109 protein-coding genes, 4 tRNA genes and 2 pseudogenes (2 of these 115 only partly in view) are annotated in these 115,343 nt (G+C 39.8%); 69 read left to right on the plus strand and 46 right to left on the minus strand.

Translation table 11 applies throughout. The features are described from left to right. On the plus strand, window positions 1-2,724 hold the 3' portion of the coding sequence (locus LEP1GSC202_RS01310; protein WP_039927820.1) for a PAS domain S-box protein. 729 nt of this gene lie to the left of the window's left edge; the window shows 2,724 of its 3,453 coding nt (coding positions 730-3,453); the start codon falls outside the window, past its left edge; the stop codon is at window positions 2,722-2,724. Next, the gene (locus LEP1GSC202_RS01315; RefSeq protein ID WP_015675729.1) at window positions 2,721-3,722 is read left to right on the plus strand and encodes a response regulator; all 1,002 of its coding nucleotides are present in this window, start codon (window positions 2,721-2,723) and stop codon (window positions 3,720-3,722) included. The genes LEP1GSC202_RS01310 and LEP1GSC202_RS01315 overlap by 4 nt, the downstream gene beginning before the upstream one ends. A gap of 80 nt (window positions 3,723-3,802) precedes the next feature. Here the strand turns inward: LEP1GSC202_RS01315 and LEP1GSC202_RS01320 are convergent, their stop codons facing one another. Further along, complete coding sequence (locus LEP1GSC202_RS01320) at window positions 3,803-4,540, minus strand: class II aldolase/adducin family protein (RefSeq protein ID WP_015676008.1); 738 nt, start codon at window positions 4,538-4,540, stop codon at window positions 3,803-3,805. Window positions 4,541-4,568: 28 nt separating this feature from the next. Beyond that, window positions 4,569-5,225, minus strand: coding sequence for a class II aldolase/adducin family protein (locus LEP1GSC202_RS01325; protein WP_015675914.1), 657 nt, complete (start codon window positions 5,223-5,225; stop codon window positions 4,569-4,571). Window positions 5,226-5,349: 124 nt separating this feature from the next. On the opposite strand from LEP1GSC202_RS01325, the gene LEP1GSC202_RS01330 reads away from it, so the two are divergent. The 3 genes from LEP1GSC202_RS01330 (at window position 5,350) to LEP1GSC202_RS01340 (ending at window position 7,026) form a co-directional block, all read left to right on the plus strand. Further along, window positions 5,350-5,637, plus strand: a complete 288-nt coding sequence (locus LEP1GSC202_RS01330) for a hypothetical protein (RefSeq protein WP_039927823.1) — start codon at window positions 5,350-5,352, stop codon at window positions 5,635-5,637. A 247-nt stretch (window positions 5,638-5,884) separates the two neighbouring features. Further along, window positions 5,885-6,190: a hypothetical protein gene (locus LEP1GSC202_RS01335; protein ID WP_015675760.1), complete on the plus strand. Its 306-nt coding sequence runs from the start codon at window positions 5,885-5,887 to the stop codon at window positions 6,188-6,190. Window positions 6,191-6,471: 281 nt separating this feature from the next. Beyond that, a complete protein-coding gene (locus LEP1GSC202_RS01340; protein ID WP_015675782.1) occupies window positions 6,472-7,026 on the plus strand; it encodes an ankyrin repeat domain-containing protein in 555 nt (184 codons plus the stop codon). Between the two features lie 73 nt (window positions 7,027-7,099). Here the strand turns inward: LEP1GSC202_RS01340 and LEP1GSC202_RS01345 are convergent, their stop codons facing one another. Further along, on the minus strand, window positions 7,100-7,774 hold the full coding sequence (locus LEP1GSC202_RS01345) for a CDP-alcohol phosphatidyltransferase family protein (protein ID WP_039927877.1): 675 nt from the start codon (window positions 7,772-7,774) through the stop codon (window positions 7,100-7,102). Between the two features lie 103 nt (window positions 7,775-7,877). Here LEP1GSC202_RS01345 and LEP1GSC202_RS01350 point away from each other — a divergent pair. Further along, window positions 7,878-7,954: transfer RNA gene (locus tag LEP1GSC202_RS01350), tRNA-Asp, on the plus strand. A 32-nt stretch (window positions 7,955-7,986) separates the two neighbouring features. Here LEP1GSC202_RS01350 and fliG read toward each other — a convergent pair. Then, a complete protein-coding gene (fliG, locus tag LEP1GSC202_RS01355) occupies window positions 7,987-9,006 on the minus strand; it encodes a flagellar motor switch protein FliG (protein ID WP_015675978.1) in 1,020 nt (339 codons plus the stop codon). Window positions 9,007-9,137: 131 nt separating this feature from the next. Between fliG and LEP1GSC202_RS01360 the strand changes: the two genes are divergently transcribed. Then, window positions 9,138-9,347: a hypothetical protein gene (locus LEP1GSC202_RS01360; RefSeq protein ID WP_015675889.1), complete on the plus strand. Its 210-nt coding sequence runs from the start codon at window positions 9,138-9,140 to the stop codon at window positions 9,345-9,347. 12 nt (window positions 9,348-9,359) lie between these two features. Here the strand turns inward: LEP1GSC202_RS01360 and LEP1GSC202_RS01365 are convergent, their stop codons facing one another. The 3 genes from LEP1GSC202_RS01365 to pdhA are packed head-to-tail and all read right to left on the minus strand — an operon-like array spanning window position 9,360 to window position 12,738. After that, on the minus strand, window positions 9,360-10,766 hold the full coding sequence (locus LEP1GSC202_RS01365; RefSeq protein ID WP_015676021.1) for a pyruvate dehydrogenase complex dihydrolipoamide acetyltransferase: 1,407 nt from the start codon (window positions 10,764-10,766) through the stop codon (window positions 9,360-9,362). A gap of 10 nt (window positions 10,767-10,776) precedes the next feature. Next, a complete protein-coding gene (locus LEP1GSC202_RS01370; protein ID WP_015675953.1) occupies window positions 10,777-11,751 on the minus strand; it encodes a pyruvate dehydrogenase complex E1 component subunit beta in 975 nt (324 codons plus the stop codon). Then, window positions 11,752-12,738 (minus strand): pyruvate dehydrogenase (acetyl-transferring) E1 component subunit alpha, encoded by a 987-nt coding sequence (gene pdhA, locus LEP1GSC202_RS01375; protein WP_015675706.1) that lies wholly within the window; start codon window positions 12,736-12,738, stop codon window positions 11,752-11,754. 104 nt (window positions 12,739-12,842) lie between these two features. On the opposite strand from pdhA, the gene LEP1GSC202_RS01380 reads away from it, so the two are divergent. Next, window positions 12,843-14,126, plus strand: a complete 1,284-nt coding sequence (locus tag LEP1GSC202_RS01380) for a hypothetical protein (RefSeq protein WP_015675938.1) — start codon at window positions 12,843-12,845, stop codon at window positions 14,124-14,126. Window positions 14,127-14,186: 60 nt separating this feature from the next. Here LEP1GSC202_RS01380 and LEP1GSC202_RS01385 read toward each other — a convergent pair whose 3' ends face one another. Then, the gene (locus LEP1GSC202_RS01385) at window positions 14,187-14,435 is read right to left on the minus strand and encodes a hypothetical protein (protein ID WP_012388547.1); all 249 of its coding nucleotides are present in this window, start codon (window positions 14,433-14,435) and stop codon (window positions 14,187-14,189) included. 102 nt (window positions 14,436-14,537) lie between these two features. Beyond that, on the minus strand, window positions 14,538-15,569 hold the full coding sequence (fbp, locus tag LEP1GSC202_RS01390; protein WP_039927879.1) for a class 1 fructose-bisphosphatase: 1,032 nt from the start codon (window positions 15,567-15,569) through the stop codon (window positions 14,538-14,540). A 109-nt stretch (window positions 15,570-15,678) separates the two neighbouring features. Between fbp and LEP1GSC202_RS01395 the strand changes: the two genes are divergently transcribed. From LEP1GSC202_RS01395 to LEP1GSC202_RS01420, 6 genes are all read left to right on the plus strand, one after another. Next, window positions 15,679-16,503: a hypothetical protein gene (locus LEP1GSC202_RS01395; RefSeq protein WP_015675777.1), complete on the plus strand. Its 825-nt coding sequence runs from the start codon at window positions 15,679-15,681 to the stop codon at window positions 16,501-16,503. A gap of 88 nt (window positions 16,504-16,591) precedes the next feature. Further along, window positions 16,592-16,810, plus strand: coding sequence for a 30S ribosomal protein S21 (gene rpsU / locus LEP1GSC202_RS01400; RefSeq protein WP_012388550.1), 219 nt, complete (start codon window positions 16,592-16,594; stop codon window positions 16,808-16,810). 19 nt (window positions 16,811-16,829) lie between these two features. Next, window positions 16,830-17,285: a GatB/YqeY domain-containing protein gene (locus LEP1GSC202_RS01405; protein WP_015676023.1), complete on the plus strand. Its 456-nt coding sequence runs from the start codon at window positions 16,830-16,832 to the stop codon at window positions 17,283-17,285. A 12-nt stretch (window positions 17,286-17,297) separates the two neighbouring features. Next, window positions 17,298-19,109 (plus strand): DNA primase, encoded by a 1,812-nt coding sequence (dnaG, locus tag LEP1GSC202_RS01410; protein WP_015676014.1) that lies wholly within the window; start codon window positions 17,298-17,300, stop codon window positions 19,107-19,109. Between the two features lie 16 nt (window positions 19,110-19,125). Continuing rightward, on the plus strand, window positions 19,126-20,898 hold the full coding sequence (gene rpoD, locus LEP1GSC202_RS01415; protein WP_012388553.1) for an RNA polymerase sigma factor RpoD: 1,773 nt from the start codon (window positions 19,126-19,128) through the stop codon (window positions 20,896-20,898). A gap of 57 nt (window positions 20,899-20,955) precedes the next feature. Next, a complete protein-coding gene (locus tag LEP1GSC202_RS01420; RefSeq protein ID WP_015675937.1) occupies window positions 20,956-22,104 on the plus strand; it encodes an NADase-type glycan-binding domain-containing protein in 1,149 nt (382 codons plus the stop codon). A 70-nt stretch (window positions 22,105-22,174) separates the two neighbouring features. Here LEP1GSC202_RS01420 and LEP1GSC202_RS01425 read toward each other — a convergent pair whose 3' ends face one another. Beyond that, on the minus strand, window positions 22,175-22,669 hold the full coding sequence (locus LEP1GSC202_RS01425; protein WP_156825324.1) for a hypothetical protein: 495 nt from the start codon (window positions 22,667-22,669) through the stop codon (window positions 22,175-22,177). Between the two features lie 127 nt (window positions 22,670-22,796). Beyond that, window positions 22,797-24,404, minus strand: coding sequence for a glycerol-3-phosphate dehydrogenase/oxidase (locus tag LEP1GSC202_RS01430; protein ID WP_015675758.1), 1,608 nt, complete (start codon window positions 24,402-24,404; stop codon window positions 22,797-22,799). 97 nt (window positions 24,405-24,501) lie between these two features. Between LEP1GSC202_RS01430 and tyrS the strand changes: the two genes are divergently transcribed. Both tyrS and LEP1GSC202_RS01440 read left to right on the plus strand, forming a co-directional pair. Continuing rightward, window positions 24,502-25,728, plus strand: coding sequence for a tyrosine--tRNA ligase (tyrS, locus tag LEP1GSC202_RS01435; RefSeq protein WP_015675828.1), 1,227 nt, complete (start codon window positions 24,502-24,504; stop codon window positions 25,726-25,728). Between the two features lie 72 nt (window positions 25,729-25,800). Beyond that, window positions 25,801-26,991 (plus strand): polysaccharide deacetylase family protein, encoded by a 1,191-nt coding sequence (locus tag LEP1GSC202_RS01440; protein WP_015675922.1) that lies wholly within the window; start codon window positions 25,801-25,803, stop codon window positions 26,989-26,991. A 62-nt stretch (window positions 26,992-27,053) separates the two neighbouring features. On the opposite strand, the gene LEP1GSC202_RS01445 is transcribed toward LEP1GSC202_RS01440, so the two are convergent. The 3 genes from LEP1GSC202_RS01445 to LEP1GSC202_RS01455 form a co-directional block, all read right to left on the minus strand. Continuing rightward, entirely contained in the window at window positions 27,054-30,308 is a 3,255-nt protein-coding gene (locus LEP1GSC202_RS01445) for an efflux RND transporter permease subunit (protein WP_015675746.1), read from the minus strand. A gap of 47 nt (window positions 30,309-30,355) precedes the next feature. Beyond that, window positions 30,356-30,895 carry a peptide deformylase gene (def, locus tag LEP1GSC202_RS01450; protein ID WP_015675817.1) on the minus strand — a complete coding sequence of 180 codons (540 nt, stop codon included), beginning with the start codon at window positions 30,893-30,895 and terminating at the stop codon, window positions 30,356-30,358. A 114-nt stretch (window positions 30,896-31,009) separates the two neighbouring features. Further along, window positions 31,010-31,082 (minus strand) — tRNA-Ala (locus tag LEP1GSC202_RS01455). Window positions 31,083-31,157: 75 nt separating this feature from the next. On the opposite strand from LEP1GSC202_RS01455, the gene LEP1GSC202_RS01460 reads away from it, so the two are divergent. Genes LEP1GSC202_RS01460 through LEP1GSC202_RS01480 form a run of 5 tightly spaced genes read left to right on the plus strand, consistent with a single transcriptional unit; the run spans window position 31,158 to window position 39,012 of the window. Continuing rightward, window positions 31,158-31,469 (plus strand): hypothetical protein, encoded by a 312-nt coding sequence (locus LEP1GSC202_RS01460; RefSeq protein ID WP_015675835.1) that lies wholly within the window; start codon window positions 31,158-31,160, stop codon window positions 31,467-31,469. Window positions 31,470-31,473: 4 nt separating this feature from the next. Then, window positions 31,474-34,221: a SpoIIE family protein phosphatase gene (locus tag LEP1GSC202_RS01465; RefSeq protein WP_015675843.1), complete on the plus strand. Its 2,748-nt coding sequence runs from the start codon at window positions 31,474-31,476 to the stop codon at window positions 34,219-34,221. After that, window positions 34,218-34,559: an STAS domain-containing protein gene (locus LEP1GSC202_RS01470; protein WP_015675860.1), complete on the plus strand. Its 342-nt coding sequence runs from the start codon at window positions 34,218-34,220 to the stop codon at window positions 34,557-34,559. Before LEP1GSC202_RS01465 ends, LEP1GSC202_RS01470 begins: the two co-directional genes overlap by 4 nt. Window positions 34,560-34,606: 47 nt before the next feature. Continuing rightward, on the plus strand, window positions 34,607-36,253 hold the full coding sequence (locus LEP1GSC202_RS01475; protein WP_015675912.1) for an acyl-CoA carboxylase subunit beta: 1,647 nt from the start codon (window positions 34,607-34,609) through the stop codon (window positions 36,251-36,253). A gap of 5 nt (window positions 36,254-36,258) precedes the next feature. Next, window positions 36,259-39,012 (plus strand): ATP-binding protein, encoded by a 2,754-nt coding sequence (locus LEP1GSC202_RS01480; protein ID WP_015675870.1) that lies wholly within the window; start codon window positions 36,259-36,261, stop codon window positions 39,010-39,012. Here LEP1GSC202_RS01480 and LEP1GSC202_RS01485 read toward each other — a convergent pair whose 3' ends face one another. The 13 genes and pseudogenes from LEP1GSC202_RS01485 to ispH all read right to left on the minus strand — a co-directional run bounded on the left by LEP1GSC202_RS01485 (window position 39,013) and on the right by ispH (window position 51,822). Then, window positions 39,013-40,065, minus strand: coding sequence for a protein-glutamate methylesterase/protein-glutamine glutaminase (locus LEP1GSC202_RS01485; protein ID WP_015675819.1), 1,053 nt, complete (start codon window positions 40,063-40,065; stop codon window positions 39,013-39,015). It lies immediately after the preceding gene. Window positions 40,066-40,068: 3 nt separating this feature from the next. Beyond that, entirely contained in the window at window positions 40,069-40,557 is a 489-nt protein-coding gene (locus LEP1GSC202_RS01490) for a chemotaxis protein CheD (protein ID WP_015675853.1), read from the minus strand. A gap of 1 nt (window position 40,558) precedes the next feature. Next, the gene (locus LEP1GSC202_RS01495) at window positions 40,559-41,038 is read right to left on the minus strand and encodes a chemotaxis protein CheW (RefSeq protein ID WP_015675925.1); all 480 of its coding nucleotides are present in this window, start codon (window positions 41,036-41,038) and stop codon (window positions 40,559-40,561) included. Between the two features lie 11 nt (window positions 41,039-41,049). Beyond that, window positions 41,050-41,924 (minus strand): annotated as a pseudogene (locus LEP1GSC202_RS01500) (methyl-accepting chemotaxis protein); the annotation flags it as partial. A gap of 67 nt (window positions 41,925-41,991) precedes the next feature. Further along, window positions 41,992-42,795: an IS3 family transposase gene (locus LEP1GSC202_RS01505; protein ID WP_015675630.1), complete on the minus strand. Its 804-nt coding sequence runs from the start codon at window positions 42,793-42,795 to the stop codon at window positions 41,992-41,994. Then, window positions 42,792-43,058: a transposase gene (locus tag LEP1GSC202_RS01510; RefSeq protein WP_015675631.1), complete on the minus strand. Its 267-nt coding sequence runs from the start codon at window positions 43,056-43,058 to the stop codon at window positions 42,792-42,794. Before LEP1GSC202_RS01510 ends, LEP1GSC202_RS01505 begins: the two co-directional genes overlap by 4 nt. Before the next feature lie 66 nt (window positions 43,059-43,124). Then, a pseudogene (locus LEP1GSC202_RS01515) lies at window positions 43,125-44,966 on the minus strand (PAS domain-containing protein); the annotation flags it as partial. A 1-nt stretch (window position 44,967) separates the two neighbouring features. Continuing rightward, window positions 44,968-47,169, minus strand: a complete 2,202-nt coding sequence (locus LEP1GSC202_RS01520) for a chemotaxis protein CheA (protein WP_015676027.1) — start codon at window positions 47,167-47,169, stop codon at window positions 44,968-44,970. After that, window positions 47,169-47,540, minus strand: a complete 372-nt coding sequence (locus LEP1GSC202_RS01525; protein ID WP_015675943.1) for an STAS domain-containing protein — start codon at window positions 47,538-47,540, stop codon at window positions 47,169-47,171. The genes LEP1GSC202_RS01520 and LEP1GSC202_RS01525 overlap by 1 nt, the downstream gene beginning before the upstream one ends. Window positions 47,541-47,543: 3 nt before the next feature. Continuing rightward, complete coding sequence (locus tag LEP1GSC202_RS01530; protein WP_015675861.1) at window positions 47,544-47,909, minus strand: response regulator; 366 nt, start codon at window positions 47,907-47,909, stop codon at window positions 47,544-47,546. A gap of 12 nt (window positions 47,910-47,921) precedes the next feature. Then, a complete protein-coding gene (locus tag LEP1GSC202_RS01535; RefSeq protein WP_015675778.1) occupies window positions 47,922-49,202 on the minus strand; it encodes a response regulator in 1,281 nt (426 codons plus the stop codon). A 48-nt stretch (window positions 49,203-49,250) separates the two neighbouring features. Next, window positions 49,251-50,873 (minus strand): sensor histidine kinase, encoded by a 1,623-nt coding sequence (locus LEP1GSC202_RS01540; RefSeq protein WP_015675855.1) that lies wholly within the window; start codon window positions 50,871-50,873, stop codon window positions 49,251-49,253. 1 nt (window position 50,874) lies between these two features. After that, window positions 50,875-51,822: a 4-hydroxy-3-methylbut-2-enyl diphosphate reductase gene (ispH, locus tag LEP1GSC202_RS01545; RefSeq protein WP_015675967.1), complete on the minus strand. Its 948-nt coding sequence runs from the start codon at window positions 51,820-51,822 to the stop codon at window positions 50,875-50,877. Between the two features lie 240 nt (window positions 51,823-52,062). Between ispH and LEP1GSC202_RS01550 the strand changes: the two genes are divergently transcribed. The 4 genes from LEP1GSC202_RS01550 to LEP1GSC202_RS20145 all read left to right on the plus strand — a co-directional run bounded on the left by LEP1GSC202_RS01550 (window position 52,063) and on the right by LEP1GSC202_RS20145 (window position 55,798). Further along, window positions 52,063-52,911 (plus strand): flagellin N-terminal helical domain-containing protein, encoded by an 849-nt coding sequence (locus LEP1GSC202_RS01550; protein ID WP_002974229.1) that lies wholly within the window; start codon window positions 52,063-52,065, stop codon window positions 52,909-52,911. 249 nt (window positions 52,912-53,160) lie between these two features. After that, the gene (gene ilvA, locus LEP1GSC202_RS01555) at window positions 53,161-54,393 is read left to right on the plus strand and encodes a threonine ammonia-lyase IlvA (protein ID WP_015675904.1); all 1,233 of its coding nucleotides are present in this window, start codon (window positions 53,161-53,163) and stop codon (window positions 54,391-54,393) included. Between the two features lie 430 nt (window positions 54,394-54,823). Then, window positions 54,824-55,120 carry a hypothetical protein gene (locus LEP1GSC202_RS20140; protein WP_244147606.1) on the plus strand — a complete coding sequence of 99 codons (297 nt, stop codon included), beginning with the start codon at window positions 54,824-54,826 and terminating at the stop codon, window positions 55,118-55,120. A 45-nt stretch (window positions 55,121-55,165) separates the two neighbouring features. After that, window positions 55,166-55,798 (plus strand): Lcl domain-containing protein, encoded by a 633-nt coding sequence (locus LEP1GSC202_RS20145; protein ID WP_015675755.1) that lies wholly within the window; start codon window positions 55,166-55,168, stop codon window positions 55,796-55,798. Between the two features lie 78 nt (window positions 55,799-55,876). Here LEP1GSC202_RS20145 and metW read toward each other — a convergent pair whose 3' ends face one another. Genes metW through LEP1GSC202_RS01575 form a run of 3 tightly spaced genes read right to left on the minus strand, consistent with a single transcriptional unit; the run spans window position 55,877 to window position 58,940 of the window. Further along, complete coding sequence (gene metW / locus LEP1GSC202_RS01565) at window positions 55,877-56,494, minus strand: methionine biosynthesis protein MetW (RefSeq protein ID WP_015675880.1); 618 nt, start codon at window positions 56,492-56,494, stop codon at window positions 55,877-55,879. After that, window positions 56,491-57,627, minus strand: coding sequence for a homoserine O-acetyltransferase MetX (gene metX, locus LEP1GSC202_RS01570; RefSeq protein ID WP_015675973.1), 1,137 nt, complete (start codon window positions 57,625-57,627; stop codon window positions 56,491-56,493). The genes metW and metX overlap by 4 nt, the downstream gene beginning before the upstream one ends. Window positions 57,628-57,635: 8 nt before the next feature. Further along, entirely contained in the window at window positions 57,636-58,940 is a 1,305-nt protein-coding gene (locus tag LEP1GSC202_RS01575) for an O-acetylhomoserine aminocarboxypropyltransferase/cysteine synthase family protein (protein WP_039927827.1), read from the minus strand. Between the two features lie 232 nt (window positions 58,941-59,172). Here LEP1GSC202_RS01575 and LEP1GSC202_RS01580 point away from each other — a divergent pair, with 232 nt between their 5' ends. Beyond that, the gene (locus tag LEP1GSC202_RS01580) at window positions 59,173-60,693 is read left to right on the plus strand and encodes a hypothetical protein (protein WP_015675831.1); all 1,521 of its coding nucleotides are present in this window, start codon (window positions 59,173-59,175) and stop codon (window positions 60,691-60,693) included. Here LEP1GSC202_RS01580 and LEP1GSC202_RS01585 read toward each other — a convergent pair. The 4 genes from LEP1GSC202_RS01585 to LEP1GSC202_RS01600 form a co-directional block, all read right to left on the minus strand. Continuing rightward, window positions 60,683-61,399 carry an RsmE family RNA methyltransferase gene (locus LEP1GSC202_RS01585; RefSeq protein ID WP_015675974.1) on the minus strand — a complete coding sequence of 239 codons (717 nt, stop codon included), beginning with the start codon at window positions 61,397-61,399 and terminating at the stop codon, window positions 60,683-60,685. The genes LEP1GSC202_RS01580 and LEP1GSC202_RS01585 overlap by 11 nt on opposite strands. A 3-nt stretch (window positions 61,400-61,402) precedes the next feature. Beyond that, window positions 61,403-61,873: a hypothetical protein gene (locus LEP1GSC202_RS01590; RefSeq protein WP_015675822.1), complete on the minus strand. Its 471-nt coding sequence runs from the start codon at window positions 61,871-61,873 to the stop codon at window positions 61,403-61,405. Between the two features lie 58 nt (window positions 61,874-61,931). Continuing rightward, window positions 61,932-62,765 carry a flagellar-coiling protein FcpB gene (gene fcpB, locus LEP1GSC202_RS01595; RefSeq protein ID WP_015676000.1) on the minus strand — a complete coding sequence of 278 codons (834 nt, stop codon included), beginning with the start codon at window positions 62,763-62,765 and terminating at the stop codon, window positions 61,932-61,934. A gap of 122 nt (window positions 62,766-62,887) precedes the next feature. After that, complete coding sequence (locus LEP1GSC202_RS01600) at window positions 62,888-64,174, minus strand: AAA family ATPase (RefSeq protein ID WP_015675992.1); 1,287 nt, start codon at window positions 64,172-64,174, stop codon at window positions 62,888-62,890. Window positions 64,175-64,224: 50 nt separating this feature from the next. On the opposite strand from LEP1GSC202_RS01600, the gene fliN reads away from it, so the two are divergent. The 3 genes from fliN (at window position 64,225) to LEP1GSC202_RS01615 (ending at window position 65,893) form a co-directional block, all read left to right on the plus strand. After that, window positions 64,225-64,743 carry a flagellar motor switch protein FliN gene (gene fliN, locus LEP1GSC202_RS01605; protein WP_015675803.1) on the plus strand — a complete coding sequence of 173 codons (519 nt, stop codon included), beginning with the start codon at window positions 64,225-64,227 and terminating at the stop codon, window positions 64,741-64,743. 63 nt (window positions 64,744-64,806) lie between these two features. Next, window positions 64,807-65,235: a GNAT family N-acetyltransferase gene (locus LEP1GSC202_RS01610; RefSeq protein WP_244147607.1), complete on the plus strand. Its 429-nt coding sequence runs from the start codon at window positions 64,807-64,809 to the stop codon at window positions 65,233-65,235. Between the two features lie 190 nt (window positions 65,236-65,425). Continuing rightward, entirely contained in the window at window positions 65,426-65,893 is a 468-nt protein-coding gene (locus LEP1GSC202_RS01615; protein WP_208597375.1) for an RNHCP domain-containing protein, read from the plus strand. A 17-nt stretch (window positions 65,894-65,910) separates the two neighbouring features. Here the strand turns inward: LEP1GSC202_RS01615 and LEP1GSC202_RS01620 are convergent, their stop codons facing one another. The 3 genes from LEP1GSC202_RS01620 to LEP1GSC202_RS01630 form a co-directional block, all read right to left on the minus strand. Further along, the gene (locus LEP1GSC202_RS01620; RefSeq protein WP_015675774.1) at window positions 65,911-66,831 is read right to left on the minus strand and encodes an SPFH domain-containing protein; all 921 of its coding nucleotides are present in this window, start codon (window positions 66,829-66,831) and stop codon (window positions 65,911-65,913) included. 1 nt (window position 66,832) lies between these two features. Further along, window positions 66,833-67,753 (minus strand): SPFH domain-containing protein, encoded by a 921-nt coding sequence (locus tag LEP1GSC202_RS01625; protein ID WP_039927886.1) that lies wholly within the window; start codon window positions 67,751-67,753, stop codon window positions 66,833-66,835. A 92-nt stretch (window positions 67,754-67,845) separates the two neighbouring features. Further along, window positions 67,846-68,301, minus strand: a complete 456-nt coding sequence (locus tag LEP1GSC202_RS01630; protein WP_015675810.1) for an NfeD family protein — start codon at window positions 68,299-68,301, stop codon at window positions 67,846-67,848. 93 nt (window positions 68,302-68,394) lie between these two features. On the opposite strand from LEP1GSC202_RS01630, the gene LEP1GSC202_RS01635 reads away from it, so the two are divergent. The 7 genes from LEP1GSC202_RS01635 to LEP1GSC202_RS01665 all read left to right on the plus strand — a co-directional run bounded on the left by LEP1GSC202_RS01635 (window position 68,395) and on the right by LEP1GSC202_RS01665 (window position 75,194). Beyond that, window positions 68,395-68,823, plus strand: coding sequence for a heme-binding domain-containing protein (locus tag LEP1GSC202_RS01635; protein WP_015675837.1), 429 nt, complete (start codon window positions 68,395-68,397; stop codon window positions 68,821-68,823). Next, window positions 68,820-70,250, plus strand: a complete 1,431-nt coding sequence (gene argH / locus LEP1GSC202_RS01640; RefSeq protein WP_015675975.1) for an argininosuccinate lyase — start codon at window positions 68,820-68,822, stop codon at window positions 70,248-70,250. Before LEP1GSC202_RS01635 ends, argH begins: the two co-directional genes overlap by 4 nt. 2 nt (window positions 70,251-70,252) lie before the next feature. Continuing rightward, the gene (locus tag LEP1GSC202_RS01645) at window positions 70,253-71,131 is read left to right on the plus strand and encodes a peptidylprolyl isomerase (protein WP_015675753.1); all 879 of its coding nucleotides are present in this window, start codon (window positions 70,253-70,255) and stop codon (window positions 71,129-71,131) included. After that, window positions 71,131-71,730: a hypothetical protein gene (locus tag LEP1GSC202_RS01650; RefSeq protein WP_015675905.1), complete on the plus strand. Its 600-nt coding sequence runs from the start codon at window positions 71,131-71,133 to the stop codon at window positions 71,728-71,730. The genes LEP1GSC202_RS01645 and LEP1GSC202_RS01650 overlap by 1 nt, the downstream gene beginning before the upstream one ends. A 77-nt stretch (window positions 71,731-71,807) precedes the next feature. Continuing rightward, entirely contained in the window at window positions 71,808-72,794 is a 987-nt protein-coding gene (locus LEP1GSC202_RS01655; RefSeq protein ID WP_015675947.1) for a hypothetical protein, read from the plus strand. After that, window positions 72,791-73,816: a flagellar motor switch protein FliM gene (gene fliM, locus LEP1GSC202_RS01660; RefSeq protein ID WP_015675864.1), complete on the plus strand. Its 1,026-nt coding sequence runs from the start codon at window positions 72,791-72,793 to the stop codon at window positions 73,814-73,816. The genes LEP1GSC202_RS01655 and fliM overlap by 4 nt, the downstream gene beginning before the upstream one ends. A gap of 109 nt (window positions 73,817-73,925) precedes the next feature. After that, on the plus strand, window positions 73,926-75,194 hold the full coding sequence (locus tag LEP1GSC202_RS01665; protein ID WP_244147608.1) for an alkaline phosphatase family protein: 1,269 nt from the start codon (window positions 73,926-73,928) through the stop codon (window positions 75,192-75,194). A gap of 37 nt (window positions 75,195-75,231) precedes the next feature. Here the strand turns inward: LEP1GSC202_RS01665 and LEP1GSC202_RS01670 are convergent, their stop codons facing one another. Then, window positions 75,232-75,900: a type 1 glutamine amidotransferase domain-containing protein gene (locus LEP1GSC202_RS01670; RefSeq protein ID WP_015676011.1), complete on the minus strand. Its 669-nt coding sequence runs from the start codon at window positions 75,898-75,900 to the stop codon at window positions 75,232-75,234. Between the two features lie 136 nt (window positions 75,901-76,036). Between LEP1GSC202_RS01670 and LEP1GSC202_RS01675 the strand changes: the two genes are divergently transcribed. Continuing rightward, the gene (locus tag LEP1GSC202_RS01675) at window positions 76,037-76,921 is read left to right on the plus strand and encodes a LysR family transcriptional regulator (protein ID WP_015675988.1); all 885 of its coding nucleotides are present in this window, start codon (window positions 76,037-76,039) and stop codon (window positions 76,919-76,921) included. Between the two features lie 8 nt (window positions 76,922-76,929). Here LEP1GSC202_RS01675 and LEP1GSC202_RS01680 read toward each other — a convergent pair whose 3' ends face one another. The 3 genes from LEP1GSC202_RS01680 to queF are packed head-to-tail and all read right to left on the minus strand — an operon-like array spanning window position 76,930 to window position 77,804. After that, complete coding sequence (locus tag LEP1GSC202_RS01680) at window positions 76,930-77,148, minus strand: ferredoxin (protein ID WP_015675838.1); 219 nt, start codon at window positions 77,146-77,148, stop codon at window positions 76,930-76,932. After that, a complete protein-coding gene (locus LEP1GSC202_RS01685) occupies window positions 77,145-77,402 on the minus strand; it encodes a SemiSWEET transporter (protein ID WP_015675924.1) in 258 nt (85 codons plus the stop codon). Before LEP1GSC202_RS01685 ends, LEP1GSC202_RS01680 begins: the two co-directional genes overlap by 4 nt. After that, complete coding sequence (gene queF, locus LEP1GSC202_RS01690) at window positions 77,403-77,804, minus strand: preQ(1) synthase (protein ID WP_015676005.1); 402 nt, start codon at window positions 77,802-77,804, stop codon at window positions 77,403-77,405. Window positions 77,805-77,846: 42 nt separating this feature from the next. Between queF and guaA the strand changes: the two genes are divergently transcribed. Beyond that, entirely contained in the window at window positions 77,847-79,646 is a 1,800-nt protein-coding gene (gene guaA, locus LEP1GSC202_RS01695) for a glutamine-hydrolyzing GMP synthase (protein ID WP_015675799.1), read from the plus strand. A 52-nt stretch (window positions 79,647-79,698) separates the two neighbouring features. On the opposite strand, the gene LEP1GSC202_RS01700 is transcribed toward guaA, so the two are convergent. Next, entirely contained in the window at window positions 79,699-80,124 is a 426-nt protein-coding gene (locus LEP1GSC202_RS01700) for an LIMLP_04285 family protein (protein ID WP_039927829.1), read from the minus strand. Between the two features lie 133 nt (window positions 80,125-80,257). Here LEP1GSC202_RS01700 and LEP1GSC202_RS01705 point away from each other — a divergent pair. Together LEP1GSC202_RS01705 and LEP1GSC202_RS01710 are read left to right on the plus strand one after the other, a co-directional pair. Further along, window positions 80,258-80,328, plus strand: a tRNA-Cys gene (locus tag LEP1GSC202_RS01705). Between the two features lie 15 nt (window positions 80,329-80,343). After that, a tRNA-Leu gene (locus LEP1GSC202_RS01710) sits at window positions 80,344-80,427 on the plus strand. Between the two features lie 274 nt (window positions 80,428-80,701). On the opposite strand, the gene LEP1GSC202_RS01715 is transcribed toward LEP1GSC202_RS01710, so the two are convergent. Beyond that, a complete protein-coding gene (locus tag LEP1GSC202_RS01715; RefSeq protein ID WP_015675999.1) occupies window positions 80,702-82,618 on the minus strand; it encodes an O-antigen ligase family protein in 1,917 nt (638 codons plus the stop codon). Window positions 82,619-82,648: 30 nt separating this feature from the next. On the opposite strand from LEP1GSC202_RS01715, the gene LEP1GSC202_RS01720 reads away from it, so the two are divergent. The 10 genes from LEP1GSC202_RS01720 (at window position 82,649) to LEP1GSC202_RS01765 (ending at window position 91,308) form a co-directional block, all read left to right on the plus strand. Further along, a complete protein-coding gene (locus LEP1GSC202_RS01720) occupies window positions 82,649-83,470 on the plus strand; it encodes a glycosyltransferase family 2 protein (RefSeq protein ID WP_039927830.1) in 822 nt (273 codons plus the stop codon). Continuing rightward, on the plus strand, window positions 83,457-84,230 hold the full coding sequence (locus LEP1GSC202_RS01725) for an LBBP_01157 family protein (protein ID WP_015675841.1): 774 nt from the start codon (window positions 83,457-83,459) through the stop codon (window positions 84,228-84,230). Before LEP1GSC202_RS01720 ends, LEP1GSC202_RS01725 begins: the two co-directional genes overlap by 14 nt. Beyond that, window positions 84,220-84,807 (plus strand): D-sedoheptulose 7-phosphate isomerase, encoded by a 588-nt coding sequence (locus LEP1GSC202_RS01730; RefSeq protein WP_015675815.1) that lies wholly within the window; start codon window positions 84,220-84,222, stop codon window positions 84,805-84,807. Before LEP1GSC202_RS01725 ends, LEP1GSC202_RS01730 begins: the two co-directional genes overlap by 11 nt. Window position 84,808: 1 nt before the next feature. Then, window positions 84,809-85,555 (plus strand): ATP-binding cassette domain-containing protein, encoded by a 747-nt coding sequence (locus LEP1GSC202_RS01735; RefSeq protein WP_244147614.1) that lies wholly within the window; start codon window positions 84,809-84,811, stop codon window positions 85,553-85,555. Continuing rightward, window positions 85,515-86,990 (plus strand): FHA domain-containing protein, encoded by a 1,476-nt coding sequence (locus tag LEP1GSC202_RS01740; protein ID WP_015676018.1) that lies wholly within the window; start codon window positions 85,515-85,517, stop codon window positions 86,988-86,990. The genes LEP1GSC202_RS01735 and LEP1GSC202_RS01740 overlap by 41 nt, the downstream gene beginning before the upstream one ends. Before the next feature lies 1 nt (window position 86,991). Beyond that, on the plus strand, window positions 86,992-87,819 hold the full coding sequence (locus LEP1GSC202_RS01745; protein WP_015675871.1) for a hypothetical protein: 828 nt from the start codon (window positions 86,992-86,994) through the stop codon (window positions 87,817-87,819). A 78-nt stretch (window positions 87,820-87,897) separates the two neighbouring features. Next, on the plus strand, window positions 87,898-89,292 hold the full coding sequence (gene leuC / locus LEP1GSC202_RS01750; protein WP_015675844.1) for a 3-isopropylmalate dehydratase large subunit: 1,395 nt from the start codon (window positions 87,898-87,900) through the stop codon (window positions 89,290-89,292). A 1-nt stretch (window position 89,293) separates the two neighbouring features. Continuing rightward, on the plus strand, window positions 89,294-89,920 hold the full coding sequence (gene leuD, locus LEP1GSC202_RS01755; RefSeq protein ID WP_015675827.1) for a 3-isopropylmalate dehydratase small subunit: 627 nt from the start codon (window positions 89,294-89,296) through the stop codon (window positions 89,918-89,920). Between the two features lie 8 nt (window positions 89,921-89,928). Further along, window positions 89,929-90,306 (plus strand): FKBP-type peptidyl-prolyl cis-trans isomerase, encoded by a 378-nt coding sequence (locus LEP1GSC202_RS01760; RefSeq protein WP_039927832.1) that lies wholly within the window; start codon window positions 89,929-89,931, stop codon window positions 90,304-90,306. Then, complete coding sequence (locus LEP1GSC202_RS01765) at window positions 90,307-91,308, plus strand: PLP-dependent cysteine synthase family protein (RefSeq protein WP_015675832.1); 1,002 nt, start codon at window positions 90,307-90,309, stop codon at window positions 91,306-91,308. It abuts the gene before it with no gap. Here the strand turns inward: LEP1GSC202_RS01765 and LEP1GSC202_RS01770 are convergent. Further along, window positions 91,305-93,011, minus strand: coding sequence for a patatin-like phospholipase family protein (locus tag LEP1GSC202_RS01770; RefSeq protein ID WP_015675942.1), 1,707 nt, complete (start codon window positions 93,009-93,011; stop codon window positions 91,305-91,307). The genes LEP1GSC202_RS01765 and LEP1GSC202_RS01770 overlap by 4 nt on opposite strands. Before the next feature lie 131 nt (window positions 93,012-93,142). On the opposite strand from LEP1GSC202_RS01770, the gene recN reads away from it, so the two are divergent. From recN to LEP1GSC202_RS01810, 8 genes are all read left to right on the plus strand, one after another. Continuing rightward, on the plus strand, window positions 93,143-94,852 hold the full coding sequence (gene recN / locus LEP1GSC202_RS01775; protein ID WP_015675754.1) for a DNA repair protein RecN: 1,710 nt from the start codon (window positions 93,143-93,145) through the stop codon (window positions 94,850-94,852). 75 nt (window positions 94,853-94,927) lie between these two features. Next, on the plus strand, window positions 94,928-95,545 hold the full coding sequence (locus LEP1GSC202_RS01780) for a MotA/TolQ/ExbB proton channel family protein (RefSeq protein ID WP_039927833.1): 618 nt from the start codon (window positions 94,928-94,930) through the stop codon (window positions 95,543-95,545). Window positions 95,546-95,552: 7 nt separating this feature from the next. Next, complete coding sequence (locus tag LEP1GSC202_RS01785; protein ID WP_015675770.1) at window positions 95,553-95,984, plus strand: ExbD/TolR family protein; 432 nt, start codon at window positions 95,553-95,555, stop codon at window positions 95,982-95,984. Between the two features lie 3 nt (window positions 95,985-95,987). After that, entirely contained in the window at window positions 95,988-98,864 is a 2,877-nt protein-coding gene (locus tag LEP1GSC202_RS01790) for a BamA/OMP85 family outer membrane protein (RefSeq protein WP_015675857.1), read from the plus strand. Further along, complete coding sequence (locus LEP1GSC202_RS01795) at window positions 98,865-101,048, plus strand: ATP-dependent helicase (protein ID WP_015675918.1); 2,184 nt, start codon at window positions 98,865-98,867, stop codon at window positions 101,046-101,048. A gap of 19 nt (window positions 101,049-101,067) precedes the next feature. After that, entirely contained in the window at window positions 101,068-101,496 is a 429-nt protein-coding gene (locus tag LEP1GSC202_RS01800; protein WP_039927834.1) for an LIC11625 family surface-exposed protein, read from the plus strand. A gap of 27 nt (window positions 101,497-101,523) precedes the next feature. Further along, window positions 101,524-102,393, plus strand: coding sequence for a 3'(2'),5'-bisphosphate nucleotidase CysQ (locus LEP1GSC202_RS01805; protein WP_015675996.1), 870 nt, complete (start codon window positions 101,524-101,526; stop codon window positions 102,391-102,393). After that, entirely contained in the window at window positions 102,387-103,526 is a 1,140-nt protein-coding gene (locus LEP1GSC202_RS01810; protein ID WP_015675833.1) for a glycosyltransferase family 4 protein, read from the plus strand. The genes LEP1GSC202_RS01805 and LEP1GSC202_RS01810 overlap by 7 nt, the downstream gene beginning before the upstream one ends. On the opposite strand, the gene LEP1GSC202_RS01815 is transcribed toward LEP1GSC202_RS01810, so the two are convergent. After that, on the minus strand, window positions 103,509-103,817 hold the full coding sequence (locus tag LEP1GSC202_RS01815; RefSeq protein ID WP_015675907.1) for a hypothetical protein: 309 nt from the start codon (window positions 103,815-103,817) through the stop codon (window positions 103,509-103,511). The two genes, LEP1GSC202_RS01810 and LEP1GSC202_RS01815, sit on opposite strands and share 18 nt — an antisense overlap. Before the next feature lie 89 nt (window positions 103,818-103,906). On the opposite strand from LEP1GSC202_RS01815, the gene LEP1GSC202_RS01820 reads away from it, so the two are divergent. The 3 genes from LEP1GSC202_RS01820 to LEP1GSC202_RS01830 all read left to right on the plus strand — a co-directional run bounded on the left by LEP1GSC202_RS01820 (window position 103,907) and on the right by LEP1GSC202_RS01830 (window position 107,258). Continuing rightward, window positions 103,907-104,428, plus strand: coding sequence for a TlpA family protein disulfide reductase (locus tag LEP1GSC202_RS01820; protein ID WP_039927890.1), 522 nt, complete (start codon window positions 103,907-103,909; stop codon window positions 104,426-104,428). Window positions 104,429-104,563: 135 nt separating this feature from the next. Continuing rightward, the gene (locus LEP1GSC202_RS01825; protein WP_015675759.1) at window positions 104,564-106,498 is read left to right on the plus strand and encodes an AMP-dependent synthetase/ligase; all 1,935 of its coding nucleotides are present in this window, start codon (window positions 104,564-104,566) and stop codon (window positions 106,496-106,498) included. A gap of 88 nt (window positions 106,499-106,586) precedes the next feature. Next, complete coding sequence (locus tag LEP1GSC202_RS01830) at window positions 106,587-107,258, plus strand: LIC11631 family protein (protein ID WP_015675972.1); 672 nt, start codon at window positions 106,587-106,589, stop codon at window positions 107,256-107,258. On the opposite strand, the gene LEP1GSC202_RS01835 is transcribed toward LEP1GSC202_RS01830, so the two are convergent. Next, a complete protein-coding gene (locus LEP1GSC202_RS01835; protein WP_341830634.1) occupies window positions 107,242-107,793 on the minus strand; it encodes an LON peptidase substrate-binding domain-containing protein in 552 nt (183 codons plus the stop codon). The genes LEP1GSC202_RS01830 and LEP1GSC202_RS01835 overlap by 17 nt on opposite strands. Window positions 107,794-107,904: 111 nt before the next feature. Between LEP1GSC202_RS01835 and rfaE1 the strand changes: the two genes are divergently transcribed. The 8 genes from rfaE1 to rpoN form a co-directional block, all read left to right on the plus strand. Further along, window positions 107,905-108,924, plus strand: a complete 1,020-nt coding sequence (gene rfaE1, locus LEP1GSC202_RS01840; RefSeq protein WP_425256004.1) for a D-glycero-beta-D-manno-heptose-7-phosphate kinase — start codon at window positions 107,905-107,907, stop codon at window positions 108,922-108,924. Next, window positions 108,921-109,409 (plus strand): D-glycero-beta-D-manno-heptose 1-phosphate adenylyltransferase, encoded by a 489-nt coding sequence (rfaE2, locus tag LEP1GSC202_RS01845; RefSeq protein ID WP_015675751.1) that lies wholly within the window; start codon window positions 108,921-108,923, stop codon window positions 109,407-109,409. The genes rfaE1 and rfaE2 overlap by 4 nt, the downstream gene beginning before the upstream one ends. A 63-nt stretch (window positions 109,410-109,472) precedes the next feature. Then, the gene (locus LEP1GSC202_RS01850) at window positions 109,473-111,095 is read left to right on the plus strand and encodes a CTP synthase (protein ID WP_039927839.1); all 1,623 of its coding nucleotides are present in this window, start codon (window positions 109,473-109,475) and stop codon (window positions 111,093-111,095) included. A 1-nt stretch (window position 111,096) separates the two neighbouring features. Then, complete coding sequence (gene kdsA, locus LEP1GSC202_RS01855; protein WP_015676009.1) at window positions 111,097-111,942, plus strand: 3-deoxy-8-phosphooctulonate synthase; 846 nt, start codon at window positions 111,097-111,099, stop codon at window positions 111,940-111,942. A 9-nt stretch (window positions 111,943-111,951) separates the two neighbouring features. Beyond that, window positions 111,952-112,497: an LPS export ABC transporter periplasmic protein LptC gene (lptC, locus tag LEP1GSC202_RS01860; RefSeq protein WP_015675825.1), complete on the plus strand. Its 546-nt coding sequence runs from the start codon at window positions 111,952-111,954 to the stop codon at window positions 112,495-112,497. Further along, window positions 112,494-113,831, plus strand: a complete 1,338-nt coding sequence (locus tag LEP1GSC202_RS01865; RefSeq protein WP_015675737.1) for an LptA/OstA family protein — start codon at window positions 112,494-112,496, stop codon at window positions 113,829-113,831. The genes lptC and LEP1GSC202_RS01865 overlap by 4 nt, the downstream gene beginning before the upstream one ends. A 52-nt stretch (window positions 113,832-113,883) precedes the next feature. Then, window positions 113,884-114,591, plus strand: a complete 708-nt coding sequence (gene lptB / locus LEP1GSC202_RS01870; protein ID WP_039927891.1) for an LPS export ABC transporter ATP-binding protein — start codon at window positions 113,884-113,886, stop codon at window positions 114,589-114,591. Continuing rightward, window positions 114,592-115,343 carry the 5' portion of an RNA polymerase factor sigma-54 gene (rpoN, locus tag LEP1GSC202_RS01875; protein ID WP_015675875.1) on the plus strand. The gene runs 670 nt beyond the window's last position, so 752 of the gene's 1,422 nt are visible here — the first part of the coding sequence; the start codon lies at window positions 114,592-114,594; its stop codon lies beyond the right edge, outside the window.

Genomic DNA, 115,343 nt, shown 5'->3' on the forward strand with positions numbered 1-115,343 from the left:
AGTTTGTTTGTGATTGGGTCTGCCGTAGTTACAATCGCCTTCATTAGTTATAAAGATTTATTCCAGAATTTATTAAAAAGTGAATCTAGATTAAGAGCCATCATTGAAACAGCTGCAGATGCGATTGTGATGATTGATACGAAAGGGATCATCCAGGAATTTAACGTAACAGCTGAAAAAATGTTTGGATGGAGTGCCAAAGAAATCATTGGCCAAAACGTAAAGATACTGATGCCAAGTCCTTTCCAAGAAGAACACGATGGTTATTTATCGAATTATTTAAATACTGGAGAGGCAAAAATCATTGGTATCGGAAGGGAAACGATCGCAAAAAGAAAAGATGGATCTACCTTTCCCATTCGACTTGCTATCGGCCATACCAAACTACCACAAGATGATATCTTTGTTGGACTTATCAGTGATATTTCAGAAAGAATTTTGATTGAACATGCACTAAAGGATAATGAAGAACAACTTAGATCTTTTATCCAAAACATTCCAGGTGTAGTTTACCGTTGTTTGCTTGATGAATATTGGTCTTCCATCTTTTTAAGTGATGCGATAGAACTATTGTCTGGATACCCTGCCAAAGATTTTTTAGAACCCAATCGAATACGAAACTTTTCCGACATCATATACCCAGAAGATAGAGAACATGTTGCCAATACCATTCAAAATGCGATTGATACGGCTGATACTTTTGTTTTGAATTATCGGATCCAACATCGAAATGGGGAAATTCGTTGGGTATTAGAATATGGTGGAATCGTGTATGACGAAAACAAAAAGGTAAAGTTTTTGGATGGCGTTATTTTAGACAATACAGATCGCCGTCGGATTGAAGAAGCTTTAATAGAATCGAAAGAGAAAGCAGAGATGGCATCGATCACCAAAACAACGTTTTTGGCCAATATGAGTCATGAAATTAGAACTCCGATGAATGCCATCATTGGTTTTACGGAAGTTTTACTCACAGATTCTCTTTCTGTCACACACCGCAAACACCTAGAAACCATTCGAAATTCTGCCAAATCTTTGTTACGACTACTGAATGATATATTGAATTCTGCCAAACTGGATCGAGGTGCAGTAGAACTGGAGATGGTTGACTTCTCACTGATTTCACTAGTTGACCAAGTATCTTCTACTCTCGGTATGGAAGCAAAACGAAAAGGCCTTAGTTTTATTACTGAATATTCTGAAAATTTGGGTGATGATTACAAAGGTGATAGTTTAAGGATTCGACAAATCTTAACCAATTTAATTGGAAACGCAATTAAATTTACAAAAGAAGGTACAATTCGATTGTCAATAAAGCCTAACGATGATTTGGTGGAGTTTCATATCCAAGATACAGGGATAGGAATTGCTCCTGATCGTTTGGATAAAATATTTGAACCCTTTACTCAGGCAGATGTTTCCATGAGTCGAAGATTTGGTGGAACAGGCCTTGGAACCACCATCTCCAAACAACTGGTTGAATTGATGGGTGGTAAGATTTGGGTCGAAAGTAAACTCGGTGAAGGTAGTGATTTTTATTTCACATTACCATTAGCAAAGGGGAAAGTCACAACAGAAATTACGGGAATATCCATTTTACCTTTGCCTAAGTTAAAAGTTCTGATAGCAGATGATGTCAAACAGAATGTGGAACTCGTTCAAATCTTAATGGAAACCAATGGACATCATGTTACAATTGCAAATAACGGTCGTGAAGCGGTTGATCGTTTCCAAGAACAGGCATTTGATTTGGTTTTGATGGATATACAAATGCCAGAAATGGATGGACTTGAGGCTACAAAACAGATTCGCATTGCAGAATCAAAAGAGAAAAGGAAACGAACTCCAATCCTTGCCTTATCTGCTAGTGTGTTTGAAGAAGACAAAGTACAGGCCAAAGAGGCAGGTATGGATGGATTTGTTTCCAAACCAATTGATGTAGATGAGTTGTTCCAAGAAATTGCAAAGTGGTTTTCTAGATCCAATCCAAATCGTAATGACGTTCTTCATGATTCTGGAGCTGATATAAAGAAAAGTTTAGATCATTCATTTTTATCAAGTGAAACCCATGAAAGTTCTCCCGTATTCAATTGGAAACGTGGGGTTCAAATTTATGGATCTGAATTGGTGTACATACATGCTGTGAAAGAATACATCGATGCCCAGCGATTGTGGTTTTCTGAATCAAATCCGGAAGGCATTACTTCGGAAACTGCGAAACAACTCCTTCACAAGTGGAAGGGTGCATCTTCTAATTTAGGGATCCAACCACTTTCCCAGATTTTACAGAATTGGGAAAACAGAGAAACAAACCTTCATTTCACACAAAGTGATTGGAAGGAAATGTTGCAGGCATTAGGCTCTCTTTCTATCCTAGCCAACGAAAGGTTGCGTGGTTTGGAAGGTCAAATGGGCAATGAAAAAGAAAGTAAAAACAAAATCGATGGCTCTAAAGTAGTTTTGGAAGAAAAGGAGAGTTTGGTTTCAGTGAATTCATCTATTACTTTATCAGATAAGAGAACCAATATAGAAGCCATGATCTTATCCTTTCAAAAGGGGAACCTAAACCAATTGGGATGGAAGGAATTGGAAACTTGGATGGGTCAAAGCGAATTTAAAGAAGAATCGTTTCAATTGCAAAAGGCAATAGAACAATTTGATTTTGATCGAGCCATTCAAATTTTAGAAAAACTGAATACACAGATAGGAGCCGATCAAACGTGATACCCAATGATAAAGCAAAAATTTTAATCATCGATGATGAGCCGACTAATTTACAAATCTTAAATGAAATTTTAAAAAACGATTATACATTGTTCTTTGCGAAGGATGCTGGTAAGGGTTGGGAACTTGCTTTAAACGAAAAACCCAATTTGATTTTATTAGATGTGATGATGCCAGAGATAACAGGTTATGATTTCTGCCAGAGATTAAAAACAAAAGATATCACAAAGTTTATTCCAGTTATCTTTGTGACTGCTTTGACAGATGTGGGTGATGAAGAAAAAGGATTTTCTCTTGGTGCTGTTGATTACATCACAAAGCCTGTGAGCCCTGCAATTGTGAAAGCAAGAGTCAAAACTCATTTGTCGTTAGTCAATAGCGAAGAGGTCAAAATCACAAGATTACAAATCATCCAACGTTTGGGTATGGCTTCGGAATACAAGGACAATGAAACTGGGATGCATGTCATTCGAATGAGTCATTATTCAAAAACCCTAGCCCTTGCGATCGGTTATAGTGAAGAAGGTGCAGATGAAATTTTAAATGCAGCACCTATGCATGATGTAGGTAAAATAGGAATCCCTGATTCGATCATTCAAAAACCTGGCAAACTCACGGATGAAGAATGGCAGATCATGAAACGCCATCCGGAAATAGGCGCAGAAATTATAGGGGACCACCATTCCAGTTTATTACGTTTGGCAAAGTCAATAGCTCTCACTCACCATGAAAAGTATGATGGGACTGGTTATCCGAATCACCTAAAAGGAGAAAACATTCCACTTGAAGGAAGGATCATAGCCATTGCAGATGTGTTTGATGCTTTAATGACTGTTAGGCCGTATAAAAAAGCATGGGAAGTAGACGATGCGCTAGCCTATTTAAAAAAAGAATCTGGCACCCATTTTGACCCAAAACTTGTAACAGAATTTTTAAATGTATTACCAAAAGTTTTAGAAATCAAAAAAGAATGGCCAGAAGAGATGGAAAGATCTTAATCTAATTCTCAATCGTAGAATATTTTTATTGAATTTTACAAACGAAATTGGTTCATCTGTCGCAACGAAACTAAAGAAAATTAGTAAGCTTTAAATCCAGAAGGCCTTTCTCCACGTTTGTAAAAAGCTGCAGCTTTTTTCTCATCTTTCAATAGCCTTCGTTTGGCGATCAATCGTACAAACCATGGGATGTTGCGAACGGTTCCTCCTGTTGCAATGGCAAGTAGATAGGCCTTTGCACATTTTTCAATTAACTCACAATTGTATATAGCTTTTTCCCGTGTCACGCTTGTGATAATGACTTCGTGCCCTAATAAAAAACCATTTGCACCGGAAAGTAGAATCTCACTTGCAATTAAATTTCCATTCGGTCCAACCGGTAACTGGTGAACAGGTGCTCCTAATTGGCGGCATTGTTCATCAAACACAAGTGGGAGTGGGTGGTCTAAGTAAGCAAGTTTTGAACTCCAAGGAGGATTAAATCTCACAATGGCCCCGACGTCAGGTCGAAACGAATAAAGTTCGGCATGAAACTGAATCAAAGAAGGCAGGGATTCAAATGTACTACCAACATTTGACCTTGCGTTGGGAGTTTGTACGGAATGAATCCCTATATATGGTTTTGTTTTTTTCCCTTCCGCTTTTGCCATCAGTAAAAATGATCCCATCCCTGGCAAAAGGAAGGAAAGACTAACGGCATCTCTTTGGAACATACCTTTGGATTCCAAACGATTCCATAAGTCTTGTAATTCGATTCCATCAGGTGTTTGTTGTGTGGATTTCGATTTTGTATTTTGTCGTTTCAGTATTTGACTCATAAGCTAAATTTTTTTCTACCACTCACATTTACTTAGAAAATACAGTTTCAATTTGATCCATGATTGGTTTTGGAAATTGTATGTTTCTCCTATTTTTCTGAATGGATTGTTTTAAAAATGCAGTCGCTTCTTCTTCAATCAAAATGACGGAACGAATGGCCGACTTTAAATCTTTGGCCCCACAAACAATCCCATGGTTTTTTAAGAGGTAACCATTCATTTCTTGGGTGATTTTTTTACGGAATGCTTTCACAAGAAACGAAGTTCCTGAAGGAGCATAGGAAACCATCATCAGTTTGGACCCAATTTTTTCTTTTGCTTCTTTGGATTCTAAAGGAACATCTTTTCCGAGAAGTGTGATGGCGCTGGCAAGGGGTTGGTGGGTGTGTAAACTCACATTGAGATCGGGGCGTTTTAAAAAGAAACTCGCATGGATCCCACTTTCTGTGGTAGGTTCTTTTTTTCCTTCTACCATTTCCAAAGTTTCCAATTTCAAAACACAAAGGTCTTCGGGTTTCATTGAATAATAATCACTTGCGGAGGGTGTCACAACCATCAACGTTTGATCCACACGTACGGCTAAATTTCCACCGATGCCTGCTAAAAACCCAAGATCAGCTAACTGGATACAAGCGGAGATCATCTCTTTTTGGATGGATTTGATGCTTTGGTGTTGGTTTTTCATACCTTGGTCCTAGGTTCCCAAATTATTAATTAATCGACAAGTGTCGATTAAAAAAATTCTGTTCGAGAGCGTGGGAATTTTAAAAAAAACGAAGTGTAATTCCACTCAACAATAGATAGGAAACTTGATTCGCCTTAATGTTGGATTCATTCCGCATGTACTACCACTCGAAGATGCGTTTGCTATCATTTTCACCATGACGGTTGTCGGAAGGATCGGAGTGTTTTGTGTTTCGGTTTTGAGAATGTGGTTTCCTTTCTCTTGGGACCACATGCCTTTGTTCGATTCTTTGGGAACCGATATCGCGATTGGATTTTACTATGGAATTTTCATTTTGTTAGGCAGTATCATCCGTTTCCTCAATGGATTTGCGAAGACGAAGGATCAATATGGAAAATGTACGCCAATGTGATGTTATTTGCTCTACTCCTTGCATTCTCAATTTGTTTCATGGACATTTCTGTCAGAAACCAAATGGATCACATCTTGATTCATCCATGCATTCGAAGAAATCTTTGAAACTCATCGTTTATCCATCAATTGTAAAGAAATTAGCAATCTACACGTTAAGAAAACAAAAATGAATTTACTTTTATGAATGCTCGCTTTGTCATCGTTTCCAGACGGAAGATGGATACAATCTTCATAAGGTTACATGTATGGAAGAAAACGAAACAATAGAAATGCCAGTCGTAGTGGAAGAACCTGCTCCAGAAGTGACAGTAGTTACGAAAAAAGCAGCGCCTAAAAAGAAGAAAGCGGCGAAAAAGAAAGCTGCTAAGAAGAAAGCTGCTAAGAAGAAAAGAGCTAAAAAAGCAGCTCCTAAAAAGAAAAAGGCTGCCAAAAAGAAAAAAGCAGCAAAGAAAAAAACAAAGAAAGTAGTTTCTAAAAAAAGATCTGCGAAAAAGAAAACGGCAAAGAAAAAAGCCGGCAAAAAAAGAGCAGCAAAGAAAAAAAGACGTTAAAATCGTTTGGGGTAATAGTTTCATTCGTTTTGGATGTTTTCCAACTGCAGATTGATTCTATTATCCCATGAAATCGTATCCGATCATATCATCGTAAGATTCCCCTCAACCATCATCTCCATCCTTTCCCAACTTTGCTGAAAGAACTTACACCAAGTCAGTGAAATCAAGAGACCTTACGAATTGATTTTTTTCAATTTTCACTTGTCATTCCTGCTTATTTCTTAGTCTATTGGGATGAATAAATTCACTCCCATTCTCCTATTTTGGGCAATCGCTTCTTGTGCGAGTTTGCCAATGCTAAAATTGCAAAATTGTTAATTGCGAAAGGTGCAAATCCAAATATTGCAGGTTATAGAGAGTATAGTTTCGGACCAGATTTTGATACAGCTCTTTGGAATGCGGTAAGGAATGCTGATTTAGAATTGGTGAAAGTTTTGGTAGAAGCGGGTGCCAATACCAATGTATACAACCAATCGGGAAAAAACGCAATTTGGCAAATGGCCGAAGCTAAAAAATCCCAAGGAAAACCAGAATTGATGGCCTATCTGCAATCAAAAGGGATGAAAAATCTTGAAATTACAGATGCAAAAGCGAAAGCAACTGACGGAAAAATTTTAACGAAATACAAACACATTGCGACCGGAGCGATCACAGAGATGCCTTCCGACATCGCGAAAGGTGTGTATGAGAATCCAAAGAATTACTCTGCGTTGACAATCAATGCTGCCGACGGAGCATATTATCACTATTTGGAATTTGTATGGTTAGAAACTGGCCAAAACCTTTATGAATGGTATTTACTCCGCAAAAAGAAAACGGGAACTTTGAAGTAAAACCTCGTTTGCATCTTCTGGTTTCTACTTTGGAAAGGTTCCGATTTTTTGGTACTTTCGATCCAAGTAGAAATCAGATTTTTTGGTATTTCTTCGCCTGTTTTTTGTTTTCAGGATCCAACTCAATTGCTTCTGGATGGAAAACGATATTCCAATACCGCACCACATAAGCAATCACTCCAAATGTAAGAACAAAAAGTAAAACATAAGCAGAGATCACGGGATGGAATAAAAACGGGTAGGGTGCTCCGAATTGTTGGAAGTAAGGCAAAGACATGTACCAAATCACTGAAACGGCAACAATCCCCACTCCAAATTTGCCCCACCAATTGGGCCTTCCTTGTAACCCACGTTTCAAATATAAAAATCCACCGAGCCATACTCCAAGGATTTCACGGATGAAATATACAATTAAGATCCACTTCGGGAAATCAAAATGAAGTGTGACAACAAAGAGCCCACCGAGTGTCACAAGTTTATCGCAAACGGGATCAAGATAACGACCAAGCGTTGTTTCTTGGTGTAAGAGCCTTGCAAATAGTCCATCCAAATAGTCGGTGATGACGGCAGCTAGAGCGTAACCAATTGATGCGAAGAAAGCGCTTACGTTCGAAGGATCTTTTGCGTAATCGTATGTGCTATAGAAGAAAAAAGGTAATAATAATACACGGAATACAGATAAAAAATTGGATAAGGTAAAAATCCGATCCTGGAAAAGGTCTTTGGCTTTTTTTTCTTCGATTTGCATAGAACCAATGCCAGGTTTTAAAATTTCTAACCAAAGGCAAGAAAACAAATGAAAACAATGTTGACGTTTGGAGTCGAATCTATAGCTTGGTTTTTATTCCGATGGAGTTGTAGCTCAGTTGGTTAGAGTGCCTGCCTGTCACGCAGGATGTCGCGGGTTCGAGCCCCGTCAACTCCGCCATCGGGAATTTCCCCCACACACTAAATGTTACATCATTCGATGTATTCTTCTTTTTCCTTTTTGAATAGGATTTGGTTTTCTTCTTCTAATACCCTTGCAACTTGCACGATTTTACTTCTTGCTTCGTTTATCTCCCGTAAGGTGACACGAGGCTTCATATCCAAAAGATCCAAAATATCTTCCGCACGGTTTTGGCTCATATTGTTTAAGAATTTTTTTCGAATTTCATCCCCGGCACCACGAATCGCAAGTGAGATGCAATTGTCATCTGCCAATCGATTGATGAGGATTCGCATCTCTTTGTTATCAAGAGAAAGGATGTCTTCAAAGGTGTATAATTTTTCTCGTACTTGGTCTGCGACATCGGGTGAAGATTCTTCCAATTCGGATAATATGGTTTCTTCGGCACCTTTTTCCATAAAGTTCAGAATGTTCGCAAGGACATGGGCACCACCCGCTTCTGAGTATTCTTGTTTGTCCCTCTCTTCGTATCGTTTTTTTAAGATACGGGCAATGTTTTGGATCACATCGGGGTGGGTTTTCGAGGTGGTTGCCAACCGAACGGCAATTTTTGCTTGTTCTGGCTTGGGAAAAAGTTTGAGAACATCTGCTGCCTTCTTCGGATCCAAGTGGGATAGGGTGACAGCAATGATTTGAGGGGACTCCGTTCCGAGCATGTTTTGCAACACACTTGGTTCCACTTGGTTCAAAAACTCAAAATCGTTTTTCGTTTCTTCTTTATGGATTTTTTTTAAGATCACATTTGCCTTCTCAGAACCAACCGTGTGTTCAAGAAGGGACTTGGCTGTGGACAATCCTCCTGATGTTGATTCCGAAAGTCCTTCGATGGTATGATGGAATTCTTTTAAAATGGTTTCCTTTTCTTCTTTTGATACCGAACGAATTTTCGACATTTCCAAAATGACAGCTTCTAGCATGGCATCGTCTAGGTGTCTGAGAACATCGGCAGCTCTTTCTTTGCCTAAGGAGAGGAGGAGGAGGGCAGCTTTTCGTACACCTGGTGTGGTGGAGGTTGGGTTCTCAGACTTCATGTGACATAATTCTCTTAGTTTCCTATGGATGTCAAAAAAAACTTCAGTAATGAGACAAAATTTTCTAAAGGTCTCATTAAGTTCGTACGATACCCTTTGTAAGTTACAAAGAGAAAGGAAAGAAACACCAGATGGACAAAGCTCACAAATTCAAAAACACACTCGAACGTTACATCCACTACCGAGGCATCGACATCGTTTTACACCTCAAAGATGGAAAGAGCATCGAACTTGATAAAAACCGCCAAATGATGGACGATGTGGTCATCGGAAACTTGGCAACGGGTGTGGTTCGAATTCCCATCGCCGACATCCAAAGTGCTGATTTTTTTGCAGCCTAATCGAAGAATCGATTAACCCACCGCAAGGAGCAGGTTTGGTTTTTCCAAAAAACTCCTTAAGGTCTTTAAAAACTCTGCTCCCACAGCTCCATCGATCACCCTGTGATCGCAGGAGAGTGTGAGAGAGAGGATACGACCCGGAATTACCACTCCATTTTCCACAACCGGTTTATCTTCCACAGTTCCCACCGCAAGGATGGCACTTTCTGGTTCGTTGATGATCGCTGTGAACCGACTGATCCCATACATTCCCAAATTTGAAATCGTAAAGGTCCCATTGGTAAACTCTTCTGGTTTTAGTTTCCGGTCCCTAGCTTTTTTTGCGAGTTCCTTCACTTCCGAGGAAATTTGAAGGATGGACTTTCGATTGGCATCTCGGATGACGGGCGTTAGAAGGCCTCCTTCAATGGAAACCGCAATCCCAACATCCACTCTCCCAAATTGTAAGATGGAGTCTCCTTGGAAACTCGCATTTACTTTGGGGTGGAGTTTTAGAGCGGCAGCAGTGGCTTTGACAATGATGTCATTCAGACTCACTTTTGTGGGTGATTCTGGATTTTGAGAAACCTGAAATTCGTTAATTTCTTTGCGGAAGGATTCCAATGCCTTTGCATTCACATCCACATTCAAATAAAAATGGGGGAGGTTTTGTTTGGATTCCGTAAGTCGTTTGGCAATGGTTTTACGCATTCCATTCAAATTGACAATTTCATCGGCAACTTGGACTTCTGATCCAAAACGCGCAAGGCCCGTGCCTTTGTTTAAGGAATCAAGGACATCTTTTTTCGTGATCCTACCATCGGGACCTGTTCCGATCACCTGATGCAAATCAATTCCATGTTCAATGGCAATGGACTTAGCGAGTGGGGAGGCAAGTACTCGGAGTGTGCCTCTTTGTGGTGATGTTGTTCCATTTGTCCTCTCTGGGACGGGAAGAGACGACACCGTTTGCCCTTGGTTTGGCGAGTTTGCGGGAGGAACCAAATTTTGTGGAGAAGGGGAAATTTTGTTTTCGGAAGAACTGGATTTTGTTTCACCATTTCCTGAAACCAAAGATTTTTTTGACTCTTCTGGATCGATGGAAGTGGATGGGGAGGGAGACGACGAAGCTGGTGATTGCCCAGATGTTCCAGACGGTTTTGGTTTCGGAAGGTTAGCCAGTAGAGCCGATATATCTTCCCCAGGTTTTCCAATCACAGCCAAAGCTTCACCTACTTTTAGTTTGGTGCCTTCCCCTTGGATGATTTTTAGGATCACTCCTGCATCATATGCTTCCATTTCCATTACTGCTTTGTCGGTTTCAACTTCTGCGAGGATGTCACCGGGACTGATCGCATCCCCTTCTTTTTTTAACCACTTTACAATGGTTCCTTCTTCCATGGTCGGGGAAAGTTGGGTCATTTCTTGTATTTTTGCCATCATGGTCTCCTTAACGTAACATCTCTCGAATGGTATCAGCCACTCGGTTGGCACTCGGCAAACTCATCCGTTCTAAGTTTGCAGCGTACGACATGGGAACATCCATCTGTGTGACTCGTTCCACGGGATGGTCAAGGTAGGAAAATACATTTTTTTGGATGAGGTGGGAGATCTGGGCCCCAAAACCTGCAACTGGCCACCCTTCTTCTACAACCACAGCGCGGTTTGTTTTTTTGACTGATTCATAGATAAGATTTTCATCTAACGGGCGTAAGCTGCGTAAGTCGACTATCTCCACAGAAATCCCTTCTTTTTCTAGAATGATGGCTGCTTCTTCCGCAAAACTCAAGGCTCTCGACCAAGTCACAAGCGTTATGTCTGTTCCTTTTCGTTTGATTTCTCCAAGGCCAAGAGGAATGGTATATTCCTGTTCAGGGACTTCCCCTTTAGAACCATAAAGTACTTCGGATTCAATGAAGATGGTAGGGTTATTGTCTCGGATGGAAGATTTTAATAGTCCATAGGCATCTTTGGGAGTGGCAGGGCAAACCACTTTGAGCCCTGGGCAATGGGCATACCAGGATTCAAATGCTTGGGAGTGTTGGGCCGCAAGCCTCCCACCCGCACCACCGGCACCGCGAAAGACAATGGGCATCGGGAACTGTCCGCCACTCATATAATTCATTTTTGCTGCGGAGTTGATGATTTGGTCGATGGCAACAAGGGAAAAATTCCATGTCATAAACTCGATGATGGGCCTAAGTCCCACCATTGCCGATCCAACACCAATTCCAGCAAAACCATTCTCGGAAATCGGAGTGTCAATCACCCTTCCTTCCCCAAATTTATCGAGCATTCCTTGGGAAACTTTATAAGCGCCTTGGTAATGTCCCACTTCTTCTCCCATGAGGTAGATGAGTGGGTCTTTTTCCATTTCTTCCACCATGGCACGGTTTAACGCTTCTCGGTATGTTAAAATGGCCATTTATTTATCCTCCGCATACACATACTTGTGGAGTTGGGAGAGGGGAGGTTCGGGAGAAGTTTCTGCAAATTGGTAAGCTTCATCAATTTGTGTTTGGATCTCCGTTTCCAGTTTGTCTAATTCATCGGGTTTGATTCCACCTAACTCCAGTTCGTGTCTTGCACGCATGAGTGGATCCTTTTTTTTGTAGGCTTCTAATTCTTCTTTGGTTCTATATTTGGCAGGGTCTGACATCGAATGCCCACGAAATCGGTAAGTGGATACTTCGATCAGGGTGGGCCCTTCCCCTCGGCGTGCTCTTTCCACTGCTACCTTTACATGGTCTCTCACTTTTCGTACTTCATCCCCTTCAATATGATCCCTTGCCATATCGTATGCATACGCTCTTACAGAAACGTCCTTTACAGCAAGGGCTCGGTATTCAGGTGTCCCCATCGCATAATGGTTGTTCTCACAAATAAAAACAACAGGTAGTTTCCAAATTGCTGCAAGGTTTAGTCCTTCATGGAAGGATCCTATATTGGCAGCCCCCTCTCCAAAAAAACAAATGGTAACCGAATCTTCTTTTTTGTATTTCGAAGCAAAAGCAATGCCTGCAGCGAGGGAGATATGACCACCTACGATCCCATGTCCGCCCATAAAGTGTGCATTTTTATCAAAAAAATGCATAGAGCCACCGTTTCCTTTCGAGATCCCTGTGGCTTTTCCAAAGAGTTCTGCCATCAGTGGGTTAGGGTGAAGGCCACGTGCAAGCGCATGCCCATGGTCACGGTATGTGGAAACAATATAGTCATGTGGGGTGAGGGCAGCAATGGAGCCAACACCAACGGCTTCTTGTCCAATGTATAAATGGAGGAATCCACCGATTTTTCCAACACTATAGGCTTTTGCTGCAGCTTCATCAAACTTTCGGATTAGTACCATTTGCCTGTAGAACTCTTTTAATTCGCTCACAGATTGTGAGTCTTTGGGGATTGAAGAAACCAAATAGAACCTCCGAAACGACTAAAAAACTACACTATTTAGACAAAGAAAGAAAGCAAAAATCTTGCTCTTAAAAGAAGATAAAAGACAGTTTCCCTAGGACCTTTATGAAAATTACGAGTGCTGGTATTGAATTTCTCGAATTCAATGAATTTAAAAATTTTGCTGTAGATTATGATCTGTTAGGTTCTGTTTCCTTAAGTGAACCTGTTGTGGATAAAAATGGAAACATTCTCATCAAAGAAAAAGTAGCCATTAAAGAAAATATCCTCAAAAAATTAGAAGGGTTAGAAGGAAACTACATCCCTTCCTTTAAACTTGCGATGTCGAAAGACTTGATGAAAATGTTACGACAAGTTTTGTCAAAAGCAATCCTCAGTCGCATTGATGATCGTTCCAATGAATTCATTTTCCATCTATACGAACAAAATGCAGAACGAATGGCAAGCCTCAAAGGGATCATTCAAAATTCATTTTATTCCAAATCATTGGCCTTGTCTTTTTTTCGAATTTTACTTTCACACAAAGAATTTTTTAACCACTTAGCAGACTTTGGACTTTTGAGTTTGGGATCTGTGATCCAAAAACAATATGGTTTTAAGATGGTGAATCGTTATAGTTTTTTAGCGGGGCTTTGTGCTGACATTGCTGTTTCAAAAGAGGGATTGTATAGACAAAGTTTTTTTGGTTCCTCTCTTACTACGGCCGTTAGCTTAAGCATTGAAATCGCAAGGAAACTCAATCTTCCCGAAGAAGTGATCAGTGCGATTGGTAGCCATGGGAGTTCCAATTTTGATATCCCTGGTGTCAATCCCGCCAATGTCAATGTAGAAGACTTACGAAAACACCAATTGAATCAAGATTTACTCTCCGGGAGTGGGATGGATGACGATGCGAGTGATGATGAAGAGGAGGCGGGTGAATATGCTGATCATACCGCCGAAGTCACGTTAGATGCATTAAAGATTGCTCGTTACATCATGGAAAACCTTAAAACTTCAACGGACAAAGAACATGTTTCCGAAAAACTCCTTGTGATGTTTACATACAATGCTGAGAAGGGACTTTTCCGAAAAGACTTGGCCGATCCCATGATCGATCGTTTCAAAGAGTTTGACCATGCCATCAAACGGATCCGAATCATTGCAGAAATTGAAAACAAATGTAAGTTCCAAACATCTGCTTGGGCTTATCCCAAACCAAAGTCCTCTCAAATTTTATGCAAAGATCGAAATTACGAATGCCCTTGGATTGTGAATGGATGGGACCTAAGGATCATTTCACCACAAGATCCTTTTGGGTACATTGGCACTGCACTGGAAGTGGGAACCTATCCGAAATGTGCTTTGGAAGAAGAACTACACGCAAAGATCAAATACAGCGATTCTTAAGGCAAAAAAAACCAACCGAAGCTCGGTTGGTTTTTTTTGTTTTCAAAACAAATAAAAGAATTAGAAACCAGCTGGTTTTTTAATGTCTTTTGTTGCGTCGTTGATCGCGCCTGTTGCCGCTTTCTTCGCTTCTGCTTCGGCTGTTTTAACAGCTGCATCTACTTTTTTCTCTACTTCTGTTGTTACTTTTTTCGCAGCATCTTCAACAGTTTCCATTTTTTCTTCTACAACTGGTTCTTCTTTTTTGCAGAAAGCAAGTCCGGAAGCCATAGTAACACCGAGAATTAAAACGAGTAGTTTTTTGTTCATCGAAAGTTTTCTCCTAAAAAATCTTTTAATTCTGCCAAAACTATACGATGTCAGTTTCCATTGAAAGAAATTTCTGAATGGAAACTGAAAAATCTGAACCGCTTACTTGGGAACAAACGTAAGGAATTCTTCTACTTCTTTTTTGCTTCCAATGATGAGCGTTGTTCGTTCATGAAGTTCTTTCGGCGTTAAGTCGAGGATGCGTTCCCCTTTGACAGTCACAGCCATTCCACCCGCTTGTTCTGCAATGTAAGCCATGGGAGCTGCTTCATAAAGCAATCTCAGTTTTCCATTCGGATACTTACTCGATTTTGTGTCGTTCGGATAGAGAAAGATCCCTCCTTTTAAGAGGTTTCTATGAAAGTCTGCTACAAGAGAGCCAATGTAACGGGCCGTTTTTGGTTTTTTGCCACCTTCAATGGATTTGATTTTTTGGAGATAGGCTTGCACTTCTGGTGACCAATACGAAGCATTCCCTTCGTTTGCAGAATAAATGTCCCCGGATTCTGGCATTTGCATATTGGGGTGGGAAAGTAAAAACTCACCCACACTTGGATCCAAGGTAAACCCAGACACTCCCTTTCCCGTTGATAGAACAAGCATTGTCGATGACCCGTAAATGATGTAACCGGCGCAGCGTTGCAAATGCCCTTGTTGGAGCAGGTCTTTTTCGGTGCCTGGTTCTTTTGAGTTTGGTTCTAACCTTTGGTGGATGGAGAAAATGGTCCCAATGGAGACATTGGTATCGATATTGGAGGAACCATCGAGTGGGTCAATTGCCATCGTATACTTTCCAATATTATAACCGCCAGGGATCGGGATAATGGCTTCGTGTTCTTCACTTGCGAGAACGCAGAGGTGACCACAGATTTTTAAGGATTGGTTGAAGGCATTGTCCGCGTATAGGTCCAATTTCATTTGGGTTTCCCCTTGGACATTTGTATCTTCTGTGGCGCCAAGGATATCATCGAGAAGGCCAGCCTTTCGCACTTCTCGGCCTACAATTTTTGCGGCATACACCAAATGGCTCAAAAGTGCCGTGAATTCTCCCGAAGCATGTGGGATTTTGAGTTGCTCTTCTAGAATGAATTGCGATAAAGAGATGAGTTTTTTTTGTTTCGGTGTTGCGTTCACAGTTTCCCCGAGGTTGTTTTTACTCCATTTTTGTGGTTGTGGGTAGGGAGCAAATCCTTTCTCCTTTTGAATGCAGGTGGAGCCTCCGATACTAAACGATAGAAACTCCATGACAGAACCAATGCATTTAAGTCCTTCTCCTTCCATCCAAATGACAGATTACCATTCTCGTCGGTTGCGACTCAGTTTTGCCAGTGTGGGAGCCCATTTGGGTTGGGTTTACTTAGGTCAGGAATTGGTGTTTGAATTTGGGCAAACAGAACAGGAAGAGAAAATCCGCGAGAAGGTTTCTGATTCCATTGGGATTTGGATCCGCAATGTTTCTTACTTGGATCCAAAATCCATCCTTACCTTTACGGAACAGGGAAAAGAATTAGAACTTTTTATGGTCCGCCTCCCGGAAGGAGAGGTGCCAGTGTTTGTATTGGTGGTTCTAGAAAAAGGAATGGAGTTAGAAACGAGAAATTGGGAGGACCTTTCTGGACAAGTATTGACCTTTTGTGCCACAGGGATCTCCCTCCGAGAGAAGAACATCCTCGATTTTGAAACCATCACCGATCCCATCCGCAAACGAATGGAAAAGGCATTTTCAGGGAATACAAAGTCAGGTGTGATCGCTTTTTTCCACCTGCAGGACCTAAGCCCTTTTTTCAAACCCATGGGTGTCATCAAAAGCCAAGAAATACTACGTGAAGTCACAGCGACCCTTCACAAAGAAACACGGGAAAACGAATTCAATTTCCAATTAAACCCTAGGTCCTATTTTTTATTTTGCCCAGGGGAGACCTTGGATGGGGCAAACCACCGGTTTGGTTCTCTTTATTTCCCCTCAAAACACTTGATATTGGATTACAAATTGAAGATTTTTCCCATTGACCCTGAGATCCTGCAAGATGATGCCAAATTCTCTTCCATTTTTCTTGAAAATTTCTAAAACCTTTTTTAGCCGGAATTGACAGGATAGGGCAGTTTCCGATACCGTCAAAACTAGACCATTTTTACAAAAGGACAGTTGTTTGTCTATGACCCCACAAGTAGGGATTTATTTAAAAGAAGGGGAATCTATTGAGGCAGCGCTTCGTAGATTCAAAAGAGATTGTGCAAATGCTGGTATCATGAGCGAAATCAAACGCCGTGAATACTTTGAAAAACCTAGCGTGATCAAGAAAAAAGCAGTGGAAGCTGCGAAACGCAAACGCGACAAAAAGAAAAGATTATTCGCTAAGAAAGATAAACTTTAATCTTTAAGCCGGTTTTCCTATGACCCTGCAAGAGACGATCAGTACAGATCTAAAAACGGCGTTAAAAGCCAAGGATGAAATAGTCCTCGGCACCCTACGTCTCATCAAAGCAGAAATTCAATATGAGTTAACCAAAACCGGTGCTTCAGAATTATCGGATACTGCTGTCATGCAGATCCTCAAAACCAATTACAAACGCAGAAAGGATACCGCTTTGGAATACGACAAAGCGAATCGTCCCGATCTGTCGAGTAAGGAAATGGAAGAAGCAGAAATCATCTCCCGTTACATTCCAAAAGAAGTCTCCGAAGAAGAAATAGGAAAGGCGACTGAAGAAGCCATCGTCGAACTCAATGCAGGTGGTCCTCAGGATATGGGAAAGGTGATGGGTAAAGTTATGGCAAAATTTAAAGGACAAAATATAGACGGCTCCAAGGTATCCTCCCTCGTTAAACAAGCACTTAGCGCCCGTTAAATATACCACACTGTGAATCCTTACCAAAGTTTTAAAGAAAGAGTTCGCAGAGAAGTCTCCATTGACTCCTATATCAATCGATTTGTTCCCTTACGCCGTATGGGTCGTAACTTAGTTGGTATCTGTCCTTTTCATAACGAAAAAACTCCATCATTTAATGTAAACTCTGAAGGTGGTTTTTACCACTGTTTTGGATGTAAAGCATCTGGTGATTTATTCCGTTTTGTAATGGATTACCAAAAAGTGGATTTTTTAAAATCCCTGGAAATCCTATCAGAATATTCTGGCATTCCTCTCGTTGAACGGACCAAAGAAGAAGAAGAGTCAGAACGAAAAAAAGAAGCACTTTACCAAATATCACAAAAAGCCCTCGAATACTTTCAAAAAAATCTCAATACAGCAGCCGGTGAACTGGCGTTAAAGTATTTGGAGTCCCGTGGTTTGTATACAGAGGACCTCAAAGTGTTTAAGATCGGTTTTGGACTTCCTGGGTTCGGGAACTTACGAGCGGAACTCTTTAGAACAGAAGCGGAAGTGAAGTTAGGTGAGCAGTTAGGTCTACTCAAACGACAGGACCAAAACAAGGACCCTTATGATTTTTTTCGGAATCGGATCATGTTCCCGGTCATCGATACAAGAGGGAGAGTGGTTGCCTTTTCTGGTCGTATTCTTGGAGAATCAGAAGAAGCGAAGTACATCAATAGCCCAAATTCACTCATTTATGACAAAAGTCGCACCTTTTATAATTTAAACTTAAGCCAAGATAGCATACGCAAAACAAGAGAAGCAGTGATCGTTGAAGGTGTGTTTGATGCCATTGGCCTATTTCGGAAAGGGATTGAATTTGTTGTCGCACCACTGGGAACAGGCTTCACCGAGGGTCATGTACGGATCTTAAAAAACATGGCGGACAAAGTGTATCTTATGATGGATTCCGATAAGGCAGGTACCAAGGGTGCGTTTCGTGCCGTAAACCTGCTCTCGAAAGAGGGTGTGGTGGTAAAGGTCTGCCATATCCCTGAAGGGAAAGATCCGTTTGATTATTCCCTCCATCACAACAAACAAGAAATCCGAGATCTACTGGAAGGGGCTTTGCCTGCCTCCCAATTTATGATCCGAGAGATCCTTGGGGGAACAGGCCCCACGTCACTTGCCGAAGAAAAACAAGCGGGTGTGAAAAAACTCTTTGAATTCTTAAAACCAATGGAGAAAGAAACGGACAAACAGGTCTATTTGGAAGAGGGTGCACGCCAACTCGGACTTTCGTTTTCTTCTCTTTTTCAGGACTTTCGTGGGAAACCTGGTGTAAGTTCGACCCCTTCCGTTGTCGATACTAAGAAAGACCGCACACCAGAGAAACCGGGGAAACTGTCTCCGGTTCTTATCTGTGAGCGGAAGATGATCGCGATGCTCATCCAAAACTTAGAACTTTTTAGTTTTGCCGATGACTTACTTTCACTTGAGTTTCGTGATGAGGTGTCTGCTTTTTTTTGGGACTATTTATATACGAAGTATTTGCAGAATGAGAACCTAACAGCTGCAGAAATCCTTTCGAGGGAAGAAATTCCTTCGGAATACCTGGGAATGATTGCTGAACATTTTTCGGCCGATGTATCAGTGACCCCAGCAACATTTAAAGCGATGTTTCTTTACCATGCGGATTTGTTGGATGACGCACGGATGGAAGAACTTGTCAAAGAAATGGCCAAACCTGACTTAACGATTGAAGAAAAAAACAATCTTTTGTCAGAACTTTCACTCCTTAAGAGTGAAAAAAATAAGAGATCCGTGTATCTCCGAACGATCCAAACGTTAGAAGTCTAAAGAGGATATAGGTAGAATGGAAAATCTAGCAAGCCTACCAGAAGTACAAAAGATCATCTCGATCGGAAAAGCAAATCGAGAAGTATCGTATGATGAGATCAATGAAATACTACCGGATAAAATTCTAAATTCCGAAAAGATTGATGATGTCTTCACCTTGTTACACGAGATGGGGATTGAGATTGTTGAAGAGTATTCTAAAAAATCTTTAGAAGAATCAAGTAGCCTCACAACCACAAAAGAAGAAACGACAAAAGAAACAAAAGAGAAACCTGCACGTAAAAAAAGAGAGTCCAGTGTTTCTTCAAGTTCTGAAGATCCAATTCGTCTTTACTTAAAAGAAATTGGGAAAGTATCCCTGATTTCTGGTGAGACAGAAGTATTCCTCGCCAAACGGATTGAAAAGGGTGAAAAGATCATTGAAGAAACAATTTTAAGCTCTTCGATCCTGAGACAAAACTTTGCAAAACTAATCCCAAAAATTAAGTCCAAAAAGATCAAGGTTTATGACTTGGTGAAAGTGGACAAAATGTACGCACTCAACCAAGAGCAAGCGGATAAACTCGAAAAAGTATTTTTCGAGAATATGGAACTCATCCAACAAGATGAGAAGGTCCTTAACGAATCCACAAACCGCATTCGTAAGTATTCGGAAAATTCTAAAAAGTTCAAAGAACTAAAAGAAAAAATCGATTTGTCCACAGGCAAAATTGATGAAGCCATTCGAAAAATTGGTGTTTCCCAAAAAGAAATCCAAAAGATCTCGCAAAAGATCAAATCAATGGTGTTCCGTGTTAAGGAAATTGAAAAACACTTCCTTAAGATCAAAGCCAAATATGGTCATGATGTTCGTGAAATCAAAGCCCTTAACCGTTTCATCGAAAAAAATGAAAACTTAGATGAAATCGAAAAGATGATGGGTTGTGACATTGATGAAGTCAGAGAAGTCATCAAAGACATTCGCAATAACGAAAGAAAACTCCGTCGGATGGAACAAGAAGCAGGTTCCCCTGTTGGTGAAATCAAAGACTGGGGTGAAAAAATCATCAAAGGGGAAAGGGAAATTGCTCAAGCAAAACGAGAACTTGTACGTGCAAACCTTCGTTTGGTGGTCTCCATTGCAAAACGTTACGCGAACCGTGGGATGCATTTCTTTGACCTGATCCAAGAAGGAAACATTGGACTCATCCGTGCCGTGGATAAGTTTGAATACAAAAAGGGTTATAAGTTTTCAACCTATGCGACTTGGTGGATCAGGCAAGCCATCACTCGTGCGATTTCTGACCAAGCCCGTACCATCCGTGTTCCGGTTCACATGATCGAACAGGTCAACAAAGTAATCCGAGAAACTCGTCTCTTCGTACAAGAATTTGGTCGTGATCCATCCAATGATGAAATTGCAGAACGACTCGGTTGGCCGGTACAAAAAGTAAAAGCCGTGAAAAATGTGGCACGGGAACCTATCTCACTCGAAATCCCAGTGGGTTCGGAAGAAGATTCGGAACTCGGGGATTTTATTGAGGACAAAGAAGTGATCTCACCTCTGAACTCGGCTGCGTCTTCCATCCTTTCCGAACAAATCAGGCAGGTTTTACAAACACTTCCAGCACGTGAACAAAAAGTGATCCGAATGCGATTTGGATTGGATGATGGGTATGCACAGACACTTGAGGAAGTTGGTTACCAATTCAAAGTGACTCGTGAAAGGATTCGTCAGATTGAAGCAAAAGCTCTCCGTAGACTCCGCCACCCAAGCCGCTCGAAAAAACTGAAAGACTACATCGATTAAAGAAAACTGTTTTTTACTTGATTGGTCTTTCGAAGAGATTCATGGTTTTTTTTATCCATGGATCTCTTTTTATTTCTTAAGATGTACTCATTCCGTTTGCAATTGCCTTCCCACTCACTCAGTCACAATGTAAGAGGAACCAAGTTTTTGGGATCCCGCAGATTTTTCCAATTCATCCCGATACTACTGATTAGTTTCATACTCAATTGCCAAAAATCGGAAACACAATTGGACTATGATAAAACCCAAAGTGTTGGGCAAGTAAGTCCAGAAGAACCTTGGAGGTTTAGTCCTGAATTCGCTTTGGATGAAAAGTATGGAACCGCATTTTGTGCCAGTGCCAAGGAAGTAGGCTCTGGGTTTACGATTTTTTTATCGAACAAATCCCAGTTTTCAGCATTGCAACTGTTAAACGGGTTCCATCGTAGCGCGAATGATTTAAAAAATAATGATTCTATCAAAAAACTAAGGGTATCTTCTTTTTGGATGGAAAAAAACGATTCCAAAAATAAGTTAAAAGAAGACCACACTATAGACATTGAACTCACCAAAGCAAAGTTTGGCAAACAAGGTCTCCAAGTCGTTGATTTGGATTCTACGTTTGTTGGAAATGTCATTCGATTTGAAATATTAGAAACCTATGGTTTAGGAAATACAGGGCGTGTTTGTTTGTCAGAAGTGAAAATGGGTGAGGTGAAAAAAGAAGGATTTTTTCCCTATCCTTGGGTTTCTTTTGATAAAATCAAACGAACCATCACACAGTTTGGAAAAGCAGAGAGGCATGCTTATGGTTTCAAACAATTGGTATTAGCCAATGCAAAAGGGACAATTTTGTTTTATGACCAAGGAACAGTGCTTCCTGTTTTTTTTAAACCTGACCAAACCTTTAGTTTTTCTGAGATGTATGGAGAAGGGGACCCCACTGGTTTTTTACCATCCATTGTAGGCACATACACAATTTTACAGTCCACGGAGGAAGGACTTGAATTGAACTTAAGTTATTTTGATAACGGTGGCATTGAACGAAACATTTCTTGGATTTTCAAACGAGCTGAGGTTGGGGATGAAGATTATGAAAACTTCAAAACCAAATTGGGAACAAAATTCTCGGAAGTATACCAACCAAAAACTCATTTCCTTTTTGTGTTAAAGGAAAAGGAAACAGGTCGCACGTTTTATCACTACGAATTACCAATTCCGAAGTAGTTTTAAGATGTGATGTTTGAAAAAACGAGCTGGGAATGGAATTCCTTTGCTATTTCCCACGAAAGGAATTTTAGGAATCCTTTGCTTCCAACACTTGCATCAAAAATTTTTTGATGATGTTAGACTCATTTTTAAAATAAATAAGATGATGCAAATGCCAAACGAGTGGTAGGAATAGGATCATAGGTGAAATTTTCGCTGTTGCATTCAGGATACCGAATGTATCAGCAATGATCAGTGTGATCACAATTATGTAAAATAATGAGGTTATGAAGGTAAACATTGGGTGGGGTTTTGTTATGATTGAGATAAAGGAAATCTTTGCTTCAGGAAAAATCGTCCCTTGTAAATAAGGGATTGCTATGCTCGATGAGCTCATATCCTCACCTCTATAAGAAACCTTTCGATACATTTGGAATTGATTTTGAATGATTCTATGAAAGTATTTTTCTTGTAATATCGATGAGATCCGAACCAAAATTTTTTTTTCTGAAAGATGTGTATAAAGAATATACCTTTCTCTCATAAACAAATAGTTTAATAAAATTTTGGATTTTGAAACCAAAGTTTCCTTTTTTATTGGAAAAATATTTTCTAAATCCATTGATTTTGTAGTTTGATCTATTTTTGAACTAAAGTGTTGCCGGTGCATGCCTCTTCAGGCAGCACCAGTTTTTATCTTTTTCTTTGAGTTAGGCGATCGTTTTCTTTAAATCCTTAATGTGTTTGAGAAGTTCGTTTAGAGAAGATTTTTTCTCTGTTTCCTTCCATCCAAGTTCTTTGGCAAGGATGTTGTTAGTTGGAATTGCCAATGACTCGGCTAAGTTCAAATCCAAAAAGATAAGCCTCCACCTCCTCGACAGAACATCGGATACAGATAGGGCAAATTCTTTTTTCACAAAGTGTTTGATCTCTTCTACAAAGTAACCGGTTCCTTTTTTGATTTCTTTTGGTTTTTTACCAAGGATGAGTGGAACTTCCCCACCATAGGCATCACTCAAACGAACAGCAGTTTCATAAGGTAAGTCATACATCGTTTGGATTTTTGCGACTAAATGTTTGCTGTACCCATCAGCACCTGGAAAGGCAAAACTTGCAGTAAAACATTTCATTTTGGATGGTAATTTTCCAACGGAAATCAATTTGTCTGTTAAGTCCTCAGCCATTTTTCGAAAGGTTGACCATTTTCCTCCAGACATCGTCACAAGCCCAGAATCAGAGACAAGGATGGCTTCCTCTCTAGAGATGGATTTGGTATCCTTTTTGTCACCAGTTGAAATAAGAGGACGTAGCCCACTAAACACCGATTCGATGTCTTCTTTTGTTAACTTGGTATCTAAATAATCATTTCCTGTTTTGAGTAAAAATTCCACTTCCGATTGTAAGGGAAGAGGTTCATTTTCAATCTTTTGGATCGGAGTGTCAGTGGTTCCGAGAAGGACTTTCCCTTCCCAAGGGATCACAAACACCACTCTACCATCTGCTGTTTTAGGGATGATCATGGCTGTGCGGCAAGGTAATTTTTCTTTGTCAAAGACAAGGTGGATGCCTTGGCTTGGAGCGAGGACATTTTCCGTTTTAGGATCATCCAATTTACGTAGGGAATCAATCCAAACTCCTGTTGTGTTCGCGACTACTTTTGCTTTGATGGAAACAACCTTTTTGGTTAAGCTATCCTTTGCTGTCACACCAATGATTTTACCATTGGCATCTTTTAAAAAGTTTGTCACTTCGATCCTAGAAACAACATCGGCCCCATTTTCTTTGGCAGCTCGAACCGTTGTTACATTGAGTCTTGCATCATTGAACTGCGCATCATAATACGAAATCCCACCTTTTAGGTTTTGTTTTTTGAGTGATGCAAAATAATCTAAAGCTGTAGCTTTTGAGATCCTTTCGTGGCCAGGCACAATCGATTTACCTGCAAGTAGGTCGTACATGGTAAGTCCAATGGAGTAAAATGGTTTTTCCCACCAAACATAGGTTGGTAAAACAAATTGCAGTGGTTTCACCAAGTGAGGTGCATTGGTGAGGAGGCGTTTTCTCTCGGAAAGTGCTTCGTAAATTAACTTAAAATGGAACTGCGCCAAATAACGTACACCGCCATGGATGAGTTTTGTCGAACGTGAACTTGTCCCTTGGGAAAAATCACCCTTTTCCAACAAGGCAACTTTGTATCCCCGAAGGCTGGCATCAAGGGCAGTACCGGAACCGGTGGCACCACCACCTAAAATCAAAATATCATACTGGGTGGATTCTAACTGTTTCAGCGTTTGTTTTCTTTCATCTAAATGGTTCATAAGGGTTTTTACGTACTTTGGTGGTTGCCTATAGAGATTCTAAGGTTAGTGTTGTCAAAAGTCACCTTTTCTACCATCGAAAATTTTTGAAATTGTTATGAAAACTGAAACAGAATTGAACCAAGAATTAGCAACAATCCGCCGAGGCACTGTTGAGATCATCAGTGAAGTGGAACTTCTAGAAAAGATCAAAGCCAAACCTTCCCTTACAATCAAAGCTGGATTTGATCCCACGGCACCCGATTTACATTTAGGTCATTTTGTCTTACTTAGAAAATTAAAACACTTCCAAGACCTAGGGCATGAAGTTTGTTTTATGCTCGGTGATTTCACCGCCATGATTGGTGACCCAACAGGCAAATCGGAGACACGAAAACGTTTATCCAAAGAAGAAGTTTTCGAAAATTCCAAAACGTACCAAACTCAAGTTTTCAAAATCTTAGATCCACAAAAAACGAAAATCCTTTATAACTCCCATTGGTGTTCCGAGATGAAATTCGAAGATGTGCTTGTGTTAACTTCCAAATACACAGTCTCGCGCATGTTAGAACGTGATGATTTTACAAAACGCCATAAAGCGGGAACTCCAATATCGATGATTGAATTTTTATACCCACTTGTGCAAGGGTATGATTCGGTTGCCATGAAGTCCGATGTCGAACTAGGTGGTACGGACCAAAAATTCAATATGTTAGTCGGTCGCGACTTACAAAGAGAATACGGCCAAAAACCACAAGCAGTCATCACCTTGCCACTTCTCGTTGGCCTTGATGGCGTAAAAAAAATGTCCAAATCTCTTGGAAACTATGTTGGCATCATCGAAAAACCCATCGATATGTATGGAAAAATTATGTCCATTTCTGATGACCTGATGTGGAACTATTTTGAACTGCTCACAGACCTTCCTATGTCGGATGTGGAAAAACGAAAGGAGGGGATTCGTTCCAAGACCCTCCATCCAAAAGAAGTAAAAACAGAGCTGGCCCTTCTCATTATGGACCAACTCCATCCCAAAGAGGAAAACCGGAAGGCGGTCGAGGAGTGGACTGCCATCCACAATACCAAAAACAGAGCACTGCCTGACGAAATCCCAACGGAAGTTTTGGACGAGGCAATGTTCTTGGAAAAACCACCCCTCCTTGTTTATGTATTGTCCCAACTCAAATTCATCCCCAGTGTTTCGGAAGGGCGTAGGCTCATCCAAGCAGGAGGTTTGTATTTGGATGAGGAAAAGATAACCGACCCAGCTCTTGTATTGGAAAAGGGAAAGGAATACCTCATCCGCCAAGGGAAAAAAGGAAAATTTTTAAAGATCAAAACCTAAAGGAGAGGTGGGACTTAGTATAGAACCCTAAGTCCCTTTCCGATAATCGATACTAAGGAAAGCCATACCTAAATGTCACTCGATCCGACAAACGAAGAGAAAGAAATTCAGGACATCGTCCATGAACTTTCAAAGGACATTGAAAAGGATCGGTTGTTTGCCAAAAAACTCCGGCGTTTTGCTTTTATCTCTGCATTGTCCTTTGTTGGACTGACAGTCCTTGTGCTTTGTGGGTATTTACTTTTTTTAAGTTTGAGTGTGACCAAACTCGAAACGGAAGTCAAAGAAAAAGAACGAAGTTTACGGGAACTCGAACAATCTCTCTTTTCCTTAATGTACCAAGAACAACTCCGAGAAGAAAATGCATTGGCTGCAGATTCAGAACCTGATACGGAACTTGCCAAACAGGTAGAAGAGAATATCGAATTCCTAAAAGAGGTAAGTGCCAACACAAAAGGGCGTAATATTTTACGTGGCAATGAATCTCACAAAGAAATCGCATTAACCTTTGATTTGGCGACTGGAGAAGAACTTCCTGTTTTGTACAATTACATCAAAGAACATAAAATCAAAGTCACATTGTTTTTATCCAATGAAAGGCCATCGGATATCAATGGTTCCTTTTTTGTCAGACAAAACTTAGACTACATCAAACGAATGGCAAAAACTGGGGCTGTGGAATTTGGGAACCATACTTGGTCTCATTTTAACTACCAACGTTCTGTGACAGAAACTTCCTTAAAAAAAAGGATGGTCCTCGACTACCTATCAAATTCAGTACTCGACCTTCCTCGTATGGCAGAGGAATTAAAACGAGTGGAAGATACGTTTCGAACACTCACCAAACAAGAATTAAAAAAATACTACCGACTTCCCTATGGTGCTCTCAGCCAATTGATTTTAGATGCCCATGCAAGTTTGGGGTATACGGACCATATCATGTGGTCCAATAATGCAAAAGGTTCTCTCGACCTTCCTGATTATATTAGCAAACAATTCCTCTACAAAAAAACATCGAAGGGAAAAAAGGAAGTGGTGAAAAACCCACATTACAAAACAGGTGAAGAAACTTTAACCTTTCTTGAAACTTGGGAAAAAGCCGATCCCAATGGAATGAATGGAGCCATCATCCTCATGCACTTAGGTGGTCCACGTAAATTTGATAAACTGATTTATATTTTGCCAACTTTCATCGAACGGATGAAGGAAAAAGGGTATCATTTCGTTACCCTTTCAGAAGTGCTCAACAACGAAAAAGACTAATTTCGCAAATTGAGAGTATCCGTTTATGCAAAAGGATACTCATTTACAATGCTTATTTGTTGTTAAACAAACTGTTTTTTTCTATGTTTTAAATGGTCGGAGATTCGATCACGAAACATATACAAATTCAGATAAAATACTGGAACCATTATGAGTGTGATGAAGGTGGCAAAGGCGAGTCCCCAACCAAAGGCAAGAGCCATGGGTACAAGGAAAGGGTCTTTTCCTCCAATTCCGTATGCGGTAGGTAACAAACCAAGAACGGTTGTGACTGTTGTAAGCATAACAGCTCGCAAGCGGATACTTCCTGCTTCCATTAATAACTCAAATGTAGATTTAGAGGGATCTTCAATTCTAAGTTGGTTCGCACAATCCACAAGTACAATGGAGTCGTTTACGACCACCCCCGCAAGTCCAATGATCCCTAGGAAAGCCAAAAAGGAGAAAGGCTGACCATGTAACAAAAAGGCAAAGATCACTCCAATCACCCCAAACGGAATGGCACTCATCACAATGAGAGGTTGCGCCAAGGACCGGAAGAGTGATGCCAGGATCATATAAATGATCAGAAGTCCCACAAGGAATGCTCGCCCAAGGGAGGCCATCGATTCTTCTGTGTCTTTATTTTCCCCAGAGAAACGGACAGAATACCCTGGGTATTTGGCAATGATCCCTTCCGTGAGTTGTTTGGCTTCTAAATTGACTTGCCTTGATGTCGATATTGTTTCATCAATATTAGAGGTTACCGTAAGGAGTCGTTTGCCATCTAAATGGTTGATCGATGCTCTACCAGGATTACGATCGTAACTTGTAAGTCGTGAAACAGGGATTAGGTTACCTGTTAAGTTATTCACATACACTTTATTTAAGTGGGATAGTGAAGACCGATACTCTTCGGGAAAACGAACTCGTACATCCACTTCCTCATCTGCACGTTTGATTTTTGTGGAAACGGTTCCTTGTAAGGCAGTGTTAATTGCAAGGGAAACAGATTGAACACTTACTCCTGCAAAAGAAGCAAGAGATTCATCTACAGACACTCTGATTTCATCTTTCCCTTCATTAAAATCATCTCCTATGTCAGTAACACCTTTGATTTTGGCAAGGGCTGCTTTGTATTCGGCACCTATTTTGAGTAAGGTGGCAAAGTCATCCCCTTTGATTTCAATCGCAACAGGTTTTCCAACCGGAGGTCCACCAGCTAATTTTTCAAATTCTAAATTAACCAATTTCCCTTTGAGGGGCAGAAACTCCGAAGGAATTGCATCAATTTTGATTTTTTCTTCTTGTTTTTGGTCTACGTTTTCTTTTGCTAATTTCTCTTCGAGTAAGGCAAGGGATTTTTCATTGAGTAAATATTTTGAATTTTCACGAACCACTTCGATGATTTTTTCTGTAGAACGCTCCCTGTTATCATCTGGTGTGAGATACACCATAACTTGGGCATAGTTTTTTCCTCGTTTCGTAAAAGGATCGTTTGGATCTTTTTGGATGATACCCACTCGGGAAATGTAATTTTCCACTTCGCCTGCGGGAAGTTTTGCGATCGTGTGTTCTATAGCGCGAATGAACCTGTCCGTTTCTTCTAGTTTTAAACCCGTTTCCGCTGTGACACGGATTTGGAAGGTTTCGATGGCACCTGGAAAGAGTTTGAACTTTCCAAATTTAGCTTGGATGGCAAGCGAAAATACAAAGAGCCCGAGGAGGAGTCCCACCATTTTCCAACGGTTCGTCAGTGCAAATCGAAGAAGGGGTAGGTAGGTTTTCTCCTTAAATTTCACGAACCAATGGGACTCTTCTTTCACTTCTCCTTTCATATCAGTGGCCTTACTCACATCATATAAGTGAGAAGGTAACATAAAGAAAGCTTCAAATAATGAACTCAGAAGTGATAAAATAACAACGAGTGGAATGGAGTGGATGAACTTTCCAAAAATCCCAGTCATAAATAACATAGGACCAAAAGCAGCAATGGTTGTTGTCACAGTGGCCGTCACCGGTGCGAGTACTTCACTTGTCCCACGCATAGCTGCTTCAAATGGTTCTTCTCCCATTTCCAGGTGGCGGTAAACGTTTTCACAAATGATGATGGCATCATCTACTAAAATTCCAACAACAATGATAAGGCCCATCATTGAAATGAGGTTTAACGTTAGGCCCATATAATTCATGGCTACAAAGGTCATGGCAATGGAAATCGGAATCCCAAGGGCCGTCATGAGTGCCATACGCCATCCAAGGAATACAAAGAGGGATGCCATGACAAGGATGAGACCAGAGACTGCATTGGATGTGAGGACTCCAAGCCTTCTTCGAATGTATTTTGATAAATCGTTTACAAACGCATGTTTGACGGTGCCCTTCGTAGATTTAATAAAACTTTCAACTACTTTTTTGGATTCATCTACCACGGAGATCGCATCTGCTTTTTCTCGTTTGATAACAGTAAGTGCAATGGCGATGTTTCCATTGGATTTGTCCAAATAATCTGAATCTTCAAAACCTTCGGTCACACGTGCTACATCTCGTATGCGTACAGAACGTCCTGCATCATTTGTGCGAATGAATACATTCTCAATTTCTTCTGCAGTATCAAATTCACCCACGGTTCGAACAATGATTTCCCTTGTTTTTTCATTGATGTTTCCTCCTGGAAAATTGATATTCCGAAGGCGTAATGCATTGATTACCTGTGTTGAAGAAAGGGACATACTCCTGAGTTTGTCTGGATCTAAGTCCACTTTCATCTCTCGTTCGCGCCAACCTCGTTTGGTGATCCTTGCAACTGTTGGTAAGTCTTTTAATTTTTCTTCTAAAATTTTTGCTTGGTCTCGTAGTTCTTTTGCATTTAACTCTGGTTTTCCGTCTTTGAGATTGGATGTGAGGTGGATCTCAATGACAGGTTGTCTTGCCGTTGTGATCTCTGTAACGATCGGGTCTTCTGCATCGGTGGGAAGGTCCTGGATGCGGTCAATGGCAGACTTTAAATCATCAACGACTTTCTGTGTATTTTTGGTATTTGGATCGATCGTGATGATGATACCTGATCGGTTTTCAAGGGAAGCGGAACGAAACTCTTTGATCCCATCCACCTCTTTGATGGCGTCTTCGAGTGGTTTTGTGACAAGTTTTTCCACATCGGCAGGTGCTGCTCCAGGATAAATGGTTGTCACACTGACAATATCAAAATTGATATTGGGGAATGCTTCCCTATTCATGGTAGCGGCAGTGAACCCACCAACGAGTAAAATGAGAACCGTCAAAAGATTTACGAATAAACTTTTGGAAAGAAAATACTGAACGATGGATGAACCCATACAATCTCCTGCAAGTGACTAAACTTGCAAATTAAAACGAGAAAAATTTAATCTAACAATTTGCCTGCGGTATCAATGTCATCATTGAAACCAAACAACTTCGTACTTTTCAAACGATCTACATACAAAACGCCAAACAAATGGTCACATTCATGTTGTAATACGATGGCTCTATAACCTTCAATGATTTCGTCATGTTCTGTAAAGTTTTCATCACGCCATTTCATACGAATTTTGTTTGGCCTTTCCACATACCCACGCATACCTGGAACAGACAAACAACCTTCCCAAAACCCATCGGCCGGAGGGCTTAAAGGAGTGATCTCTGGATTGATGATGATTTGGTTTGGAACTTCGGGGGTACCTGGGTAACGTTCGTTGTCATCCTCTTGTCCCACGACCACTAATTTTTTCAAAACACCAATTTGTGGGGCGGCAAGACCCACACCGTCGGCATGGCGCATGGTTTCGAACATATCTCGAATCAATTTTTTGAAATCTTTGGTTTGGATTTCGGATTCGGTGACATCTTCGCTCGTCTGACGAAGGAGAGGATTGCCAATTTTCAGAATTTTACGTACAGCCATAATCTAATATGGAATAGATTGAAAAAGGTCACTGAATGATCAAGTGAACTCCTAACCAAATGAAAAAGAATTTGACAGTATGGGCTGAAAACGCTGAAATCTCGGGAGGGATTTTGGAGACGAGGGGAATCGAACCCCCGACCTTTTGAATGCCATTCAAACGCTCTCCCAACTGAGCTACGTCCCCTTGTGCTAATCCAAGGTGAGAGAAGACGTTTGTCTGTCAACAGAATCCCAAAATGGCTAAGGAACCAAGAACTTTATGGGACAAGATACGGTAGAAGAACTCACTAAAAAATTGAAAATCCAATCGGATATCATCAAAGGGTATGAAAAAGTTCTTAGGCTCAATGAACAAGAATTAGCAAACGCAGACGAAATCATTCGCATGTATGAACAGATCATCGATTACTCACGTGTAGAACTTAGGGAAGCAAAAGAAACTGTCGAAGCGAGCACTATGGTTTCCAATTTGAGCCGTGACGAACTTATGTCAGCCTTTGATAAAATCAAATCCCTAGAAGATGCCAATCGTAAACTAAGAGAAGAATCTTTAAAGTTTAGCAAAGATTAAACCATTGAAACCAAATTCCCTTCCGCCAATTATCTTAAAAAACAAAGATGGCGGATTTTATCTTTCCTCCTCATCCGAACTTGACGATGTATACCATTTTATCCTAGGGCAGGCAAAACGATTTGTATCAGCAAAATCAGCTGCCATCTATGTTAGAAATGAAAGAGGGAATTTAAGCAGGATTGGGCTCATCCAAGATAAAATCAATGCGGGTAAAATCGCAAAACATGTTTTTAAATCCAAAAAAAGTATCCTCGTTAAAAAAGGAACTCATTTGGGTGCAAATGACGCTCCTGTTTCGGAATCCTATATTGCCTGTTATTTGGGGGATGAAATTGGAGACATGTCACTCGGTGTACTCGTTCTTGAAGGCATCAAACATTTTCAAAATTTTTCCGAACAAGATTTAGATTTAATCAATTATTTTAGTGCGAATTTAAATGCACTGTTTAAGGACACTGTGTTTTCTGAAGAGGAACCACAATTTTTTAATTCCTTAACCACTTCTGTTTTACTTCTGATTGATAATGCCAATATCCACAATAATAACAATAGGCTGCAATACTTCTTAGAAGAAATCATCCGTGTTGCAGTCCTCATCAATACCAGTGTGGATTTGGAACATGTTCTTGTGATGGTAATGGAGTCGGCAAAGTCTGTATTTCGTACAGAGGCAAGTTCACTGCTCCTTTTAGATGATAAAAAAGAATTTTTAGTCTTTCATACTGTGACTGGTGAAAAAAGGGAAGAGGTTTCCAAAATCAAGGTTCCTGTGGGACAAGGGATTGCGGGGACTGTGGCAGTCACAAAACAGCCGATGATCATCAATGATGCACAAAATGATGATAGGGTGTTTCGGGACGTAGACAAGGCTTCCAATTTCATCACTCGAAATATTTTGGCAAGTCCTCTGATCGTGGGAGACGAAGTGATTGGTGTGATTGAAGCCATCAATACCATCGATCGTAATAATTTTAGCCAAGATGATATAGATACCTTCCTATCTTTTTCGAGTGCATGTGCTGTTGCCATTCAAAAAACAAGGTTACTTGAAAACTTAAATATCACCAACCTCGAACTCAAACAAAAGTTAAGTACTCTTGAATCGATTTTTGATTTAGGGCAGGCGGTACTGGAATCCCATGACGAATTGGGTTTGATGTCAAAAACTCTAAGTATCCTCACCAAAGAGTTGTCATGCGAAGATGCGGGAATGGTGATCATCGAGGAAAAAAACAAAAACAGAATCCAAGTGTATGCAAGGCAACTTGGGATTGTGAGAGAATCATTTTTTCCGATGTTTGAAAGCCGTTTGTTTTTAAGCCTGATGGAATCGGGGAATCCTAGAATGGCTGTGGTCACACCGCAACTCGAAGAATCGTTTTTAGAATTGGAATTTTATACCCTAAAGAAAAATTTCCTGATTTTACCAATTGCTCCTCGGGGTGGTAATTTGCGAGCAGCACTTTATGTAAGTGGAAAACATTCAGCCCATTCGTTTAATGAAACTGACCTTAGAATGTTAAAAACTTTATCATCACCACTGGCAAAGGCATACGAAAACTTAAAACTCAACCAAGAAATCATCACGAAAAAATCGATTGAAAAAGAAATCGAAATCACAAGAAAAATCCAAAACAATATTTTACCGAATGCTCTCATGCAATCACCACTTTTTGATTTGGGAGTGATGTCAGTTGCCGCCAAAGAAGTGTCAGGTGATTTTTACGATTTTCATGCGTTTGGTGATGAACAGTTTTCCTTTCTTGTTGCAGATGTGTCGGGGAAAAGTTTGCCTGCAGCGATTTTTATGGCGATGTCGAGTTCGATCATTCGGACTTTGTCCAGAACGACCGACCTTCCTCCTTCCGAACTCCTATTTCGAGCAAACCAATTGATCTATGAAGATAGCCAGTCAGGTATGTTTGTGACATTGTTTCTTGTCAATTACCAAAGAAAAACGCGCACTTTAAAATTTGCTTCAGCAGGTCACAATGACCAAATTTGGATCCGAAGTGATGGAAGTTTTGAACTCTTAAAAGGCAAAGGAGCACCCCTTGGTGTTGTCCCTCATACCAATTACCAAGGTGGAGAAATCCAATTAGAACCTGGGGACATTTTGGTTTTTTATACCGATGGTGCCATTGAAGAAAAAAGTCCCGATGGGGAAGAGTATGGGCTCGACAGGTTTATTGATTTTATCATCCAAAGAAGGAATGAGCCATCACAAAAAATCGTAGAATCTGTATATGACGACATTCGGTCCTTTTCCCGTTCAGAAGAACAATATGATGATTTTACGGTAATGGTATTAAAGTTTGCAGAGGTGACAAGTTTTGAAATGGTAAAAACCTTTGATGCACATCCAAATGAAATTCCCAAACTCCGTGATTTTATTTCAGAACATTTAGAATCAAAAATCACAAAACCTTTTGCCTTTGATGACATCTTAATATCTTTGGATGAAGCAGCCACGAATATTGTGATGCACAGTTATAAAGATACTGAACTTCAAAACCCTAAGTTTGAATGTAAATTTGAACTGATGGGTGATAAGTTAAAAATTGTTCTCGTAGATGAAGGAAAACCCTTTGACAGAAAAAAAGTTCCAAAACCTTCCGTGGAAGCCAATTTGAAAGGCGAACGAAAGGGAGGATTTGGCGTTTATCTCATGGAAACCCTTATGGACAAAGTTTCATATGAGTACAATGGGAAACAAAACATAACCTATTTGGAGAAAACAATCGTATGAACGAAGATAAAATTGGAATTCGGTCTGAAGAATTGGGAAATAAGATGGTTGTGCATGTCCAAGGCAATTTGGACGTTCACAACACACATAAAATTGAAAAGGATTTGCTAAACCTTGTGAGTTCTTCCGGCAAATCCGTGATTTTTAATTTGAGTGAAGTGCCATTTATTTCTTCCGCGGGACTTCGCCTTCTTGTCACAACACTTAGGCATTGCCAAGAGCAGAAAATTAGCATTTCTATTTGTGGATTGCAACCTGCTGTCGAAAAAGTTTTCGATATCATCGGGATGCAGCAGTTATTCACAATTTATCCTGATTTAGATGCAGCTTTAAAGTAAAAATCACTTTTCTAAGTGATCCTAAACAAAACATTGGAAAAAAACTTATGGAAACCATGCAGTATTCCCTAAACAACCCGTTCAAAGAATCCAAGGCTCCGGAGACCCAAACCGGCATTTATGATGATGCTCTCAAACTCGGTAAAGAATTAATCGAAAAACCGTTTCTTGGTGGTGGTGAAGATCGGATCCGTGTCCAACATTCCAAAAACAGGATGACTGTTTGGGAAAGGATCAAAGTCCTCACGGACGAAGAACCAAATATCACCTACCAAAACTGGGGTCCCAATTTAGATGGTGCCTCCATTGTCACAGGAATTTTAAATATCAAAGGTCGCGATGTTGCCGTCTATGGGCATGATTTCACACTCCGTGCGGGTTCCATGGATGCAACAAACGGTAGCAAACTAGCCCGCCTCATCCAAATGGCAGGAACGCATGGAATCCCTCTCATCGGGATGAATGATTCTGCAGGAGCCTATGTACCAGCTGGTGTGGGTGGACTTGACGGATACTCGGAAGCGTTCACAGCACTCCGTAAAATCAGCGGGGTTGTTCCCTCTGTGATGCTCATGTTTGGGTTTAACGCAGGTGGAGGGGCATACCTCCCTCGCCAAGGGTCATTTATGATCCAATGTGACGGAACCTTTTTTGGACTCACGGGACCTGGTGTTGTGAAGTCAGTCCTTGGGGAAGATATCTCTGCCGAAGATTTAGGGGGACCAAAAGTCCACGGCCAATCGGGAGTTGTCGACCTTGTGACAAATGATGAGTTAGGATCTCTCAGGACTGCGATTCGATTGTTATCCTACCTTCCAGACAATAACCATAGTTTTGCGCCTTTTTACCCAACATCTGACCCAGTTGACAGATTCATTTACGAAGAAGATATCCTTTTCCGTAAAACGTTTAATTCCCCAACGGGAATGAACACTCCCTTCGACATCACTCTCTATTTACAACAAATCTGTGACCATGGTGAGTTTTTTGAACTCCAACCACAGAGAGCACGTAATATTGTAACAGCTTTTGGAAGGATTGGTGGCCATGTTGTTGGATTCCTTGCCAATAACTCAGCCGTATCTTCTGGTCAAATTGACATTGGAGCCTCTCGTAAGGGAACTCGTTTTGTAAGATTCTGTAACCTCTACAATATCCCAATGGTATTTGTAGAAGACACCACTGGATTTTTACCAGGCCGAGACCAGGAACATAATGGAATTGTCCTTGAAGGAAGAAAACTCCTCGATTCCATCATTGACCTTCGTACGCCAAGGCTCACACTCATCATCCGTAATGCGTTTGGTGGTGCTTATGCAACCTTTAACTCGTATTTTACGGGAGCATCCATGGTATTTGCTCTTCCAACAGCAAGGATTGCCGTGATGGGTCCTGCTGGAAAAGAGTATGTTTATAAAGATGAAATTACAGGCGTTCAAAAAGAATTTTTGGCAAATGTCAAAAAAGGTATGAGTGAAAAAGAAGCAGCCGCAACTCGTGATGCAAAACTCTTTGAAATTGGCCAACGGTATGAAAAAGAACTGATGAATCCAAAAGAAGCCTTATCTCTTGGTTCTGTTTCCTCCATCATTTTACCTGGTTACACTCGTAATGTCCTATCCAAAAACTTGAGTTTTCTCATGTCCAAATACAAACCGGCTGAAATGTCCGGACCTCAAAGGGAGTTTGAATAATTTCCATGTTAGATAAGAATTTAAAACGCATTCAGTTCCAAGAATCAGAATCCGCATGGATTCGTTCCTTCACTGTGGAATCGATCAAATGCCTCATTGTTTGCCGTGGTCCAGTTCGTAAGGAAACCATGGATGTCTTTGATGCCATTGGTGTAAAAGAATACGGAATATTACTTTCTGAAAAAGATTCCATTGTGTACCCAAAGGCACTGGCACCAGAACTTCGTAACTTCCGTTTCCCTGAAAACATCCACCGAGTTCCTGATTATATGGGTGCCGGGAAAGAAGAAAAAGAACAACGCATCCACCAAATCATTGGGATCGCAAAAGACAATGGCTACACTCATATCTTTGCAGGATACGGGTTTATGGCAGAAGATGCCGAATTCATTGAAGCCATCGAAAAAGCTGGGATCATCTTTATGGGACCAAGTTCACATGTCGCAAAAGGAGCAGGGGCAAAGGACGAAGCCAAAAAACTAGCTCGTAGTCTCAATGTATCTGTGACTCCTGGTGTGGACAACATCACGGCCCTTGCCTTACTTCGTAAAACGGGTAATTCCAAAGACGGACTTCTAAAGGTAGCAAAAGAAAATCAGTTAAACTTCCAATTTGATGAGAAAAAATCATTGGAAGACAATGCCGAGATCTTACTGCAACTTTCTTACGAAAAAACCATCGACATCACATCCATCCCTGACCTCCAAAAAGAATCAGAAATCCTTTGTGAAGACATTTGGAAGAAGTATCCTGGCAAACGCATTCGATTTAAATACATCGGTGGTGGTGGTGGAAAAGGCCAACGTGTGATCTCTTCCAAAGGAGAAATTGAATCTGCGGTAATGGAAATTTTGGCAGAGTCAAAAGTAACCGCTGTGGGTTCTAACAGAAACTTTCTCATCGAACTCAATATTGAAAACACTCGCCATAATGAAATCCAAATGATTGGAAACGGGGAGTGGTCTTTATCACTTGGTGGTCGTGATTGTTCGTTACAAATGCACGAACAAAAATTGTTAGAGATTTCGCAAACTGTAGAACTCTTACAAAAAGAAGCTGACCTCGTTCGTTCTTCCAATCCTAAAAAAGCGGCCATCCTCGACAAAGATGTTCAAACCTTAAAGGATATGGAACACCAAGCAGAAGTGTTTGGAAAGGCAATTCGCCTCAATTCAGTTTCCACCTTCGAATGTATCGTAGAAGGGAATAGTTTCTTCTTTATGGAAGTGAACACTCGGATCCAGGTAGAACACCGTGTGACCGAGATGGTTTACAAAATGAAGTTCACCAATCCTAACGATCCAAATGACTTCTTTTACATTGATTCCCTAGTGGAAGCAATGGCAGTACTTTCCATCCATGGGCCAAGAGTTCCAAAACCAGAACGAATTGTACGCAATGTATCTGGTGCGGAAGTAAGGATCAATGCAACAAACCGTGCCCTCCAACCACATGCAGGTGGGATCATCCAAAACTGGTCGAACCCTCTCCCAGAGGAAATCCGAGATGACCAAGGGATTTGTACAAGAAACCCAGATACGGGAGCTTTTGTTCATTATAACCTCGCGGGGGCCTATGATTCCAATGTGGCTCTCATCGTTTCCTATGGCAATAGCCGAACGGAAAACTTGGAAATTTTAGGGAACATCCTTCGCAAAACAGAGCTTAGGGGGCAAAACCTAGAAACCAACTTACTTGTCCACTATGGTCTCATCCAATGGATTTTGGGTAAGGACGCAATGTTCAAACCATCCACTGCCTTTATGATTTCCTATTTGGCTGGGATTGGAGCCTTACAATCCGTCATCAATGATTTGGATTTGGAATACCTCTGGTCAGAGAAAACCAAAGCAGCTGATGCCGACCTGAAAAAAATCCTGAGTAAAAAAATGACATTGGTGGTAAGACCAATGGAACGTTTGCTTGCGAACCCACATTTACTTGGTGGTTTTCTTGGATATTTTGATGGAAAACTTTGGACTCGCAGCGGAAACAATGTGGTTTTCAACGAAAACCCAATCCAATTTTTAGATTCCTTGTACTATTATTTAAATTTAGATACAACGGAACAAAAAGCAAGTTCTGAAAAGATTTGGGACCATGATGAGAAATTACTCATCGAAGCCAAAGAATTTTATGCAGAGTTTTCCAAACGAACTGGTTTGAAGGATTGGAAAGAAATTTCCGAAACGATCGCAAAAGGAAAAAATCCTTCCAAAGAAATCTCCGATGAACTTTGGGAAAAGGTGAAAGCGAGTCATAACGGATTCCAAGCAGGACTAGAAACCTTACTGTTACTTCCGAAAATTGGTATCAAGTCCAACTTTTTTGGTTTGGATGTCAATGCGGATTTGGATGGCGTTGTCCCTGATGAATTCAAAAACAAAGACACAAGGGATGCGTTTATCAAAACTCTGAACCCACCACCGAAGATGTCAGGTGATGAAATTGTGGCTCCAATGGGTGGTATGTTCTACTCGAAAGAAGCTCCAAACCTTCCACCACTTGTGAATGAAGGGGACCACTTCCAAGCAGGACAACCACTCTTTATCATTGAAGTCATGAAGATGTTTAACAAAATCCTTGCTCCCGTGAGTGGAACTGTGGTGAAAAATTTGATGGTAGATTCTGATGGAAAGATTGTAACAAAAGCACAACCTATATTCAAAATCAAACCTGATGAAATTTTAAAGGAAGAATCTCCAGAAGACATTCGTGCAAGAAAAGTGAAGGTGACAAAAGAATTGGGACTCGGTTAATCAACCGTAACCAATAATCTTCTTATAAATTTCACTGAGAGGGAGGATGTGGTCAACACATCCTCTTTTGATTGCTTCTCTCGGCATTCCAAACACAACAGAAGTTTCTTCGTTTTGGGCAATGGTTTCGGCTCCAGCCTCTTTCATTTCCTGTAAGCCAGCTGCTCCATCATCTCCCATTCCTGTCATGATGATGCCTCTTGCATTTTTCCCAGCTTGTTTGGCAACCGATCGAAATAAGACATCCACCGAAGGTTTGTGACGGTTGACAAGGGGTCCATCCGTTACTTCAACAAAATACTGCGCCCCCGATCGTTTGAGAGTCATATGTTTGTTCCCAGGTGCGATCAAAGCAAGTCCTCGCACCACTCGGTCGCCATTGTTTGCTTCTTTGACTCGAATCTCACAAATGGAATCCAATCGTTTGGCGAAAGCTTCTGTAAATTTTTCGGGCATATGTTGGACGATGACGATTCCTGGAGTGTTTTCTTTTGGAAGTTTGGTTAACACGTGTTCCAAGGCGATCGTGCCACCAGTTGAGGTTCCAATGGCAATGATTTTCTCAGTTGCTTGTAAAGAAGAGAGTTCTTGTTTTTTATCAACTTGGACTTTAGATTCAGTAATTTTAGAAGGATTCGATAGGTGTTTGATGCTTGCGGATGCAGCGGCGATGACAGCATCAGTGAGAGCAATTGTGCTTTCATTTAAAAAATCTTTTAAACCTATTTTTGGTTTTGTGATGATATCACAGGCACCTAGGTTCATGGCAAGAATGGCAGTTTCCGATCCTTCTGTTGTCAGCGTTGAACAGATCACAACAGGTGTTGGTCTCTCCGTCATAATTTTTTTTAAAAATGAAAGACCATCCATCCTTGGCATTTCAATATCAAGAACGATCACATCGGGCCAAAGATTATTCATTTTGTCCATTGCAAAGATGGGGTCTGAGGCACTTCCTAAGAATTGAAAATGAGAATCTTGTTTGAATATTTCGGTTAACACTTGTCTTACAACAGCAGAATCATCAATGACAAAAACTTTGATTTTATTCATGATTTATTTTTTCTCTACCCAAACTTCGCCGTCCCAAATGGAAAAATAAATTTTTCTAGATTGATTTCCACCTATGTCTTCGGAAATGATTTTGATTTTATGTTCCGATAAAACTTTTTTTGCAAATTCAGCATTTCGTGTGCCGATGAGACTTGTTGCATTATTTCTTAGAATTTCTCTTTCTTCATTTAAAAACATATTGGAACCACCAAATATTTTTGCGAGGTAATCTTCTGGTTTTGTATGTGCTTTTTTGATTTCGTTAATGAAGTATTGGAATGCTTCCTCTCCATATTTATATGTTTTTTCTAATTTTATATCAGAGGGATAGGGGAGTAAGTAATGGCACATCCCTCCGAAGTGGTATTTCGGATGCCATAAAACAATGGATACACAAGACCCAAGAAGTGTTCTCACTCGGTGGTGGTGGTCTCCAAAGAAGATTTCACCAGGTTTGAGATAGGAATCTATCACTTCATTGGGAGGTTCCATATCACTCACTTATCTGAGATGAAGTTTCTTGTAAGTTTTGGATTTCACTTAGATCCAAGATTTGATTGATTTTTAATATGATAACAAATTGGTTTTCTAACTTTCCAATGCCTTGGATAAAATCCAAACGAATTTTTGAACCAAAACTTGGTGCTTCTTCAATTTGAGTTTCAGGAATATCAACAACTTCATTAACGGAATCAACGAGTAAACCCACATCGATATTTTCCTTTTCCAATTTGATTTCCGTAATGATGATACATGTTTTTCGATTTGTTTCTGTTTTCTTTTTGTAAAACCTTGTATTTAAATCGATCACAGGCACAACATTGCCACGTAAATTGATGACACCAGGAATGTATTCAGGCATCATCGGAACATGGGTTACTGATTCATACTCAATGATTTCTTTGATGTATAAAATTCCGAGTCCAAATAATTCATTGGAGAGTAGGAAGGTTAAGTATTGGATCTCTTGCATCACTTATACCCTCAATACTTTTGGAACTTTCCATGATCATCGAATTCTTCACCTTTTTTTGTTGCGGTTTCCTTTTTAGGAGACGGGCTTTTGGGTGTTTGGTGTTTTAGGGACTTTATTTCTGGATTCTGCGTTACACTCGCCAATTTTCCAAGTTTGAAAAAACTGATCGATGAAAGTAAACGTTCCGCTTGTGCTTGTAATTCTTCAGCGATAGCCGCTAGTTCTTCCGAGGCACTTGCCGATTGTTGGGATACTTGGTCAAGTTGTCCCATGGCTTTGTTCACCTCATTCACTCCAGAAGATTGTTCTTGGCTTGCTGCTGTGATCTCTTGGACAAGGTCCGCGGTTTTATTGATCGCAGGGACAATTTCCTCAATGAGTTTTCCTGCTGATTCTGCAATCTGAACGGAACTTCCAGCAAGGGTTCCAATTTCGTTTGCCGATTTTTGTGACCTTTCTGCAAGTTTTCTCACTTCTGAGGCAACGACGGCAAAACCTTTTCCATGTTCACCAGCTCGAGCTGCTTCTATTGCTGCATTTAATGCGAGTAAGTTGGTTTGGTAGGCTATGTCTTCAATGATAGAAATTTTATCTGCGATTTCTTTCATCGCTTTGACAGTGTTTTTGACAGCCTCTCCACCTTGTTTTGCATCTTTTGCAGACTTTGTGGCGATGGTATCGGTTTGTTTTGCATTCTCAGCATTTTGGTCAATGGATGCACCCATTTCTTCCAAGGAAGCTGATGTTTCTTCAACGGAAGCTGCCTGTTCGCTTGCCCCTTGTGAAGGGTACTGGCAGTTGATGCAACTTCATCGGAAGCATTCACAAGCGCATCAGTGTTGGTTCTCACTTCATTGATGATTTCCACTAATTTTTTGGAAGTATTATTAAAGGAATTGACCTGCCCCCATTTTCAGTACCAATGGATAAGTTAGTTTTCTCTAAACATTTCAACCATAAGATCGCTTAAACTCTGAAGGAGTCAAGTAATTCAATGAAGAGTGAAGACGCTCGTCGTTGTATTCCTTTTGGAAAATTCGCAAAGCATCGGTTAACTCTCTTTGATTTTTAAAGTAGTGTAGATTCAAACACTCATCTCTAAGTTTACCATTGAAACTTTCTATAAATGCATTTTGTGTTGGTTTTCCTTTTTCAATAAAGTGAATTTCTATCCCCTTATCTTCTGCCCATTTCTGGAAGTCTTTGGATGTAAATTCTGTTCCATTATCCAAAACAAATGCTCTTGGAAGTCTTTCGAGGGTGTTTAAATATCTGATCAACTTTTCTGACGAAAAAGTAAACTCTGCCTGAAGTATGGTATTCTCTCTTGTTAAATGATCAATACCTGTTAAAATTCTTTGCTTTCTTCCATCAATCGTCCGTTCGAAAACAAAGTCCATTGACCAAACTTCGTTTGAATTCTTAGGCAATGGTAGTTGCTGTGATGATGCATTTCTTTTCTTTCGCTTCGGTTTTGTCCTTATTTTAAGCCCTTCTAAGCAATATAGTCGATATACTTTCTTATGATTGATTGTCCTACCCGACCTTCTTAACCTTCGGTAAATTCGTCGATAGCCTTCCCGTTTCCATCGAAAAGCAAGTCTTCGAATTTCGTTCATTGTCTCTTCATCAATAGCTTTCGGCTGATAATAATAACTTGATTTAGGAAGAAGAACAACATCTAGGCTTCTGTTTAGAGAAAGTCCCTCTTCAACTAGCAGATCAACTGCTCTCTCCTTCGTTGATCTGCTCAAAACTTTTTTCCCAAAACATTCTTAATTGCTTGGATTTCGAGAGCCATGTCAGCTACCAATCTTTTGAGATTTGAATTTTCCTGCTCGAGTGCCTTCATCTTCTTGATTTCGCTAAGCTCCATTCCTCCATACTTGTTACGCCAGCGATAAAATGTTTGTTCAGTGATTCCGTATTTTCGTGAAAGTTCCTTGATTGGAATACCTGTTTCTGCTTCCTTTAATATCCGAAAAATCTCGCTTTCTTCTATCTTCTTTCTTGCCATAATGCTCTCTCCTTAATATCGGAGAAAACTAACTTAAATATCGGTGCAGTTTTTGGGGAGCAGGTCAGAATCGCGAAGCCTTGCAAACCCTCCTTCATAATGATTGGTAATGAGCTGAGTTAAATCACCCTTTTCTAAAGCAGCAAGACCCACAACTAAATCGTCTACAATACGAGATGTTTCAATTGCCAATTTTTTTTGCTCCGTTATGTCTGAAGCAAACTTGATTACCTTGTATGGTTTCCCATTCAAATCAAGGATTGGGTTATAGGTGGCTTGTAACCAAACCTCTTTTCCACCTTTTCCAATACGTTTGTATTCTGCAGTTTGGAATTCTCCGCGACCTAACGAAATCCAAAATTGTTTGTATTCTTCTGAATTTACATAATTAGGTTCAACAAACATACGATGGTGTTTTCCTTGGATTTCGGATAAAGAGTAACCCATGGTCGTTAAAAAGATATCATTGGCTGAAATAATTGTTCCATCTAAGTGGAATTCAATGGTCGCCTGTGCTTTGTTGATCGCTTCGATTTGACCTACAAATTCTCTAATTTGTTTTTTGTTCTCAGTGATATCGGTTGCAAATTTGATAACCTTAATGGGAACACCATTGGCATCAAGGATTGGAGTGTAGGTTGCTTGTAACCAAACTTCTTTCCCATTCTTTCCAAGTCGTTTGTATTCGGCAGTTTGGAATTCTCCTCGATTTAAACTAACCCAAAATTGGCGATACGCTTCCGAATTTGCTTCTTTTGATTCTAGAAACATACGATGGTGTTGGCCTTTGATTTCTGCCAAACTATATCCCATCAGAGTTAAAAAGTTTTCGTTTGCTGTGAGAATCGTTCCGTCCATTTTGAACTCAATCATTGCTTGGGATCTGTCAACTGCTCTTGCATGGGCATTACTTTCTGTTACATCAGCCCATTCCACAACACTTCCCAATCGTTCGCCTTTATCCGTTAAAATTGGATTTGCAATTAAATTAAATTCTCGGTTTCCAATGATGATACTAGTTTTGTGTTCGGAAGTAAAGGTCCCGAGTAATTTTCTTTGGTGGCTAGGATCTTTATGGTATGAATCAATATTACTCCCCATTAAATTTTTTAATGAAAAGTTTCTGATTTGTTTTTGGATGTCTGATTCCGAATTAGAAAACATTTTATGAATCGATTTATTCATATAAACAACATCTAAATTTAAATCAGAAATCATTACATTTGTGGAAACACAATCAAGTGCTGTTCGGATTTGGATGGCTTCCTTTAACGGTTTACTAATTTGTTTGATGAGAAAAAGTAATAATACAAACGAAACGAGTAAAAATATTCCACTGCCAATATATATAGTGGTCGAATCGTTTGTTTTTTCACCAAATGTCGTTTGGATCTCTTGCAAACTAGCAATGAAAACTAATTTTTGCAAATCTTCCAAATGACTAGAATAGTTTTTCCATTTTGTTGAAATTTCAGGATTCAGTGAGACTTGTTGTTTTTTGTTTTTTATGGATTCAATTGAATTGATTTGGTTGGAAACGGAATTTAGATAACTATCCTTCTCTTTTGCAACAACATGAAATTTTGAGATTTCTTCTTCTTTTGTGAATATTTTAGAAACTTGCTCAAAGGCTTGGTTGAGTTTATCAATATCATACTTTGTTTTTGCGATTAAGGTTTCATCTATTCCATTCGAATGAGTGATGGTTGTGATCGATTCCTGGATGGACATACTCGATTTTAATAAATGGGAAAGTGAATCCAGTTTTTTTGTCCGTTCTTCAACATTCAATGGAAGGGTTTCTTTTGCGGATAATAACCCGGAACTGTAAACACTCACCCAGACTGTGAACAATAATCCGATTAAAAAATACCCAACTAATTTTGTGTTTGTATTCACTGACTTCATATCAACCTCTATGACTTAATAATTTCTGATTTTCTATACTGATGGTTCTCTCAAATAATGAGGGGACATCTATGATAAGGGCAACATTGCCATCTCCGAGGATACTAGACCCACTGACTCCTTTCACATGTCGAAAGACGGAGCCCATGGGTTTTATCACTGTTTGGTACTCGCCTAACAGTCTTTCGACCACGATTCCTGCTTTTTTTTCTCCATTTCGTACGATCACAATATTTTCTCTTGTTCCTTGTGAGACGCGATCACATGGATAATAGTCTCTTAACCGAAGGAATGGAATCAAATTCCCTCGGAGTGCAAAAAATTGGTTTTGGTCAGCTTTATGTTCCTCTGAGAAATGCAGGCATTCCAATACCATTTCCATTGGGATGATGAAATGGCTATTGCCAACGGCAACAAGGAACCCTTCAATGATGGCAAGGGTCAGAGGCAATCTCAAAATGAAACGACTCCCTTGTTTCGGAAGTGATTTGACAGTAATGGTCCCGCGGAGGGCTTCAATGTTTTTGTAAACCACATCGAGTCCAACACCTCTACCTGAGACATTGGTTACCTTTTGTGCAGTGGAGAATCCAGGTTGGAAAAGCAGTTTGTATACGTCTTCGTCAGAATCTGGAACAGGTCCCGTCACAAGTCCTTTTTCGATTCCCTTTTGCCAAACTTTTTCTTTCGAAATTCCATTTCCATCGTCAAAAACTTCGATCACAACACTTCCTGCCTCATGATACGCATTCAGTTTGATTGTGCCTTGTTTTGGTTTTCCATTTTGGATGCGAACTTCACTTGATTCCAATCCATGGTCACAAGCATTCCTCACCAAATGGGTGAGGGGATCACTTAATTTTTCCACAATATTACGATCAAGTTCTGTTTCATTCCCTTCGGTAATGAGTCGAATGTCTTTCTCTAATTCCTTTCCTAAGTCCCGCACAATCCTTGTATACTTTTGGAAGCTATCCCCAATTGGAACCATACGCAATTTTAATGAAATTTCTCTCACTTCATTGAGAAGCCTCATCACCAGTAAGGAAGACTCTTGTAAATTGGAATCTTCTGTATCACCGATGAGTTGGTTCATATTCGCACATGAGACCACTAATTCTCCAACACGATTGATGAGATTGTCAATTCGTTTGGAATCCACTTTGATCGTGACGGATTTTGTATTCTCTTTGTTTGGATCAAAACCGTTTTGTTCACTGCTAGCAGTTTCTGAAAACCTTTGTGAGGAAGTTGTAGAACTTGTCGATTGTGCCTGGAAACCCGTTTTTCTGGATTTGATTTCCTCTAAATACTCTAAAAATCCTTTTTCGTCCAATACTTGGATTTCCTTCCAAACATTTCCCAAATAAATCTCTTCTTCAGGAAGTTGGTTTGCCAAATCAACAAGGTCTGTCGTGAGGAAACCAGGTGGGTAGATATGCAAAAAACTATCCTGTTCAATAAAATTAAAGACCTTGTTTACGGATTCTAAATCCTTATCTGATTGGAATTGGATTTCAAATCCTAAATAACAATTTTCAGGATCAAACTCACTTCCATCCGGTAAAAATTGATCAATGGTTTTTAGTGAAATGATGGTTCCGATTTTTTTTAAGTAACCAATGAATGAAATAGGATCCAGTCCATGCGAGAATACATTGAGATTTGGCCGAAAGGAAATCAGATAATTGGGAAAACCTATCCCGTTTTCGTTCGTACTGACATCTTTTGTCCCTTCGGCACTTTGGTTCCCTTCACCGTTTTGGATTTGAAAATTTTCATTTGATCCGAGGTTTTCCTTTTTTCCACCAACTTTTGTTTGCAAATATGGTTTCATTGCATCGAGAATTGTTTGGCCAAAGGTTATTTTATCAGCTGGGATTTTGCCTTTTGTTTCTTCTGAAACTAAAAATAATAAATGGTCTTTTGCTTTTAACAAAAGTTCGGTGAGATTGGAATGGAATTCTATGGTATGGGAACGTAATTCGTCTAAAAGATTTTCCACAACGTGAGTAAAGGATACAGTGGATTCGAATCCAAACATACCAGCAGTCCCTTTAATCGTGTGCACTGCTCGAAAGATCGCATTTAAATCTTCATCGGATGGAAGTGACGATTCCGTACGAAGTAAAATCGTTTCCATGTCTCGTAAAAGTTCTTCCGATTCAACGAGGTAGGCATCTATCACTTCCGTTAAATCCATTACGAAACTTTCCTTGTACCATACCGAAACTCAACTTCATTTGAGTGTTCTTTTTTTACTTTGATACGGTCGCCGAAGTAGGAGACAAGTCCCAGTAAATCAAAACTTTTGAGAACCGCTAGGGAATGATTGGTTAATGCCAATTTTTGGTGTTTTGAAACTGTTTGTTTTTTTAAAAAAATGAGAAGTTGGATTCCGGCAGAGTCGATCCTTTCAATTCCATTCAAATCGAGTTTTAAGGTTTTACCATGTACGTTATCCCAATGTTTCGATTTCTCATACCACTCATTGATATAGGGAACAGTAAGATAACCTGACCAAATTATGGTTTCTTCCTCATTTGATTTTTGAATGGATTGGTTTGGTTCCATAGATTACGGTAATAACTTTGCGATCGTATCCAAGAGTTCTTCAGGTGAAAATGGTTTCGTGAGCCATGCTTTGGCACCAGCATCCATCCCTTGTTGTTTTTTCTCAGGTTGGGATTCCGTTGTTAACATGATGATGGGAGTGAATTTGAATTTGGCATTTTCTTTCACTTTTTTGATAAAACTAATTCCATCCATATTTGGCATGTTCATATCAGAAACAATCAAATCCACTGGACTGGTTTCCAATTGTTTTAACCCTTCTAAACCATCACCCGCTTCCATCAAATCAAAGTTTGCATTCTTTAGATGGACAGAGATAATCTTTCGAAATACTGCTGAATCATCGATAATTAAGATTTTTCTATTCATTTTGTATCCTTTTTACGTTTGAATTGGGAGAAAAATTTCTGCTATCACACAGTTTGCTTTTGTTTCCGTGGTGTGATCAATTGCGTTTCTGATAAAAAACATACCATTATGTTTTTGTAAGATAAAATCTACCATGGTCAAACCAAGACCCAAACTAAATTTTTCTTTATCGTGAAAACTTTCAACGGGAGGGTGGATGCGGAAAAAAGGTTCTACTAATTTTTTTTCAGAAGTGAGTAATTGTCTGGCATACTCATCCTCAATCACATTGTTTTTAGCAGACAAACAAAAGTAACCATCTACAAAGGTTACAAAAATATCAAAGTTAGAGTTTTGTTTGGAATACTTCAAACCATTCGTAAAAATTTCATGGATTACTGTTTTGATCGAATTCAATTCTATTTCTAATGATACCGTTTGTTTCACAACAGGTAAATTCACTTTTATCTGTTTCACATCCATTTCATTCTGAAAGCTTTTTGTGATTTCGGGTAAGAGGGATAATAATTGGTTACTGGATACTTTCTGTAACGTAAATTTAGATTGAATGAATTCGACAGCCAGATCCAGACCTTTTAACATTGTTTTGTTATGGTCTTGGTTTTCTGTGAGTAATTCCCAATACTCTTTTTGGATGAGATAATTCCCATTTTCTTCTTTTTTAATTTTGTCAATCGTATCAATTAGAGTTGTCATCGCGCCAAGGCCTGAACCTTGCATCATTGTCGTTTTTAAGTTCAAAATGGAATTGAGTTCTGCATTAATTTCTGTGTTTTTGCGATGTGCTTCTTTGTAATTCAACCATTCTAATTGACTTTTGAGTTCCTTTGCTTCTTCGTCGATGAGAAGGGCTTCCATTCTTTTTAAGTAGACGTATTCTAAAGCCTTTTCCAAACGATCGGTCACTAATTCTACGTGAAGGGGTTTGATTAAATAATCATACACTCCCAATTTCATGATTTCGATGATTTCTTCCGTTTGGTCAATGGCTGTTTGGACAATAAAAACTGCGTTTGGTTCCAACTGACTTTGTTCAGCAATAAAGGTTTTGCCATCGATGACTGGCATCATCAGGTCTACCAAATAAAGACTGTATTTTTTTTCTTTCGCCATTTTTAGGGCGATGTCTCCATTTTCGGCCACTTCCGATGAAACACCTATCCGTTTGCAGATTCCTTCTAATAGAACTTGGTTTTCCCGTTTATCTTCTATGATTAGGATGGGTTCTTTCGGCCTACGGCTTTCATTTGCTTTGGAAACATTTTTTTGATTGGGATCGATTGGTTCCACCATATAGAATATCGGAAATCATATTCCGTATTTCTAAATGGTTCAATACCTTTATTTACGATTTTCTGGTAATATGAGAGTAAAAGTGGAGCCTTCTCCGAATTTGGAGGAAAGTTCAATCGTTCCACCTAGTTTTTCTGCCAAACCTTGTGAGATGGACAATCCAAGCCCAGTTCCTTCTATTTTTCCGTCATCATTCAGTCTCGTAAAACTATGAAAAATGCGGGTTTGGTCTTCTTCTGGAATTCCTGGTCCAAAATCTTTGACCTTGAAGAGAAGATTAGAATCATTCCATTCGCAATGGAATTCAACGAAGGTATGGACTGCATATTTAATGGCATTCGAAAGTAAATTCAAAAGGATTTGTTGGATTTTACCACTGTCAGAAGTCATGGTTTTGGACTGTATCGGCGGATAAAATCGAATTTCCATACGTTTGGAGTCAGCTTGGGGTTGGATGAGTTCTAATGTTTGTCTGCAAACATCTTCTGGTTTGAACTCGGAAAGTTTGAGTTCAATTTGTCCTGATTCAATCCTCATCAGATGTAAGATTTCATTGATCATTTTGAGGAGTCTTGTTCCTCCAGAATAGATGTAATTTAAATACTCTTTTCCAGTAAGATCTTCCTCTGGAAGTTGGATGAGTTTCGAAAATCCTATGATCGAATTGAGAGGTGTACGCAGTTCATGGCTCACATGAGCTAAAAAATCTGTTTTCGCTTTATAGGCTCGTTCCAATTCTTCTTTGGTTCGACTCAAGTCCAAGGTTCGTTCCAAGATAAGGGATTCTAAACTAGATTTGTAACGATTGAGTTCCGTTAGGTCTTTATCTCGTTGCACAAACAATCCCATCCATCGGCTTATTGTTTGAAAGATGAGTAGGTTATCATGATGGATGACAAAATTGGGAGTGTGTTTTTGGAATCCCATGATTCCTAAAAATTGATTTTCAAAGTGAACAGGAATCCATAAGATCGTTTCCACTTTTGATTCTTCAAAGTACCATTTTTCTTTGGGTAATGCTTTTTCCTTTTGCAAATAAATGAGTTTTCCATTTTTTAATTTATGAAGCCAACGGCTGATACCTTCCTTGTTCCAATTTAAATTTTGGAATTTGGAGGATAATAGTGGAAACTCCGTTGTTTTTCTTTCGTTGACCCAAATTTCAAATGTTTCTGTCGCAGTCGTTCCAATGTGTTTTAAGAAAAAAATGGAATCCATTTCTGTAAAATAGAGAAGTTGGTAAAGGGCTTGGGGCAAACTCTCTCTAATGGATGGTTTTTGGATGAGGATTTGAATGGAAGAAGCAACACCCAATTCAAATCGTAGCCTCCAAGTAATCTCTTCTTCTTGTTTTTGTTTGATTGTAATGTCTCGTACAAAAAATTTTGAGTATTTTTTGTTTGGGTCACCTTTCGGATCATCGAAATTTCCAAAAGATGTTTCTAAAATTTTTCCATCAACTTTATAGATGATTTCTGTATCAAAGTTGTTTGTGAGAATTTTATTTTTTAGAAAAAAACGAATGTCAAACTCTTTCGAAAGTTTGGTAAAAATGGAGTTTTGTAATAAAATTTCGTATTGCTTTGTTTTCGAATCGATACATAAAATCGCTGTCCCTGAATCATTTCCTTCTAAGGAAGCTTGAAAGAGGGACAACGGATCTAATATCATACTAATATTGTTTTAAAAGTTCTTTCGGCAGTTTGAAACTCATTGTGTCTTCGCGGCTTTCAGGAAATAAAGACACGGTTGCATTTGGAAAATGTTTGAGGATTTCTTCCACAATTTCATCCACTAGGATTTGTGGGCTTGATGCACCTGCTGTGATTCCTAAGATTTTAATTTTTGAATCCATGATGTGTTTTGGATCTACATCTTCTTTTTTTGAGATTTGAAAACTGGCGGGTCTTGTTTTTTTAGCCAATTGGCAAAGTCTCACTGAATTGGAAGAATTTTCCGCACCGATCACAAGCATCGCATCCACAGATTCTAACATCTTTTGAACGGCATCTTGTCTTTCTGTTGTCGCATAACAAATATCATCTTTTTGTGGGTGTTCCACGTAAGGGAATACCTCTTCGATTTTTTTAACGATATTTTTCGTATCTTCCACAGAAAGTGTCGTTTGCATTAGGTAGGTGAGCGGTTTTTCATTTGTGATTTTATTTTGTAAAGCTTCTACATCCTCAGGTGATTCCACCAAATGCATATTCGCTTCTCCCATCGTGCCTATGGCTTCGTCATGGCCTTTGTGGCCAATATAGATGATTTGGTGGGTGTCTTTGATATTTCGTGCTTTTTTGTGGACTCGAGTGACTAGGGGGCAAGTGGCATCTCCAATCTTCATTTTGCGTTCCGTCGCTTCTTTTACCACTTCGGGAGAAACACCATGTGCCGAGAAAACCACTGTGGCACCATCTGGAACTTCATTGAGTTCGCTTATGAATCGGATTCCCTTTTTTTTCATTTCCTCAACAACTCTTTGGTTATGAACGATTTCTTTTCGAACATAAAGAGGAGTCTCTGGGTTTTCCTGGAATGCCGTCTCTACGTAGGAGATCGCATATTTCACTCCAGCACAAAATCCTCGGGGGTTTGCTAAATAAATTGTCTCTAACACGTGAAAACGCCTACCTTTTCCATACGTCCAGTTCCATAGAAATCCTAGGACATATTTTAGAAAAGGGGAAGTTCTCTTTTTATTCAAATTTTATTTCATTTTCCCTATTATCCTCCCTACCAGAATGACCGATCCTTATCTTGAAAGGGCCAAGGATGGCCTCTTCGAAAATTCATCAATTTCTTGGGTTCAAGGTGAAAACTTTGAGCGGTGAGAGAACGGATTCAAGGAGGAACCCGGATGATTATCAACCACAACGTAAGTGCGATCTTTGCACACAGAACTTTGAAGTCTAACGACGCGAACCTGAGCAAAGATATCGAAAAGTTGTCTTCTGGTATGCGTATTAACAAAGCCGGAGATGACGCATCTGGACTTGCAGTGTCTGAGAAAATGAGAACTCAGATTGCTGGTCTTCGACGTGCAGAACAGAATACTGAAGATGGTATGTCCCTCATTCAAACGGCGGAAGGATATCTTCAAGAAACACACGAAATCGTTCAACGTGTTCGTGTACTCGCGGTGCAAGCTGCGAACGGTATCTACTCGGAAGAAGATAGACAACAAATCCAAGTCGAGGTTTCACAGCTAGTGGATGAGATCGATCGTATTGCTTCCCAAGCAGAATTCAACAAAATGAAACTGCTTACAGGAGCTTTTGCTCGTCTCAACCCAACTGCTAGTATGTGGTTCCATATTGGAGCTAACATGCACCAAAGAGAGCGTGTGTACATTGAAACAATGAACACTGCGGCATTGGGATTAAGAAACCCTACGGTTCTTACTTTCATCTCTCTTTCGACTGCAGGTAAAGCAAACTCCGTGATCGGACTTTGTGATGATGCCCTAAGAGTGATCTCTAAACAAAGAGCTGACCTTGGTGCATATTACAACCGTATGGAGCATGCTGCAAAAGGACTTATGAATGCTTATGAAAACACACAAGCTTCTGAGTCTCGTATCCGTGATACTGACATGGCTGAACAAATGACCAGCTTCACGAGATACCAAATCTTAACTCAGGCTGCTACGTCAATGCTTGCGCAAGCAAACATGAAGTCTCAGTCAGTGATGAGATTGCTCCAGTAATAGGATAAGAGAAACCTTAGGTAGGGCAGGGTGGTTGGGGCCCTTCCTTTGGTTTCTCGATTTTCATTTTTTGATTTCCTTTTTCCAATTCTCACTTAATACTTACGACTCTCCCAATTTCCTCTTCCCATTTTTTACTTTCCACATTTCAGTTTCATTCGATTTGCTTATTTGAATCTTGAACGAATCCAAGATAAATGTTTTGAATGAAATCCCATCGGAATCAAATAATGGTTATAAGTTTCCCATATGAAATTAAAGATTGATTCCGCTTACGAAATTTTAAAACCCATCATCAATCAAACTCCCTTACAATTCCATACCCGTTTGTCTGATTTGTATCAGGCAAAAATTTACCTTAAAAGGGAAGATTTACAAGTAGTTCGCTCCTATAAAATCCGAGGTGCGTACAATATGATCCAAAGTTTATCCTTAGAAGAACGAAAGTATGGAATTGTTTGTGCAAGTGCTGGGAATCATGCGCAAGGTGTTGCGCATTCATGTCGATTACTCCAAATACAAGGTGTGATTTACATGCCAGAAGTCACACCAAAACAAAAAATCAATCAGGTACGAATGTTTGGTGGAGAGTATATTGAGATTAAACTAGTAGGAGATACTTTTGATGAGTGCCAAAAGGAAGCCATTTCATATGCAAAAGAGAAATCCATGTCTTTTATTCCCCCTTTTGACCATCCAAAAATTATAGAAGGCCAAGGAACCGTTGGAAAAGAAATTTGTGATGAATTGAATGGGATCGATTTCTTATTTTTACCAATTGGTGGAGGTGGTTTAGGAGCAGGAGTGGGAACTTACTTCCAAGTTCATTCTCCGCAAACGAAGATCATTGGTGCAGAGCCACTAGGAGCACCATCGATGAAGGAAGCAATGAGGTCTGGAAAACCTGTGATTTTGGATAAAATTGACAAATTTGTAGATGGAGCCGCTGTAAAAAAAGTAGGGGATATTACGTTTCCTATTTGCCAATCTGTATTGTATGAGCTAACACTCGTTCCCGAAGGTAAAGTTTGTACAACGATTCTAGATTTATATAACTTAGATGCCATCGTGAGTGAACCAGCTGGTGCTCTCAGTATCGCAGCTATGGATGAATATAAGGATTTAATTCGGGGTCAAACAGTTGTTTGTGTTTTGAGCGGTGGTAATAATGATATCGATCGCATGCAAGAAATCAAAGAAAGGTCGTTACTCTATGAAGGACTCAAACAATACTTTATTGTTCGATTTGCACAAAAACCAGGAGCATTAAAACAATTTGTGAACGAAATCTTGGGACCAAACGATGATATTGTTCGATTTGAATTCATACAGAAACATAATAAAGAATCCGGGCCGGCCCTTATCGGCATTGAACTCAAATCAAAGCATGATTTTCAATCTTTAACAGTTCGAATGAAAAAATTCCATTTGAACTTCACTTTAATCAACCAAGATGAAAATTTGTTCGAATATTTAATTTAAATTCACATGGAAACTTAGATTTCATTTTGATCATTGATTCTTTTTTAGATTCTCACATTAGATTTCTTTAGAATCTCCTAAAGGAAATTTCAAAACAAACGATATTGATAATGATCCCATTGATCGCCGTACAGCTAAGAAACCCGGAGTGATTGCCGGGTTTTTTGTGCAAACATGAACTTATTTCTAAAATTTAACTTGGTTTTCAAGTTTATCTTGATCAAATCGGTGTTATGTGATAGATCGGTAGCATTGGGAGGCGGGTGGATTACCCCACCCAGTTCGATTAGGGCGGGGAAAGTATACCCTACTTGTCATCCCACTCATCCAATAATTCCCTACACGTTTTCCCTAAAGTTCCAAAATACTTTCTCATTACCAGTTTAATAAATTATTGAAGGTGGAATGGGTTACTGGTTACAAAGAATTTATGCGACGAATATTGTTTTCTCTCCTCACATTATTTGCAATTTGTTTGCCTCTTTTACTATTTCAATGCAAACCAGATTGGAAACAGAACTCTGGAGATCCTTTTACAAAGGCGTATTGGGAAAATCGACTTTTAGAAAATGACATCGTTGCTTATCCAAGGTTTTTTCTAGTAGAAGGAAGGGTCACTGGCCTTTACCAAAGCCCATTGACAATTCGTTCATCAACGGATGGAACGACTGTTACACTGCAACAGAATGGCAGTTTTTCTATGTTCATTTACGGATCTCCGAAATAGTTTCAGATCGAGTTCCCAGGCCAACCTACAGAAGTCCATTGCCAAGTGACAACCCGTGGAGCTTGGGATGGATTCAAAATATATGATGTCTTGATTACATGCCCCTTTGCCAAAACAGTTGTCAGTAGCAAAACCATTTTATGGGACCGGTGCACATTTGGCTCCACATGGAATCCTTTTGGCAATCAGAATGGAGATGGTTTTGGAGACTGTTCCTTTGGTTCTGCAACTCCACTTCGATTTTGTACAACAGAGGATGGATATGATGCAGTGACAAATCCAAATGCGTGTAATAATGGCAGTAATGCATTGCCGGTGGCAAAAGGAGCAGTCTACCATTCTTGTCAGAGCCAAAACCAAACGAAAATCTACCAAAGAGAAAACTGGCGGATCCCATTATTTACAGAGATGTTCTCTGTCATTCGTTGTAGTGAAACGAATAGTGGTGTCATCACAGGCGAAGACGGTTGCACTGCCGTTGGAGATGAAACAAAATACGCTGGTGCCACTGCCGATCCAATTTTATTTCCCAATGCGGTCGCAGATCACTATTGGGGGCCACAGACTTTCCCTGCTGGTGGCGATATTCAAGTGACTACCGTCAATTTTGGTCCAGGGAATGAAGCTTATTTGAATAAAGACTTACCTGCATACGTACGTTGTGTATCAGATTTGTAACTCCCGTTTAAAAGTCAGTGTCATTTGTACATTCGTGGGATAGGGATGTATGTTTGTTAGTTGATCTATGCAATCAATTTATGCTCGGATCACAAACAAAGCAAGTGTGGCAAATAGATTGGGAAATAATTTAATTTGTCTCGTTCGATTGAAAAATGCTTTATGTAAAATTTTAATGCGTTCAAATTCACAGAAATCTTCAAAATCTTTTCCAGATAGATAATGTAAGTTGGGTGTGTCATACCAATGGAACGGCATAAGGTCAGTCACTGGCGTTTTGCCACTGAGAAGGATTGAGGTTCGGATTTGCCAATGAGAAAAATTGGGAAATACGATGATCACCTGTTTGCCAATTCGCAAACATTCTTTTATGATATCACCAGGGTTTAAGGTTTGTTGGATTGTTTGGTTTAAAATGACAAAATCAAAACTGTGATCCAAATGGTGTTTCAAACCATCGTCAATATCCCCATGGTGGACATATAAACTTTTTTTCACACATTGGATGATACATTTGTCATCTTTTTCAATTCCTTGGACTCGAACTCCCTTGTTTTTTAAAATTAACATGAGTTCACCGTATCCACAACCTAAATCTAAAACTCTTTCTCCTGGTTTGATAAGATTGGCTATGTAAGAAATATCAGGTCTGTTTTTTAAATCCAAACCAAGTGTTTCGTTTGTATGGATGTTCAAAAGAAACCTCCATCTTCTGTTGCACTTAAAAAATCTCTTAAAATCGAATCTTGTTCTTCACTAGGCAACAAAAAACTATCGTGACCTGCAGGGTTATTTAATTCAATAAAACTCACAGGCACCGCATTCACTTCTAACGATTTTACAATTTCTTCGGATTGGTAAGGGGGGTACAACCAGTCTGATGTGTAAGCAATTACAAGAAAACGACACCTAACCTTCGCTAAAACTTTGGTTAGTTCTTTACCAGTTCCCAAACTAAAATGATCTAGGGCCTTTGTTACATAGATATAGGAATTGGCATCAAATCGATCCACAAAGGATTCACCTTGGTAAATTAAATAACTTCCAACCGCAAAGTCTGTAGATTGGATATTTCCTTTCGGAGGTTTACGACCAAATTTCTCTCGCATCATTTCATCACTTAAATAAGTGATGTGACCCATCATACGAGCAAGTGCCAAACCTTTTGCAGGTCGTTTGTCTTGGGTATACAATCCTTGGTTCCAATTGGGATCAGATAAAATGGCTTGTCTTCCCACTTCGTTGAAAGCAATTTGTTGGGCAGAGTGTTCGGAAGAGGATGCCATTACGATACAATTTTTCAATCGATCTGGATAGGCAACTGACCATTGTAAGGCTTGCATTCCACCCATCGAACCACCTGCCACGGCAAATAGTTTATGGATTCCAAAATGACGAATGAGTTTCTCTTGTGCATTCACCATGTCTCCAATCGAGACAAAGGGGAAAGTGGATTGGAAAGGTTTTCCAGTTTTGCCATTGGTACTCAAAGGCCCACTTGAACCCTTACAACCGCCTATGACATTTGAGGAAATGATAAAGTATCGATTGGTATCAAACGCCTTTCCTGGACCAATGTAATAATCCCACCAACCAGGGCGTTTGTCACCTTCGTGAAAACCAGCTGCGTGTGCATCTCCTGAAAGAGCATGGCAAACCAAAATGGCATTGTCTTTTTTTTCATTGAGAGTGCCGTAAGTTTCATAGGCAATCTCAAGAGGAGTGATGGTCTCACCCCCCTCAAGTGTTAAGGAGTCAAAGGTAACAACTTTTGTCTGTACGACACCTACGGATCCGTGAAAAAATTCATTTGTGTCGGAGGTAGGCATAGTCTTTATCAGATATTTTTTAAAGCCTCTTCTAAGTCTACTAGAATGTCATCTAGGTTTTCCAATCCCACGCTGAGTCGGACAAATCCAGGAGTCACCCCTGCTGAAATTTGTTCCTCACCCGTTAACTGTTGGTGAGTGGTAGAAGCAGGATGGATCGCAAGGGATTTCGCATCACCTATGTTAGCAAGTAAACTAAAGAGTTCGAGTCCATCAATGAACTTCTTAGCTTTCTCTACTCCGCCTTTGATCTCAAAACCAACAATGGCTCCAAAAAGTCCTCTTTCATGGTATTTTTTTGCAGTTGCATAGTTTTTGTCAGAAGGGAGCCCTGGGTAGTTGACCCATTCAACCTTTGGGTGTTTTTGTAAAAATTCAGCAACTTTTAATGCATTATGGGAATGTCTTTCCATTCTTAGAGGGAGTGTTTCCACACCTTGTAAAATTTGCCATGCATTGAAAGGAGAAATCGCAGGGCCTAAGTCACGTAAACCTTGCACTCTTGCCTTTAAGATAAATGCAATATTCACTCCGCCAAATGGTTCAAACTTTCCAAACACGTCCCAGAATTTTAGTCCATGGTAGGATGGGTCTGGTTCTGTAAAATTTTTGAATTTTCCATTCCCCCAATTGAAACTTCCACCATCAATGATGATACCACCGATGGAAGTACCGTGACCACCCAAAAATTTGGTTAACGAATGTACTACGATATCAGCACCATGTTTCAATGGATTCACCAAATAAGGGGATGGCATAGTGTTATCAATCACGAGTGGGACTCCCACTTCTTTGGCAACCTTACTCACAGCTGCGATATCCAATGTGTCTAGTTTTGGATTTCCGAGAGTTTCCGCATAAAACGCACGGGTTTTATCATTGGAAGCTTTTTTAAAATTTTCTGGATTGGAAGGATCTACAAAATGAACTTTGATCCCCAATTTTGGAAATGTATAGTGGAGTAAATTGTAAGTTCCACCGTATAACGATGATGATGCGACGATTTCTTGTCCTGCTTCCACGATATTGAGAAGGGCTAACATTTCGGCACTTTGTCCAGAAGCAGTTGCAAGCGCTGCAACACCTCCTTCAAGGGCTGCCACACGTTTTTCTAGAACATCGGTGGTTGGATTCATGAGTCTTGTGTAAATATTTCCAAACTCTTGCAGCCCAAATAACCTTGCGGCATGGTCGGTATCTTTGAAAACATAAGATGTCGTTTGGTAAAGTGGCACAGCACGAGATGTGGTCGTAGGATCTGGCTCTTGGCCTCCGTGGAGTGCGATGGTTTCTGGTTTGTATTGACGTGGCATAGATTCCCCCAATGGTATCGCCTAGTATTCGATTGCTTTCTAGTTTGTCAATAAAATCTCCAATAAAATAGAATTAATTTCTGTTTTATTGGACGCCTTGCATCCAAGATTATTTCTTATTTTCAAGGGAAAACCTTACGATAATGAACGTATCGTGGGCTTATCTCGTCAGCAATTCTGCCTTCTATTTGTTTTTTTCTGCCTTGTGGCTCACCTCGATGCACAAGTATGGGTGCCCACAGGTACGGAATCGAGACGATCCTCGGCGCTACAGTTTGATGCCGGCGGATCCAGTTTCCAAAAGGATTATTATGGATACATTTCTCCCAATTTTACATACAACCATGGGAGCCAGTTTGGGTATTCCTTCTCGCTCCCCATCAATGTCCTTGCGGTAGACAAAGAACCCATCCAATTGGAGAGTAAGGCCGGAAAAATTCGAGAGATGGATTACAATAGTCGTAATGATTATGCTCGGGTCCTGAATTATATATCCTATGGGACCTATAACCAACAAGTTCCTGGAAAAGTAACTTACTCAGCTTATACAGGTAAGATGGTAGATGGCTACATCGGCCATGGAACAATCGTTAACAAATACCAAAGTTCTTCCAGGTTTGATGCGTACAATCCTGGCGTGATGGCAGACTTAAATACTGACTATGGTGGGGTACAATACTTTGCCAACTCAGTAGTCAATTTTGAAGTGAATGCCGCAAGGGTGTACATCAAACCTCTTGCCATCGGCCGTTCTCTGTATTCATTGTTTGATAAATCATCCGATTTGGTGTATTTGATGAACCTTCGGGGGAATGTATTAGATGAATCGGGTCGCTTAAGTGTGGAAGAAGAAGCAGGTTCTGAAGAAATCCAAAAGAAAAAAGCAGAAGAACTTCGCAAAAAAGAAATTCGTCCAGTTAGCAAAGATTCCAGAATGGAACTTGTTGACAATGACCCATGGTACAACCGTTTAACGATTGGTTATACACAAGCTTGGGATAGACAGGCTCCTGTACAAATGGCTTATAATACAAACGGATCTCCCGTAACGGAAAAAAAATTAGACAATCCAAAAACAACCGAAGTCACTCGAGCATCCATTGAGGGGATGGACATTGAATACCGTCTCCTAAACTTACCCTTTGTGGAATTTACCCCGTATGTGGATTTTAACAAAATCAAAGGATTGGACGGTGCCCAAGGTGCGCATTATGGAAGTATCTTTCGATTGGGAACAAAAGACCTCAATGTAATTTTAAAACCAGAATTTCGGCAGATGACGGCAAACTATGCACCTATGTACTTCGATAGTTTTTATGAAGTGGAACGCTTCCAAAAATTTCCAGTATCAGCCCCCATCCGCCCAAAATATGATTATTTAGAAAACCAATCCAACGCAAAAGTCACAGGTTATTACCATACCATTTACATCAACTTTTACCATTTGGGATTTGAATTTGCATTAGAAGATTATGGAATTAAGGGTAATAAACGGGTGTTTGCAGCTGCTTATATACCGCTCGGTTCTTCCTTTCTTATGTCCTTTTATTATACTAAAAAAGGTTTTGATTCACAGGGAAAAGCCTTTGATCTCGATAACAACACACAAGCTGCTGCTGAAATCTCAAAAGCATTTGGTCCTATTGTCCTAAGGCTACAAAACTACAGAAAGTATTACTTAGATGCAAGTGAAAAGTCCTTTCTAAGCATTGATGAAATTCGATTCCTTGTCTCTGGTGGGATCAGCTTTTAAACAAAAGGTAAAGGAGTGACGAAAACGCAAACTCAGTCCTTAAGTTGATGTTTCCTAAACTTGTTTGATTCAAATTATGTTCTTTAAAAAATAAATGGTCAGATTCTTTCCATCCTGATTCTGGCCCAAACACAAAGAGTGTTTCTTTCAATCCAAAATCTTTCTGATTGGAATTTGGAAATCCATTCTTTCCCTCACGGTCCATAATTTGGACAGGTCCCTTCCAAGAAGTTAAAAACTGTTTCCAGTTTTCTTTTTGTCCTAAGTGGACAGAAGGCATTTGGCTATTTCCTGTTTGGCTAAGACCCGTTAACACCAATTCCTTCCAATCCTTAGAATAGACAGGTGAGGTCCAATATTCTTTGTTTTTGGATTCCGTGGCAAAGAAATGCAGGGAAGTGATCCCATATGCGCCCGCTAGGTGGAGGATTTTTTTTGCTGTTTGTGGCCTTGGCAGCGAAAATAAACAGTGGATGGGAAGAGGCTCCAATACTCTGGGAAGGTTTTCCTCTGCTTTTAAAATTGTTTCCTGATTGGAAATGCCTTCCACTTGGTAACGAAAGTTTCCAATCCCCGGTACAACAACTAACACAGATTCAGAGGCTTTCTTTTTTAAAATCGATACAATGTGATGATGGCGTAAACCTGTAATGTGCACAGATTGTTCGGAAGAGATTTCCGAAGCTTCGATGACAATCCAGTTCAATCTTTAAATCTCAAAACCAGGTGATTTTGGTTCTTGAGGTGGTTGGTTTTCTCCTTCGCCCGGGGAAGCTGGCATTCTTTCATCTGGCGGCAGAAAATCAAAAGGAGTGTTGCCAAAATTTGGTTCTCCTTCGATCACGGGTGCAGAATTGGAAGGTGTGAGTTTAGGATCTTTTGCAAGCGACCACTTCCAAAGATAAAGAAAGAAAATTGAAAAAAGTAAGATCGGGATCCAAGGGATTTCTTTTTTACGATTCCCTTGTTTGGATTTTAGATAATCGATGGGAGCATAAAGAAGATCCAACATTAGATCTTTGTAATTTTGAAATGTTGGTTTGAATTGAAAGGAGGGAATTTCCGTTTCGTTTTTACCAAAACCGGTTTCGGTTTCCATTTCAGGATCAAAGGTAAAACGGTGAGAACAAACTGGACATTGTACCAAAATGGTTCCCTGGGTATCAGGGAACCGTAACATCGTGGAACAATTCGGACATTGTTTTACGTGATTCAATTAAGAACCTGTATGTATGTTCTTAGTATTTCAAAGAACCTTTCAATGCTTCTACGTTTTTCTTATAATGTTTGTTAGAATCACGGTCATTATAATCAAAGATTTTTGTGAATAATTTATCAAAATAATCTAAGTTTTTAAAGTAGAATTGTTTTTTGAAATTGTTTCGAATTGGGTTCGACTTTGTGTTTTCAACATTTGCTAAAATGTATTTTCCAACACCTTTTTCAGAAGGAGTTTCTGGTGTTCCCCATACCGGATAATCATCGTGTTGGTAGAAGAGTTCAATTTTATCGTTGTGTGCAGGATCTCCGTTTGGAGCCACATCAACTATCACAGAGATGATTTTATCTTCTAAAAGAAAATTATTTTGGTAGATGTAAGTTCTAACTTTCGTTAAGTTACGCGGTTGTTCTTTCCTTGGATCTGGATCTGCGTTGTTTGCGCCTTCATAAAAGAGTTCCATTTTCTTGAATTTAGCACCTAAGTTTCTGGAAGACTTACCATCTTCACTTCCAACGAAATCAAACACCTCAAGGTGCAAACAAGTGTTATCTTGTGCTTCTTGTTTGTCCGCAGCTTCGCAACGTTCTCCATCAGCACTTGGTTTTCCTTTGTAAAGAACCGTTTTATGCGGAAGTGTACGAACTTTCATTTTGAATAAAACTGTGTGAAGGCGAAGGCGTTTGTTCACTTCAGAAATATTGTCATCGAGTTCTTTTTCTGTATCTGCCATCGACTTACCTGATTGCGAAGGATCGATTCCAGCAGAAGTAGAACCTGTTTCTGAGCTACCAGTTTGAGCGAAAACCCCAATGCTAAGTAGAAAAATGGGGAGAATTAATTTTATTTTCATGTCCGAATCATCCTAAAAGGTTAATTTGAGGATACCAAGGAACGTCCCATGGGCGTAAACAAATATCCTGTATTCAGTATCGGTAAAATACTGAAGAAGATTGAAGCCGAATCTCTCTCTTTTTAGTGTTTCCATCCAAAATCTGGAAAGGAATCCAAATAAAATTGGATGGGGGGGGCTGTCAACTGCTCCAATTGGGACCAATTTTTCGTGATCCACCTTCTTTCTACATAGTCACAATAGTCCTTCAAATTCCGTCCAGAGGCATTGGAAAGTAAATCCGCAAGTGTTTCCCTTTCCTTTTGCTCCAATTGTTTCGCATATCCTTCCAAAATTTTGGCTCTTTCCTCCCGATTGGGCAGAGGAAATCGGATTTTTCTGTCAAAACGGGAGAGGAGGGCCGAATCCAGATCATCTTTCCGATTTGTGGCTCCTATGGTAATGGTCCCTGTTTTTTCCGCAAATCCATCTAGTTTTCGTAGTAAAACACTTAGGAGGTTTCTCGTTGCCTCAAAAAGTCCATCGTCTCTAGAGGTAGCAAGGGAATCGATTTCATCCAAAAATAACATACATTTAGGAAAGAGGGCGGCAGCATCAAAGACCATGGCTAGGTTTTGAGAAGATTCACCGTAGTACTTACTCAAAATGGATTCGATTGGGACGTAAACCATCGGAACCCCACAAAGATGCGAAACAATTTTGGCCATACTTGTTTTCCCCACTCCTGGTTCCCCTTCAAACAAAACTGCTCGTGGCAAGTTTCCTGTCGGTTTTTGACGGGTGAGTTTGGTAATTTCTAAAAATGGTTCCGGGCGGCGGAGAGGGAAAACCAAACTTTCCAAGATTTGTTCTTTAACCGCATCATAACCAAACACAGAATCAAAACCAAGTTCATTCCCTTTTGCTTTTTCCAGAATGGGGTCATACACCTCCACTCCCAGTGGTTCCAAAATACTCCTTGGGTCTTTTGTTGTCCCACCTTCTAAAGTTAAGAACTGGAATAGATGTAGGGTAGTTTGGACTTCTTTTGTGGAAAAGTCTCCTAATTTCGAACATTCTACTTTCAAATCTGATTTAAAGGAAAACCGAATCCGAAACCGAGAGGATAAATTTTTTTGTGGTTCAAATAGATTTTCACCTAAGGATTGTAAGTTGAGGTAACCTTCCTCAAAATTGTAAATGCGAAAGTTTTCGATATAATTTCGAACAATGCCAAGACTATCCAGGATTTTGTCTTTCCCCACAGAATTTTGCCGGAATCGAAAGATGGTTTCCTCTTTTTCTTGAACAAATTGGTAGTTTGCCTGTTTGAGTTCTGTGGCAAAGAGTTCCTTGGCCTTAAAAAAATCCAGTTGGGAAGGAGAATTGGACATAAAGAACAAAATAGGGAAGATTGTCTTTTTTTTCAAGGAAGGATTTTGATTTCCTCCGACGAATACATTGTAGAGGTTGTAGGAATATGGGTGAAGGTTCACTATCACAAGAAGATATAGACGCGCTACTCGGTGGATTTAGTGGCGGAAGCACTCCTGCAGGTGGTGGCTCTGGCGGAGGTGGTGGTGGACTCGATGACCTCGACGCACTCGTTGGAGGGGGCGGTGGTGATGACAATGGCCCATCCTTTGCTGACATTGCGGCAGCCCTCGGACCAAGTGCCACTCCAACACCTACAAGAGCACAGTCCAAATCGCAGTCTAGTTCTGGGAATAATACGGCAAACCTCAATTTATTACTGGATGTCACCTTACAACTGACCATCGAACTGGGAAGAACCACCATGTTCATCAAAGATGTTTTGCAACTCACAGAAGGGACAGTTGTGGAGCTCGACAAAAATATTGGTGAAGAGTTAGATATTTTAGCAAATGGCAAACTAGTTGGACGTGGAAAACTCATTGTTTTAGATGATTATTACGGAGTCCAAATCACCCAAATTGTGGATCCGATGGAAAGATTAGGTGGGCCTGCCTTCTTGTAAAAGAGGGTTTTCCATTATATAGTAAGGCAAAATTCTTTGGAACCAATCAGTAATGAATACACAATGGAACGAATTACGAATCCATCGGAATCGTTACAAGAAGACCTTTGGCACCGTTTGCATGAGTATAGCGTTTCTAAGTTAGCTGATCAAAATTTAGAATCCAAAGAATTTTTTGCCATACTTGTGAAAGAAGGTGAAACTCTTGTGGCCGCATCCCTTTGTTATTTGTTTTTCAAAGGTTTGAACCTCCAACTCCTATGGGTAGCAGAAGGAAAACGAGGCCAAGACCTCGGTACAAAATTACTCAAACAAATCGAATCGGAAGCACTGGGTTTAGGGGCAACACTTGTCTTTGGGTATTCTTTTGGATTCCAAGCTCCAAAGTTTTACACCAAACTAGGGTATGAGGAGGTTGGAAAAATCCCAAATTACCCGGAAGGCCAAAATTGTTATTTTCTTTGTAAAAAATTGACAAACAATTCTCCTTGACTGATTCCAAACTCATTTTCCAATTGTCATTATGTTCACTCTAGCCATTGTGTAGACCGCCAAAACGGTGATCTTGTTTTGGATACCCCGCCTAAATTCAATTAGGAGGCGGCTATCTTCGCACAGGCGGTCTATCTCCCATTCATCCACTGTTTTGGTTCCTTTTTTTGTTTTGCCGCAAAAACTAGGTATGTCACGTAACAATGACCAAACGAATTTTCAAAAAATCTCTAAAAAACAACGTTTTGATGATGAAGACGAGGAAAGCTTTGTACCTTCTCTGAAACAAAAGTCACACCGCTACCGATCCGATACGGTTGAGTTCCGTTGTGTGGAATGCAAACAAATGGTTTTCCCTCCAGGTTTTGGAACTGACCAAAGGAATCATTGCCCCAATTGCCTTACAAGCCTGCATTTGGACAATACTCCTGGAGACAGGGCAGCTATCTGTGGGAGTAAAATGGAAGCGATTTCCATTTGGGTACGAAAAGGGGAATGGGTGATCTTACACCGTTGTAAGGGTTGTGGGGTCATCCATGCCAATCGGATTGGACCTGATGATAATGAAGCTTTGCTTCTTTCTTTAGCAGCCCAAGCCATGGCAAAACCAAGTTTTCGATTGTTTACAGAAAATCCGGTGGAAGGTCCACCGGATTGATTGAGAGATGCGTGAGGTTACGCTTTTGGTTTTTTAGCTTCTGTTAGGTTGGCAATGAGTGTTGGTAGGTTCATCACATCCGCAGGAATGAGAATCTCCGTACTTTCTTTTGCCACATGTAAGAAGTTTTGGATGAAAGCCTTTGTGATTTGGAGTTTGATTGCAGAAGCCCCACCTTGGTCGGAGATTGCTCCTGCAATGGCTTCAATCCCTTTTGCGGTTGCAACGGCAAGTGCTTCGATCTCAGTTGCTTTTCCTTCAGCTGAGTTGATCCTCCTTTGTTTTTCTCCTTCCGATTTGTTTACAGCTTCTTCTTTGAAACCAAGGGAACGGTTGATCCTAGCATCTCTTTCCCCTTCGGATAAAAGGACTTGGGACCTTTTTGCAATTTGTGCCTTTTTTTCTTTTTCCATGGCATCTAACACGGATTTAGGTGGAACGATATTTAATATTTCATATCGATTCACTTTTATCCCCCAAGGTTCGGATGCTTGGTCAATGGCTGCAACGATAGTTGAATTGATTAAATCCTTTTCTCCAATGGTTTTGTCAAGTTCCATCGTTCCAATCACAGATCGCATTGTTGTTTGAGCCAATTGGATTGCTGCAAATTGAAAGTCTTCAATACCATAGGATGCACGAACTGGATCGATGATTTTTAAATAAATCACACCATCTACCTTCACTTGAACGTTATCATGGGTGATACAGATTTGAGGTTGTACATCGATTGATTGTTCTTTTAGCGTATGGTAATAGGCATCTCGATCAATGAACGGGATCAGGATATGAAATCCAGCTCGCAGTGACCTTGAATACTTTCCAAGCCTTTCGACAATGAGAACATCTTGTGCAGGAATGATTCGTATGCACCGAAAGATTTTATAAATCAAATAGATGGCAACTAAGGACCAAAAGCCTAAGTATACAAATTCCATATTATTCTCCTACCTGAGGGATTTTGGTTGTGATTTTTGAGAGCCCTTCAAAGACCCCACCGATATTGGCTAAGGTTTCGGGAACGACAGTTGTTTTGGATGTTTTCAAAATTTGGCCCAGTGCATCCAAATACTCTTGTGTGATTTGTAAACTCACAGCTTCTTTTCCCCCTTTTTTACTGATGGCTTCTGAAATGAGTTGTAGGCCTTTTGCCGTTGCATTGGAAATGAGTGTGATTTCTTGGGCACGACCGTCTGCTTCATTCACCAATCTGATTTTTTCCCCTTCGGAGATATTGATGGATTCTTGTCTTTCTCCAACGGAATGATTGACTCGTGATTCTTTTTCCCCTTGGGAAATGGTGATCTCAGCCCGGCGTTCCCGTTCCGATTTCATTTGGTTTTCCATCTCAATTAAAATTTGTTTTGGTGGAGTGATGTTACGAATTTCATAACGAGTGACTTTGATGCCCCAAGGGTCTGTGGCGCGGTCGATATTGGAAACCACTCGGCCATTGATCTCATCACGTTCTGATAAAAGGTTATCAAAGATTAGTTTTCCGATTTCTGAACGGAGCGTAGTTTGTGCAAGTTGGGTTGTGGCCAACATAAAGTTATCAATCCCATAAGATGCTTTTTCACCATCGATGACCTTCAAATACAAAACCCCATCCACTTCCACTGAAACGTTGTCTTTTGTGATACAAACCTGTGGATCGATATCGATGGTTTGTTCTTTTAGGTTTTGCCTATAACGGATTTGGTCTACGAACGGGATCATAAAATAGAACCCTGATTTCAAAACTCCATTCAAAACACCTAATCTTTCTTTGATATAAACACTTTGTTCTGGTACGATGATGATTGTCTTTTTGATGATATAAACGACGACCAAAAAAACAACGATGACGGTTGCGCCCATTGTTTCCTCCTTTGTGACTTGAAGACCGTACATGGACTTTCAAAAGAGAAAAGGGTTTTTTTATTTTGTCTGAAAAAAAATGAATGAATGGCTTACGAATCTACTTTTTCAACTGTGAATGTCAAATTTTCGCGGGATAAAATCCTAACATAGTCCCCTTTCGGAATTTTGGAATCTTTTGAAATAGCATCCCACAAAGTGCCTTGGAATTTTATTTTTCCACCATGACGACCAACTAAAATATCAATCTCCACAGGGACGATTTGATTGAGGTAATCTTCCTTGATGAAAGGATCCACACTTGATTCTGATTTAAAAAATTTTTTGATGAGAGAACCACCAAGTACAATAGAAACAAAACTTGCGACCACCCAAACGATCACTTCCGTATAAAATTCCATGGGAACGAGCCGCGAAAGGATACCGGTAAAGATAGCACCGATCCCTAAAAACATCACAAAGGTCCCAGGCAAAAGAAATTCTGAAAATAATAGGACAATTCCAATCAAAATCCAAAGATAAGGTGTGTTAGCGAAAATGGTATCCAATGGGAACCTCTAGGAAAGTAGACCGTTCCAACCGCCTAAAGGCAAGAAAAATAATACTTTGAATCAAGGGATAGGAAAAAGAACCTGTCTTGTATGAAACGAATTTTTTACCTTCTTTTCTCCGTTTTTCTATTCTTCCAATTATTCCCAGTACCACGCGAGAATCCACCTGTCACGGCAGAGATCGATGCTCCAAATGAAGTCAAAACGATTTTAAAACGAAGTTGTTATGATTGCCATTCCAATGAAACGGTTTGGCCTCTTTATTCCTATATCTTTCCCATTTCTTATTTGGTGACAAACCATGTGACCGAAGGAAGGGAAGAGTTAAACTTTTCCGATTTTGGAAGTTTGGCAGAAAGAAAACAAAGAAAAAAAATTTATGAAGTTTGGGAACAAGTGGATGAAGGAGAAATGCCTCCTAAAGATTACCAACTTTTGCATCCAAGTTCCCAATTGTCCGAGGTGGACAAAGAAGTTTTGAAAAACTGGGCAAATCAGTTCAGTGAGGAATCGGAATGAAAGAAAAAAAATTATGGGGTGGTCGTTTTGATGCGGCACCTTCTTCCCTTATGATTCGGATTGGGGAATCAATCAGTTTTGATAAAGAATTGTATGCGCATGATATTGAAGGATCAATTTCTCACTCCCGCATGTTAAAACGGATCGGGATTCTTTCAGAATCAGAACAACGTAAAATTGAAACAGGTCTCATTCAAATCAAAAAGGAAATCGATTCTGGTAAATTTGAATTCAAAATTGAAAACGAAGACATCCATATGTCGATTGAGTCTCGCCTAACAGAGCTTCTTGGAGATTTGGGGAAAAAACTCCACACCGGACGAAGCCGAAATGACCAAGTGTCTCAAGATGTAAGACTTTACATTAAGGCCGAGATCCATTCTATTTTAGTTTTACTATTTGATTTGCTAACGGTTTGGGTGAAAAAAGCAGATTCCCACACAAAAACCATCATCCCAGGTTACACACATTTACAAATTGCCCAACCCATTCGTGCATCTCATTATTTTTTGTCCCATTTTTGGGCCAATGTCCGTGACTTTGAAGATTTTTTTTCAGCATACGAAAGGGCTAATGAACTCGTGTTAGGTTCTGGTGCCCTTGCTGGAGTCAATTACCAAACAGATCGTGAGTTTTTAAGAAAGGATTTGGGTTTAAGTCGGCTATCTGAAAATTCAATAGATGCAGTAAGCCAAAGGGATCATATTTTTAAATTTTTATTTGTTTCCTCCCAATTTATGGTTCATATTTCCAGGTTTTGTGAAGAAATCATTTTGTACACTTCACAAGAATTTAGTTATTTTAAATTGCCAGACCACCTAACAACCGGTTCTTCCATTATGCCTCAGAAAAAAAATCCAGATGTGGCAGAACTCATTCGGGGCAAAGCAGGGCGTGTGATAGGAAATCTCACTCACCTGTTAGTGATGTTAAAAGGAACACCACTTTCCTATAACAGGGACTTCCAAGAAGATAAAATCCCTCTCTTTGATACAGTGAAACAAATCAAAATTTGTACGGAAGGGATCCGCGATATGGTAGAGGGGATTCAAATTTTTCCAGAAAATGCAACGAGGAGTTTGCGGAATGGTTTTTCCACAGCCACAGACCTTGCAGATTGGCTTGTGAGTGCCAAAGGAATTCCTTTCCGATCCGCGCATGAAATTGTGGGGGAACTTGTAAAACATTGTACACTAAAAAGTTATGATCTTTTTACGATCCCAAGTGGGGAACGTGGACAAATCCATGCCGTTCTAACTGACCCAGGTTATGAAGCTGCGATTTCACTCGAAACTTCTTGTGATAAAAAAGATGTGTATGGGGGAACTGCACTTTCTCGCCAAAAGGAACAAATCAAAAAAGCGAAAACCAAGTTAAACGAATTGACCAAAAAATTAAAATCTCTAGAATCCAAAGGTAAAAAATAAATATGAAACGAGTCACATACCAATCAATCAAACATCTTGCCATCAGTTTGATTCTTTTTAGCCAAACTGCTTTTTGTAGTGACCAAACCTTTAAAAAAATCACCTACGAGCCAACAACCTATGCACCATCCAAGGTATTGGTAAAACGGGCCGACCAAACGTCTGTTAAACTCCCTGAAAAACCAGCAATTTATGCAGTCATCCAAACCACCCAAGGGGATCTTGTCCTCGAACTCTATGACCAAGCAGCTCCAAAAACGGTTCAAAACTTTATTGATCTTGCCCAAGGCGAAAAGGACTTTCGATCAGAAAAAGGTTCCGAAAGACGGCCGTTTTACGATGGTTTAAAATTCCATCGGGTGATCGAAAATTTTATGGCCCAAGGTGGTTGCCCAAGAGGGGATGGAACTGGTGGACCTGGCTTTCAATTTGAAGATGAAATCAACGGCAAAGCACTTGGTTTGGATAAACGTAAAATCAAAGATGCACCCGAATACCAATCCCAATTGCAAAGGGCTGTTTTATCTGAATTTAATATCAAATCGCGACAAGAATTCGAAGAAAAAAGAACGGAAGTAGAGAAAGCCTACCAAGAAGCGATGGAACTTCCCGTTCTTGAAGTGCTTTACCGAGTTGGTTATCGATTCAATGAAGTTTTACCAAGTAAAAAAGCAACACGTGGAGCCCTGGCCATGGCAAATGCAGGACCCAATACAAATGGTTCCCAGTTTTTCATCAACCAAGTGGATACCCCTCATCTCGACGGACTTCACACAGTGTTTGGTTTTTTGATCACTGGTTATGATGTACTTGACCGAATCATTGAAAAGGGTAATTTACAGACAACGATCCGTAAGGTTCTCGTCATCGATAAACGATAATGAACTACTTAGAAGGCATAGAAGTCATACAAAAATATACATCAGGTTCTTCCGTAGAACCTGTGTTAAAGTTTATTATGACAGTTCCACATAATGAAGAAGCCTTTGCCAATGCCTTGGATGAAATTGGTGGGATCAATCGTTATCCCGATACCTTTGTGGGGCTCTTGAGTTTCATCAGTTTCATTTTGGGGCAAAAATCGAAAATGAACCATTTGTATGAGACCGCTCTCGATCGGTATGAAACACTCAACCAAATCACATCCAAAAAAAGACCCACCGAAGAAGAGGCAAAAATCAAGAGGACCCTCACCGATTTCATTTTAAAAATCGAAAAGGTTTTTGAAATCCAAGACCTTACAGATGAAAGTTTGGTAAAGGAACTCAACCGGTTTGTCTCGGAAGCAAACCTCTACGGGGTGACAGACAACGAAATCAAAAACTTAAAGTTGGCGTCCAAAACAGTAGCCCTTGTGGAACCCCATTTAGACAAACAAAGGGAAAACTATTACCAATACAAAAAACTAAGTTCCGTGATGACACGCCTCATCCGAATCGCTGATTACATCCTAGCCGAAGCAAAACTCGGAGCAGGTTGACCGCCAGGTTATCTAAGTTTCAAATTCCTCTAAATTTTCTTTCGGAAATTTGTCTCTTTGCCGAAATTGAATAGTGAATGCGCTCCCTCCAAACCTACATTCTACTGGGAATCTTAGTTTCTAAGACCCTTTTGGCGTTTCCCGATAGAGACGCTAGGGGGGAACGGGTTGATAATTTTGTCGCTCTCCAATCCAAAATCATCCTCAATTTGACCAAACGCAGTTATGAAGCTGGGGAAAGGATACCTCTCACTTTCACCGTAACCAATACTGGAAAAGAAGTGGTTCGAATTTTCCCATCCTTTGATTTTCGTTATTCCTTTCAAATCATTGTCAAAGACGAAAATGATCGGATCCTCACGCCTATCGAAGATCCTGATTTTCCAGATCCTATTTTAAAACGACGCACTACAATCGTCAATTTGGTAGGCGATGAAAATAAAGAAATTAGCTTACACCGAAATGAATCCTTTTCAAAAACGATTTACTTAGATGAGTATTATCAGTTTTTACCTGATCAAAAATTTTATATTACCGGCTACTTTTATCCTAATTATACAGAAGACAAATCTGCTTTTTTAAGATCTCAAAATACAGTTGGATTTTTATTTCAAAATTCGAAACAAGTCCGAAAGGATTCCGTTTCTCGCCAAATCTCGGAAAATGGAGGTCTCTCTCCAGAGGAGATTATCTTTTTATTCCTTGGGGCTGAAATGAAAAAAAGATGGGAATACCATTTTAAATGGATCGATTTTTCGGAATATATCTTAGCTTATGATCGTTATAGCAGTGCCTATGCGGAAGCGAATGTAGGTGAGAGAGAAACCATCATTGAAGATTTCAAAGAGTATTTGACGGAGTCGCCGTCTGGTGCTTTAAAATACTTTAAGGTGATGAGTGTGGACTATCCATCCAAACGGGATGCTAGGGTCCAGGTTTATGTAGAAAGAATGATGGGTCGGTTCAAAACAAGGTACGAATATATATACACCTTGCGACAAGAAGAAGGAAGCCGTGTTGGATTTTGGCAAATTAAAAACTTACTCGTAAAGGTAAAAAAATGACGGAAATCCTTTCCCAAGACGAAATTGATGCCCTGCTAAATGCCATCTCCTCGGGAGAAGTTTCGGAGGATGAATACTCGTCCGTTGGGGAACAAAAGAAAGTCAAAATTTACGACTTCAAACGGCCAGATAAATTTTCAAAAGACCAAATCCGCACACTCCAAATGATGCATGAAACATTTGCTCGTTTGGCAACCACTGGCCTTTCGGCACAGCTGCGAGCCCTTGTTGTGGTGCACGTGGCTTCCGTTGACCAGTTGACTTATGAAGAGTTCATCCGATCCATTCCGAATCCCACCACTCTTGCCGTGATCAATATGGACCCTCTCCGTGGGTCTGCGATTTTGGAAATTGACCCTTCTATTTCGTTTACCATCATTGATCGTTTGTTTGGTGGTAAAGGGGAATCTTCCAAGGTGAACCGGGAACTTTCTGATATCGAGTTGTCGGTTATGGAAGGGATTATTGTTAGGATCCTTGGAAACTTACGAGAGTCATGGTCCACTGTAATTGACTTACGTCCTAGGCTTGGAAACATCGAAACAAACCCTCAGTTTGCGCAAGTAGTGCCTCCAAATGACATGGTGGTATTAATTACCCTTGAAACAAAGGTAGGGGAAGTGGAGGGGATGACAAACCTTTGTATCCCTTACATCACCATTGAACCTATCATCAATAAACTTTCTGCCCAGTATTGGTATTCCTTGATTCGAAAAGGTGAAGTGGATGAAAACAGAGCCGTCATCCAAGAACGTCTCGACCAAGTGAAAATCCCTCTTATCTCGGAAGTGGGAAGTGTGGACATCTCGTTGAATGATCTTATGAATTTACATGTTGGGGATGTGATCAAATTGGAGAACACTCCAATTAAAACCGATCTAATGGTAAAAGTTGGGGATCGTAGTAAGTTTAAGGCCACACCAGGTCGTGTGGGTAACCGCCTTGCCATCCAAATTGGAGATAGCATTGAGGACATTCCGGATGAACTCCTTGGCTCCACTCGATCAGAACAAGAATATTAATTTTTTCGCTAAACAAGGTTTATGCGAATGGAAACTTCCAGTTTTCGTTTTAAGTTTTTTTTTACTGGTATTTGCGTTTCATTCGATTGAAGGTAAATCGAAAATCCCTGTGAAAAAAAAATCTCACAGCCAGAAGTCCAAAGTTCGGCAGATGATTGTTTTGTCAGTAGATGGGTTCCCTGCTCATTACATATCTGATCCGAAATACCATGTTTACTTTCCAAAATTAGCCAATCTCTTTCAAACGTATGGAGTGTCTGAGATCAAAACAGTGAATCCATCTGTCACGTATCCCGCACATACTTCGATGGTAACTGGATTGGATCCGGCAGAACATGGAATTTATAACAATACCTTATCTGACCCATTTGAAAAAAATGATGGGGGATGGATGTGGTATGCAGAAGATATCAGTGTGCCTACACTTTGGGATTTGGCAAAAAAAAATCACAAAACCACTGCTAACGTATTTTGGCCTGTCACTGTGGGGGCAGATATCGATTGGAACCTTCCCCAATACTGGCGAAAAAAAATCCCAGAAGACGATAAACTGCTCCGAGTGTTATCTTCGAAAGGATTACACAAAGAAGCGGAACTAGCGGTGGGAACTCCCTTAAACGATGTCACAAAGGACGAAGTGAAATTAAAAACTGCCACTTGGTTATTCCAAAAGAAAAAACCGGATCTTATGTTTGTTTACACAACCGATTTGGATTCCAACCACCACGGGTATGGACCTGGATCGGAAAAAGCCCTCAGTCGACTTTTAGAACTAGACCTTGCCATTTCTCAGTTTCTAACTTCCGTTGGGGCATTTTCCCCAAATGGTCCCGCTATCCTCATTGTTTCGGATCACGGATTTGCTTCCGCAGAGGTTGTTTGTTCCCCCAATGTGGTATTAAAAAACAAAGGATTCATCAATGAGGAGACAAGAACCTACCAATTGACATTTAAATCTGCAGGTGGTACAACGATTCTTTTACCAGCTGCCAATGTTCGCATTGGCAATGAAAGCATCCAATCCATTGTATCGGAAATTGAAACCCAATGTCCTGGAGCAGAGTGGCTACCAGCAAACAATGACAATGCGCTTTCGTCTCAAATCCATCCTACAACCCTAGGTCTCTTTCGGACAAAACAACCAATGTTTTTTAGTGGGACCAGAAAAGGAGAGGTGTTTTCCAAATCTCCAACGAAAATCCATGGCCATGGGTATTGGAATGAAAACCCTGAGATGAAAACAATTGGATTTGTGTATGACCCGACGGGAAACAAACATAAGTTTGAATCGGTAAAAGATGTATTTGGTATCGTAAAATCAATCTTAGGTCTGAAAGGGAAAAAAGAAACAGGGTCTCGTTTACCTACGAAACCCTGATTTGCCTTGGATAGGATTCGGCTTATCCGAGAGTCTCTTATTTTTTTAAAAGACTAAGAATTGCTTCGCCCACAGCCTTTGCTGACTGCGGATTTTGTCCTGTTACAATCCGTTCGTCTACTTCCACGTGAGAGTTCCAAGGTGCTGATTTGAAATACTTTCCACCAGCCGCAATCAATTTGTCTTCCAAAAGAAAAGGAACCACACCTTCTAGTTTGACAATCTTTTCTTCTTCATTCGAAAATCCATTCACTCGTTTTCCGGCAATGAGTTTGGCACCATTGGACAAAGTGACGTTGATGAGTGCCGAAGGTCCATGGCAAACGGCTCCTACAATCCCACCAGATTCATAAATGGTTCGGGTAAGGTTTTGGAGTTCTTCATTGTTGGGAAAGTCCCACATCGTACCATGTCCACCGGCAAAGTAAATCGCAGAGTATTCACTCGCTTGGATTTGTTTTGGAGTCTTGGTGTGGATTCGTTTTTCCTTGTACACAGGGTGGTTCCAAAATTCTTTGTTGGCACTGTCTTCCAAATCAAATCCATCAACAGGGGGTTCTCCACCTTTGGGACTGACCAAGTCCATTTCCACACCTGCATCATGTAAGACCTTCCATGGGTGGGCTACTTCACCCAAATGGTAACCGGTGGAACCAGCATTCCCTTTTTCTCCATGGCTTGTTAATACAATTAATACTTTTTTCATTCGATCCTCGTTTTGACTGCAGATTCATCATCTTGCGATAGGAAAATTGTTTTCCTATCGGTTTTTTAGACAAGGATTCCACGCCATTAGAATAATGATGGTGTTAATACAAAGACATTAAAATATTAATACCAAAATGAATCCGATTGAATTGTACCAAAGTTTTTATTGTATCTATCGGGAGAGGAATTTAACCAAGGCAGGTAAAATCCTTGGTTTGTCCCAACCGGCGCTCAGTTTGCACCTACAGTCTTTGGAGAGGCATAGAAAGGAGGTATTGTTTCGTCGAACTTCACGAGATTTGGTCCCAACCGAAGCCGCCAAACGATTGTATGTCCAATTGGCTGGACCGATGGAAGAATTACAAAAAATAGAAGGGCAATTAAAACCAAAAGAGTTGATCCGAAAGCTCAAAGTAGGTTCTGCAAGGGAGTTCTTTTTAGAAACTATTTTGCCTAATCTCTCCAAATCCGGAGAAGGATTTCAAGTTCAGTATGGTCATCCTCCTGATCTTTTGGATGCATTGGAAAAAAAGGAAATTGATATTGTGATCAGTAACCAAAAGTTAAATGTTCCTGGTATTCTATTGGAAGAATTATATAAGGAAAAATTTGTTTTTGTTACATCGAAATCCGTAAGTTTGCAGGGAGATTTTCCATTTCGCGGGCAAACAAAACCCAAAATCGAAGTGATCCAAACATGGATGGAAAACCAACATTGGTTTGTCTACAGTGAGGATTTTGCTATTGTTCGCAGGTTATGGAAAGTGAACTTTGATTCTCGACCAAAGTTAAAAGAATATTCTGTTTTACCGAACCTTCACGATATCAGAACCGCCTTGGAATTTGGCAGAGGTGTTTCTGTATTACCAACGTATTTGCTTGGAAAAAAATCAATATGGAATGCGAATGAAAAACACTGCCATGGTTTTGAGAACCAAATCTACCTTGTTAGCCGAATAGAAGATGTCGATTTTTTAGAAGAAAAATTGCAAACATTTAGCAAATGGATGAACCGTTAATCCTAGGATCAGTGTTTTTTCCAATGGATGCATTCCCCTGGGCATTCATCCATTTCCTTTTGCACCCTTTTTGTATCTTCCTCTGGAATCATAGCATCATTGATCGAGGTACCATCAAGATGGGTTTGGGACAAATCATCTTCATCCATCATAAAGTATTTTGGTAAATTATCAGCGCATTGGTTGCAAGAAGTACAATTGTCTTTATCTACATAAGCCTTTCTCATGTCTGTTTTCCTTCTGTGAGTTTATAATATAAGATGATGGTGACAAAAAATAAAGTGACTACATTGGCGAGGATGATCGGAAAATCTGATTTTAAGATCCCATAAACGAACCACAAGACCACACCCAGAAAGAACAGAAGGTACATATTCCGGCTGATGTCTCTAGTTTGTTTTGTCATTACCACACGTAGGACTTGGGGTAAAAAAGAAACAGTGGTTAAAAAAGCTGCCACATACCCAATTAAGTTTTCCATTTAGGCTTTGTACTCTCGTTTCACAACAGTTTTTACTCCACCACGCACATTGTAATCACCAATCACTTTGGCATAGATGGGATCCACCGCTTTTACAAAATCCTCTAGGATCTTATTGACTACGTTTTCGTGGAAAATCCCAACGTTGCGGTAAGCCATCATGTATTCCTTGAGGGACTTTAATTCGACACATTTGTCTCTCGGGATGTATTCAATGTAAATGGTTCCAAAGTCTGGTAGGCCCGTTTTTGGGCAAACCGCTGTGAATTCAGGGATGGTGAACTCGATATTGTATTCTTTGCCAGAATAGACATTCGCAAACCATTCAATGGGAGGTGTCGACCAGGACGGGATATGGTCTTGTTTGTCCTCGTAAGAAGATTCTGATTTTTTTTCCGACATTTGTTTACCCCGACATTAACAAAAATATTTTGGAACCATCCCATGAAAAGTGATAAAAAAATCGCAGTCATTGATTTCGGTGGCCAATACGCACACCTGATCGCTTCCCGGATTCGTCGGTTAGGAGCTTATACAGAAATCCTTTCGAACGAAGAACCACTGTCTCTTTATGAATCCTATGCAGGGATCATCTTATCTGGTGGGCCTAGTAGTGTGTATGAATCAGGAGCCCCTCTCTTACCAAATGGATTTTTTGAAATCGCTGTTCCCATCCTCGGGATTTGTTACGGGCACCAACTCATGATGAAAACATTAGGTGGAGAAGTGGTTTCCGCCAATACCAAAGAATATGGGCCTGCCATCCTTGAAATTCAAAATCCCAACTCACCCTTATCACAGACACTTTCTTTGAAAACAAAGGTTTGGATGAGCCATGGAGATGAAGTGGTTCGTTTGCCAAGTGACTTCCAAGTCATTGCAAAGTCGGATCATTGTCGTTATGCGTTCGTTTCCCATCCCTCAAAAAAACTATTTGGAATCCAATTCCACCCAGAAGTGACTCATTCCGAAGAGGGAGAAATTTTACTTAGAAACTTTGTTGAGTTATGCGGGGCATCCAGTTCTTGGAGTATCTCGCAATTCCTAGAAGAGCAGATCCAAACCTTACAAAAAAAAGTACCAGAAGGGAAAAATGTATTTTTACTTGTATCGGGAGGAGTGGACTCCTCTGTTGCTTACTTACTCCTCGCGAAAGCACTTGGAAAAGACCGAGTGAAAGGTTTACTCGTTGATACAGGGTTTATGCGTAAAAATGAAGTAAAAGACCTGATGGACAACTTACACCATGTGGGTTTTGACCTCACCATTTGGGATGAAAGTGAAGTTTTTTACAAACACTTACAAAATGAATTTGAACCAGAGAAAAAAAGAAGGATTGTCGGAGACTTGTTTTTGGAAGCGCAAGGTAAGGCTACTACGTCTCTAGGACTAGACGCCGAACATTGGTTACTTGGTCAAGGAACCATTTACCCAGATACAATTGAGTCTGGTGGAACCAAACATTCCCACAAAATCAAAACCCATCACAACCGAGTGCCTCAAATCGAGGCATTAATCCGCGAAGGAAAAATTGTCGAACCAATTGCTGATTTGTATAAGGATGAAGTACGAGATTTAGGAAGGAAGTTAGGACTTCCTGAACGATGGATTGAACGCCATCCTTTCCCAGGTCCTGGGCTTGTTGTACGAATGATTGCAAGTCCGAAAACGAATCCTCCAAAAATTGATTTTAGCATTTGGAAGGAAAAATTACCAAAAGCGGAAATCCAAATGTTACCCATCCTATCGGTGGGTGTGCAAGGAGACCAAAGGAGTTATGCCCATTGTGCTGTTTTGAATGATTTTACTTCCGATTGGAAGGAATTAGATGAATTGTCTGTAGAGATTACCAATACTCGTAAAGAAATCAACCGAGTGGTACTTGCACCTGGGATTCCACATTTTGAAAAGGAATTCTTTTATACAAAGTTAACCTTAGATAAAGCCCATGCGGATATCTTAAGGGAAGCAGACGCGATTGTGAATCAGATACTCTATGACGAATTGATCCATAACGAAATTTGGCAGATGCCAGTTGTCCTTGTTCCTGTGGGTTTACGTGAAAATTCTTATGGTGTGGTACTGAGACCTGTGGAATCAACGGAAGCAATGACGGCTAATTTCTACCAAATGAACCGTTCGATTTTAGCAAAGATCACAAAAGAACTTTTGGACCTCCCACAAATTTCTCTTGTGATGTATGACCTAACTCACAAACCCCCTGGCACCATCGAATGGGAATAGGGGATTTTCCTTTAAAAGGTCAAAACAAAAAACTGAAATTGCCTACTTCCGTTTAAGGGAGTAGGATCCACAAGAGTGCCATTCCACCCATTGTGATTTCGGGAAGGCGTTTTGCAAAAAATCCTTTGTTTTCCTCTTCTGCTTTTGTTTGTTCTTTGTCGGCTGTAGTACTCGCATCGGCAGTGTTTGATCCTTCCGTTTTTTCCTTCGAGGTAAATAAACCAGAAAAGAATCCAGGTTTTTCTGCTTCTTTTGGCGTTTCCCATTGGATTGGAAGTGGTGTTACTTCCACAGCATTTTTCTTAAACGCTTGTTTGGTGCCATCACTTGATTCAACCAAAACGTAATTGGCGGTAGGAGAGGAAGTTTTGACGTTTTCCAATACTTCCTTTGTGGCTTTGACTTTTACGGTGTCTGCAAGTAAGGAATGGAACGAAAATGATAAAATTGTTACAAAAACAAATCTTTGGAGCATCATAATTGCACTGCACTTTGGAAAAATAAAGCAAGCAATTTCATTTTTGGAAGAAATGTTACAAACCGATGAAAAGTGAATTCAGTTTCCATTTGACACCAAGCCTTCCTATTTTAGCCTATCCAAAGTCACGATTGGCGTCGTGGCCAAGTGGTAAGGCATGGCTCTGCAAAAGCTTGACCGCCGGTTCGAATCCGGCCGACGCCTAGTCTTACAACATACGCCTGGATGGTGGAACTGGTAGACACACAGGACTTAAAATCCTGTGGGAGTAATCCCGTGCGGGTTCGATTCCCGCTCCAGGTATGAATCGAACGATTGCGAGTCAAAAAAAACGTAGCGACCCATAGAGAGCGTGAAGCGTTTTTTCCGAAGGCAGGAAGCCTGAGGTGACGAGCAAGACGGGCTGAGATCGAAAGGCCAGGATGGCCGAAGATCGAAGCGATTCCCGCGGACGCTCTTTTTCAAACCAAACGCAAATCAACATCTCTTTTCTTTTGACCCCGCGGACGCTCTATTTCAAACCAAACGCAAACCATCAGTGCTTCACTTCTTGCCTCACATTGCTTTCCTCATCCATTCAATCGCAATTGCCTCGAATCTGTATTCTAGGTAAGTGAGGTGTTTCCGATTTCCAAGTGTACAAAAATCCAAAATCGATAAATTCAGGTGTTGGACTTTCCCATTCACGGGGGTCCACTTCAATCAGATGGTCTTTCTCTTTGAGCGGGAGGGTGAACCTTTGTACTACCGATTCTGCTTGCACACGGTATTCTTTGTCTTGGTCAAAACTTTCTCGTTTGCGAATCTCAATCGTAATCGATTGGGGCAATTGGGAACGATACTCTTCGTCCCAAAGGATTGCCAGTCGGATTGGATTTTGTCTTGGTTTTGCATTGCTCTTAAAATTCATTTCTTTATCCAAACAACCTGAAAGTTTAAAATACAATTCCTTTGTGGAAACCGATAGTGGGATAGGCGTTTTGGCATTGATAGACATTTGCGAATCAGGGCTTGGAAAATTGTCCTTCGTCCTTGTCCTATGAAGGCTTAAGTCTCTGTTTTCCGTGCGACTCCAAAGGTAGGTAGTTGTAAGACTCAAACTGATCCAAAAAATGAGTATCCCAAAGCTAATGGGTACAATTCGAAACTGATTGGTCCCAAAACCATCCTTCCTAAAGAAACCTATCAGATTTTGAGACAATAAAGATAAATCCAATTTTCCTTTCGGCATTATAGCCAAAAGACCCATAAAAGGAAGTAAAACTTCGTCGTCTAACAGATAACATTGGAAACTACCGGCTATGAGGATCACAAAAATTCCAAGGTAAAATGAGAAATGGCGTTTGACCCCATCTAGATTTCTTGTAATGGACCATAAAAATCCAATTGAGAAAAAGAATGCCACGACCCCACCCAAAAGCACTCCATGTAAAAAATCAAAATGTGCATGGGATTTGGGAGTGATCGACAAATCATAATACAATTCGGGAATGGAATCGACAATCGGTATGGCAAAATCGATAAAAGATGATTCGTAATTCCCGGAACCGATCCCAAGTCCAAAATGTTCTTTTAGGATGGAAAAATTCATTTTGTGGATCCAGATCCTTTGGTTCTCTAACGAACGTTTAGCGAAAACATCATCAATCGCTCTTTGGAATATCCAATTGGTGTGATAAAAGAGAATCAATATGGATAAAATGAAAAAAAATCCAACGAGGATCCAAGGGATGAATCTTTTAAAGGATGTTTTCCATTTGTGAATGAGAAGAATCATTCCTAATATAAATCCGATCCAAATGGACCTACTTTGGTTTAAAAATAATAATACCAAACCCAAACCAGAAAGGATCAAATTTCCAACTAAGAGAAGAAAATGTTTTCTGAAACCCACCTTCCTTTGTAATAGTCGAAACGTTGTTGCAAAGATAGAAGGTAAATAAACTGCCAAAAGACCGCCATAAGTGAGGTGGGTACTTTGGAAACCAATTGGTAGGTAAAAAGAAATCCCATGGTACTCGGTGAGAAGATGGGGGAGCCTTTTTCCTTCCACATAACGAAACCCATCCATCACAAAAGGAGCCAAACGGTAATGTGTTACTAAGGATACCACTCCAGAAAGGATGAGAAACATACCACCTAAGATCACATAAAACTTCAGTTTCTTTTTCTCTGGATTGTTTAGGTAGTTTTGGTGCAGTAATAAAAACCCCATCCAAATATCACCAAATTCTGATTTAACGATATTCTGCTTCCAGTGAAAGCTTTCATAATGGAAAAGAGGTGAGAGTAAAAAACTCAGATACAATCCCACCCAAAAAATGAGTGCCAAAGGAAAACTTGGAAATTTTCTTTTTTGGATCTGGTCTAGGAATAAAAAGAATAGGGAGAGGCCACCAGAGATTTGGCTAAGACTGATGGAAAAAGGTGAGACAACAAAAAAAACCGCAAGAAAAACAAAGGAAAACGTATGAAATGTTTCTTTCCCAATCATATTTGGTTCCAAGAATAGGTTTTAACTCCTATGGATGGCAAGAGAAAAAGAAAATTGTCGGTGGCCATCATCACCTTCAATGAAGAGAAAAATATTGGGGATTGTATCCGATCGGTAGAATCCATTGCAGATGAAATCATCGTCCTAGACTCTTTGAGTACAGACCGAACAAAAGAAATTGCTACATCCTTTTCCAAGGTTCGTTTTTTTGAAGCGCCATTCCCTGGCCATGTTGAACAAAAAAACAAAGCCATCTCGTTTTGCCAAAATGATTGGATCCTTTCTCTAGATGCCGATGAAAGAGCAAACGATGTATTGCAACAATCCATCTCTACCTTTTTGGAAGCAGAAGAAGTCAAATGTGATGGGTATAAAATTGCAAGACTCACGTTTCATTTAGGTCGTTGGATTCGTTTTAGCGGTTGGTATCCCCAACGGCGTTTCAGGTTGTTCAAAAAAGAAAATGCAAGTTGGATCGGTGAAAACCCACATGACTTCATTGAACTAAAATCGGGATCCATTGGAAAAGTGATGAGAGGTGATATTTTGCATTATAGCTTTAGTGACTTCAGCCACCAAATCACTACCATCAATCAATTTTCTAGTATTGTTGCGTACACTCGTTATGCGAAAGGCGAAAGGTTTTCTTTATTTAAAACGATAGTGAAACCATTTGGAAAATTTTTGGAGATCTATTTATTTAAATTTGGGTTTTTGGATGGAATCCCTGGACTTTGGATTGCCTTAGCTTCTTCATTTTCTACTTATCTAAAATATGCAAAACTTTATGAATTAGACAACTTAAAATTGGAAAGACCTTCCAATATCAGAAAAGACTATGGCAAAAAATAAATCCCAGTCGAAACCAGGTTTTATAAAAAAACTGATTTCTTTTTTCTCCAAGGGCCAAAACAACAAAGAGTTGGATCCATCGAAAAGGAAAAAAGAACCCAAATCCTTTGCCATGGAATGGGCGACCGCTTCAGAAAACTGGAAAAAAAAACTCCCCACCAAACAAATCTCATCTGGTGTTGTGATTGAAACAAAAAAGTTTCGTTTGACGAAAACAAACGAAAAACTCTTTCGCATCGAAGGAGAAGATTTTGCAATCATTCTTGTCACGGATAACCATTTGTATAAAAACAAAGATGGCAAATGGGCAGGAGTTTTGTTTGTGGATGAAGGATTGTTAAATCAAAATCTAAACAAAGAAATTCGAAATTTAGATGATTTTTTAGACTTACAAGCCATACCGAGATCCGATTTATTTTTAGAAACAGACTCTCCCAAGGAAGACTGGAGGATTGTCCTCGGTTGGGAACGATTTTGGCAAGAACAACTTTTATTACAAATCTCTCCCAATTCTATGGCACTTGTGATGCTTGCGATTGGCGAAGAGTGCAAAGAGTTTTTTATCAAAGTGGCAACGGAAAGACAAAAACGACTCGTCCGAGATGAATTATTTTATCTGAATTTAGGCAATCAAAATGATACCAATCCTCATTCCAAAACCAAAAATCTTTATGGTTTTGGGAACGCCATAAAAGAATTTGGAAATAAGATCAATTTAATACGAGAAAGAAGAGAAAAGGAAATAGAACATGGAGCATAGTCAATTAATTCAGTCCCATATCGAAGAATCCATTCGAGTGAAGGAACAACTTCTACTAACTCTTCTTCCAAACATTTCACAGGCAGGAAAGATCCTGGTTACATCACTGAAAGCAGATGGAATTTTATACTTTGCTGGGAATGGAGGATCAAGTTGTGATGCTTCACACATTGCGGCAGAACTTGTCATTCGTTATAAATCAGGAAATGAAAGGAAAGCCATTCCTGCGATCGCATTGAACAGTGACCAGGCGGTTCTCACTGCATGTTCCAATGATTATGGATATGAATATTTATTCCAAAGGCAACTCGAAGCCTTTGGCAAACCCAAAGATGTGTTTGTGGGTCTTACCACATCGGGGAATTCCAAAAATATCATTTTGGCAGTAGAAGAGGCCAAAAAAAATGGAATGAAGGTAGTATTACTGCTTGGTGGCGACGGTGGCAAATTAAAAGGGAAAGCCGATGTGGAGATCATTGTCCCATCGAATGTCACAGCAAGGATACAAGAATCCCATATCCTCATTGGACATATACTCTGCAGTATCATCGAAAAGGATTTATTTGGCCTTGACTGAGGTGCCCATCATCCAAATTCGAAACGCCACCTTACAAACATTAAATGGTCGTTTCATATGGAAAAACATCAACTTAGAAATTCAAAAAGGCAACATTCATGGGATTATCGGTGAATCAGGTTCGGGAAAGTCTACTTTTGCCATGGCCTGTTTTGGAATTTTACCGGAAGGTACCAAGTTAACTTACGATACATTTTCCATACTTGGTTTGGATGTGCTTTCGCACATTGATCAGGCAAAAGAAAAACTTTTTTTAGTCCCACAAAACCCGAACCTAGCGTTCCATCCATACCGAACCATTGAAAGCCAAATCCTAGATTTTATCAGATTGTCAGGTTTAGGAGACTTTTCTTTGGATCGAATTTTTTCTTACTTCGACCAACTCTATATCCCGAGGGGGCATTGGAAACAATATGCGAGGAATCTTTCAGGAGGAGAAAAACAAAGGATCCTTCTCATCCTAGCCTTCCTTCGCCACCCGGAAATATTGATTCTGGATGAACCAACAACGGGTTTGGATGCATTTTCCGAAAAAATTGTCTTGGAAACGGTAGTAAACCTATCAAAATCAGGAATGACCGTTGTTTTTATTACCCATGAACTTCGGATCGTCGCAAGTCTTGCATCCCAAGTTACGATAATGAAAGAAGGGGAAGTTGTTGAATCACTTCCAATTTCAAACCAACAATTGGAGCCAAATTCAGAATATGGAAAACAACTTAAGGAAGCCTCGATTTTATTTTCCTAATTGGATTTTCCTTTTTGTACCCTTTTTTTGGTTTCCTTTATTTGCCGAAAATCAGATCACTCTCCGCTCCATTGACTTACAATCCTATCCAGAAGTGAAAGTCCGAATTCATTTCGATGGCAGAAATGAAGCAAATGATTTTACGCTATCGGAACAACTGTCCGAGACAGCTAGGCTGACTGATCATTTGTATTGGAGTCGGCATCCCGAAAAAAATCCTGTGTATTTGTATTTGTCTATTCCCAGTTATACAAATGCAGAAGACAGGCGTTGGTTACTCACTCTTGCAAGCCAGCTCGTCAAAATTTCGGAACAAAGTGGTGGGCAAACAAAACTCCATATCCAATCAGACAATTCCTTCCATATCTTCGACCGAATCCGATCACAAGTTTTAGATGTTTCCTTTCCATATCCGAAGGAACCAGCTCCACAATTTCCGATCCGCAATTGGGAACGATTGGTGGAGTCGATTCCAGCGATCAGTTCAAATGAAGACCATATTGTATTTTTAGTCAGTTTTTCAAAGGAATGGCCAGATCGTTTTGAGATCCCTGAATTTGCCAAACGGATCCGAGAGAAAAATTTAAAACTCATAGTTCTTTCACCTAACTCACTTGAAGCGAATAAATTGGTAAGTTATGCGAAAGGAAATTATTACTCCATTTCAAAACAGGAAAGTATTGAATCTTTATTCCGGGACATAAAAGAAACCACAAATCCTGATTGGATTTTGACATATGTTTCTCCTTGGAAATTGTCACTCTGGAAAGAGAATGTAGTCATTGGAACAGTCAGTTCTGCGAACACTGGTATCAATTTTGAGTTCCAATACGAAATTACACCATTCCAAACCATTTACCGAACCGTTTCCGATCCCATGGTTTTTTTTCCTGTGAGTTTATTTCTCATCTTACTTTGTTTGGCGGCTTTGTATTACCTTCGTGGGTATGAAAGGACCCAAACGAATCGTACGGCAAACCTTCCCGTGGAACCAGTTTCCCTAGTAGAGACATTTGAACGAAAGGATGAACTTGCCGTTTACGACCGAATGTATGGTGAAACCTTAGAGAAAGCTGCAAAAGACAGAGAAATCGCCCTTCTAACGAAAGAAAAGGAAAGTTTACCAGGAACTTCCTATACCTATGCAGTCCTGCAAGTTTGTGAAGGGAACCAATTGTATGAACCAGTCCCACTCCAATGGAACGAAATGACCATCGGTAATTTTGAATCCAATCACATTGTCCTCCATGATCCAAGCGTTTCCGGTCTTCACGCAAAGATAAAAAATCGAAAAGGGAAGTATATATTGTTTGATTGTGTCTCGGAGGCAGGTGTATACTTAAACGGCCGAAAATTATTACGTCCGAAAGTGTTACACCATTTGGACGAAATCCAAATAGGGAAAACCATCCTAACATTTCGAGGGAGATACTAAGATGTTACAACGAAAGAATCAATTCAAGGTTGGAAGTTTCCTATTGGGATTTACGATTCTTGTTTCCTTTTGTTCGGGACAAACTTCCAATAATGATACGGCAACTTCATTATTTTTAGCAAAGGAAACGGGAGAAAATGGGTGTACGGTGGCAGGCCTCGGTTCCCAACTGAAGGCGGGTTACACGGGGATCACAACAAGTTCGCAATCTGTTTCATTTTTACTTGCTGGTGATACCTATTATGCTGTCCTACAAATCAAAGGCGCTCAAATTGGCACACGTGTCGTACTTTCACGTTATGCGAAAGTAGCTGTTTATACCTCCACAAGTTGCCCATTGGAATTAAATATTGCTCCTCTTGCCAAAGAAGGAACTGAATATACAAAAACTGATTCGCCCCAGACGATCATTAGTTTTACAAAATCCGGAAGTTATCTTTTGTATCTGTACCAAAAGGAAAGTGGAACAACAAATCCACTCTCTGTTCTTACCGATGGAACCGCGGTGCAAACTGTATCTGATTCGGACCTTACTGACTTGTTGAATGGTGGTTCAACAAAAACTTTCAAATTTGCGTGTGATGTCGGTGGTGGAGTCTGCCAAAACTACTACGGTTATCTGACAAGTTGCCTATCAGGAACCAAACAGACTTCCAAATGTACAGAAACAGGTGTCGTTGGTTCTTGTAAAGTCACCCAATCCAGTGTTGGTTTCATTATCAGTGTCTATACGGCCCCATTGACCGGTGGAGGTGGAGGAACTGCCGCCACACATTGTTCTGGTATCTCTGGCAGTTATGTAGACGGCTCGACTGTCCAAACTCCATAAGAATCAATCTATTTTTTCAAATTCCCTGGACACAGACCCCCATGTCCGAGTTATGACTGGAAGTGGGGGAGTCTAGTTATGAAAACCATGTTTGAGAAGATTTGGAATGACCATTTGGTTCACGAGGAAGATGGGACCTGTCTCATCTACATTGACCGCCACCTCGTCCACGAAGTGACTAGCCCACAGGCCTTTGAAAGTTTAAAACTAACCAATCGAAAGGTCAGACGTCCAGATGCTACTTTTGCGACCATGGACCATAACGTATCCACAAGGACTAGAGATTGGAAGTCTGTGGATCCTATTTCCGTTTTGCAAATGCAAACGTTAATGGACAATTGCAAAGAGAACGGAATTACATTATTTGATATCAACCACCCTGACAATGGAATCGTCCATGTTGTGGCACCAGAACTTGGTCTCACGCACCCTGGCATGACGATCGTTTGTGGTGACTCTCACACGGCAACCCATGGTGCCTTTGGAGCCCTTGCCTTTGGAATTGGAACATCTGAAGTGGAACATGTGCTCGCCACACAAACCCTTGTCCAAAAGAAACCGAAAACCTTAGAAATCCGAGTGGATGGAAAACTTTCACCTCTTGTTTCTGCAAAAGACATCGTTCTTGCCATCATTGGAAAAATTGGAACTGATGGAGCGACTGGTTACGTCATTGAATTCACAGGAGAAGCGATTCGTTCTCTCAGTATGGAAGGGCGGATGACGATTTGTAATATGGCGATTGAAGCTGGTGCCAGAGCAGGGCTTATCTCTCCGGATGAAACAACAATTAACTACATCAAAGGTCGTGATTATGCACCGAAAGGTGAGGCATTTGAAGTAGCGGCTGCTAAATGGAAATCCTATGCCACTGACCCAGGTGCCAAGTTTGATAAAACAGTCACACTGAACGCCAATGACATTGCACCAATGGTTTCTTGGGGTACATCTCCTGGACAAGTGATTCCAGTGACAGCGACAGTACCTAGTCCCAATGATTTTTCCGATCCAGTACAAAAAAAATCAGCAGAATCGGCACTTGCGTATATGGATTTGAAACCAGGCCAAAAACTTTCCGAAGTAAAAGTAAATAAAGTATTCATTGGATCGTGTACCAATTCAAGGATTGAAGACCTTCGTGTCGTAGCAGAAACCGTAAAAGGGAAAAAAGTCAGTAAAGACGTGGAAGCAATCATAGTGCCAGGTTCAGGCCGAGTGAAACGCCAAGCAGAGAGCGAAGGCCTCGATCAAATTTTTCTAGAAGCTGGTTTCCAATGGAGGAACCCAGGTTGTTCCATGTGCCTTGCCATGAACGATGACGTTTTATCCCCAGGGGATCGTTGTGCCTCCACTTCCAACAGAAATTTTGAAGGAAGGCAAGGGAAAGGGGGAAGGACTCATTTAGTGGGACCTGCCATGGCGGCAGCTGTAGCCGTTGAAGGACATTTTGTAGACATTCGGGAGTGGAAATAAGATGAAAGCATTTACCAAATTAAAAGGGATCGCAGCCCTTCTTGACAAAGCAAACGTAGATACCGACCAAATCATCCCGAAACAATTCCTTCGTAAAATCGAAAGGTCTGGTTTTGGAAAACATTTGTTCCATGATTGGAGGTTCTTAGATGATGCAGGACAAAAACCAAATCCTGATTTCGTTCTCAATGCTCCCAGATACCAAGGTGCCAATATCCTAGTCACTCGAGACAATTTTGGATGTGGTTCTTCCAGAGAACATGCACCATGGGCCTTGGAAGACTACGGCTTTCGGTCGATCTTATCCCCTTCTTTTGCGGATATCTTTTACAATAACTGTTTCAAAAATGGAATGTTACCAATCGTTTTACCAGAATCGCAAATTGAAGAAATTTTCCAGGTGATTGATAAAAAACCGGGAGCCAATTTAGAAATTGATTTGGAAAACCAAGTTGTGGTTACAGAGGAAGGAAAAAAATATCCATTTGAAGTGGATGCTTTCCGTAAACATTGCCTTTTGAATGGTTTAGATGACATCGGACTTACCCTCCAAAAAGCAGATTTTATTCAAAAATTTGAAGAAAAGAACCAAAAAGAAGTTCCCTGGTTGTACAGAAAGAGTGTATAATTAGCCCCATGAAGAAGTTATTTTTGGCTCTCAGTTTTTTGATGTTTGTAACAAGTGTATCTGCTGATGAATTATTGATCCAGGACACCAAACAAGGATTAGGCAAGGAAGCGATCCGTGGAACGACTGTTCTCGTACACTACACAGGGAAATTGACCAATGGAAAGGTTTTTGATTCTTCCTTAGACCGAGGGGAACCGTTTAGTTTTCAATTGGGTCAAGGCCGAGTGATCCAAGGTTGGGAAAGGGGAATTCTTGGTATGAAAGAAGGTGGGAAACGCAAACTCACCATCCCACCTCAGTACGGTTATGGTGCTAGGGAAATGGGTCCCATTCCTGCAAATTCAACACTCATCTTCGACGTAGAATTAATAAAAGTAAAATAAATGATCGATCCAATTTCCAAAGGCATTGATGACTTTGGCAACAGTTTGTTGCAGGCGCTAAATAATGTACAAGGCATCTTTGGAAAGGAACTTTCAGTTGCCAAACCAATCAAAGACAATGTTTTACAATTGATTGGCAACACACCTCTCATTCGATTGAATCGAATTGGCTCTGAGTATTCGGGAGTACAATTTTACTTAAAGGCTGAATTTTTAAATCCAACAGGTTCTGCCAAAGACCGAACCGCCATAGCAATGGTGTTAGACGCTGAAAAACGTGGGAAATTAAAAAAAGGTATGCCTATCATCCTTTTAGGAGCGGGTTCGTCTTCAGTTAGTTTTACTTGGATTGGAAAGGTGAAAGGATACCCTGTGTATTGTTTAGTACCTCTTACCACTCCACCGGAAAGGGTTCAACTTTTGAGAAGTTATGGGGCGGATGTTACCGTAACCAATGCATCTGATCCAATTAAATTAACAGAACTTGCGGATGAAAAAGCAAAGAAGTTAGGTGGTTACCTTCCTGATGAACTGGAAAACCCAGCCAATCCGAATTTCCATTTCAAAACGACTGGACCTGAAATTTGGCGGGACTTACAGGGAAAAGTGGGAGCCGTGATTTCAGCGCCTGGTTCTGGTGGTGCCATCACAGGGATTGGGCGTTACCTCAAGTCACAAGACAGAAGGGTAAAAGTCATCATTGCTGGCAAACAAAACTCACCCTTTATGGAATATGGAAAAACAGACAATCCAAAAGAAAGGGAAAGGATTAAACTTCCAGCAGTCTATGATCCCAAACTCATTGACCATTATTTTCATGTCACAAAAGATGAGGCTTTGCATTTGCAAGCAGATCTTTATGAGAAAGAAGGGATTTTTGCTGGCCTCACTACGGGAACTGTGATTACAGGTGCCTTACGATTTTCAGAAACATTATCTGAATCAGAAAAAAACGAAAGGAACCCATTTAATATCGTGATCCTTTCTCCTGATAGAGATTAGGTTTTTTCGCTAAACAGTTGTTTGATTTCCTCAAGGGAACTCCTAGTAACTGTTTCTCCCAGTTCAATGAATTCTTTACTCCTCCAAAACTCAAACCAATTTGAATTGGGTAAAATAGGGTTTAAATACACATCTGCTTCTTGAGCACTGTACTTTCCAATTCGGTATTGAAGGGAATACAAACTGTTCACGATGATATCGAATACATTCAAATTTAACATTTTATTTGTTTTCATTTCATCTTTGGAACTAGGCATGGAATTGATGGCAATGATCTTTTGGATTCCTTCTTGGGTGAGAGCGGAAACGGGAAGCGGATTCACAATCCCACCATCAACATAGGTTTTTCCATTTTCTTGTGGTTGCGGAACAAAAACTCCAGGGATGGAAATACTTGCCATCACGGCATCGAGTACTTTTCCTTCCGATAAAACAATTTCCTGTCTAGTGGATATATCACAACTGATGAGACGAAGTTTGATGGGAAGGTCTTCAAAGTACAAATCACCTAAATACTTTTCTAAAAGTGTCCTCACATGTTTTCCATGGAGTAAACCTTGGCCCGGAAAGGATAGATCCACCAATTTAAACATTTTAAAAAGGCTATCAATTTCGCCAAGTAAGGGAAGGATTCCTTTGTACCCAAGTCCACTGGCCCAAAAAGCACCAATGATGGCACCAATACTTGTGCCAGCGATCATATCAGGAATGATCCCTTCTTCTTCCATGACCTTCATGATCCCAACTTGGGCAAGACCGAGAGCTGCTCCTCCACCAAGGGCAACACCCATCTCCACTCCCGAAAGTTCCCTTGCTTTACGCCTGATAAAAATTTCCCATTTACCATGGTCTAAAATATCACGTATGTTTGTTTCGTGGTAGAGGATTTCGTTTTCTCTTGAGTCCTTTGTGATGGAGTCACAAAGATTGGAATCTGTGTGTTTTGAAACTAAATTTTCAATATGATCTGCCTCATCAATTAACAAGTGTTTTAACTCATTTTCTGTCTCAGGGAAAACTTCTAAAAAAATAAAGGAATGGCTGGCATAATGTTTGCCTAATGTTTCTTTGATCCTTTCTGCATCTTTGAATTTGTATGACTTCGAATGAGGGGAAGTTCCATTTCCGTTTTGAGAAAAATGTAGGATGACCGATTTTTTTCCGGATTCTAATTCTATTTTTTCAACCAATTCTGTTGCAAAACGATCCTTTATGATGGGGTCGGAATGCACCAAACAAACTACGGAATTTCGAAAGTACTCTTTGCCTCCCAAAAGTTCACTTCGTAATGACTTCGTGAGCATTTTGGAAAAAGTGATCGATAGGTAGGGGATTTTTTGGATTAATTTTTGGAATTCGTTTTGTGAAAGAACTAAGAACCTAGATTCACTTACTGTAACAGCTGTATGGTTGTGTTTTTCTCCTGTTAATAAGGCTTGGATGCCAAAATATTCCCCTTTTTTTAAATATTGGACTTCTTCTTCCCGTTTACCTTCTCCTTTTTTGGGAAGGAAGAGTTTGATGCCTCCGGATAAAATGAGAAACAAACTCCTATCGCCATCACCGGCAGAGAAAAGGATTTCATCTCTTTCTCGTTCTACGATGTGTACAGACTCAGCCACCCATGTTTTTTCTTTTTTAGAAAGACTACGGAAGAGGGGTAAACTTGAAACGAGATGGATTTTGCCTTCAAGATCTTTCATGGGGGTGCCTTTTCCACCAGAGTTTCAAAAAGGAAGGGAAGAGAAATTGAGATTTTTTAGGTTTTCTAAAAAATTTTATTGACTACTTATTTGTTAAGTAGTAACTGTTTGTATAGCAAACAGGAGTCTATATGATCACACATTTGAAAATTAAGGATTTTGCCCTTTTTGAATCTTTGGAACTTTCCCTTTCGGATGGTCTCACTGTCTTCACTGGAGAATCTGGTGCTGGAAAATCATTAATTTTCGATGCATTGGCTTCACTTTTTGGAGGTCGTTGTTCCACAGCCAACATCAGACAAGGGAAGGAACGCTATTCCCTCCAAGCCGTTTTGTCACTCACGGGACAGAACTTGGCCAAAGACTATTTGATGGAACAAGGTTTTCGTTATACCGGTGATGAAATACTCATCACAAAAGAATTGATGAAAGACGGCAAAGCTCGGGTGAAGATTGGGGAGAGCCTTGCTTCCACCACCCACCTTCGGGAACTCGGTAAAACCATGGCGGAGATCCATTGCCAAAATGAGCAGTTATTCCTATTAGAAAAATCAAACCAATTGGAATTCCTCGATCGATTTGGAAATTTAGAATCTCTGAAGTTTAAATTCAAATCTGCATTGCAACAGTACAGACATTGGAAACAGAAACTTTCTGATTTTGAAGAAACCAGAAAAACGATGATGAAACGAAAAGAAATTTTGGAATACGAAGTGGAAGAAATCGAGGCGATTTCACCAAAGGAAGGAGAAGAAGAAAGCTTAAGTTCCGAAGAAAGTTTACTCGCAAACGGAGAAAAACTCGCGGAAAACTACCGTTTGGTGTTAGAAGAACTATCTGAGAAGGAAAATTCTATATTGAAGGTTTTTCCGAGTCTCATCCATGCCATCCAAAAAGTAACCATTCTCATCCCTGAAAAAAGGGAAATGCTTGAGGAATGGGAAGATGTGTATGACCGCCTTAAGTCTTTGAAGTCTGTGATCCGAGAGGAAGAGGAAGAACTTTTTTTTAGTCCCGAAAGGCTAGATATGGTGCAAGCTAGGCTTCAAGATCTCAAAAAATTGAAAAAAAAATACAATGTGAGTATTGGAGAAATCAACCAGCTTTTAGAGGAAAAAAAATCGGAACTAGAACGTTGGAAAGAACAAGCGGGTGATGAAGATTTCCTTCGAATCAAAAAAGACCAATGCCTTTCCGAACTAAAGGAGTTGGGATTCCAACTTTCGAAACTGAGACGAAATGCAATTTCTCAATTCGAAGAAGAAGTGCAAAGGGAAATGTCAGATTTAGGTTTAGAGGGAGGGAAACTCCAAGTGGTCCTCCGTTGGGAAGAAAATCCCGAAGGGGAAGTGGAAGAAGGATCCAAATCCTACTTTCTTTCCGAGTCTGGACTTGACCAAATTGAATTCTATTTCAGTGCCAACCCAGGTGAAAAACCAAGGCCTCTCCGAAAAGTGGCATCAGGAGGGGAACTCTCGCGTGTGATGCTTGCCCTTCGCAGTGTGCTTGGAAAACAGGCACCTTCCCCTCAAATGCTTGTGCTAGATGAGGTAGATACGGGTCTTGGCGGTGAAGCCGCAGAAGCCATGGCAGCAAAATTGAAAAAACTCGCACGGAATTCGCAAATCCTCCTCATCACCCATACCCAACAGGTAGCAGCGGCAGGAGACCACCAAATCAAGATCGAAAAACGGCAAGAAGGTGGTCGAACGGTATCCGAAGCTTCTACTTTGGACTTTGAGGAGAGAAAACGCGAATTGGCAAGGATGATTGGGGGAAAACAAGTCACCACTGCCGTTCTGAAAGCAGCAACGGACCTCCTTATGAAAAAAGCGGGTTAGTCCTTTAAAAATAGTATTTGGCGAAAAAGGGAAGACTGAAAACTCTATTCGTAATCCTCCAATGGGGTCTCATTCATGTCTTTTCCTTTCGCTAAATCAGATTCAATCATTTCATCGGTTCCTCCACAAACCATACCCATTTTAATCATTTTTGTTTCCATCGTAGGTTTTACCATCATCGTGGAACGACTTGTTTACTTTTGGAGATTAAAGAGTATCTCACAAGACCATTTCCGAAAGGTAAGGGAGCTTGCCCGTGAAGGCAAATGGGATGACGCAAAAGATGTTTTGACCCAAGAGGTCCAATCTCCCGCAGCAACCTTACTTCGTTTGGCATTTGATCTGAAACGCCGAGGAGTCGCTTTTTGGGAAGAGGACATTAGGCAAGAGGGCTTCCGTCAAATTTATTTGATGGAGCGTTACCTAACAGGTCTCGGTACAATTGCCACCATCGCTCCGTTACTCGGCGTGCTTGGGACTGTGATCGGGATTGTTCGTTCCTTTGCGGAAGGGGCGGGAACCCAAGGTGCAGAAGTGGGGATTTCAGAAGCTCTCATCACGACAGCGATGGGACTTGCCATTGCGATTCCAGCATATATTTTTTATAACGTTTTCACACGAATGAAGGAAGAAAAAATTACGGAAATGGAAAACGTAACGGATCTTGTTTTACCTCATTTGAATAAACGATAATCGAAAAATGAAATTTCGTAAATCAACAAAGTCTTTTAATAACATCGAATTGGCACCTCTTATCGATGTGATATCTTTTATTGTTATTTATTTTTTAATGAACGCAACATTAGAAAAGAACACTGCTTTAAAAGTTGAGTTACCTCGTTCATCGAGTGTTGCTAAAGAAAAACAAAAAGATGAACTTGTAATCACTGTAGACAAACAAGGTAAAATTTATTTGGATCAAAATTCTGAACCGGTTGCCTTGGATGGACTTACTGAAAAAATAAATAGTTTTTTAGGTCCGGAAAAAGAAAGGGATCCTAAAAAGAATAAAGTTATCATTCGTGGGGATGGTGGTGCATCCTACCAAGTAGTTGTTAAGGTGATTGATGCTGTGAATGCAGCTGGTGTCAGTCGTTTTAATTTAGCTATGGTAAAAGGCACATCTAAGTAATTTTTGAATATTCGAAAACATATCAAACTCTATAGTTTATTTCTTATCTCTCTTTTGATTTTGGTATCAACAGAGTGGGTTTCACTATGGTCAAATCGATCCGTTTACTTAGATAAAGTCATCACGAAAATAGAATTTAAAGGCAATATCAATACATCCTCAGATGATATTTTAGAATTAATGGATATGAGGCCTGGTGTCTCATTGTCACAAGGGTTACTCAATGCCGATATGCGGGCATTGTTTGTTTCTGGTTTTTTCTATCATATCGATATCCAAGGGGAAACAGATGGTGACGGAGTCAAAATTTTAGTCATCGTCAAAGAGCGTCCTCGCGTTAAGGACATTGATTTTATAGGGGCAGATGAAGTTTTCCCATCTGACCTTCGGGATAAAATTCCATTAAAAGAAAACGAAGTCATCACACCAAAAAAAGTAACGCTTTCGAAGGAAGTCATTTTAAAGAAATACCGGGATGAAGGTTTCTTCCTTGCTTATGTAAGATTTGAAACGGAGCCAGTAAACCCTGAAACAAATACGGTAAAGGTAAAGTTTATCATTGATGAGGGGGAAGAGATTCCCGTCAGTAAAGTCAATATATTTGGTAACAACGAAATTGATACCTATGACATCCAAGGGATCATGGATTTAAAGGAAAGTGGGATCATTGAATCGGGTGTGTTTAAAGAATCCGCTTTTGAATCGGATAAACAAAAAATTGCTGCTTACTTAAAATCTCGTGGTTATGTCGATGCGGAAATTAGCAATGAAGGGACTAATTGGGAGATACGTTGGGAAAATCCCAAGAAAAAAGACAAACGTGTTGTTATCGTAAACTTTAAAATCATTGAAGGGGAACAATACTTTTACAATGGTTATACGACAAATCATGATTTAACCATTGCTCCCAATGGAATGCCACAATTTTTAAATAAAGAAAATAACCCTATCGGTACACCAAAAGAGGAGTGGGCACCTGTTTACCCTGTTAAATTTTTGGAAGACCAATACGAGTTTGCCCCTGCCGATGTAGGTGAAGTTTTTGATGAAACAAAATTTCAAAAAGATAGAGCTTCGATCAACGAAGCGTATTCAGCAAAAGGTTATTTATTCGCGCAGGTAATTCCGAGGCGAAAGGTTGTAGAACTGAGTGATGTTTCCCTATCGAGGTATGAAAACTGTGATAAAAGAGGAAACACAGATGCTATTGCAGATTGTAATGAAGAATTCAATCGACTGAATATTGCAAGGCTTCGTAAATTGTATGAAGCCGAGCCAAAATTACGTGGCAAAAAATTCATCCACGTAGATTTTACAATTCGTGAAAATAATTTAGCTTTTATTGAAAATATTATCATCAAAGGGAATAAAAAAACCCAAGACCGGGTGATCCGAAGGGAATTATTATTCAAACCGGGAGATTTATTTAACTCTTCTCTTGTGAACAGGTCCAGAGAAAGGATCTTCAACTTAGGTTATTTTAAAGAAGTTAACTTTAATATGAGACCTGGTTCTGATGAAACAAAGATGAACCTGATCATCGAACTTGTGGAACAACCTACTGGAACTGTGTCTATGGGTGGTGGTTATGGAACGATAACAGGTTTTTCCATCTTTACTCAGTTAGGTGAAAACAACTTAAACGGAACCGGCCAGCAGATCACTGGTAGGATAGAATTTGGTCCGATCCGTAGGTATTTACAATTGTCTTGGACAGAACCATGGTTTATGGATAAACCTTGGTCGTTGACACTTTCTGCTTTTTATTCTTCCAGAACCTTGTTTGTGGGAGCAACTTCGATCACGGAAAACAATAACCAAGGGATTAAAGAAGTCGCTTCCTATGAAAGGACAGGAGTTGGGGTAAGTGCTGGGATCGGGCACCGGTTTTTAATCAACTGGACCCACTTCCATCGTTACTCACCATCCTTTTTTGCTTCAACTAGACCAACTTCTCTTGTGTCTGACCAGGTTCTAGCAGAGGTAGATCGGGGATGGCAATTTCGTTCTCAATTGACAAACGGGATTGCTTACGATAGCCGGGATAATATTTTTAATTCCACCCAAGGTTTTAATTTAATCTTTTCAATTGATAATGTTGGTCAGTATTTAGGTGGAGAAAGCCATTTTGATCAGTTCAGTCCTATATTAGAATATTACCATACTTGGTTTGATTATACATTTTTTGGACTCATTCGAAAAAATGCGCTTAGGCGATGGAGAGTGGTGCAACAATTCCGTACTTCTTCCGTATTTACTTATGAAAGAAAACCGAAGTATGGAAGCCAAGACAAAGAACGAATCCCATACATCCAAGTGCAAGATCGATTGTTCCTTGGGGGCTATGAATCCCTTCGTGGTTGGTTTTTTGACGATAAGTATTACCCAGATGAATGGAAGGATGGGGCGTCGAGCCGTGTTTTGTTCACCTCAGAGTTACGATTTCCAATTGAACCATCGTTATTATGGTTTGTTGTATTTTTTGATGCAGGATCCATGTTTGAAGAGATCAATCGTGCTGTTGGAGAAAGAAGAGAATTTTTTAAAAATTACGATAACTTAGTCCGAGCACAAAGATTTTCCGAACCTGTTGAAACCTATTTGTTCGAAAACTATAATTCGTTTGGTCAAAAATTACCTGATTCTCCGCTTGTAGTAAACGATCCAGGGAATCTAATCCTTTCTAGTAAAAACCTATCGATGTCAAATTTCCGTTTTTCATGGGGTTTTGGACTTCGGATTCAAATTCCAGTTTTACCTTTACGATTGTATTTTGCGCAAAGGATCCGTTATACGGGAGTGGAAGATCGTCCCTTCGGATTGTATCCTGATAATAATAGTTTTCAGTTTGTATTTGGAATTGGAGACATGCGTTTCTAAGTGGAGTTAGCCAGTCTAAACGATGAACAAAGATTAGCTGTTGAAACCGTAGATGGTCCACTCCTCATTTTAGCTGGTGCTGGTTCAGGAAAAACCAGAGTCATAACCTATCGAATTGCCAATTTAATTCTCAATCACAAGATTTACCCAAATCAAATCTTAGCAGTAACCTTTACCAATAAAGCGGCAGAAGAGATGAGAAATCGATGTCGCAGTTTGTTACCGGAAGGAACTGCGGAACCTTTGGTAAGAACCTTCCACTCACTTTGTTTGTATCTTTTGAGAAGGGAAGGAAAGGTTTTGGGATTAGGCAGTAATTTTACTGTTTATGATAGTGATATGCAAGAATCACTCATCAAAGAAATTTTAAAATCCAAAGATATGGACACAAAAGAATTTCGTCCATCTAGTCTAGCCAATCAATTCTCACAGGCCAAAGATTCATTTTTAACAGCGGAAGAATTTGCCAAAAAAAAAGTAGATGATGCTTATTCAAAAACGATTGCATCCGTTTTTTTAGAATACGAAAAAAGAAAAGACCTTCGGAATGCTTTAGATTTTGGAGATTTGATCTTAAAAACTGTAATTTTGTTTCGGGATTTTCCAGTGATATTGGAAAAATACCAAAGGTTATGGAAATACATCATGGTAGACGAATACCAAGATACAAACAAAATCCAATACCATTTGGTACAATCCCTTTCTTCCTTTCATAAAAATTTATGTGTTGTAGGTGATGATGACCAGTCGATTTATTCTTGGCGTGGCGCTGATATTTCGAACATATTAAATTTTAAAAAAGATTATCCAGAAGCAGTTGTTGTCAAACTGGAAGAAAACTATCGCTCTACCAGAACCATCATTGAATCTGCTGCAGCCTTAATCTCACATAACAAACAACGGACAAATAAAACTTTACGGACAGAAAATCCGTTAGGTGATAAAATTAAATTCACTTCGTTTCAAAATGAAATGGAAGAAGCAGAGGGAATTGTTCAAAAAATTCAAGTTGGTGCTCGAAAAGGTCAAAAGTATTCCAATTTTGCAATTTTTTACAGAACCAATTCTCAATCACGTTATTTTGAAGAAGCCCTTCGTAAACGTGCTATTCCTTATAAGATTTTTGGTGGCTTTCGTTTTTTTGATCGGAAAGAAGTTAAGGATTTGATTGCTTATCTTTCCGTGATTGTCAATCCTGTAGACTCTACTTCACTTTTACGGATCATCAATTCTCCACCGAGAGGGATCGGAGATACAACTGTGAACCGAATTCTTAAGTATTCAGTGGAAGAAGGATTGTCTTTGTATGAATGTTTACACAAACAAGTTCCTGATATCAAAAAAGGAACCTTACAGAAATTAAATTCTCTTTATCGTATGTTTGATTCCGAAATGGAAGATTTAGGAAAAAAAACACCTTCCGAAATTGCCTATGATGTTTTGGAACATTCTGGATACCGTGAATACTTAGAAAATGAAGGAACAGAAGATTCCTTTTCCAGACTTTCCAACCTAAATGAATTTGTGAATGCATTAAAAGAATATGAGGAAACCAATCCGGAGGCTACATTAGAAGAATATTTGAGTTCGATTTCACTCATCACAAGTGAAGAGAATACGAAAGATCTTCCTGATTACGTCATACTAATGACAGTACACAATGCCAAAGGATTAGAATTCCATCATGTGTTTATGGCGGGTATGGAAGAGGGAACATTCCCACATTTTTTATCAATTGATTCACCTGAAGGGATTGAGGAAGAAAGAAGATTGGCTTATGTTGCCATCACAAGGGCAAGAAAACATTTAGATATCAGTTATTCCCGATTCACTCGTAAATTTGGAGAAGTGGATGCAAGGTTTCCCTCTCAGTTTTTAGAAGAAATCCCAAAAGAGTATATGGAAGGTGAGTTTACTGAAACTAAATATGGAGTGAGAAGGCCAGAAGTCACTCCCCGTGCGGAACGGTTTCAAAAATCGGAAGAAAAATTTGAATCCATCCAAGCAAAGGTTGGCAATGGCGAGTTCCAAGTTGGCACTAAAGTAAGACATAAAGTCTACGGGGAAGGCCGAATTTTGAGCATTTCAGGATCTGGCGACAATCGAAAGGTGGAAGTTCGATTTGGATCTCATTTAGATAAAAAATTCTTATTGGCATATACACCATTAGAGATAATATCATGAGAAAATTAGGGGTAAACGTATGAACTTGTTTTTTAAATGGATTACAATCATCAGTTTGGGTGCAACGACTCTCTATTCACAACAAAACTCTGGTTTGACGGAAGAGTTTAGCCGATTAGAAGACCATATACGTAACCCAAAAATTTCAGACGAACAAAAGAAAAAAAATTTTGAAGCCAATATGGTTAATTCTGTTCGAAGCACTCTTTCGAAACGTTTTTCAAATCCCAAAAAAGAATTAAAAGATTTAAAATTCCAAGATTTGCAAACAGAACGTCCGGAAGGAACCAATACGTTTTATGTAAAATACAAAAACTATTATTTTCAATACCAATTTCCAGTTGATCCTGAAACCTACGTTACCTTGCCATCAGAAGAAATTGTTTTGGAAAAACCAGAAGGTTTAGACTTAAGTTCTGGTGCTCACAAAGAAGAAAAAAAGAATTAAGTTTCAGTAACCAAACATTAGGAAGGAATGGAAGAACAAGAGTTTCAGGAAGTATGGCGGTGGGTATTAGCAGTCGGTGATTCCATCTTAAATATCTATCGATCAGATTTTGAAATCCGTGATAAAGGTGGAAACGATCCCGTCACAGAAGCAGATTTGTATGCGAGTGAGTTTTTATTCGAAAAAATTTCAAAACATTTTCCAAGCCATGGTTTTTTATCAGAAGAAAAAACAGACACTAACAGTCGTTTGGATAAAGAATGGGTATGGATTTTAGATCCTATTGATGGGACTAGAGAGTTTGTAAAAAAAAATGACCAATTTGCGCTAAGCCTTGGCCTTGTACGAAATGGGGATCCAATTTGGGGCATCATTTTTAACCCGGCAACGGGAGAATTTTTCTCAAAAAGCAAACATAGTTTTTTTGCAAAACTCCAAGCACCCTACGCAACGGAAGAAAATTTTAGAACCTTAGTTGTAGAGAGTGCTTCCATTTTGCATCCGTTACAAGATGGAAAGGAAAGAAAACAGAAACCAATTTTACTCGTGTCTGTTTCTGAAATGAAAGAAGGTTTGTTCAGTGATCCATTTTGGAGTGAAGATTTTGAATTACGTGCCATGGGAAGTATTGCCTACAAACTCGGTTTATTATCTGCAGGATTTATAGACATCATTGTTTCTTTGAAACCAAAAAATGAATGGGATATTTGTGGTGGGATTTCTTTGTTAGACGAAGAAAACTTTATTTATTTTCCGTTAAAAGATAAACCCTATCAATTCAATCAAAAAACAACCTTAAGTTTTGGACTAGTGGCAGGAAAAAAATCTGCCGTGAATTACCTCGAATCGAAAATTGATTTCCACCAACTTTCTCTTAAGGTAAAAGAACGATGGTGAAAACTTATAAAATTGGTTTGGATGCACGACCTCTTTCCACTCGAGTTTCGGGTGTTGGCCGCCTCATTGCGGAAACTTTAAAAGCATTTCCAAATAAAGAAAAATATGAATTTTTCCTTTTTTCTCATTTGCCCATCCATTCTGATCATAAAAAAGTTTTAGAGTTATCCAATGTTCGGTGGGTAGAAGGTGGTGGTTTTTTGAAATGGAAGGGGGGATTGTATTACAATCTTTACGTTCCATTTTACCTGTTGACACATCGATTGGATTTGTTTTGGGGTTCTCAACAAGTATTACCTCCTTTTTTACCAAAGGACTTAAAAGCAGTATTAACTTATTGTGATTTGGTTTTGTATTTGTATCCCGATACGATGCGTTGGATTGCCAAAGTACAACAACGATTGTTTCAAAGTTATTCTGTTAGACGATCAAGTTTTATATTATCCATTTCCAAACAGACAAGTGATGATATGTGTAAAAAGTTTGGTTATCCAGTAGAAAAAACTGGAGTGGCCTATCCTGGAGTGAATCCAGAAGAAATGACAAAACTTTTGGATACTAAACTTTCCAGTCGTATCAAGGATTTAGGGACTGGGTTTCTCTTATCAGTTTCAACCATTGAACCCCGAAAAAATTATCCATTTTTATTAGAAGTATTTCGAGAATATAGGAAGTTAAATCCACACCATTACAGGCCTTGGGTCATCGTCGGAAAAATTGGTTGGGAATCTCCTGAATTCATTGAAGAGCTCATCCAAGAAAGGACACTTTACAAAGATATTTTCATTTTAGATTCGGTATCCGATTCTGAACTGCAACATGTTTACAAACGTGCTGGTTTGTTTTTGTTTGCAAGTAAGTACGAAGGATTTGGAATTCCGATGGTAGAAGCACTATTTCATAAGCTTCCCTGTATTGTTTCTGACATTCCCACCTTTCATGAAATTGGAAAAGATGGAGTTTTGTATTTTGCAACGAATGCCAATGAAGATGCAAAAAAGTGGGCCATGGCCATCGATTCATTTTTTCTGGATCCAAAACCAGTAGAAGTGCCAGTAGACCAATTTCGTTGGGAAAATGCCGCCAAAATTACAGAAACCGCCTTTCGGACTGTCTTAGAGGAAAGCGAATAAACCCCTCTTTTTGGTTACGACACCCGAAAAGAGAATTTTTGTTTTGTCACCTCTCGGCACTACATGTAAGTGGAAACGGTCTCTCGTCATAGCTTGGATTTCAGATTCCCAGTCTTCTGTATCGGATAAAAGTTTGATCCGATCACAAAGGATTTCTCCCTCCACAGTCCATGTGAGTTGGTATTTTTTTTTGCCACGAGAGAAACTGGAATTGGATCGGTTTCCATGAAACTTCCAAGTAACAGAAGTTTCATCCCCGGATTCGTAAGGTTCCGAAAGAGTTGGGATCATAGAAATTCCCTTTCCCTTCCAGTTTCCCTTTACGTAAGCATTCCATTCGTCTAAATTGGAGAAGTAGTTGTATATTAATGAATCCAAAAATGAAAACTGTGTTAATCCGTTTGATAGTATCCAGAATTTATCTTCTCGTTTTCCTTTCTTTCTTTTTTTGTAAACCTGAGAGCGTTACGGTAGATTTTTATCCAAACCCACTCCCAAAACTCACAGGAGATTCGGAAGCACTTTCTATTTGGAAAGGGAAAGTGATCGTTCTCGATTTTTGGGCTACATGGTGTGAGCCTTGTGCAAAGGCAGTACCTACGATCAATGAATGGAAAAAATCGGTATCGGAGGATGATTTTATTTTCCGAGGGATCAATACTGATGCATCAGAACCAATCGAAAAAATCAAAGAACACATGATCAAGTTGAAAATGGAATACCCCACCTTACTTGATAAAGACTGGAAAATGACTGATTTTTACCATGTAGAGGGGATCCCATGTGTCCTTGTTTTTGATCGTTCTGGAAAAATTGTGTACCGTCAGTACGGGTTGGAGCATGAGGACCTAACAGGTCTTGTGATCCGTTCCCATGTCTGGGCAAAATCGGATCTGCCATAATTGTGCAATGCGAAACAAATTTTTGGACGTATCTTGATTTCGATGACAAGAATGAAAATGTCTTGACTCATGTTCGTTAAAAAAGTCCCTTAAAGATACCTTTTACCGTTTTCTTTTCAGAAAGGAGTCAGAATCATGCCAGCCAATTTGCCCGAACTCTTCCAGCAGAGTGCTGAAAAATTTGGGAACCGCCCCGCATTTGTCAGTAAAGACGAATCGAAGTCCTATAAACCCGTTACCTTTAAAGAAGTCTATGAACTTGGTATCAACTTAGCAGAAGCACTCATTGATTTAGGTGTGAATGCAAAAGAAAATGTAGCCCTGCTCGCTGACAACCGATTGGAATGGATTGTTACCGATTATGGAATCCTTATGGCAGGAGCAGCAGATGTTCCGCGTGGGACCGATATTACGGATTCAGAAATTGTTTATATTCTCAATCACTGTGAAGCAAAAGTTGTTTTCTTAGAAAATGATAAAATGCTAGAGAAATTCCAAAAAAACCGTTCTCAGTTAGAATTTGCAAAAACCCTCATTGTCATGGATAAAAAATCCACTGCAACAGGTGTCCTCAAACTCTACGACCTCATTGAAAAGGGAAAAGAACTGAGAGCAAAAGGTTCTAAAAAAGCGGAAGATCGTATGAAAGCGATTTTACCAGATGATCTTTTCACCATCATTTATACTTCAGGGACTACAGGGATGCCAAAAGGGGTAATGTTAAAACACAGTAACATGATCCACCAAACAGAAGCAATCCTTGGTAGTATGATCGATATCAAGGCCGACGAACGTATGTTATCGATCCTTCCAGTATGGCACGTATTTGAAAGAGTATTTGAATACTTAGCCATTGCAGCAGGTTGCGCAACGTATTATACGAATGTGCGTGACCTTCGCGATGATATGAAAAAAGCGAAGCCAACGTTTATGGCATCAGCTCCAAGACTTTGGGAAAGTATCTATAACGGGATTTATACGAGAATTAATGATCCAAAACAAACTCCTGCCATTCGCCGGGGGCTTTTCAATTTGGCATATTTTTTCTCTAAACATTTTAATGCTGCAACAAGGTTTCTCAAAGGGAACCAAGTGGATTATGTTGGAAGAAATCCAATTGTATCTTTATTCAAAGGGATCTATTACTTCACGGTTGCTGTCCTTTTTGCCGTTCCTTACTTTTTACTCGACTTAGTGGTCCTTTCCAAAATCCGCGAAGCAACTGGTGGGGAATTAAAAGCATCTGTTTCGGGTGGTGGTGCCCTCCAAAGGCATGTGGATGCCTTCTTCAATGACATTGGGATCAATGTTTTGGAAGGGTATGGGATGACGGAAACGTCTCCTGTGATCTCTGTTCGAACCTTTAAAAAGTTAGTGCAAGGTTCTGTGGGTGTGATCACTCCAGAAACCGAAGTCCAAATCCGTGACGATTTGGGAAAAGTTCTCACTCATGTGGATGCTAACCAAAAACTTGTTTCTGGTAAGTATGGCCAAAGGGGTGTGATCCACATCAGAGGACCACAAGTGATGAAAGGGTATTACAAAAACCCTGAAACCACTGCCAAAGTTTTGAAAGACGGTTGGATGGACACTGGTGACATTGGAATGTTCAATTTCAAAAAAACACTCACCATCACTGGACGTGCAAAAGACACTGTTGTGTTACTGGGTGGTGAAAACGTTGAGCCAATCCCAATCGAAGACAAACTCACTGAGTCTCCTTTTATCTCTCAGTGTATGGTAATCGGGCAAGACCAAAAGAATTTGGGTGCCATTGTGGTGCCTGATTTTGACCAATTATCAGCTTGGGCAAAGGAAAATGGAATTAATGAGACTGATAAACAAAAACTCATTGAAAATCCGAAAGTCCTCGATTTCTACAAAAAAGAAATCAAAGCCCTCAACAACACAAAAACTGGCTTCAAATCCTTTGAACAGGTGACTCCTTTCATCCTCATCACAAAACCGTTTGAGGTGGGTGATGAATTGACGAATCTCTTCAAAATGAAACGACACTTGATCACAGAAAAATACAAAGACAAAATCGCAGCTCTTTACGCAGCCGATTAGTTTTTCGTTTCCGATAGAATCCTTCCGCTCCAAATGACTGGGGCGGAATTTACTCTTCTCTTTTTCCAAGTCCGTCGATACTCTAAATGTGAATCGTTTAGACGGATCTTTTATTTCTGCCCAATCCGGTGTCTTTTATCCCTACCAACACCAAGACTTTTATGCCATGGATTCCTTGTTTTTATCGCCATTCAAAGAAGAGGAAATTTGGGATTTCCAATCGATTACCCAAGTGCAACTGGGATTCCTTGGATTTTTAACACTTCGTGGGTATTTGCGAGAACAATTAGAAATGCCAAAAATCAAAGTGCGAGGCTTTTCAAAACACTGGCGTTCTTACTTAGCAAAAGAGAATTTTTTAGGAAATGATATCCCTTGGGAAACATTGGATTTCATTCCCAATATTGTGGGTGAAAAACCTCAGTTTGATTCCAGTTTCGGGAAAAAAGGCCATTGGGAAATAGAATTTCATTACGAAAAAAAAGAAGGAGATACGACGTCTCTATTTTTTGTGGCAACAAACAAACAGTCGGAAGGTGATGTTGCCATTAGCGATTTGATGAAAGATTTTTTAATGTATTCGCAAACAAATCATTATTTGGAAAGAGCCTATATTAGAAAGGAAAACTCTAGTTACTTGTATCTCAATGCAAAGGAAGCGAATCCACGTGTATTTTATAGAGAAAACAATTCTGAATTTCCTGCTTTTTTATTTTTAGTTGCAGAATTAAAAAACAAGTCGATCATTCACCCAAATTAAGTCCCATTAACACTTGTTTCAGTAAGTTGGCTTTTGTCTCTAAATGAGTGGTTTCTAATATCCTTTGTTTGGTTTTGAAATCAAAGTAAATTAAAGATGCTATAAAATCCACTGGGTAAGGGTGGGATAAAATTTGATTCATTTTTAGAATTAAATCTTCTTCTGCGCCTTCTGCGAGTAATATCCGTTTGGTGAGAACAAGTAGTTCTTCAATTTTTTCTTTTAGCTCTGCGGTTACGTTTTTGTTTCGTTCGTGTTCCCTTCTTGAAACTTGGGCGATATAAAAAGGTTCAGTGGAGCTGAGGCTTACGATTTCTGCTGTTCCAATGCCTTCTAAAATGATATTGGACCTACCATCAGGTAATGACTCTTTTTGGATGATATGTCCAAACCCAACCACTTCAGGAATGGGAGGTAGTCCATTGCCAGTCCACCCCTTCGGATAAGGAGCCATCCCCATTTCCCCACCATTTTCCAAACAAAAATCCAATAACATTCGGTACCGTGGCTCAAAGATATGTAAGGGTAAAAACATACCTGGAAACAGAAATACATCAGGCAAAGGAAAGAGTGGTAAGGGGAAGGTTGACACAGAGAAAGGTTTTAGATTCCATGTTTAGTTGTAAACCAATTCAAGGAATCGGCTTTGTTGAAAATCAAAAAATCTTCTCTCCAACAATCATTTTCCAAATTAACGAATACCAAAGTGCTCGTGATCGGGGATTTGATTTTAGATGAGTATTTAATTGGTTCGGTGGAAAGGATCTCACCGGAGGCACCAGTACCTGTTGTCTGGGTAAGGGACGAAAAACAAACTTTAGGTGGATCTGGGAATGTTGTCCAAAATTTAACTTCGATTGGTGTGAAAGGCATCGTTTTTGGAAGGATCGGTGACGACAAGGCAGGGGAAAATTTAGAAAGGATCTTACTTTCTAATTCTGTGGACAAAGAGGATTTGGTTTTACTCAAATCCAAAACGATTCCCACCATACTGAAAACAAGGATCATTGCCTCCCACCAACAAGTATGCCGTGTGGATCGAGAAGAGATCGTACCACTCACAACTGCCGAAGAAAACGAAATTTTAGTCCAACTGAAAGCAAAAATTAAGGATGCATCTGCCGTCATTTTATCAGACTATGATAAAGGATACCTCACTCCCTCTCTCATCCAATCCATCATTGGTGTCTGTAATGCTGAAAAAAAAATTGTAACCGTCGACCCACAGGTAAGTCATTTTTTCTTATACAAAAACATCCATATCATGACACCAAATCACCATGAGGCGGGAAAAGCATTGGGCAGAAAATTGACAACAGATGCAGAAATCGAAAACGCATGCCGTGAAATCGCAAAAGAACTTACCCCTGATGCAATGATGATCACAAGAGGGGAAAAGGGTATGTCCATTTATGAGAGGACAACGGATCGTTTTTATCATATCCCAACGGTTGCAAAAGAGGTATTTGATGTTACAGGAGCTGGTGATACTGTGATTACCACCTACACTGCATTTGTTGCGAGTGGGATGAGCATAGGCGAAGCGGCACTTGTTTCGAATGTGAGTGCGGGGATTGTTGTTGGAAAATTAGGTGCAGCCACTGTCACAAAAACTGAAATTGAAGAAGCCCTTCAAAATCTTGGGTATCTGGATGAACAAACATGAGTTTTTTTAGCGACCTCCAACATAAAATCATTCCAAATGAAGCCATCGAATCCAAACGAAAGGCTTTGGAAGGTAAAAAAATTGTTTTTACCAATGGTTGTTTTGATATCCTCCACCCAGGTCATGTAAGTTATCTAGCCCAGGCACGAGATTTAGGTGATCTATTATGGATTGGAGTCAATTCAGATGCTAGTGTTAGGCGACTCAAAGGGGAATCTCGACCGATCAATTCTTGTGAGGACCGAATGTTTGTCCTTGCGGCATTGTCTTCCGTTGATTTGGTTTCTAGTTTTGCAGAAGACACTCCTTTAGAAATCCTTAAGAAAGTAAAACCTTCCATCCATTCCAAGGGGGGAGACTACCAAGTGGAAACCCTCCCAGAATACCAAATTTTAAAAGAGATGGGAGCGGATATTCAAATTTTACCGTTTGTATCTGGAAAATCGACGACCAAGATTTTAGAAAAAGCGAAATCTCCTTCCTAAACGTATTGATTTTGGACCCAAATCCCGACAGTCTGTAAAAAACATTCTTTTTTGAGGTCCAGTTTGTCCAAGACCAGATATATATTCATTACCGGTGGTGTTTCTTCTTCCTTGGGGAAAGGGGTCACCGTTGCCGCTCTCGGTTGTTTGCTTGAAGCGAGAGGTTACTCCGTCTCTTTACAAAAAATGGATCCTTATATCAACATTGACCCAGGTACAATGAGCCCGTACCAACATGGTGAAGTGTATGTTACAGAAGATGGTGCAGAAACCGATTTGGACTTAGGATACTACGAACGATTTACCAAATCAAAGTTCTCAAGAAAAAATTCAGTCTCAACTGGGCAAATTTATCATGCAGTCATTGAAAGGGAACGTAAAGGGGATTATTTAGGACGAACAGTTCAAGTCGTTCCACACATCACAAATGAAATTCGAAATCGTATATATAACCTAACGCGCGATCAAGAAACAGATTTTGTCATTGTGGAGATTGGGGGAACGGTTGGTGACATTGAATCCATCCCTTTTTTAGAAGCAATTCGGCAAATGCGTTACGAACATGGCAGTAACCAAGTTTTATTCCTTCATTTAACGCTTGTTCCAACAATCACGGCCGCAGGGGAAGCTAAAACAAAACCAACACAACACTCCGTAAAAGAGTTACTTGCACTTGGGATCCAACCTGATGTTCTGATTTGCCGAATCAATAAACCAATGTCAAAAGAGATGAAAAATAAAATTTCTCTTTTTTGTAACGTTAAAGAACAAAATGTAATCTCCGCTGTGGATATCACAACTTCAATATATGAAATTCCTTTGATGTATAGGGAAGATAAATTGGATGAAGTTGTTTTGAATGCTCTAGGAATGGATTTACGAAAACTTAATTTTTCCCAATGGGAAAATATGGTTAAAAAAATTCGTAATACAAAAAAGACCGTAAAAGTTGCGTTAATTGGTAAATACATTTCTTTACAAGATGCATATCGTTCGGTGTATGAATCCTTAGCCCATGGTGGAATTTCCAATGATGTGGAAGTGGATGTCGTCAAAATCAATCCAGAAGACATTGATTCCAAAAATATCAAAGAACACTTAAAAGGTGTTCATGGGGTTTTAGTGCCAGGTGGATTTGGGGAGCGAGGCATTGAAGGTAAAATTGCGGCCATCCAATATGCAAGGACAAAACAAATTCCATTTTTTGGAATTTGTTTGGGAATGCAATGTGCAGTCATTGAATTTGCACGCCACGTATTAGGATTTAAAGATGCAAACTCCACTGAATTCAAACCGAATGTAGAATATCCAGTGATTTCCATGATTGAAGAACAAAAGGAAATCGAACGAATGGGGGGAACGATGCGGCTTGGTGCTTATCCTTGTGTGGTTAAAAAAGGAACTTTAGCGCATTCAGAATACAAGGCAGATCGGATTTCCGAACGCCACCGCCACCGTTTCGAATTCACATTACGATACAAAGATGATTTTGAGAAAAAAGGAATGAATTTATCGGGATTTTCACCTGATGGCAGTTTGGTGGAAATAGTTGAGATTCCAAACCATCCTTGGTTTATGGGTGTACAATTCCATCCTGAATTTCAATCCAAACCAACAGACCCACACCCACTCTTTGCTGGTTTTATCAAAGCAGCTTCGAAACTAGCTAAAAAAACGGAGGATTAAGATGTACGATTTAATTGAAGAAAGAGATTTTTTCGGAAAAAAAATTGGAGGGCGTCATCCGTTTTTTCTCATTTCAGGACCATGTGTAATGGAGAACAAAGACTTACTCGATAGAGTTTGTGGTGAGATGAAGGGTATCTGTGATGAGTTAGGGATTGTTTATATTTTTAAGTCTTCCTTTGACAAAGCAAATCGATCTTCGATCAATTCGTATCGTGGTCCTGGTTTGGAAGAAGGTAGGAAACTCCTTGATTTTATCAAAAACAAATACAATGTTCCCGTGCTTACTGATATCCATGAAACCATCCAAGTAGATCCCTTAAAAGACACGGTAGATATTTTCCAAATCCCTGCCTTCCTTAGTCGCCAAACGGATCTGATTGCCAAAGCTGCGGAAACAGGAAAGTGGGTGAATGTAAAAAAGGGTCAATTTATGGCACCTGATGACACAAGGCATATCAAAACCAAAATCCAGGAATCAGGTTCGGAAAAATATATGGTAACGGAACGTGGTGCTAGTTTCGGTTATGGGAATCTAGTGTTTGACCTTCGTGGCATTCCAATGATGCACAAACATGGAATCCCGATTGTGTTTGATGGAACTCACTCTGCCCAACTCCCTGGAGCAGCAGGTAACATAACAGGGGGACTACGAGAGTTTATCCCTCATATGATGCGGGGAGCGGTTTCTGTTGGTGTGGAAGGACTTTTTATGGAAGTCCATCCGGATCCCGAAAAGGCATTGTCGGATGCAACCACACAATTCCCGTTAGCCAAAGCCAAAACTCTTTTGACACAACTTTTGGAATTAGACCGTTTGGTGAAAACAAAGTTCCTCGAGGACTAACCACTTCCCATGAAAACGAAGGTTTGGACATTGTGTTTGCTTTTGGTTTTGTCCACTTGTAAAGACAAGGAATACCTTCGTATTGAAGTGGAAAAAGAATCTGGTTCGATGGTTTCGATGAGAAATTTTAGCCGTTCTTCTTATAAAGAGTCTGGAGAATTGGAATGGAAATTGAAAGGTGATGAATCCTATATCTTTCCTAAAGAAAACAAAACCATTGTATATGGTTTTGCATTCAATCAATTTGAAAAAGGGAAAGTGACTTCCATGATGACGGGTGATCGCGGGGAAATCAACCACCAAACCAAAACAGTTTTACTTGAAGGGAAAGTTCGTTTGAAAACAAACGATGGAAAATTCATCGAATCAGAATCGTTAACCTACAATTTGGATGAAAAAACTTTATCCTCAGAAGCGGACGTTGTGGTTTATTCAGATGGGACAACCATACGTGGCAAAGGCCTTCGGGCAGATAAAAGTTTAAATAAATTTACCATCATCCAACCGAAAGCCATTACCGTTGGTGGCACAAACCCACTGAAGGAAAAACCATGAAATCTGTATTGGGAATCCTTTGTTCTTTCTTAGTCGTGGGCCAAATGATTGCATCTCCAATTCCCATTTTGTATGGCACCGAAGATTTTTTAAAAAAGGAAAACTCCCTTCCCTTTTTGGAAACTAAAAAGGAAAAAAAGGATAAAATTCCAATCATCTGGGGTGGGAGTAGTTTGACCCAAGAAGAACGTTTGATCAATGGATTTCCAGTAAAGGTATTTATCTTAGGTGGTGGTGCATACATTATGCATAAAACCATCAAACTCAGTGCCAGAGAAATTGAAATCATTGGGGAAGAAGCCTTACTTGGAAATTTGAAAGGCCAAGTCATCGTGGAAGACTTTCAGAACGGAGTCACACTCACAGCGACTCGTGGCATTTATGATAAAATGGCAGGCACTGTGAGTTTAGAAAACCAACCCGTTTTGACTCAGAAAAAAGATGGGAAGATAGTCAAAATCAAATGCCAATCCATTGTTCGGAATTTGGAAGAAGCCAAAACAACTCTCTCGGGAAAGGTAGTTGTAACTTCTGATGAATTCCAAGTTTTTGGGGAAGATGCTTTGTTTACAGAAAAGGAAGATCGAATTGATTTAAAGGGAGAACCTTTTTTGTTTTCTGAAAATCGATTTCTCATTGGACAAACCCTCTCCTATTTTGTGAAACAAGGTAGCATCCAATTGGACGGAGATGCTACCATTTACCAAGTGAGTTATGAAAACAAAAAAGATAAGGAAAAAGAAGTGGTATCCAAGGAGCGAGTGGTCACAATTTTTTCCGGGAAAACTTTAACCCATCTGAACCAAGGTAAGGAAACAGTGACATCCATGAAAGGTGATGCCTATATGTTTCGAAATAATGCAGAGTTCAAAGCGGACTTATTAGAAAGTAGAAAGAATAATAAAGAAATCAAAGCAACGGGGAATGTCAGTTATTTAGATAAAGAAAATGGATATCGGATGGAAGGAGGGGTCTTGTTTTATGATAAAGAAAAAGGATATTCCTATCTATCCGAAAGTCCTAAAATTGTTTTTTTAAACAAAAAAGATTTGGTAGAACGAGGGCAATTGACCTCAGTTTTTATCGAACGATTTGATGAACGAAATGAAACGGTAGCTCGGGGTGATGTACAAGTGGAAACACAATCGGCAAAAGCTACTGGTGAGTTTGCAACATATTTTGAAAAGAAAGATGAATTGGTGTTGGAAGGAAATCCAACTCTCGTAAGGGACAGTACAAAGGTCTCTGCAGGGAAAATCATATTGTTTCCAAAATCGGACAAAGCCTTATTAACAGATGGGCTAAAGGTAATCCCGAATGGTGAAAAAAAATAAACCAACATTAAAAAAGAAGGATATAGATGATCCGAATGTAAAAACATTTCGGATGGAAAATTTAGTTAAAATCTATAACAAACGTAAGGTTGTAGATGGTGTAAGTTTTTATATCAAAAAAGGGGAAATTGTTGGGTTACTCGGACCAAACGGAGCTGGTAAAACTACTAGTTTTTATATGAGTGTTGGTTTTGTTACCCCAGATGAAGGCCATGTTTATATTGATAATGAAGATTTAACAAAAGCACCGATGCACATTCGCGCAAGGATGGGAGTGGGTTATCTTGCGCAAGAAGCAAGTATATTCCGTAAACTAACAGTTGCTGAAAACTTAGAAGCAATTCTCGAAACAATGAATTTGCCTGGCGACGAAATCATTCGAAGGCGTGATGAACTATTAATGGAATTACAGATCATGCGTGTGGCAAACCAAAAAGGATATACACTTTCTGGTGGTGAAAGGAGAAGGTGTGAGATAGCAAGAGCCCTAGTGACAAACCCCGACTTTATTCTGTTAGATGAACCTTTCGCAGGTGTTGACCCGATTGCGGTAAAAGATATCCAAAACGTAATCCAATCTTTAAAGGAAAGAGGGCTTGGAATTTTGATTACTGATCATAACGTACGAGAAACTTTAAAAATTACAGATCGAGCTTATATCATGTATAGTGGACGGATTTTGATTTCAGGAACGGCCGATGATTTAATCAATGACCCGGAAACAAGACGAATTTATTTAGGTGAGGATTTTAAACTTTAAATGAAACTCGGGGCTTCAGTTTCTTTACGCCAAACGCAAAAACTGGTTATGACCCAGGACTTACGTCAGTCCATAGAACTATTGTCACTTTCTACATTAGAACTTTCAGATAAAATCCAAAACGAATTATTGGAAAACCCACTTCTCGATGAAGTGGGTGTGGATGAAAAATCCAAAATGCCAGAACTTTTTTCCATCGATGAAGTAAAACGATTGGAAAAACTCAATCATGAAAAAAGTACTGATGTCAATTGGCAAGACAGTTACTCATTGGAAGGCCCAAGGTCTTACGATTCCGAAGCAAGTGACAGAAACCAAAAGTACATCGAATCTTCAACTCGTGGGGAAACATTAGAAGAACACCTTTTAAATCAATTACGACTGATCAAACTCACTAAATTAGAATTTGAAATCGGTGAAGTTCTTATCAGTATGATTGATGATAAAGGATTTATCACAGACGACTTATCACAAGTTTCTAAAGAAATGGGTTACCCCGAACCTAAATTAAGAAGAGTTTTGCAAGTGATCAACGAACTCGATCCCATTGGGATTGGTGCAAAAGACATGCAAGAAACCTTACTCATCCAAGGTCGGATATTGTTTCCTGATAACGTCGTATTGCATCAGTTAATTGGTGAGTTCCTTTCAGATTTAGAAAAAGTAGATTATAAAAAAATTGCAAAAAATTTAAAAATCACAGAAGAAGAAATTTTAAATTTAGCAAGGTTGATTAAAAAATTAGAACCATA

This window comes from Leptospira yanagawae serovar Saopaulo str. Sao Paulo = ATCC 700523, assembly GCF_000332475.2.
In the GTDB taxonomy this organism is placed as follows: Bacteria; Spirochaetota; Leptospiria; order Leptospirales; family Leptospiraceae; genus Leptospira_A; species Leptospira_A yanagawae.

What these genes read in the sequence shown, in the direction of transcription:
- LEP1GSC202_RS01820 (WP_039927890.1), top strand. Translation starts at nt 103,907, where the DNA reads ATGAAAACTGTGTTAATCCGTTTGATAGTATCCAGAATTTATCTTCTC.
- LEP1GSC202_RS01835 (WP_341830634.1), bottom strand. Translation starts at nt 107,793, where the DNA reads ATGTTTTTACCCTTACATATCTTTGAGCCACGGTACCGAATGTTATTG.
- LEP1GSC202_RS01720 (WP_039927830.1), top strand. Translation starts at nt 82,649, where the DNA reads ATGGATGGCAAGAGAAAAAGAAAATTGTCGGTGGCCATCATCACCTTC.
- fliM (WP_015675864.1), top strand. Translation starts at nt 72,791, where the DNA reads ATGACGGAAATCCTTTCCCAAGACGAAATTGATGCCCTGCTAAATGCC.
- LEP1GSC202_RS01645 (WP_015675753.1), top strand. Translation starts at nt 70,253, where the DNA reads ATGAAACGAGTCACATACCAATCAATCAAACATCTTGCCATCAGTTTG.
- LEP1GSC202_RS01680 (WP_015675838.1), bottom strand. Translation starts at nt 77,148, where the DNA reads ATGAGAAAGGCTTATGTAGATAAAGACAATTGTACTTCTTGCAACCAA.
- LEP1GSC202_RS01725 (WP_015675841.1), top strand. Translation starts at nt 83,457, where the DNA reads ATGGCAAAAAATAAATCCCAGTCGAAACCAGGTTTTATAAAAAAACTG.
- LEP1GSC202_RS01805 (WP_015675996.1), top strand. Translation starts at nt 101,524, where the DNA reads ATGGAAGAACAAGAGTTTCAGGAAGTATGGCGGTGGGTATTAGCAGTC.
- LEP1GSC202_RS01470 (WP_015675860.1), top strand. Translation starts at nt 34,218, where the DNA reads ATGAACGAAGATAAAATTGGAATTCGGTCTGAAGAATTGGGAAATAAG.
- rpoD (WP_012388553.1), top strand. Translation starts at nt 19,126, where the DNA reads ATGGAAAATCTAGCAAGCCTACCAGAAGTACAAAAGATCATCTCGATC.
- LEP1GSC202_RS01510 (WP_015675631.1), bottom strand. Translation starts at nt 43,058, where the DNA reads ATGGCAAGAAAGAAGATAGAAGAAAGCGAGATTTTTCGGATATTAAAG.
- LEP1GSC202_RS01495 (WP_015675925.1), bottom strand. Translation starts at nt 41,038, where the DNA reads ATGCAAGAGATCCAATACTTAACCTTCCTACTCTCCAATGAATTATTT.
- guaA (WP_015675799.1), top strand. Translation starts at nt 77,847, where the DNA reads ATGAAAAGTGATAAAAAAATCGCAGTCATTGATTTCGGTGGCCAATAC.
- LEP1GSC202_RS01715 (WP_015675999.1), bottom strand. Translation starts at nt 82,618, where the DNA reads ATGATTGGGAAAGAAACATTTCATACGTTTTCCTTTGTTTTTCTTGCG.
- LEP1GSC202_RS01575 (WP_039927827.1), bottom strand. Translation starts at nt 58,940, where the DNA reads ATGCCACGTCAATACAAACCAGAAACCATCGCACTCCACGGAGGCCAA.
- LEP1GSC202_RS01685 (WP_015675924.1), bottom strand. Translation starts at nt 77,402, where the DNA reads ATGGAAAACTTAATTGGGTATGTGGCAGCTTTTTTAACCACTGTTTCT.
- LEP1GSC202_RS01655 (WP_015675947.1), top strand. Translation starts at nt 71,808, where the DNA reads ATGCGCTCCCTCCAAACCTACATTCTACTGGGAATCTTAGTTTCTAAG.
- leuD (WP_015675827.1), top strand. Translation starts at nt 89,294, where the DNA reads ATGAAAGCATTTACCAAATTAAAAGGGATCGCAGCCCTTCTTGACAAA.
- LEP1GSC202_RS01525 (WP_015675943.1), bottom strand. Translation starts at nt 47,540, where the DNA reads ATGGAACCAAACCAATCCATTCAAAAATCAAATGAGGAAGAAACCATA.
- LEP1GSC202_RS01635 (WP_015675837.1), top strand. Translation starts at nt 68,395, where the DNA reads ATGAAACGAATTTTTTACCTTCTTTTCTCCGTTTTTCTATTCTTCCAA.
- LEP1GSC202_RS01815 (WP_015675907.1), bottom strand. Translation starts at nt 103,817, where the DNA reads ATGATCCCAACTCTTTCGGAACCTTACGAATCCGGGGATGAAACTTCT.
- LEP1GSC202_RS01650 (WP_015675905.1), top strand. Translation starts at nt 71,131, where the DNA reads ATGAACTACTTAGAAGGCATAGAAGTCATACAAAAATATACATCAGGT.
- fliN (WP_015675803.1), top strand. Translation starts at nt 64,225, where the DNA reads ATGGGTGAAGGTTCACTATCACAAGAAGATATAGACGCGCTACTCGGT.
- LEP1GSC202_RS01745 (WP_015675871.1), top strand. Translation starts at nt 86,992, where the DNA reads ATGTTACAACGAAAGAATCAATTCAAGGTTGGAAGTTTCCTATTGGGA.
- LEP1GSC202_RS01590 (WP_015675822.1), bottom strand. Translation starts at nt 61,873, where the DNA reads ATGTTACGGTTCCCTGATACCCAGGGAACCATTTTGGTACAATGTCCA.
- LEP1GSC202_RS01490 (WP_015675853.1), bottom strand. Translation starts at nt 40,557, where the DNA reads ATGGAACCTCCCAATGAAGTGATAGATTCCTATCTCAAACCTGGTGAA.
- LEP1GSC202_RS01325 (WP_015675914.1), bottom strand. Translation starts at nt 5,225, where the DNA reads ATGAAAAACCAACACCAAAGCATCAAATCCATCCAAAAAGAGATGATC.
- LEP1GSC202_RS01365 (WP_015676021.1), bottom strand. Translation starts at nt 10,766, where the DNA reads ATGGCAAAAATACAAGAAATGACCCAACTTTCCCCGACCATGGAAGAA.
- rpsU (WP_012388550.1), top strand. Translation starts at nt 16,592, where the DNA reads ATGACCCCACAAGTAGGGATTTATTTAAAAGAAGGGGAATCTATTGAG.
- LEP1GSC202_RS01865 (WP_015675737.1), top strand. Translation starts at nt 112,494, where the DNA reads ATGAAATCTGTATTGGGAATCCTTTGTTCTTTCTTAGTCGTGGGCCAA.
- recN (WP_015675754.1), top strand. Translation starts at nt 93,143, where the DNA reads ATGATCACACATTTGAAAATTAAGGATTTTGCCCTTTTTGAATCTTTG.
- LEP1GSC202_RS01440 (WP_015675922.1), top strand. Translation starts at nt 25,801, where the DNA reads ATGTCACTCGATCCGACAAACGAAGAGAAAGAAATTCAGGACATCGTC.
- LEP1GSC202_RS01625 (WP_039927886.1), bottom strand. Translation starts at nt 67,753, where the DNA reads ATGGGCGCAACCGTCATCGTTGTTTTTTTGGTCGTCGTTTATATCATC.
- LEP1GSC202_RS01535 (WP_015675778.1), bottom strand. Translation starts at nt 49,202, where the DNA reads ATGGTGGAACCAATCGATCCCAATCAAAAAAATGTTTCCAAAGCAAAT.
- LEP1GSC202_RS01780 (WP_039927833.1), top strand. Translation starts at nt 94,928, where the DNA reads ATGTCTTTTCCTTTCGCTAAATCAGATTCAATCATTTCATCGGTTCCT.
- argH (WP_015675975.1), top strand. Translation starts at nt 68,820, where the DNA reads ATGAAAGAAAAAAAATTATGGGGTGGTCGTTTTGATGCGGCACCTTCT.
- LEP1GSC202_RS01420 (WP_015675937.1), top strand. Translation starts at nt 20,956, where the DNA reads ATGGATCTCTTTTTATTTCTTAAGATGTACTCATTCCGTTTGCAATTG.
- LEP1GSC202_RS01370 (WP_015675953.1), bottom strand. Translation starts at nt 11,751, where the DNA reads ATGGCCATTTTAACATACCGAGAAGCGTTAAACCGTGCCATGGTGGAA.
- lptB (WP_039927891.1), top strand. Translation starts at nt 113,884, where the DNA reads ATGGAAAATTTAGTTAAAATCTATAACAAACGTAAGGTTGTAGATGGT.
- LEP1GSC202_RS01480 (WP_015675870.1), top strand. Translation starts at nt 36,259, where the DNA reads ATGTTAGATAAGAATTTAAAACGCATTCAGTTCCAAGAATCAGAATCC.
- LEP1GSC202_RS01405 (WP_015676023.1), top strand. Translation starts at nt 16,830, where the DNA reads ATGACCCTGCAAGAGACGATCAGTACAGATCTAAAAACGGCGTTAAAA.
- LEP1GSC202_RS01530 (WP_015675861.1), bottom strand. Translation starts at nt 47,909, where the DNA reads ATGAATAGAAAAATCTTAATTATCGATGATTCAGCAGTATTTCGAAAG.
- kdsA (WP_015676009.1), top strand. Translation starts at nt 111,097, where the DNA reads ATGTACGATTTAATTGAAGAAAGAGATTTTTTCGGAAAAAAAATTGGA.
- LEP1GSC202_RS01460 (WP_015675835.1), top strand. Translation starts at nt 31,158, where the DNA reads ATGGGACAAGATACGGTAGAAGAACTCACTAAAAAATTGAAAATCCAA.
- LEP1GSC202_RS01445 (WP_015675746.1), bottom strand. Translation starts at nt 30,308, where the DNA reads ATGGGTTCATCCATCGTTCAGTATTTTCTTTCCAAAAGTTTATTCGTA.
- metX (WP_015675973.1), bottom strand. Translation starts at nt 57,627, where the DNA reads ATGCCTACCTCCGACACAAATGAATTTTTTCACGGATCCGTAGGTGTC.
- LEP1GSC202_RS01765 (WP_015675832.1), top strand. Translation starts at nt 90,307, where the DNA reads ATGATCGATCCAATTTCCAAAGGCATTGATGACTTTGGCAACAGTTTG.
- tyrS (WP_015675828.1), top strand. Translation starts at nt 24,502, where the DNA reads ATGAAAACTGAAACAGAATTGAACCAAGAATTAGCAACAATCCGCCGA.
- LEP1GSC202_RS01825 (WP_015675759.1), top strand. Translation starts at nt 104,564, where the DNA reads ATGCCAGCCAATTTGCCCGAACTCTTCCAGCAGAGTGCTGAAAAATTT.
- LEP1GSC202_RS01430 (WP_015675758.1), bottom strand. Translation starts at nt 24,404, where the DNA reads ATGAACCATTTAGATGAAAGAAAACAAACGCTGAAACAGTTAGAATCC.
- LEP1GSC202_RS01385 (WP_012388547.1), bottom strand. Translation starts at nt 14,435, where the DNA reads ATGAACAAAAAACTACTCGTTTTAATTCTCGGTGTTACTATGGCTTCC.
- LEP1GSC202_RS20140 (WP_244147606.1), top strand. Translation starts at nt 54,824, where the DNA reads ATGCGACGAATATTGTTTTCTCTCCTCACATTATTTGCAATTTGTTTG.
- LEP1GSC202_RS01700 (WP_039927829.1), bottom strand. Translation starts at nt 80,124, where the DNA reads ATGATGCTCCAAAGATTTGTTTTTGTAACAATTTTATCATTTTCGTTC.
- def (WP_015675817.1), bottom strand. Translation starts at nt 30,895, where the DNA reads ATGGCTGTACGTAAAATTCTGAAAATTGGCAATCCTCTCCTTCGTCAG.
- LEP1GSC202_RS01615 (WP_208597375.1), top strand. Translation starts at nt 65,426, where the DNA reads ATGTCACGTAACAATGACCAAACGAATTTTCAAAAAATCTCTAAAAAA.
- LEP1GSC202_RS01520 (WP_015676027.1), bottom strand. Translation starts at nt 47,169, where the DNA reads ATGGATTTAACGGAAGTGATAGATGCCTACCTCGTTGAATCGGAAGAA.
- LEP1GSC202_RS01380 (WP_015675938.1), top strand. Translation starts at nt 12,843, where the DNA reads ATGAAAATTACGAGTGCTGGTATTGAATTTCTCGAATTCAATGAATTT.
- LEP1GSC202_RS01550 (WP_002974229.1), top strand. Translation starts at nt 52,063, where the DNA reads ATGATTATCAACCACAACGTAAGTGCGATCTTTGCACACAGAACTTTG.
- LEP1GSC202_RS01540 (WP_015675855.1), bottom strand. Translation starts at nt 50,873, where the DNA reads ATGATATTAGATCCGTTGTCCCTCTTTCAAGCTTCCTTAGAAGGAAAT.
- LEP1GSC202_RS01320 (WP_015676008.1), bottom strand. Translation starts at nt 4,540, where the DNA reads ATGAGTCAAATACTGAAACGACAAAATACAAAATCGAAATCCACACAA.
- queF (WP_015676005.1), bottom strand. Translation starts at nt 77,804, where the DNA reads ATGTCGGAAAAAAAATCAGAATCTTCTTACGAGGACAAACAAGACCAT.
- LEP1GSC202_RS01610 (WP_244147607.1), top strand. Translation starts at nt 64,807, where the DNA reads ATGGAACGAATTACGAATCCATCGGAATCGTTACAAGAAGACCTTTGG.
- LEP1GSC202_RS01730 (WP_015675815.1), top strand. Translation starts at nt 84,220, where the DNA reads ATGGAGCATAGTCAATTAATTCAGTCCCATATCGAAGAATCCATTCGA.
- LEP1GSC202_RS01785 (WP_015675770.1), top strand. Translation starts at nt 95,553, where the DNA reads ATGAAATTTCGTAAATCAACAAAGTCTTTTAATAACATCGAATTGGCA.
- leuC (WP_015675844.1), top strand. Translation starts at nt 87,898, where the DNA reads ATGAAAACCATGTTTGAGAAGATTTGGAATGACCATTTGGTTCACGAG.
- ilvA (WP_015675904.1), top strand. Translation starts at nt 53,161, where the DNA reads ATGAAATTAAAGATTGATTCCGCTTACGAAATTTTAAAACCCATCATC.
- LEP1GSC202_RS01395 (WP_015675777.1), top strand. Translation starts at nt 15,679, where the DNA reads ATGACAGAACCAATGCATTTAAGTCCTTCTCCTTCCATCCAAATGACA.
- LEP1GSC202_RS01740 (WP_015676018.1), top strand. Translation starts at nt 85,515, where the DNA reads ATGGAAAACAACTTAAGGAAGCCTCGATTTTATTTTCCTAATTGGATT.
- fcpB (WP_015676000.1), bottom strand. Translation starts at nt 62,765, where the DNA reads ATGAAAATAAAATTAATTCTCCCCATTTTTCTACTTAGCATTGGGGTT.
- fliG (WP_015675978.1), bottom strand. Translation starts at nt 9,006, where the DNA reads ATGAAGTCTGAGAACCCAACCTCCACCACACCAGGTGTACGAAAAGCT.
- LEP1GSC202_RS01770 (WP_015675942.1), bottom strand. Translation starts at nt 93,011, where the DNA reads ATGAAAGATCTTGAAGGCAAAATCCATCTCGTTTCAAGTTTACCCCTC.
- LEP1GSC202_RS01345 (WP_039927877.1), bottom strand. Translation starts at nt 7,774, where the DNA reads ATGCAAATCGAAGAAAAAAAAGCCAAAGACCTTTTCCAGGATCGGATT.
- rfaE2 (WP_015675751.1), top strand. Translation starts at nt 108,921, where the DNA reads ATGAGTTTTTTTAGCGACCTCCAACATAAAATCATTCCAAATGAAGCC.
- LEP1GSC202_RS01670 (WP_015676011.1), bottom strand. Translation starts at nt 75,900, where the DNA reads ATGAAAAAAGTATTAATTGTATTAACAAGCCATGGAGAAAAAGGGAAT.
- lptC (WP_015675825.1), top strand. Translation starts at nt 111,952, where the DNA reads ATGAAAACGAAGGTTTGGACATTGTGTTTGCTTTTGGTTTTGTCCACT.
- LEP1GSC202_RS01760 (WP_039927832.1), top strand. Translation starts at nt 89,929, where the DNA reads ATGAAGAAGTTATTTTTGGCTCTCAGTTTTTTGATGTTTGTAACAAGT.
- LEP1GSC202_RS01620 (WP_015675774.1), bottom strand. Translation starts at nt 66,831, where the DNA reads ATGGAATTTGTATACTTAGGCTTTTGGTCCTTAGTTGCCATCTATTTG.
- LEP1GSC202_RS01485 (WP_015675819.1), bottom strand. Translation starts at nt 40,065, where the DNA reads ATGAATAAAATCAAAGTTTTTGTCATTGATGATTCTGCTGTTGTAAGA.
- LEP1GSC202_RS01360 (WP_015675889.1), top strand. Translation starts at nt 9,138, where the DNA reads ATGGACAAAGCTCACAAATTCAAAAACACACTCGAACGTTACATCCAC.
- LEP1GSC202_RS01800 (WP_039927834.1), top strand. Translation starts at nt 101,068, where the DNA reads ATGAACTTGTTTTTTAAATGGATTACAATCATCAGTTTGGGTGCAACG.
- LEP1GSC202_RS01810 (WP_015675833.1), top strand. Translation starts at nt 102,387, where the DNA reads ATGGTGAAAACTTATAAAATTGGTTTGGATGCACGACCTCTTTCCACT.
- LEP1GSC202_RS01475 (WP_015675912.1), top strand. Translation starts at nt 34,607, where the DNA reads ATGGAAACCATGCAGTATTCCCTAAACAACCCGTTCAAAGAATCCAAG.
- LEP1GSC202_RS01675 (WP_015675988.1), top strand. Translation starts at nt 76,037, where the DNA reads ATGAATCCGATTGAATTGTACCAAAGTTTTTATTGTATCTATCGGGAG.
- LEP1GSC202_RS01335 (WP_015675760.1), top strand. Translation starts at nt 5,885, where the DNA reads ATGGAAGAAAACGAAACAATAGAAATGCCAGTCGTAGTGGAAGAACCT.